At 58.1% G+C, this 114,725-nt stretch carries 101 protein-coding genes, 1 other RNA gene and 1 riboswitch (1 of these 103 running past the window's edge); of the genes, 35 read left to right on the top strand and 67 right to left on the bottom strand.

All coding sequences use genetic code 11. From position 1 onward, the window contains the following. On the top strand, window positions 1–371 hold the 3' portion of the coding sequence (locus ACEVJL_RS00510) for a hypothetical protein (protein WP_374736559.1). 298 nt of this gene lie to the left of the window's left edge; 371 of the gene's 669 nt are visible here — the last part of the coding sequence; its start codon lies off the left edge, out of view; its stop codon occupies window positions 369–371. Between the two features lie 65 nt (window positions 372–436). Here ACEVJL_RS00510 and ACEVJL_RS00505 read toward each other — a convergent pair whose 3' ends face one another. The 3 genes from ACEVJL_RS00505 to ACEVJL_RS00495 are packed head-to-tail and all read right to left on the bottom strand — an operon-like array spanning window position 437 to window position 3,848. Beyond that, entirely contained in the window at window positions 437–1,279 is an 843-nt protein-coding gene (locus ACEVJL_RS00505) for an MBL fold metallo-hydrolase (RefSeq protein WP_374736558.1), read from the bottom strand. A gap of 15 nt (window positions 1,280–1,294) precedes the next feature. After that, window positions 1,295–2,683 carry an MATE family efflux transporter gene (locus tag ACEVJL_RS00500; RefSeq protein WP_235397079.1) on the bottom strand — a complete coding sequence of 463 codons (1,389 nt, stop codon included), beginning with the start codon at window positions 2,681–2,683 and terminating at the stop codon, window positions 1,295–1,297. 28 nt (window positions 2,684–2,711) lie between these two features. Further along, window positions 2,712–3,848, bottom strand: coding sequence for a cysteine desulfurase family protein (locus ACEVJL_RS00495; RefSeq protein WP_374736557.1), 1,137 nt, complete (start codon window positions 3,846–3,848; stop codon window positions 2,712–2,714). Between the two features lie 184 nt (window positions 3,849–4,032). Here ACEVJL_RS00495 and ACEVJL_RS00490 point away from each other — a divergent pair, with 184 nt between their 5' ends. The 3 genes from ACEVJL_RS00490 to ACEVJL_RS00480 are packed head-to-tail and all read left to right on the top strand — an operon-like array spanning window position 4,033 to window position 7,080. Then, window positions 4,033–5,562, top strand: a complete 1,530-nt coding sequence (locus ACEVJL_RS00490) for a hypothetical protein (RefSeq protein ID WP_374736556.1) — start codon at window positions 4,033–4,035, stop codon at window positions 5,560–5,562. A 50-nt stretch (window positions 5,563–5,612) separates the two neighbouring features. Then, entirely contained in the window at window positions 5,613–6,305 is a 693-nt protein-coding gene (locus ACEVJL_RS00485; protein ID WP_235397074.1) for a thiamine diphosphokinase, read from the top strand. Continuing rightward, window positions 6,292–7,080, top strand: coding sequence for an NYN domain-containing protein (locus ACEVJL_RS00480; RefSeq protein ID WP_374736555.1), 789 nt, complete (start codon window positions 6,292–6,294; stop codon window positions 7,078–7,080). The genes ACEVJL_RS00485 and ACEVJL_RS00480 overlap by 14 nt, the downstream gene beginning before the upstream one ends. Before the next feature lie 43 nt (window positions 7,081–7,123). Here the strand turns inward: ACEVJL_RS00480 and ACEVJL_RS00475 are convergent, their stop codons facing one another. Together ACEVJL_RS00475 and ACEVJL_RS00470 are read right to left on the bottom strand one after the other, a co-directional pair. Beyond that, complete coding sequence (locus ACEVJL_RS00475) at window positions 7,124–8,455, bottom strand: MATE family efflux transporter (RefSeq protein ID WP_374736554.1); 1,332 nt, start codon at window positions 8,453–8,455, stop codon at window positions 7,124–7,126. A 9-nt stretch (window positions 8,456–8,464) separates the two neighbouring features. Next, the gene (locus ACEVJL_RS00470) at window positions 8,465–8,932 is read right to left on the bottom strand and encodes a MarR family winged helix-turn-helix transcriptional regulator (protein ID WP_235397068.1); all 468 of its coding nucleotides are present in this window, start codon (window positions 8,930–8,932) and stop codon (window positions 8,465–8,467) included. A gap of 159 nt (window positions 8,933–9,091) precedes the next feature. Between ACEVJL_RS00470 and smpB the strand changes: the two genes are divergently transcribed. The 5 genes from smpB to ACEVJL_RS00445 all read left to right on the top strand — a co-directional run bounded on the left by smpB (window position 9,092) and on the right by ACEVJL_RS00445 (window position 12,006). Continuing rightward, window positions 9,092–9,559: an SsrA-binding protein SmpB gene (smpB, locus tag ACEVJL_RS00465; protein ID WP_008981314.1), complete on the top strand. Its 468-nt coding sequence runs from the start codon at window positions 9,092–9,094 to the stop codon at window positions 9,557–9,559. Between the two features lie 43 nt (window positions 9,560–9,602). Next, window positions 9,603–10,124 carry a peptidylprolyl isomerase gene (locus ACEVJL_RS00460; RefSeq protein ID WP_020989821.1) on the top strand — a complete coding sequence of 174 codons (522 nt, stop codon included), beginning with the start codon at window positions 9,603–9,605 and terminating at the stop codon, window positions 10,122–10,124. Window positions 10,125–10,365: 241 nt separating this feature from the next. Continuing rightward, window positions 10,366–10,733, top strand: a transfer-messenger RNA (tmRNA) gene (gene ssrA / locus ACEVJL_RS00455). Window positions 10,734–11,026: 293 nt separating this feature from the next. Then, window positions 11,027–11,587, top strand: a complete 561-nt coding sequence (locus tag ACEVJL_RS00450) for a helix-turn-helix domain-containing protein (RefSeq protein WP_235397064.1) — start codon at window positions 11,027–11,029, stop codon at window positions 11,585–11,587. Next, entirely contained in the window at window positions 11,584–12,006 is a 423-nt protein-coding gene (locus ACEVJL_RS00445; protein WP_374736553.1) for a hypothetical protein, read from the top strand. Before ACEVJL_RS00450 ends, ACEVJL_RS00445 begins: the two co-directional genes overlap by 4 nt. 47 nt (window positions 12,007–12,053) lie before the next feature. On the opposite strand, the gene pnuC is transcribed toward ACEVJL_RS00445, so the two are convergent. Continuing rightward, window positions 12,054–12,767 (bottom strand): nicotinamide riboside transporter PnuC, encoded by a 714-nt coding sequence (gene pnuC, locus ACEVJL_RS00440; RefSeq protein ID WP_020989822.1) that lies wholly within the window; start codon window positions 12,765–12,767, stop codon window positions 12,054–12,056. Window positions 12,768–13,030: 263 nt separating this feature from the next. Between pnuC and ACEVJL_RS00435 the strand changes: the two genes are divergently transcribed. Next, window positions 13,031–13,597, top strand: a complete 567-nt coding sequence (locus ACEVJL_RS00435; RefSeq protein WP_235397061.1) for an ECF transporter S component — start codon at window positions 13,031–13,033, stop codon at window positions 13,595–13,597. 45 nt (window positions 13,598–13,642) lie between these two features. Here ACEVJL_RS00435 and ACEVJL_RS00430 read toward each other — a convergent pair whose 3' ends face one another. Genes ACEVJL_RS00430 through ACEVJL_RS00420 form a run of 3 tightly spaced genes read right to left on the bottom strand, consistent with a single transcriptional unit; the run spans window position 13,643 to window position 19,827 of the window. Further along, window positions 13,643–16,801 carry a peptidase gene (locus ACEVJL_RS00430; RefSeq protein WP_374736552.1) on the bottom strand — a complete coding sequence of 1,053 codons (3,159 nt, stop codon included), beginning with the start codon at window positions 16,799–16,801 and terminating at the stop codon, window positions 13,643–13,645. Then, window positions 16,798–19,242, bottom strand: a complete 2,445-nt coding sequence (locus ACEVJL_RS00425; protein ID WP_374736551.1) for an efflux RND transporter permease subunit — start codon at window positions 19,240–19,242, stop codon at window positions 16,798–16,800. Before ACEVJL_RS00425 ends, ACEVJL_RS00430 begins: the two co-directional genes overlap by 4 nt. 9 nt (window positions 19,243–19,251) lie before the next feature. After that, on the bottom strand, window positions 19,252–19,827 hold the full coding sequence (locus ACEVJL_RS00420) for a TetR/AcrR family transcriptional regulator (RefSeq protein ID WP_302667541.1): 576 nt from the start codon (window positions 19,825–19,827) through the stop codon (window positions 19,252–19,254). Between the two features lie 398 nt (window positions 19,828–20,225). Here ACEVJL_RS00420 and ACEVJL_RS00415 point away from each other — a divergent pair, with 398 nt between their 5' ends. Further along, on the top strand, window positions 20,226–21,359 hold the full coding sequence (locus ACEVJL_RS00415; protein ID WP_008981326.1) for an ABC transporter ATP-binding protein: 1,134 nt from the start codon (window positions 20,226–20,228) through the stop codon (window positions 21,357–21,359). Window positions 21,360–21,446: 87 nt separating this feature from the next. Here the strand turns inward: ACEVJL_RS00415 and ACEVJL_RS00410 are convergent, their stop codons facing one another. The 16 genes from ACEVJL_RS00410 to ACEVJL_RS00335 all read right to left on the bottom strand — a co-directional run bounded on the left by ACEVJL_RS00410 (window position 21,447) and on the right by ACEVJL_RS00335 (window position 36,421). Continuing rightward, window positions 21,447–21,620, bottom strand: a complete 174-nt coding sequence (locus ACEVJL_RS00410; RefSeq protein WP_302667542.1) for a DUF4250 domain-containing protein — start codon at window positions 21,618–21,620, stop codon at window positions 21,447–21,449. 18 nt (window positions 21,621–21,638) lie between these two features. Beyond that, window positions 21,639–22,466 (bottom strand): amidohydrolase family protein, encoded by an 828-nt coding sequence (locus ACEVJL_RS00405; RefSeq protein WP_020989823.1) that lies wholly within the window; start codon window positions 22,464–22,466, stop codon window positions 21,639–21,641. A gap of 63 nt (window positions 22,467–22,529) precedes the next feature. Next, a complete protein-coding gene (locus tag ACEVJL_RS00400) occupies window positions 22,530–23,915 on the bottom strand; it encodes a hypothetical protein (RefSeq protein WP_374736550.1) in 1,386 nt (461 codons plus the stop codon). Continuing rightward, complete coding sequence (locus ACEVJL_RS00395) at window positions 23,912–24,388, bottom strand: RNA polymerase sigma factor (RefSeq protein ID WP_235397049.1); 477 nt, start codon at window positions 24,386–24,388, stop codon at window positions 23,912–23,914. Before ACEVJL_RS00395 ends, ACEVJL_RS00400 begins: the two co-directional genes overlap by 4 nt. Before the next feature lie 124 nt (window positions 24,389–24,512). Continuing rightward, window positions 24,513–25,319, bottom strand: a complete 807-nt coding sequence (locus tag ACEVJL_RS00390) for a hypothetical protein (RefSeq protein ID WP_325208256.1) — start codon at window positions 25,317–25,319, stop codon at window positions 24,513–24,515. Between the two features lie 68 nt (window positions 25,320–25,387). After that, a complete protein-coding gene (locus ACEVJL_RS00385) occupies window positions 25,388–26,980 on the bottom strand; it encodes an ABC transporter substrate-binding protein (protein WP_374736549.1) in 1,593 nt (530 codons plus the stop codon). After that, complete coding sequence (locus ACEVJL_RS00380; RefSeq protein ID WP_110441956.1) at window positions 26,977–27,852, bottom strand: carbohydrate ABC transporter permease; 876 nt, start codon at window positions 27,850–27,852, stop codon at window positions 26,977–26,979. The genes ACEVJL_RS00385 and ACEVJL_RS00380 overlap by 4 nt, the downstream gene beginning before the upstream one ends. 12 nt (window positions 27,853–27,864) lie before the next feature. Further along, a complete protein-coding gene (locus ACEVJL_RS00375; RefSeq protein ID WP_110441957.1) occupies window positions 27,865–28,752 on the bottom strand; it encodes a carbohydrate ABC transporter permease in 888 nt (295 codons plus the stop codon). Beyond that, window positions 28,749–29,849: an ABC transporter ATP-binding protein gene (locus ACEVJL_RS00370; RefSeq protein ID WP_374736548.1), complete on the bottom strand. Its 1,101-nt coding sequence runs from the start codon at window positions 29,847–29,849 to the stop codon at window positions 28,749–28,751. The genes ACEVJL_RS00375 and ACEVJL_RS00370 overlap by 4 nt, the downstream gene beginning before the upstream one ends. 62 nt (window positions 29,850–29,911) lie before the next feature. Continuing rightward, window positions 29,912–30,820 (bottom strand): aminoglycoside 6-adenylyltransferase, encoded by a 909-nt coding sequence (locus ACEVJL_RS00365; protein WP_374736547.1) that lies wholly within the window; start codon window positions 30,818–30,820, stop codon window positions 29,912–29,914. Window positions 30,821–31,015: 195 nt separating this feature from the next. Then, window positions 31,016–32,284 carry a bifunctional folylpolyglutamate synthase/dihydrofolate synthase gene (locus ACEVJL_RS00360; RefSeq protein ID WP_374736546.1) on the bottom strand — a complete coding sequence of 423 codons (1,269 nt, stop codon included), beginning with the start codon at window positions 32,282–32,284 and terminating at the stop codon, window positions 31,016–31,018. Window positions 32,285–32,311: 27 nt separating this feature from the next. Beyond that, the gene (locus ACEVJL_RS00355; RefSeq protein ID WP_302670576.1) at window positions 32,312–32,911 is read right to left on the bottom strand and encodes a HutD family protein; all 600 of its coding nucleotides are present in this window, start codon (window positions 32,909–32,911) and stop codon (window positions 32,312–32,314) included. A gap of 17 nt (window positions 32,912–32,928) precedes the next feature. Further along, window positions 32,929–33,495 carry a folate family ECF transporter S component gene (locus ACEVJL_RS00350; RefSeq protein ID WP_040649698.1) on the bottom strand — a complete coding sequence of 189 codons (567 nt, stop codon included), beginning with the start codon at window positions 33,493–33,495 and terminating at the stop codon, window positions 32,929–32,931. A 51-nt stretch (window positions 33,496–33,546) separates the two neighbouring features. Beyond that, window positions 33,547–33,640: riboswitch (THF riboswitch) on the bottom strand. Window positions 33,641–33,702: 62 nt separating this feature from the next. After that, window positions 33,703–34,341, bottom strand: a complete 639-nt coding sequence (locus ACEVJL_RS00345) for a cyclodeaminase/cyclohydrolase family protein (RefSeq protein WP_008981341.1) — start codon at window positions 34,339–34,341, stop codon at window positions 33,703–33,705. A 31-nt stretch (window positions 34,342–34,372) separates the two neighbouring features. Beyond that, window positions 34,373–35,287 (bottom strand): glutamate formimidoyltransferase, encoded by a 915-nt coding sequence (gene ftcD, locus ACEVJL_RS00340; protein WP_008981342.1) that lies wholly within the window; start codon window positions 35,285–35,287, stop codon window positions 34,373–34,375. Window positions 35,288–35,533: 246 nt separating this feature from the next. Then, entirely contained in the window at window positions 35,534–36,421 is an 888-nt protein-coding gene (locus tag ACEVJL_RS00335) for a LysR family transcriptional regulator (RefSeq protein WP_110441962.1), read from the bottom strand. Between the two features lie 146 nt (window positions 36,422–36,567). Between ACEVJL_RS00335 and ACEVJL_RS00330 the strand changes: the two genes are divergently transcribed. From ACEVJL_RS00330 to ACEVJL_RS00320, 3 genes are all read left to right on the top strand, one after another. Continuing rightward, complete coding sequence (locus ACEVJL_RS00330; protein ID WP_008981345.1) at window positions 36,568–38,589, top strand: urocanate hydratase; 2,022 nt, start codon at window positions 36,568–36,570, stop codon at window positions 38,587–38,589. Window positions 38,590–38,660: 71 nt separating this feature from the next. Beyond that, on the top strand, window positions 38,661–39,887 hold the full coding sequence (gene hutI / locus ACEVJL_RS00325; protein ID WP_235397039.1) for an imidazolonepropionase: 1,227 nt from the start codon (window positions 38,661–38,663) through the stop codon (window positions 39,885–39,887). A 29-nt stretch (window positions 39,888–39,916) separates the two neighbouring features. Next, the gene (locus ACEVJL_RS00320) at window positions 39,917–40,354 is read left to right on the top strand and encodes an Lrp/AsnC family transcriptional regulator (protein ID WP_008981347.1); all 438 of its coding nucleotides are present in this window, start codon (window positions 39,917–39,919) and stop codon (window positions 40,352–40,354) included. Between the two features lie 136 nt (window positions 40,355–40,490). On the opposite strand, the gene ACEVJL_RS00315 is transcribed toward ACEVJL_RS00320, so the two are convergent. Both ACEVJL_RS00315 and ACEVJL_RS00310 read right to left on the bottom strand, forming a co-directional pair. Beyond that, on the bottom strand, window positions 40,491–40,622 hold the full coding sequence (locus ACEVJL_RS00315) for a formate--tetrahydrofolate ligase (protein ID WP_151076370.1): 132 nt from the start codon (window positions 40,620–40,622) through the stop codon (window positions 40,491–40,493). A gap of 74 nt (window positions 40,623–40,696) precedes the next feature. Further along, window positions 40,697–42,373 (bottom strand): formate--tetrahydrofolate ligase, encoded by a 1,677-nt coding sequence (locus ACEVJL_RS00310; protein WP_008981350.1) that lies wholly within the window; start codon window positions 42,371–42,373, stop codon window positions 40,697–40,699. A gap of 885 nt (window positions 42,374–43,258) precedes the next feature. On the opposite strand from ACEVJL_RS00310, the gene nhaC reads away from it, so the two are divergent. The 3 genes from nhaC (at window position 43,259) to hutH (ending at window position 47,026) form a co-directional block, all read left to right on the top strand. Beyond that, window positions 43,259–44,812 carry a Na+/H+ antiporter NhaC gene (nhaC, locus tag ACEVJL_RS00305; protein WP_235397035.1) on the top strand — a complete coding sequence of 518 codons (1,554 nt, stop codon included), beginning with the start codon at window positions 43,259–43,261 and terminating at the stop codon, window positions 44,810–44,812. A 17-nt stretch (window positions 44,813–44,829) separates the two neighbouring features. Further along, on the top strand, window positions 44,830–45,276 hold the full coding sequence (locus ACEVJL_RS00300) for a hypothetical protein (RefSeq protein ID WP_008981352.1): 447 nt from the start codon (window positions 44,830–44,832) through the stop codon (window positions 45,274–45,276). A 184-nt stretch (window positions 45,277–45,460) separates the two neighbouring features. After that, the gene (gene hutH, locus ACEVJL_RS00295) at window positions 45,461–47,026 is read left to right on the top strand and encodes a histidine ammonia-lyase (RefSeq protein WP_110441964.1); all 1,566 of its coding nucleotides are present in this window, start codon (window positions 45,461–45,463) and stop codon (window positions 47,024–47,026) included. 463 nt (window positions 47,027–47,489) lie between these two features. Here the strand turns inward: hutH and rpsI are convergent, their stop codons facing one another. Together rpsI and rplM are read right to left on the bottom strand one after the other, a co-directional pair. Beyond that, the gene (rpsI, locus tag ACEVJL_RS00290; RefSeq protein ID WP_008981354.1) at window positions 47,490–47,894 is read right to left on the bottom strand and encodes a 30S ribosomal protein S9; all 405 of its coding nucleotides are present in this window, start codon (window positions 47,892–47,894) and stop codon (window positions 47,490–47,492) included. 17 nt (window positions 47,895–47,911) lie between these two features. Continuing rightward, entirely contained in the window at window positions 47,912–48,343 is a 432-nt protein-coding gene (gene rplM, locus ACEVJL_RS00285; RefSeq protein WP_020989826.1) for a 50S ribosomal protein L13, read from the bottom strand. A gap of 269 nt (window positions 48,344–48,612) precedes the next feature. Here rplM and ACEVJL_RS00280 point away from each other — a divergent pair, with 269 nt between their 5' ends. The 3 genes from ACEVJL_RS00280 to gdhA all read left to right on the top strand — a co-directional run bounded on the left by ACEVJL_RS00280 (window position 48,613) and on the right by gdhA (window position 52,012). Beyond that, window positions 48,613–49,383, top strand: coding sequence for a tRNA 2-thiocytidine biosynthesis TtcA family protein (locus tag ACEVJL_RS00280; RefSeq protein WP_325207150.1), 771 nt, complete (start codon window positions 48,613–48,615; stop codon window positions 49,381–49,383). Between the two features lie 127 nt (window positions 49,384–49,510). Next, complete coding sequence (locus tag ACEVJL_RS00275) at window positions 49,511–50,215, top strand: coenzyme F420-0:L-glutamate ligase (protein WP_110441966.1); 705 nt, start codon at window positions 49,511–49,513, stop codon at window positions 50,213–50,215. Between the two features lie 447 nt (window positions 50,216–50,662). Continuing rightward, window positions 50,663–52,012 (top strand): NADP-specific glutamate dehydrogenase, encoded by a 1,350-nt coding sequence (gene gdhA / locus ACEVJL_RS00270; RefSeq protein ID WP_110441967.1) that lies wholly within the window; start codon window positions 50,663–50,665, stop codon window positions 52,010–52,012. A gap of 61 nt (window positions 52,013–52,073) precedes the next feature. Here the strand turns inward: gdhA and ACEVJL_RS00265 are convergent, their stop codons facing one another. Next, window positions 52,074–53,612, bottom strand: a complete 1,539-nt coding sequence (locus ACEVJL_RS00265; RefSeq protein WP_374736545.1) for a sodium/proline symporter — start codon at window positions 53,610–53,612, stop codon at window positions 52,074–52,076. A gap of 184 nt (window positions 53,613–53,796) precedes the next feature. Beyond that, on the bottom strand, window positions 53,797–54,402 hold the full coding sequence (locus ACEVJL_RS00260; protein ID WP_110441968.1) for a TetR/AcrR family transcriptional regulator: 606 nt from the start codon (window positions 54,400–54,402) through the stop codon (window positions 53,797–53,799). A gap of 143 nt (window positions 54,403–54,545) precedes the next feature. Here ACEVJL_RS00260 and ACEVJL_RS00255 point away from each other — a divergent pair, with 143 nt between their 5' ends. The 4 genes from ACEVJL_RS00255 (at window position 54,546) to ACEVJL_RS00240 (ending at window position 57,879) form a co-directional block, all read left to right on the top strand. Then, entirely contained in the window at window positions 54,546–55,196 is a 651-nt protein-coding gene (locus ACEVJL_RS00255; protein ID WP_374736543.1) for a helix-turn-helix domain-containing protein, read from the top strand. 123 nt (window positions 55,197–55,319) lie between these two features. Continuing rightward, window positions 55,320–55,910 carry a 5'-deoxynucleotidase gene (yfbR, locus tag ACEVJL_RS00250; RefSeq protein ID WP_302667818.1) on the top strand — a complete coding sequence of 197 codons (591 nt, stop codon included), beginning with the start codon at window positions 55,320–55,322 and terminating at the stop codon, window positions 55,908–55,910. Between the two features lie 37 nt (window positions 55,911–55,947). After that, complete coding sequence (locus tag ACEVJL_RS00245) at window positions 55,948–56,217, top strand: ACT domain-containing protein (protein ID WP_008981364.1); 270 nt, start codon at window positions 55,948–55,950, stop codon at window positions 56,215–56,217. A gap of 303 nt (window positions 56,218–56,520) precedes the next feature. Beyond that, complete coding sequence (locus ACEVJL_RS00240; protein WP_151076366.1) at window positions 56,521–57,879, top strand: PFL family protein; 1,359 nt, start codon at window positions 56,521–56,523, stop codon at window positions 57,877–57,879. Between the two features lie 151 nt (window positions 57,880–58,030). On the opposite strand, the gene ACEVJL_RS00235 is transcribed toward ACEVJL_RS00240, so the two are convergent. Next, window positions 58,031–58,948, bottom strand: a complete 918-nt coding sequence (locus ACEVJL_RS00235) for a magnesium transporter CorA family protein (RefSeq protein ID WP_374736540.1) — start codon at window positions 58,946–58,948, stop codon at window positions 58,031–58,033. Window positions 58,949–59,073: 125 nt separating this feature from the next. Here ACEVJL_RS00235 and ACEVJL_RS00230 point away from each other — a divergent pair, with 125 nt between their 5' ends. The 3 genes from ACEVJL_RS00230 to ACEVJL_RS00220 all read left to right on the top strand — a co-directional run bounded on the left by ACEVJL_RS00230 (window position 59,074) and on the right by ACEVJL_RS00220 (window position 63,205). Then, window positions 59,074–59,634 (top strand): prolyl-tRNA synthetase associated domain-containing protein, encoded by a 561-nt coding sequence (locus ACEVJL_RS00230; protein WP_374736539.1) that lies wholly within the window; start codon window positions 59,074–59,076, stop codon window positions 59,632–59,634. Between the two features lie 167 nt (window positions 59,635–59,801). Then, entirely contained in the window at window positions 59,802–61,715 is a 1,914-nt protein-coding gene (gene htpG, locus ACEVJL_RS00225) for a molecular chaperone HtpG (protein WP_374736537.1), read from the top strand. A gap of 176 nt (window positions 61,716–61,891) precedes the next feature. After that, complete coding sequence (locus tag ACEVJL_RS00220) at window positions 61,892–63,205, top strand: HlyC/CorC family transporter (RefSeq protein WP_110442149.1); 1,314 nt, start codon at window positions 61,892–61,894, stop codon at window positions 63,203–63,205. A 36-nt stretch (window positions 63,206–63,241) separates the two neighbouring features. On the opposite strand, the gene ACEVJL_RS00215 is transcribed toward ACEVJL_RS00220, so the two are convergent. The 4 genes from ACEVJL_RS00215 to thrS form a co-directional block, all read right to left on the bottom strand. Further along, the gene (locus ACEVJL_RS00215; protein ID WP_110441975.1) at window positions 63,242–63,748 is read right to left on the bottom strand and encodes a hypothetical protein; all 507 of its coding nucleotides are present in this window, start codon (window positions 63,746–63,748) and stop codon (window positions 63,242–63,244) included. Beyond that, window positions 63,745–64,305: an RNA polymerase sigma factor gene (locus ACEVJL_RS00210; RefSeq protein WP_235397018.1), complete on the bottom strand. Its 561-nt coding sequence runs from the start codon at window positions 64,303–64,305 to the stop codon at window positions 63,745–63,747. Before ACEVJL_RS00210 ends, ACEVJL_RS00215 begins: the two co-directional genes overlap by 4 nt. 69 nt (window positions 64,306–64,374) lie before the next feature. Next, on the bottom strand, window positions 64,375–65,346 hold the full coding sequence (locus ACEVJL_RS00205) for a LysO family transporter (protein WP_374736534.1): 972 nt from the start codon (window positions 65,344–65,346) through the stop codon (window positions 64,375–64,377). Window positions 65,347–65,418: 72 nt separating this feature from the next. Continuing rightward, entirely contained in the window at window positions 65,419–67,224 is a 1,806-nt protein-coding gene (thrS, locus tag ACEVJL_RS00200; protein ID WP_374736532.1) for a threonine--tRNA ligase, read from the bottom strand. Window positions 67,225–67,741: 517 nt separating this feature from the next. Between thrS and udp the strand changes: the two genes are divergently transcribed. From udp to ACEVJL_RS00175, 5 genes are all read left to right on the top strand, one after another. Continuing rightward, on the top strand, window positions 67,742–68,515 hold the full coding sequence (udp, locus tag ACEVJL_RS00195) for a uridine phosphorylase (protein WP_374736531.1): 774 nt from the start codon (window positions 67,742–67,744) through the stop codon (window positions 68,513–68,515). A 106-nt stretch (window positions 68,516–68,621) separates the two neighbouring features. Beyond that, complete coding sequence (gene bilQ / locus ACEVJL_RS00190) at window positions 68,622–69,059, top strand: bilirubin utilization transcriptional regulator BilQ (protein ID WP_325207159.1); 438 nt, start codon at window positions 68,622–68,624, stop codon at window positions 69,057–69,059. Beyond that, window positions 69,032–70,144 (top strand): bilirubin reductase, encoded by a 1,113-nt coding sequence (bilR, locus tag ACEVJL_RS00185; protein WP_374736530.1) that lies wholly within the window; start codon window positions 69,032–69,034, stop codon window positions 70,142–70,144. Before bilQ ends, bilR begins: the two co-directional genes overlap by 28 nt. Beyond that, a complete protein-coding gene (bilS, locus tag ACEVJL_RS00180) occupies window positions 70,141–70,623 on the top strand; it encodes a flavodoxin family protein BilS (protein ID WP_374736528.1) in 483 nt (160 codons plus the stop codon). The genes bilR and bilS overlap by 4 nt, the downstream gene beginning before the upstream one ends. A 113-nt stretch (window positions 70,624–70,736) precedes the next feature. Next, the gene (locus tag ACEVJL_RS00175; RefSeq protein WP_374736527.1) at window positions 70,737–70,976 is read left to right on the top strand and encodes a sporulation sigma factor SigK; all 240 of its coding nucleotides are present in this window, start codon (window positions 70,737–70,739) and stop codon (window positions 70,974–70,976) included. Here the strand turns inward: ACEVJL_RS00175 and ACEVJL_RS00170 are convergent. From ACEVJL_RS00170 to ACEVJL_RS00060, 23 genes are all read right to left on the bottom strand, one after another. Beyond that, window positions 70,930–72,558, bottom strand: a complete 1,629-nt coding sequence (locus ACEVJL_RS00170) for a recombinase family protein (RefSeq protein WP_374736525.1) — start codon at window positions 72,556–72,558, stop codon at window positions 70,930–70,932. The two genes, ACEVJL_RS00175 and ACEVJL_RS00170, sit on opposite strands and share 47 nt — an antisense overlap. Next, window positions 72,545–72,874: a hypothetical protein gene (locus ACEVJL_RS00165; protein WP_278904175.1), complete on the bottom strand. Its 330-nt coding sequence runs from the start codon at window positions 72,872–72,874 to the stop codon at window positions 72,545–72,547. Before ACEVJL_RS00165 ends, ACEVJL_RS00170 begins: the two co-directional genes overlap by 14 nt. Before the next feature lie 459 nt (window positions 72,875–73,333). Further along, window positions 73,334–73,588 carry a helix-turn-helix domain-containing protein gene (locus ACEVJL_RS00160; RefSeq protein WP_021750125.1) on the bottom strand — a complete coding sequence of 85 codons (255 nt, stop codon included), beginning with the start codon at window positions 73,586–73,588 and terminating at the stop codon, window positions 73,334–73,336. Then, entirely contained in the window at window positions 73,569–74,216 is a 648-nt protein-coding gene (locus ACEVJL_RS00155; protein ID WP_374736524.1) for a sigma-70 family RNA polymerase sigma factor, read from the bottom strand. Before ACEVJL_RS00155 ends, ACEVJL_RS00160 begins: the two co-directional genes overlap by 20 nt. 637 nt (window positions 74,217–74,853) lie before the next feature. Continuing rightward, window positions 74,854–75,966, bottom strand: a complete 1,113-nt coding sequence (locus tag ACEVJL_RS00150; protein ID WP_278904178.1) for a hypothetical protein — start codon at window positions 75,964–75,966, stop codon at window positions 74,854–74,856. Window positions 75,967–75,981: 15 nt separating this feature from the next. Further along, window positions 75,982–77,334, bottom strand: coding sequence for a TPM domain-containing protein (locus ACEVJL_RS00145; RefSeq protein ID WP_374736523.1), 1,353 nt, complete (start codon window positions 77,332–77,334; stop codon window positions 75,982–75,984). A 12-nt stretch (window positions 77,335–77,346) separates the two neighbouring features. Continuing rightward, window positions 77,347–78,483: a hypothetical protein gene (locus ACEVJL_RS00140; protein ID WP_374736522.1), complete on the bottom strand. Its 1,137-nt coding sequence runs from the start codon at window positions 78,481–78,483 to the stop codon at window positions 77,347–77,349. Window positions 78,484–78,586: 103 nt separating this feature from the next. After that, window positions 78,587–80,332 (bottom strand): hypothetical protein, encoded by a 1,746-nt coding sequence (locus ACEVJL_RS00135; RefSeq protein ID WP_374736521.1) that lies wholly within the window; start codon window positions 80,330–80,332, stop codon window positions 78,587–78,589. Between the two features lie 57 nt (window positions 80,333–80,389). Continuing rightward, window positions 80,390–81,046 (bottom strand): TM2 domain-containing protein, encoded by a 657-nt coding sequence (locus ACEVJL_RS00130; protein WP_241426726.1) that lies wholly within the window; start codon window positions 81,044–81,046, stop codon window positions 80,390–80,392. Between the two features lie 113 nt (window positions 81,047–81,159). Continuing rightward, window positions 81,160–82,008: a DUF4428 domain-containing protein gene (locus ACEVJL_RS00125; RefSeq protein ID WP_374736520.1), complete on the bottom strand. Its 849-nt coding sequence runs from the start codon at window positions 82,006–82,008 to the stop codon at window positions 81,160–81,162. A 3-nt stretch (window positions 82,009–82,011) separates the two neighbouring features. Further along, window positions 82,012–82,527, bottom strand: coding sequence for a hypothetical protein (locus ACEVJL_RS00120; RefSeq protein WP_374736519.1), 516 nt, complete (start codon window positions 82,525–82,527; stop codon window positions 82,012–82,014). Beyond that, window positions 82,524–83,951: an SPFH domain-containing protein gene (locus ACEVJL_RS00115; RefSeq protein ID WP_374736517.1), complete on the bottom strand. Its 1,428-nt coding sequence runs from the start codon at window positions 83,949–83,951 to the stop codon at window positions 82,524–82,526. The genes ACEVJL_RS00120 and ACEVJL_RS00115 overlap by 4 nt, the downstream gene beginning before the upstream one ends. Before the next feature lie 84 nt (window positions 83,952–84,035). After that, on the bottom strand, window positions 84,036–85,352 hold the full coding sequence (locus ACEVJL_RS00110) for a hypothetical protein (RefSeq protein ID WP_374736516.1): 1,317 nt from the start codon (window positions 85,350–85,352) through the stop codon (window positions 84,036–84,038). A gap of 19 nt (window positions 85,353–85,371) precedes the next feature. Next, on the bottom strand, window positions 85,372–85,857 hold the full coding sequence (locus ACEVJL_RS00105) for a DUF6935 domain-containing protein (RefSeq protein ID WP_052084589.1): 486 nt from the start codon (window positions 85,855–85,857) through the stop codon (window positions 85,372–85,374). A gap of 87 nt (window positions 85,858–85,944) precedes the next feature. Beyond that, window positions 85,945–88,020: an S-layer homology domain-containing protein gene (locus ACEVJL_RS00100; RefSeq protein ID WP_374736514.1), complete on the bottom strand. Its 2,076-nt coding sequence runs from the start codon at window positions 88,018–88,020 to the stop codon at window positions 85,945–85,947. After that, window positions 88,017–88,442 (bottom strand): hypothetical protein, encoded by a 426-nt coding sequence (locus ACEVJL_RS00095; RefSeq protein WP_278904834.1) that lies wholly within the window; start codon window positions 88,440–88,442, stop codon window positions 88,017–88,019. Before ACEVJL_RS00095 ends, ACEVJL_RS00100 begins: the two co-directional genes overlap by 4 nt. Before the next feature lie 228 nt (window positions 88,443–88,670). Next, a complete protein-coding gene (locus ACEVJL_RS00090; protein WP_374736513.1) occupies window positions 88,671–93,881 on the bottom strand; it encodes an InlB B-repeat-containing protein in 5,211 nt (1,736 codons plus the stop codon). 385 nt (window positions 93,882–94,266) lie between these two features. Beyond that, window positions 94,267–95,850: a helix-turn-helix transcriptional regulator gene (locus ACEVJL_RS00085; RefSeq protein WP_374736512.1), complete on the bottom strand. Its 1,584-nt coding sequence runs from the start codon at window positions 95,848–95,850 to the stop codon at window positions 94,267–94,269. 25 nt (window positions 95,851–95,875) lie between these two features. Further along, on the bottom strand, window positions 95,876–97,210 hold the full coding sequence (locus ACEVJL_RS00080) for an extracellular solute-binding protein (RefSeq protein WP_278904831.1): 1,335 nt from the start codon (window positions 97,208–97,210) through the stop codon (window positions 95,876–95,878). A 150-nt stretch (window positions 97,211–97,360) separates the two neighbouring features. Continuing rightward, a complete protein-coding gene (locus ACEVJL_RS00075) occupies window positions 97,361–99,325 on the bottom strand; it encodes an S-layer homology domain-containing protein (protein WP_374736511.1) in 1,965 nt (654 codons plus the stop codon). 564 nt (window positions 99,326–99,889) lie between these two features. Further along, a complete protein-coding gene (locus ACEVJL_RS00070; RefSeq protein WP_374736510.1) occupies window positions 99,890–100,342 on the bottom strand; it encodes a hypothetical protein in 453 nt (150 codons plus the stop codon). Next, complete coding sequence (locus ACEVJL_RS00065) at window positions 100,339–100,647, bottom strand: zinc-ribbon domain-containing protein (RefSeq protein ID WP_374736509.1); 309 nt, start codon at window positions 100,645–100,647, stop codon at window positions 100,339–100,341. The genes ACEVJL_RS00070 and ACEVJL_RS00065 overlap by 4 nt, the downstream gene beginning before the upstream one ends. Next, a complete protein-coding gene (locus tag ACEVJL_RS00060; RefSeq protein WP_374736508.1) occupies window positions 100,644–101,036 on the bottom strand; it encodes a hypothetical protein in 393 nt (130 codons plus the stop codon). Before ACEVJL_RS00060 ends, ACEVJL_RS00065 begins: the two co-directional genes overlap by 4 nt. 343 nt (window positions 101,037–101,379) lie before the next feature. Here ACEVJL_RS00060 and ACEVJL_RS00055 point away from each other — a divergent pair, with 343 nt between their 5' ends. Further along, window positions 101,380–102,705: an ABC transporter substrate-binding protein gene (locus ACEVJL_RS00055; protein ID WP_374736507.1), complete on the top strand. Its 1,326-nt coding sequence runs from the start codon at window positions 101,380–101,382 to the stop codon at window positions 102,703–102,705. Between the two features lie 42 nt (window positions 102,706–102,747). Next, on the top strand, window positions 102,748–104,406 hold the full coding sequence (locus ACEVJL_RS00050) for a helix-turn-helix transcriptional regulator (RefSeq protein WP_374736506.1): 1,659 nt from the start codon (window positions 102,748–102,750) through the stop codon (window positions 104,404–104,406). A 56-nt stretch (window positions 104,407–104,462) separates the two neighbouring features. Here the strand turns inward: ACEVJL_RS00050 and ACEVJL_RS00045 are convergent, their stop codons facing one another. The 4 genes from ACEVJL_RS00045 to ACEVJL_RS00030 are packed head-to-tail and all read right to left on the bottom strand — an operon-like array spanning window position 104,463 to window position 110,212. Further along, a complete protein-coding gene (locus tag ACEVJL_RS00045) occupies window positions 104,463–105,524 on the bottom strand; it encodes an anthrax toxin lethal factor-related metalloendopeptidase (protein ID WP_374736505.1) in 1,062 nt (353 codons plus the stop codon). A gap of 56 nt (window positions 105,525–105,580) precedes the next feature. Next, entirely contained in the window at window positions 105,581–107,518 is a 1,938-nt protein-coding gene (locus ACEVJL_RS00040) for a C40 family peptidase (protein WP_374736504.1), read from the bottom strand. Window positions 107,519–107,522: 4 nt separating this feature from the next. After that, complete coding sequence (locus tag ACEVJL_RS00035; RefSeq protein WP_374736503.1) at window positions 107,523–109,877, bottom strand: VirB4-like conjugal transfer ATPase, CD1110 family; 2,355 nt, start codon at window positions 109,875–109,877, stop codon at window positions 107,523–107,525. Beyond that, a complete protein-coding gene (locus tag ACEVJL_RS00030; RefSeq protein ID WP_374736502.1) occupies window positions 109,874–110,212 on the bottom strand; it encodes a PrgI family protein in 339 nt (112 codons plus the stop codon). The genes ACEVJL_RS00035 and ACEVJL_RS00030 overlap by 4 nt, the downstream gene beginning before the upstream one ends. A gap of 73 nt (window positions 110,213–110,285) precedes the next feature. Between ACEVJL_RS00030 and ACEVJL_RS00025 the strand changes: the two genes are divergently transcribed. Continuing rightward, window positions 110,286–110,519 (top strand): hypothetical protein, encoded by a 234-nt coding sequence (locus ACEVJL_RS00025; RefSeq protein ID WP_374736501.1) that lies wholly within the window; start codon window positions 110,286–110,288, stop codon window positions 110,517–110,519. Here the strand turns inward: ACEVJL_RS00025 and ACEVJL_RS00020 are convergent. From ACEVJL_RS00020 to ltrA, 4 genes are all read right to left on the bottom strand, one after another. Continuing rightward, window positions 110,514–111,353, bottom strand: a complete 840-nt coding sequence (locus tag ACEVJL_RS00020) for a VirB6/TrbL-like conjugal transfer protein, CD1112 family (protein ID WP_374736500.1) — start codon at window positions 111,351–111,353, stop codon at window positions 110,514–110,516. The genes ACEVJL_RS00025 and ACEVJL_RS00020 overlap by 6 nt on opposite strands. A 67-nt stretch (window positions 111,354–111,420) precedes the next feature. Further along, the gene (locus ACEVJL_RS00015) at window positions 111,421–111,762 is read right to left on the bottom strand and encodes a TrbC/VirB2 family protein (protein WP_177610765.1); all 342 of its coding nucleotides are present in this window, start codon (window positions 111,760–111,762) and stop codon (window positions 111,421–111,423) included. Further along, the gene (locus ACEVJL_RS00010) at window positions 111,716–112,801 is read right to left on the bottom strand and encodes a VirD4-like conjugal transfer protein, CD1115 family (protein WP_484489531.1); all 1,086 of its coding nucleotides are present in this window, start codon (window positions 112,799–112,801) and stop codon (window positions 111,716–111,718) included. The genes ACEVJL_RS00015 and ACEVJL_RS00010 overlap by 47 nt, the downstream gene beginning before the upstream one ends. 147 nt (window positions 112,802–112,948) lie before the next feature. After that, window positions 112,949–114,725 (bottom strand): group II intron reverse transcriptase/maturase (gene ltrA, locus ACEVJL_RS00005; protein ID WP_374736497.1); only part of this gene is annotated, 1,777 nt, incomplete at its 5' end.

The following is a 114,725-nucleotide window of genomic DNA, read 5'->3' as shown; positions in this document are numbered from 1 at the left end:
TGGTCCCGGCGGAGGGCGTAGTGGCCGAGATGGCCCAGCTCACCGGCTGGAACCTGGACCTAGCAGGGGGGATCACCACCGGGAAAGGCGGGATCACTGTCAGCTTTGGGGAGACCTGTGCCCTCTTCTCCGGACCGCCTCAGGAGCAGAAGGAGGAGTTCCACGTCTATGACAGCTACCAGCTGGACCAGACCATTCTGGACAGCGTGAAGAAGACCCTGCAGAACTGGGCGGTAGTCCCGGGTCAGGGCGATCCGGACAGCGTGGACGTCTACTACTGCGGGCCGGACGGGAAGGATCTGGTGCTCATCAACTCCGGATGGACCATCTCCTCCACCCAGCCCTATGAGCAGTTTCCACAGGGGAATTAAATCATGTGCAAAAAAACGCGGCGTGCTTTTATAAAAGGCACGCCGCGTGTGATGTTTATAGGAACTTACAGGGAGAAGGTCAACCCGCAGGTAAGGGGTACCAAAGCGTCCCCCAGTTCCTCCCGGAGCAGAGCCAGGGCGGTCTCACCGGTACAGTGGCCGGTGTATACCCGCCGTACTCCCTGCTCTTTCAGTGCCCGGGCAACTTGGCCGGGGTACTCAGGGGGACAGTTGAGGCCGGAGAGGGTGCTGGTGCTGAACATGTGCAGGCCGCCCACCACCGTGGTGACCTGCCGGTTCAGGGCCTCCTGTACCCCCTGGACGATGTTGACGATGCCCCCGTGGGAGCAGGAGTTAAAGACCACCAGGCCGTCCTCCCCCTCCAGCACCAGGGAGTGCTCATGGACGAAGTCGTCCTGGACAAACTGGTCGGGACCCAGCTTGCGCAGCAGATTGGTTTCCCGGCTGGCGAAGGGACCACCGTGGACGGTCTCAGGTACCAGCCACATACCGGGAACAGGCTGGCGCACCCCCTCTCCGCAGTCAAAGCGGTCCGGGTGGCCCTCCCAGATGTCCCGGTGGATACCGATGAAGCGGGGAGAGCCAGTGGAGGTGGAGAAGTAGGGACCGCCGGCCTGAGGCCGTGCGTACACCTTGCAGGTGGGATTTTCCTCCAAAAAGTAGCGCAGACCGTCTGCATGGTCGAAGTGGCCGTGGGAGAGGACGGCCAGGTCCACCTGCTTGAGGTCTACCCCCAGAGCCTGGGCATTTTGGGCGAAGGCCTGGGAACAGCCGGCGTCCAGCAGGATGTTATGCTCCCGGTACTGGATATACAGGGACAGGCCGTGCTCCGGGGTGAGCCCGCTGTCTTGCGGGGCAGTGTTTTCTACCAAGACGGTTACCTTCATGGGGATGCGCTCCTTTCATTCAATGGTCTGGGGACGGGTGAGATCGTGGATCCACTTGCCGGTGCGCAGACGAACCACGCCGGCGATACATTTGACCAGCTGCTCGGTACTCATGGCCAGGTAGACCCACAGGATATTGAGCTGGAGCACCAGCCCGGCCAGGGCGGCCAGAGGAATGGCGCACAGCCACAGGGGACACAGGTCGATCATGGTGGCCACCTTCACATCGCCGCCGCCCCGGAGGACGCCTACGATGTTGCAGTTGTTAAAGTCCCGCATGGGCATGATGCAGGCCTGGACCGTCATCATAATGGTGGCGGCAGAGCAGGCCGCGGGGGAGAGGTGGAACAGGGGGAAGAACCAGGTCGGGGCGGACAGATGGGTGAAGGCCAGCAGACCGGCTCCCAGGATGGTACCTCCCGCCGCCGCCAGGGTGTTAAGGGCCAGTCCCACCTGATAGACGGTGTCCGAGCGGCCCGCGCCGATCTCCCGGCCGATGATAATGGAGGCGGTGCCCGAGATGCCGAAGGCCACCACCATACACAGCTTTTCTACGTTGCCGGCAATGGTATAGGCGGCCAGAATTTCCGTGCTGCCCGCCATGTGGCCCATGATGGTGGGGAAGATGGCGGTGCCCAGACCCCACATGGTCTCGTTGCACACCACGGGGGAGCCGTAGCGGATAAACTGCTTGACGGTCCTCAGGCCCGGGCGCAGCAGCAGACCCAGGTCCAGGCGGAACACCCGGGAGCGCCGGGCGTGTACCACCACAATGACGATCTCCACCACCCGGGCGATGAGGGTGGCGATGGCCGCGCCGGTGACGCCCAGGGCGGGAGCGCCCAGCTTGCCGAAGATGAGCACCCAGTTTAAAAAGGTGTTGGTGCCCATGGAGGCGGCCAGAATGTACATACCGATGCCGGGGCGCTCCATGCTGCGCCAGGCGGCCACATAGACCAGGGTGACGCCGTTGAGCACATAGGATAGGCCAATGATCCGCCCGTAGTCTGCCGCCAGCAGGATGACCTCCCGCTGGTTGCCAAATAGGCTCAAAAAGGGCACGGGGATGAGCAGCAGCACCAGGGCAAAGGTGATGGATACCAGGTTCACGGCCCACAGGGCCACGCCAACCACCCGGTTGATGGACTGCCGGTCCTGGCGGCCCCAGTACTGGCTGATGAGCACCGCCGAGCCGCTCTGTACGCCAAAGAAGAACAGCTGCATGACAAACAGGGGGATGTTGGCCAGGGTGACGGCCGCCATAGGCACCTCACCCAGCATGCCCACCATGAAGGTGTCGGCCATGGCTAGGGTGCTGGTAATGAGGTTTTGCAGAATGATGGGCACTGCCAGACCGCCCACCCGGCGGTAGAAGCCGGGGCCGCGGCGCAGGTAGGAAAACATGGGGGTGGAACCTCCTTGAATGTGGTGATTAGGACAAGCTGGTAAATAGCTGCTCCTGGGCGGCCTTCAGACCTTCCAGCAGGGCGTCAATGTCCTGGGGTGTGGTGTCGTAGGAAAAGCTGATGCGCAGCACGCCGTCCAGCTCCTTTTTGGGCAGCTTCAGGGCGGCATACACGTGGCTGGGCTTTCCCTTGTGGCAGGCGGAGCCGGAGGAGACGCAAATGCCCCGGTCGCTGAGAAAGCGCACGATGACCTCGCTCTTATAGCCGGGGAGGGTGATGGGCAGAATGTGGGGGGCCTGTCCCTGGAGGACCACCTTAGCGCCGGGGACCTCCTGGGGCAGACGGCGGGCCAGGTCGGCTTTCAGAGCGGCCATGTGCTCCAGGTCAGCGGCCAGAGTGGCCTTGCCCGCCTGGGCGGCGGCGGCAAAGGCGGCGATCTGGGCGGTAGCCTCGGTGCCCGAGCGCAGTCCCTCCTCCTGTCCACCACCCCGGATGAGGGGAGGGAAGCGCAGTCCCTTGCGGATGTACAGGGCGCCCACACCCTTGGGAGCGTGGATCTTGTGGCCGCTGATGGTGAGCAGGTCCACGCCCAGCGCTTTGGGGGTAAAGGGCACCTTCAAAAATCCCTGGACCGCGTCGCAGTGCAGCAGGGCCGGGGAGCCTGCGGCACGGATGGCCTTGGCGGTCTCGGCTACCGGCTGGAGGGTGCCCAGCTCGTTATTGACCAGCATCATGGATACCAGCACTGTGTCTGGGCGCAGGGCGGCCTTCACGTCCTCCATGGACACTTGGCCGTCGGCGTTGGGGGCGAGGTAGGTGACCTCATAGCCCTCCCGCTCCAGCGCCCGGCAGGGCTCCAGCACGGCGGAGTGCTCGATGGCGGTGGTGATGATGTGCTTGCCCTTGCGGCGGCCAAGCTCCACCGCGCCGCGGATGGCCCAGTTGTCTCCCTCGCTGCCGCAGGAGGTAAAATAGAGCTCCTCCGGGGCGCAGCCCAGAGCTTTCGCTACCTGGGCGCGGTGCTCCTTCACCCCGGCGGCAGCCTGGCTGCCCAGGGCGTAGCGGGAGGAGGGGTTGCCCCACCCCTCGGTCATGGCCTGCACCGCGGCCTGTACCGCCTCCGGACGTACCGGCGTGGTGGCCGCGTTATCTAAATAGTGCATGAAATTCACCTCGTAAGATATGGAAAAAGTAAGAATATTCTATGGCCTGGAGCGGGGAAAGTCAAGGCATTCCAGCCCTGCTCCCCTTGCAAAGAAAAGCCGGATTGTATTATAATAAAAATCGGATTTGGAAACGAAAACTGGTCGGGATCTGGGAACTCCCGGGTCGGGAGGAGGAGCCCCCTTGTCACGTGGAAAAAACGCAGCCCGGTGGGCCGTTTTGGCCGTTTTTCTGGCCGCCTGCCTGTATATCGCCTGGAAGGTTCCTTACACTCACGACGACTGGGACTGGGGCCTGCCCGTGGGGGTGGAGCGGCTGGTGACCGCGGGGCTCAACAGCCGCTATGGGGGCACCGCTCTGGTGCTGGCCATGACCCGCTCGCAGCTCATGAAAACGCTGGTGATGGGCGCAGGTATGTTCCTGGTCCCGTGGCTGGCGGCCCGCCTGACCACAGAAGATGCGGGGGAGCGAGCCGTATGGACCGCGGCCGGGGGTGCAGCCCTGTTTTCCATGCCCATGGTATCCTGGCAGCAGATCTTTGGCTGGGTGTCCGCCTTTGCTAACTTTGTGGCGGGTGCGGCGGTGATGCTGGGGGTGCTGCTGCTGTGGCAGAAGACCTTTTCCAAAAAATCCGAGCATCCGCTCCCACTGGCCGGGGCGCTGTTTGTTTTGTGCCTGTTCGGTCAGCTTTTTGCGGAAAACCAGACTTTGGCGCTGACCGGAGCGGGAGTGGTCACCGGAGCTTATGCCCTGGTCTCCCGGAGAGGGCAGCTTCCCGCCCTGGCGGGGCTGGCAGGCTGTGCGTTGGGCGCGCTGCTCATGTTCGGCAATCCCCTGTACGGCCAGCTGGCCGCCAGCGGTACCGCGGTAGAGGGGGTACGCAGTCTGGTGTTTGAACCGGGGCAAGGGCTGGCCTCCATGGCCGCCGCCGTGGCGGAGCGGCTGCTCACCGTGGTGCTGCCGGGGCTGTTTGAGTATTACCCCGGCGTGTGCCTGCTGGTGTCGGTGGGCTGCCTGTGGCGGCTGCACCGGCGGGGCGTCCGTTGGTATTGGCAGGTCCTGCTGGGGCTGTGGTCCGCTCTGTACTGTGCCCAGTGCTGGGTTGTGATGGAGCACATACGCCAGCTGGACAGCTGGCAGTGTCCCTGGCAGCCTGTGCGGGTGGCCGGCGCGGTGATCCAGCTCATTCTCCTTCTGGCCGTTGTGGCCTGGGAGGGGGGAGAGAAGCGGAATACCCGATTGCTGCTGCTCTTGGCGGCAGTTGGGATGCTGGCCCCCTTTGCAGTGGTGAAGGACTACGGCGCCCGGTGTGTCTTTCCCTCGGCGGCAGCGCTGCTGGTACTGGGGATGTCTCTGGCCAAGGGCATGGAGACCAAGCGCTGGGTTCAGGGCCTTGCTCTTGTCACGCTGGCACTCAGTGTGGGCTTCCACGTCCGGGCTTACCGTCTGATCGGCCAGGCGGAGTGGATCCGCCAGAACCAGATGGCCCAGGCGGTGGCAAACGGCGACTCCAGTGTGATGCTGCCCACCGAGGGGTGGGATTTGAGCTACTCCTGGGGCCGCAACCCTCAGTCCCAGGTGCGGGCAGACTATTTCCGGGCCTTCTATCACCTGCCGGAGGATATGGAGCTTATTTTCCTGCCTCCCGGCTCGGCGGAGCAGTGGCCCCAGATCTCGGAACAGATGCTCCAGGCCGCCCAGCGTTTTTCCTGAGCGGGCGGGAGTTTAAAATGATAAGCAGCCTATGAAAGAAGGGATTCTCTGTGACAATCAAGTCCGGTTTGTGTTATGTTGTGGGGGCTATGCCCCTGTCCTGGTCCCTGTGCCCCCGAAAGGGAGCCGGTGACTTCCTGATCGCCGCCGACAAGGGCTATGAGGCCCTGGAGGCCTACGGCGCGCCCCCCGATCTGGTGGTGGGTGACTTTGACTCTCTGGGTCGCCGGCCCAACCACCCCAATGTGATCCAGCTGCCGGTGATGAAGGACGACACCGACATGGTGTACGCCCTGCGGGAAGGCCTGGAGCGGGGCTACCGCCGGTTCGTGCTGCTGGGCGGCGTGGGCGGACGGTTGGAGCACACCCTGGCTAACCTCCAGTCGCTGGCCTGGCTCACCACCCAGGGAGCTCGCGGCGTGCTGGCAGGCGAGGGCACCGTGGCCACCGCCCTGCACAACGAGTCCATGACCTTCCCCCAGGGGCTGCAGGGCTTCCTTTCCGTGTTCTGCTCCAGTGGCGTGGCCAAGGGGGTTCGGCTGGAGAATTTGAAGTATGAGCTCAATGACCACACCATGTCCGCCGACTTCCCTCTGGGGGTAAGCAACGAGTTTGTGGACGCCCCTGCCAAGATCACGGTGGGCGACGGTACCCTGCTGGCCCTGTGGCGGGAGCAGGGTGACTTCTACCGCCTGCTGCCCAAGCTGTGGGACCGGGAGGAGGCGGAGTATGCCGGAAAGTGAGAAGGACCTGCGCCTGGCGGTGCTCATCGATGCGGACAACGCATCCCGCACTGCCATGAAGGACGTGATGGCTGAGGTGGCGGTGTACGGTACCCCCACCATCAAGCGCATTTACGGAGATTGGACGGCTCCCAACATGAACAGCTGGAAGTCCATTCTGCTGGAGTGCGCCATCACTCCCATTCAGCAGTACAGCTACACCACCGGCAAAAATTCCACCGACTCCGCCATGATCATCGACGCCATGGACATCCTCTACTCCGGCACCTGCGACGGCTTTGTGCTGGTGAGCAGCGACAGCGATTTCACACGTCTGGCCACCCGGCTGCGGGAGGCGGGGATGAAAGTGTACGGCATGGGGGAGAAGAAGACCCCCAAGCCCTTTATTGTGGCCTGCGACAAGTTTGTGTATATCGAGGTCATCCGTGCTGCGGCCAAGCAGGCCGCTGAGGCCGCCAAAAAGAAGGAGGAGGCCCAGGCCAAAAAGACGGCCAAGAAGGAGAACAAGAAGTGCCAGACCTCCAGCAGTCCCGCCCCGGAGGAGATCGTGGAGCTCATTGCCGAGTCGGTGGAGGACCTGTGCGAGGAGGACGGGCTGGCCCATATGGGCAAGCTGGGCAACCTCCTGCTGAAAAAGCAGCCCGACTTTGATCCCCGCAACTACGGCTTCTCCAAGCTGTCCAAACTGATCCGCGCCCTGGACCGCTTCCAGATCGTTCCCCAGGGGGAAGAGAATGTGGAGTATTACGTGCGGGATATCTGTGCGGATAAATAACAAAGTGGATTTAAAAACAGCGCGTTCCGGAACGCGCTGTTTTTTATGCGTAATGGTAGCGCTTGCGCTGGGAGATCAGGAAGGCCAGAGAGACCAGAACAGACAGCCCCTCGGCGGCCACCACCGCCCACCAGATGCCGTCCAGACCCCAGAGCAGAGGCAGCAGCAGGACCATCCCACCCCGCAGCAGCAGGGTGCGGGCAAAGGAGATGAGGGCGGAGATAAGGCCGTTACATAGTGCGGTGAAGAAGGCAGAGGCATAGATGTTCACGCCGCAGAACAGGTAGTTCAGGGCAAACAGACGGAAGCCGTGGACCGTCATCTCCAACAGCTCCAGGTCGTAGCCCACAAAGGCGGAGGAGAGGGGATGGCTGAGCAGCTCCGAGGCGGTGACCATCACCACAGCAGTCACCCCGATGATGACGGCGCTTTTCCGAAAGACGCTTTTCAGCTCGCTGCGGTTGTCCGCCCCGTAATGGAAGCTGACAATGGGGGCGCTGCCCACGGAGAAGCCCAGGAAGGCGGCGATAAAGACAAAGTCCACGTACATCATCACGGAATAGGCGGCCACGCCCGTCTCTCCAATCAGGCGCATCAGCTGGAGATTGTAGAGGATGCTGACGATGGAGGAGGAGATGTTGCTCATCAGCTCCGAGGAGCCGTTGGCGCAAGCCTGGAGCAGCTGCCTGCCGTACAGCTTGGTCTTACCTAAACGCAGGCCGGAGCGCTCCCCGGTGAGAAAGTAGATCAGAGGGATCACGCCGCCCACACAGTAGCCCGCCACCGTGGCCAGGGCGGCTCCGGCAATGCCCAGATCCATCAGGGCAATGAACACATAGTCCAGTCCCATGTTGGTCACGCCTGCGGCCACCGAGAAAAATAGCCCCAGCTGAGGCCGCTCGGCCACCACAAAGAAGCTCTGAAAGAGGACCTGGAGCATGAACACCACGCTGCCTGCCAGCATGATCCGGCCGTAGGCTATACAGTCGTCCATGAGCAGGTCGCTGGCACCGGCCAGCCGGGCGATGGGCTCGGTCAAAACCATGCTGACCACGGATAGGATACCGCCCACCACCAGCACCGTGTAGATGAGCATGGAGAAGTACTCCTGGGCCAGCTCCTTGCGGCCCTCGCCCAACGTGCGGGCCACGATAGCGCTGCCGCCGGTTCCCAGCATAAAGCCAAAGGCGCCAATGATCATGGTGACCGGGAAAATGATGTTGACGGCGGACAGGGCCAGGTCGCCCACCAGATTGGACACAAACAGGCCGTCCACCACGCTGTAGATGGAGGCCACCACCATCATGACCACGGAGGGCAAGGTGAAGCGCAATAATCGGTTGTAGGTGAAGTGGTCGGATAATTTGATTTTCATAAAAACTCCTTAGAGTGTCTTGGGCGGATCGAGAATCAGGGCGGATTCCTGCCGCAGGGCGTCCAGCAGAGCCTCATCCAGATCCAGCAGAGCCTGACGCTGCTGGGGGGAGAGGCGCAGAAAAGCCCGCTCCTCCATGGCAAACACCGGGTCGGTCACTTGGCAGAGAAGCTGCTCTCCCTGAGATGTGACCCGCACCAGCTTGTTTTTCCGGTTGTTGGGGACGTTCTCCAGTTGGAGAAAGCCGCCCTGCTCCAGCTGCTTGAGGGCAGAGTGAATGGTCTGCTTGCTGAGAAACAGCTCTCCGCACAGCTGACTTTGACTGACACAGCCGCCCTGCTCCCGCAGAGTGTAGAGGATCCAAAAGGCGGTGTCGGACAGCCCAAAGTGCCGGGCCAGACGGTGGTAGATTTCATTGTTGGCCTTGTATAGACTGTTGTAGCGGCGGATAAACTCGGAGAAGGTGAGTTCAGACATGGCAGCCTCCAAATAGTCCGAAATCGGACTTAATATTGCCATACCAGTATAGTCTGATTTCGGACGGTTGTCAAGGGGCAGCTCCACCTTGCTTTTTATAAGAAAACATGGTATACTAATTTACCATTCATCTATGGTTTTCCGGAAAGGAGGTGCCCTATGGCAGAGTCGGTCAAGGTGGTGGCCAAGAACAGCAAGGCCTACCACGACTACTTCATTGAAGAGAAATATGAGGCCGGCATTGAGCTTGCGGGCACCGAGGTCAAGTCCATCCGTCAGGGCCATGTGAACCTGAAGGACTCCTTCTGCCACATCAAGGACGGGCAGATGTCGGTCATCGGGATGCACATCAGTCCCTATGAGAAGGGGAACATCTTCAACAAGGATCCTCTTCGCCAGCGCCGGCTGCTGATGCACAAGCGGGAGATCATGCGCCTGTTTGCCCATATCAAGCAGGACGGCTATTCCCTCATCCCCCTGAGCGTCTACTTCAAAGGTCCCCGGGTCAAGCTGGAGATTGGCCTGGCCAAGGGCAAGAAGCTCTATGACAAGCGGGAATCCGCCGCCCGGCGGGACGCCAAGCGGGAGATGGACCGCACCATGAAATCCCGGAATACCCGGTATTAAAGAGTTTGCGGAGGCGTCTCTCCGCTGAAAAGGAGTGTTTCCAATGGCACAGAATCCTATCGTTACCATCGAGATGGAGGACGGCGGCATCATGAAGGCCGAGCTGTACCCCGACGTGGCTCCCAACACCGTCAACAACTTCATCAGCCTCATTCAGAAGGGCTACTATGACGGCCTGATCTTCCACCGGGTCATCCCCGGCTTTATGATCCAGGGCGGCTGCCCCGACGGCACCGGCATGGGCGGCCCCGGCTACTCCATCAAGGGCGAGTTCACCCAGAACCGCTTCCCCAATGAGCTGCGCCACGACCGGGGCGTGCTGTCCATGGCCCGGACCATGGCTCCCGACTCCGCGGGCAGCCAGTTCTTCATCATGGTGGAGCAGGCTCCCCACCTGGACGGCCAGTATGCCTCTTTCGGCAAGGTCATCGAGGGTATGGAGGTGGCCGACGCCATCGTGTCCACTAAACGGGACTGGAACGACAAGCCCCGTCAGCCTCAGCGCATGAAGAAGGTCACCGTGGAGACCTTCGGTGTGGACTATCCTGAGCCTGAAAAAGTCTAATTTAAAACGGAATCTTCTCCTCCCCTTTGTGGGGAGGAGAAGTTCCCACCTCATTCTCCCGTTACGGCAGCAAAGCTACAAATTGAAGTCCGCCGGGAGACGCTGCAATTTCCCAGCCCGCCAAAACCAAATCGAAGCCCAGCGCCAGCGGGTTCGATTTGGAGAGGAGAGGCAAGGGAGCGGCGTGAGGAATAGCCGCCTTTGGCGGGTGTTCCGAATGGAGCGGACTTTGCCTCGACGAGGGGGCGTACCGGTTTCGACGGGGACGCGGAAGTGGGAATAGCGGGCGGTGGCGCCTGGCCACCTTAAAACGGGCATTCTTTATAAATTAAAGAACAACGATAATTACGCTTACGCTGCCTAATTAAAGGCGGCCGTCTGACCCGGAAGGACCACGAGCCGGGATCAGGCGTCGTTTAGTGGTGCACGTGCGCCGGCAAAGCTTTGCGCCGGCCATGCATGATGAAGCTCACCTGACCCTCAGGCGTGACGGCTTGCCTGGGGGGAGGGGAACGGGAGGAGCAAGACCTCCGCAATAACCGTCTGCGCCCGGAGAAGTTCCCATGGAAGAGTTTTCGGACGGGGGTTCGACTCCCCCCGCCTCCACCATAAAAAATAACCACACCGTAAGGTGTGGTTATTTTTTATGGATACCGTGAGAAATTGAAATGCTCGGCGGAAGTGAATTCCGCCTCCGTCAAGGTTTTGAGCCGTTGGCTCAAAACGCTTGTACGGCACGAAAGCGCCGCCCCGCTGTGCGGGGACCTGGGTTCCGCCGCCCAGAGGGCGGTTCCACTTTGCCGATTTCCACCCCAAATGATGAAATGTTATATTCCGTTGCTTGAAGCAACGGGCGGTTTTGCCCTATAATTGTGATACGTCGTTGGGAAGGGAGTGGGTTCATGCTGAGTGAGAATCTGAAGCATTTTCGCAAGGCCAAAGGGTTGTCCCAGGAAGAACTGGCCATCAAGCTGCACATCGTGAGACAGACCGTCTCCAAATGGGAGAAGGGACTGTCCGTTCCGGATTCCGGTATGCTGATCCGATTGGCCGAGGCACTGGACACCTCGGTTACCGCACTTCTGGGAGAAACGGCCGGTTCGGAGCCTTCCTCCGACGAGAGCGCAGAGCTGAAAGCCATTGCCGCCAAATTGGAGCTGCTGAACGAACAGTTTGCAGCCCGCTGTGAGCGGCAGCGGAAACTATGGCGGGCGGTGTTTATCCTCTTTGGAGCGGCTGCGCTCCTTGTGCTTCTTTGTCAGCTGATCGAGTGGCTTTCTTATCAGACGGCAATGGAGCGTATTTGGTCCGATACAACCATTATTGGCGGAAACGACGGCCCGACCAACATCCTATGCGGTTCTACCCTGGTCCAAACAGGGACATGGGTTGTTGCTGTGGGAGCAGCCATCATAGCCGGAATTGGAATATACAAAACCCGGAAAAATAAGGAGAAACCATGAAACGAGCAGGTTTGTTGCTGGCGCTGCTGCTGGTGCTTCTCACAGGGTGCAGCAGTAAGACGCCCAAAATCGACGAATATACCTGGGTCATGACCTCGGTGCAGAGTATGGAGGCAGGCGGACAGGCGGTGGCCTATGGAGAGGGCGGCAGCAGCACGCTGGAGGGAGCAAAGCAGATCGAACTAGTCTGTGAGGCCGAAGGCGGAAATCTGACCCTTACCGAACGGACCAATGACCGCACCTATATAGGGACCTACCAGCAAAGTCAAAGGGATTCCAAATCCACAATTTATGAGGTGGATGTGGATGGAACAAGCGGCGTGGCGGTTGCAGCCATGACCACCTACCAGGATGGCACACAAGATTCCACCCTGATTTTCAATCTGGGGGATTATACGGTGAACTTCTTTGCAAAGTAGAAGCCATAAAAAACCCCGTACCACGTGGTACGGGGTTTTGCAGTCTGTTACGCCAGTTCCTCCCGGCGCTGCTGCTGACGCTTCTGCATCCGGGACCAGCTAAGAAAGCCATATCCATCGTTGACCAGAAACATCACAAAGCAGATGACCACCGACAGGTAGGAGGGGTCCTCCATGGCGGCCAGAGTCCACAGCACGATCAGTACCAGGTCGTTGGCGGCGTAGGCCAGGGGGAAGTAGGCGCTGCGGCGGAAGGTGAGATAGACGGCCAAAAAGCTGGTGGTGACGGACAGCGTGCTGGGGAGCAGGTTGGCGGTGTGGAAAAAGCGGAGCAGGAAGTAGAACACCACCGTCACCGCGGCGGTGAGTACCAGCATAAAGGGGATCTCACGCCGGGGGAGGCGGTTGACCTCCACCTCGGAATGGTTGCCCTGGAAGGGATTGCGCAGCCAGGACACCAGCGACACCACAGCCATGGGGGCGGTCATGCCCAGATAGGTGAGCATCTCGCCATAGTAGGCAAAGGAGAAGGAAATGAGCCCGTACAGCAGGCTGAACAGGATCATCAGCACCTGTCCCGCCGGGTTGCCCTTGGCGCAGAAAATAAGGGATGTGGCTCCGATGAGAGAGGCGGCCAGGGTGAGATAGCTGCCACGGTCAAAGGCGGCAAAGGACAGTAGGATACAGCCCATGGAACAGCCCCACAGGAGCAGTTCCCCTCTGGAGAAATAACGGCTCAGCCAGCCAAATGCAGCTTTCATCACAAAATCCTCCCAATAAACAAAAAAGCATCCGTATACACATCTTCAAAGACCTAACGATGTGTACCGAATGCATTCGCATTACTCTACCCGGTGGCAGTGGTATAGATATACCATAGAACCAGAAAAAATGCAACTCCTTTTTCTTGGAGACTCTAAAATCTGACCTTAGAAAAATATATGATACTGGCTATACAAAAAATATCAGATCCCACTATAATCAGAAACCAGAGATAACCTACAAAAAGACAGGGGAGAGTACGATGAAGCAAAGAGGTACGTTTTCCATCCAGCGTCTGGCCTTGATCGGTATGATGGCAGCAATGGTGTTTGCATTGACCTATGTGGGAATCGATATCCCCACAGGTTTGGGAAAGACCAAGATCCACTTTGGCAATATTATGTGCCTGCTGTCCGCATTTCTGCTGGGACCGGTGGGAGGCGGCCTGGCCGCCGGCGTGGGTTCGGCCCTGTTTGACCTGATGGACCCCATGTGGGCGCCGGAGTGCTGGATCACCTTCCTGAACAAATTTGTGATGGCCTTTGTGGCCGGAGGGGTGATGCGCAAGGCCTCCTTCCTGGCTCCGCGGGTGCGGGTGTGGACGGCGGCGCTGTGCGGCTCGCTGAGTTACAGCATCCTGTATCTGGGAAAAAATGTGCTGGAATCCCTGTATGTGAAGGGCTTTACCTGGCAGGTGACCCAGGTGGAGGTACTGGCCACCAAGGCGCCGGTGACTTTGTTCAACGGCGTGGTGGCGGTGATCTGTGCGGCGCTTTTGTATACTGCACTGACCCCCGCACTGAGAAAAGCCCATGTATTGCCTGCCTGAACATAGAAACATGTCCCGGAGTGCATTTGCACTCCGGGACATGTTTTATTTTTCCGCGCGGATGCGGTTTCGTCCGTATCGGTGCAGGAAGAAGCCTGCCAGCAGCAGGACAATGGTTCCTCCGCCGATCAGTCCCACGGTCAGAAGGGGCAGCTGCTGTTCCTCCAGCAGCAAGACCTGGCCATGAGTGGGAGCCTGGAAGACCAGATAGCTGCCGTCCAGGGTGCTGTCCACCCGCTGCCAGCGGCCGTCCTGATACACCGCCGCCGCCGGCTTCTCTACTCCTTCCGCCCGCAGGCGCACGGTGATGGTATCCGACTGGCTTCCGGTGACCGTGTAGCTCCAGGCGGAGCGGGAGGTATGGCCCTCCACTTTTTGGTCGGGCAGCTCCTCCTGGTCTACCGTCAACGAGGCATCGGGGGAGAAGGTGCCCTCCACCAGCAGCTGAGCCACTCCGTCCTGGTCGGCCAGAGTGGAAGTGGGGGTGGTGAACTGGACGGAAAGGACCATGGAGCGGCGCAGATCCTGGGTGGGGAACTGAGGCCACTGGCCATACTCCTCGCCCTGCTTGGGGGCCTCGGGCACCAGGCTTGTGTCCAGATCGTCCCCGTATTGGAAGGGAATCTCAGCCACGGTCTGGCCGTTTACCTCAAAGCGGTAAGAGAAGGTGAGAAAGTCTGCGGGGATGTAGTCTAATTGGGAGAAGGTGTCAAAGTCCAGGCCCTGGGCGGTCTGGGCATAGTCCACCCCGTCCAGCCCGGCCAGGTCCTCCATCAGATAGCGGTTGCCGGTGAGAGTGCCCTCCGCCTGTCCGGCGATGGCGCCCTGGTACTCCCCGTCGCTGTCGGCACGCACCATGGTGCGGCAGTCGGTGATGTCCTGGCCCAACCCGGCCACGCCGCCCAGCCAGCTCTGACCGGTGAGGTCCGTGAGGGCAGCGCAGCGGATCACCTTGCCCTTGGTGCGGCCGGCGATGCCGCCGCAATAGTCTCCGCCGGTCTCCACGGTGCCCCGGGCGGCGCAGTCCACAATGGCGCCCGCCTCGCACCGGCCGGCCACGCCGCCGCCGCACTCGTTTTTCACGGTGACGTCGCCGTCAAACCGGCAGTCCCGCACCACAGCCCGCAGGGTGGCATACACGTCGCTCATCAGCTTCAGGTCACCCAGGTCGAAGGTGGCCTCCGGGTCGTCTCCCAGTTCGGTGGAGACGGTGCCCACAATGCCGCCCGCGTTGGTGTCGCCCTGTACCGTGCCCGATGCGGTGCAGCCCTTTACCAGACCTGGTCCCTGGTCGATTTCGTTGGTGAGGTCGGTGACGGTGAGTTCCGGTTCCTTGCCAAGACCGGAGATGGCCTGGCGTACGGCCTCCATGTCGTCAAAAATAGCCTGGCTGGTGGCGTGGAGGGCGTCGTTGTCCGCTCCGGCGGCCTGGGTCATGCTGTCCACCCGGTCCTGGATGGCGGAGAGCTCACTGTCAATGTCGTCCAGGGCGGACTGAGCTTTGTCGCCCAGAGTGTCAGTATAGGTTTTCAGCAGGTCCCGGATGGCGTCTGCCTTTTGGTTGACCGCGTCCAGGTCTTCCTGAAGATCGGAGGAGAAGTGATCCCCTGCCTCGTTCAGAGCGGTGAGGGCCTCATACAGGGCGTTGAGGGCCCGGTCGATGTCCTGACCGGTCTGTCCCAGCGCCTGGGAGGTCTGATCGTGGATGTCACTCCACTGACCGGGCAGTTTTGCCGCCAGACGGGGGATCTCCTTCAGTGCGCCGGCGATGGCCTGCACGTGGCCCGTCAGATCCAGAGAGGGGAAGGGGAGCTGAAGGGCCTGCTCAAACTGTCCGGCGGCAATCAGCCGGGCCACGTCGGAGACATACTGCTTTACGTTGTCCAGCTCCTCCGCCATGGCCTGGCGGTGGATGCGGATGATCTGGAGCTGGTCCCGGATGCCGGAGATGGTATCCTCCAGAGCGTGAATGGCCTTGCCCAGGCCGCTGTCCGCCTGACTGGACAGCTTTTCCAGCTTGCTCAGCAGGGTGTCTGTCTGATCCAGCGCCTCCTGGAACTGGTCGCCCGCCTCCTCGCTGAACTGGTCCAGATCGTCCCGCAGGCTGTCCAGGTTGCCGCTGATGGCGGTGGTGTGCTGGTAGAGCTGGTCGGACACGGCCTTGAAGTCGTCCCGGCCCTCCGTCCCGGCGGCGTGGGTGCGGTCCTGGATGGCGGACAGGGAGTCGTGGATGGCCTGGGCATCGTCCACACCCCGGGAGACCATGTCATTGAGCTGGTTGGTGAAGTGCTCCAGCTGGTCAAAAAGGGCGGAGAGGCTGTTGGTAAGCTGCTGGGAGGGGGAGGGACCATAGGTGAGGCTGGTGTTGGGCTCAAACTGGCCCGCGATGCCTCCCACGTCCTTACGGCCCTGGATGGGAGCGGTGTTGGCGCAGTTGGAGATCTCCCCCGACTGCAGGCCCACGATGCCGCCCATGTTGTAGCCCACGTGCTGATAGCCTACCGCTCCGGAGTTGGTGCAGCCGCGGATGGTCCCGCGGGACAGGCCGGCGATACCGCCCACGCTGGTGGGAGTCTCCTGGTCGGCCTGGGTGTTGATTTCGCCAGTGTTGGAACTGTTCTCCACTGCGCCCAGGTTCTGCCCGGTAATGCCGCCCACGTTGGTCACGCCGGTGACAGCGGCGGCGCTGGTGCAGGACTGAATGCAGCCGCTCTCGCCGTTCAGGCCCACCAGACCGCCGATATCTTCCTGTCCGGATACGGAGCCCTGGGCGGCACAGCGGCTGACCGTGCCGTAATTTTCTCCCACCAGCAGGCCCGCCTGGCTGGCGGAACCCTGGGGAGCCAGGTCCCCTTCCACGGTGAGGTTCTCCACCACGGCGCTGGCGGTCAGGGTACGGAACAGTCCGGTTTTGGAGCCCTTCTTCTCGAAGGAAAAGCCGGAGATGGTGTGGCCGTTGCCGTGAAAGGTGCCCTGGAAGATGGGCACCGGAGTGAAGTCAGAGCCGCTCAGGTCCAGGTCGGCGGTGAGCTCCACGGTGATACCCTGGGACCAGGTGTCCCGGGTGCACTGTTTGGAAAAGTCGATCAGATCCTGGACGGTGGCAATGGTGACCGTGTCCGAGGCCGCAGCGGCGGGCAGGGTCAACGTACAAAGGAGCGCCAGTACCGTCAGGAGGGCGGCTCCCCGCTGTATTTGTTTCATGGTGTATGCTCCTCCTCTTCTGAGGTGTCCAGCTCCTGATATTTGCTCTCGATGAGGGCGTCCACGCTGCCGTGGAGCACGCCCTTGAACTCGCCGTCCACAAAGCCGGACACATGGCCCCGGATGTGGCCGTCCAGGCGCATGGTGCCCTGGTTGAAGCGCTGCTTGCGGTCCCGGTTGAGGGTGATGGCGGTGCGCTCAATGAGAGCGTCGCCCAGCATCAGCAGCTGGGGCAGCACGGTCATGACCAGGATGATGGAGGTGACGGTGCCCCGGCCCAGGGTCTGACCCACCGAGCCGATGGTGGCGTCGGTGGAGATGCCGCCGATGAGGAAGCCCGCTACCGCCATGATGGTACCCGAGGTGAGGATGGTGGGGAAGCTCTGGCTCAGGGCCTCTACCGCCGCCTGCTTGCGCTCCATCTCGGTTTTCAGCTCCATGTAACGGTTGGTGATGACGATGGCGTAGTCAATGGTGGCGCCCATCTGGATGGAGCTGACCACCAGATAGCTCAGGAAGAACAGATTCGTTCCGGTAAGGACCGGTACCGAGAAGTTGATCCAGATGGAGCCCTGGATGGTAAGGACCAGCAAAATAGGCAGACCCGCTGACTTGAAGGTGAACAGCAAAATCACCATGACAAACAGAGCGGTGAGGATACTGATCTTTATGTTGTCGCCGGAGAAGGAGCTGGCCAGGTCAAAGGCGTTGGTGGAGTTGCCCACCAGGATCACATCATCCCCGTAATACTCCTGGGCGATGGAGCGGATCTCATCCAGCAGGGCGTAGGTCTCATCCCCCTCGGTGGGGACATCGGCTACAAAGACAAGCCGGGACCAGTGCTCGCCCCGCAGCTGCTCCAGGCCCACGTCCAGCCGCTCCTGGAGGTCGTCTACTTTGTCTGCCTGCTCCCCGGTGAGATTCACCACTCCTTTGTCCTTTTGATCCAGCAGGAACTCAAAGACATCGATGAGGGGCACGGAGTAGTCGTCCGGGTCCTGGAAGATGGCGCCGTACTCCTCTACGCTCAGGCCATAGGCCTGGTAAAGAAGGCGGGCCAGCTCAATATCCACGCCGGCCAGCTCGGAAAATTGCCGGGGGTTCATCTCGTCGGTGAGCATCCGCCCGTCCTCTACCTCGATGTTGGCAAGGCCGGTGGCCTGGGTCACCTGGGGCAGCTGAGATACCCGCTCCAGAACGTACTTTTCCTTGTTGTAGTCCCCACGGGGCACCAGCACGGCGATGGTGTTTTTCTTGCCAAAGGTATCGGTCACCTTTTCGTCGGCAATGCGCCAGGCGGGCTTGTTGTCAAAGTCGGTGTCGTTGGTGTCAAAGACATAATCACAGTGGGAGGAAAGCACCGCTCCGGCAACCACCACCACCAGAAAGATGGGAGGCAGAATGTAACGCAGGCGAACAACGGCTTTGCCCCAGAAGTTGATCTTGGGTACCAGATTGCGGTGGCGGGTGCGGTCGATGGGGCCGCTGAAGAGCATGAGCAGGCCGGGCATGAGCAAAAACACGCACAGCATGGAGCACACGATGCCCTTGGACAGGACAATGCCCATGTCAAAGCCGATGCGCAGCTGCATGAGCATCAGCGCCACCAGGCCGGAAATGGTGGTCAGGCTGGAGGAGGAGATCTCTACAATAGCCTTGCTCAGGGCGGCGATGTCCGCCTCCCGGGGGTCCAGACCGTTGTCCCGCTCCTCCATGTACCGGTGACAGAAAATGATGGCGTAGTCGATGGCCAGAGCCAGCTGGAGAACCACGGCGATGGAGTTGGTAATAAAGGAGATGGTGCCGAAAATAAAGTTGGTGCCCATGTTCAGCACCGCCGCCGCGGCAAAGACGATAAGGTAGACGGGCACCTCCATGTAGCTCTTGGAGGTGAACAGCAGCACCACCACGATGACCACCGCCGCAATGGCCAGGATGACGGTCATCTCCTGCTGGAGGGTGGCCGACTCGTCCCGTCCGATCTGGGTGGAGGAGTAGACGTCGTAGCCCTCCAGGGCGGCGAGTACCTCATTCATAGCCTCCACCGTAGCCGGGTCGGTCTCCTCTCCGTCAAAGGAGATGGTGAACAGGGCGGAGGAGTTTTTGTAGTGTTCCTCGGTGCCGTCAAAGGCCACCTCAGATACGCCCTCAATGTTCTCCAGCTTGTGGGACAAGTCCAGGGCGGTCTGGTAGGTCACGTTGGATACCATCACGTTGGCGCTGCCCAGGGTGATGAATTCCTCGTCCATGATGGTGAGGCCCCGGCGGGTCTCGGTCTGGGCGGGGAGGTAGGAGGTGATGTCGTTGTTGACCTGGACTTTGTTGATGGAGGCCGCACAGAAGACAAAGGCGGCAATAAAGACCAGGTAGAAGGCCTTGCGCTTGTCAACAATGAAGCGGGCCACTTTGGTCATGGGACTTTCCGTACGTTTTTCCTGCATAAGAGTGCCTCACTGAATGGGAATGAATTGCTCCAGGTTAGCCAGCAAGTGGCTGGTGGGGAGAGGATCGTCGCTGGAGAGCCACCAGCGGATGAGGGAGAGCATGGCGCCGGTATAGAAGTGGGCGGCCACCTGGGGATCCACCTGAGGGGAGACGGCCCGGAAGCGGGGCTCCGACAGCAAGCGGCACAGCTCTCCGGCAGCGCAGTCCTCCAGGGTTTGGGCCAGGGTGTCTGCACCGCTGTTGAGGCAGGCGCGATACAGTGCCCGGCGCTGGGAAAAGAACTGAAATACGTTGCGGGCGGCGGTGAGCAAATACTCCCGGGGGCTGCGCTCCGGGTCCTGAGGCAGGCAGGTGGCGGTGCACTCCCGCTCCAGGCCCTCCAGCAGATAGCGCAGAAGCTCCTGCTTGTCGTTGAAGTGGGCGTAGAAGGTGGTGCGGTGTACCATAGCCCGGCGGCAGATATCAGTGACCGACAGCTCCTGGAAAGACTTCTCCTCCAACAGCTGGGCCAGAGCTTCTACCAACAGCTTGCGGGTCTTGCGCTGGCGCAGATCCAGATGTTCCTCGTTTCCGTATTCCATAGCGACCTCTCCTTGTTTGGAATGGGACTATCATACTCTGTAAATCTACATTCGTCAAGATAAAATACAGATGTAGATTTATTGGGAAAAACCACTGAACTTGGCGGTTAAAATTCTCTGTTCAGACGAAGAGAATAAGGTTGCGGGCAGATGGAAATATGCGGTATTATAAGGAACAGGAAGCGTTTTCTGTCCAGAACCTCTGGCAGCCGCATTCCATCATTTGCAGGCCGGAGCGCTACTCCATTTCAATAGCCATCCGGACCAGAAAAAAGGAGGAAAATATTTGCCGCCGGCCGGCGGTGCGGCAGTGTGGAGACCTGCCGTAATCCTGTCAGGGTTTCGCTCTCTGGCAGGGAGGTACGTGAGCAGAGGCGAGCGTACTACGGCCTGAGCCCATGTCTACTGTGAGCCTTCAGCACATCTTCAAGATCTATGACGGAAACGTCACCGCGGTGAGCGATTTCAACCTGGAGATCGCCGACAAGGAGTTTATCGTTCTGGTTGGACCCTCCGGCTGCGGTAAGTCCACCACCCTGCGTATGGTGGCCGGCCTGGAGGAGATCTCCAAGGGCGAGCTGCGCATCGACGACCGCCTGGTCAACGATGTGGAGCCCAAGGACCGCGACATCGCCATGGTCTTCCAGAGTTACGCTCTGTATCCCCACATGACCGTGCGGGAGAACATGGAATTCCCCCTGAAGCTGCGTAAGATGGACAAAGCGGAGATCGAGCGCCGGGTCAACCAGGCCGCCGAGATCCTGGACATTACTCAGTATCTGGACCGTAAGCCCAAGGCTCTGTCCGGCGGCCAGCGTCAGCGTGTGGCCATCGGCCGCGCCATCGTCCGTGAGCCCAAGGTGCTGCTGATGGACGAGCCTCTGTCCAACCTGGACGCCAAGCTGCGTAACCAGATGCGCGCTGAGATCATCAAGCTGCGTCAGCGCATCAACACCACCTTTATCTACGTGACCCACGACCAGACCGAGGCTATGACCCTGGGCGACCGCATCGTCATCATGAAGGACGGCTTTGTCCAGCAGATCGGCACTCCCCAGCAGGTCTTTGACACCCCCGTGAACCTGTTCGTGGCCGGCTTTATCGGCACTCCCCAGATGAACTTCTTCAACGGCAAGCTGGAGAAGACCGGTGCCGGCTATCAGATCCAGTGCATGGGCGCTACCATCCCTGTCACCGACGAGATGGCTCAGAAGCTGGCCTCCAAGGGCCAGGGCAATGCCGACGTGATCGTGGGCGTGCGTCCCGAGCACATCACCGTCCAGACCGAGGGCGGCAACGCCATCCAGTGCACCGTTGAGGTGTCCGAGCTGATGGGCAGCGAGTTCTACCTCCACGCCACCGTGGGCGAGGGTGAGAAGCAGCAGAACGTGGTTATGCGTATCCAGACCACCGAGCTGCCCGCCGAGTTCCGCGCCGGTGTGCCCTACGGCACCAAGATGGGCTTCACCTTCCGCAACCAGCTCATCCACCTCTTTGACCCCACCACCGAGAAGAGCCTGCTGGCCGACTAATCTGAATTGCAAAACGCCCGGAGCAGATGCTCCGGGCGTTTTTATGGGCATCTCCGGCACGGCCGGAGATGCCCATATTTATATTCGTTAGCGGAACTGATTCAAATCCGGCTGGTAGACATAGCCGACGGCATTCAGAGTCTGAATGATCTCCTCAGGGTCCGCATCTTCGGCATGGCACAGTTCCTCCAGGCTGGGGTAGTTGTCCCGCAGCTTGGTGTTTACCACGCTCAGCAGGAGAATAGGGTCCTTAGGCAGCATATCCGCTTCCCTCCTCTCTCAGGCATTCAGGCCCAGACCATAGATCTGGTTGGCGTTGTCGAAGAAGACGTTCTGCCAGTGAGCGCGGGGCACCAGACGCTGGATATAGCGGATATACTCCTCCAGGTTGACGATGGGCCAGTCGGTGCCGAACATCACCCGGTCCCAGCAGCCCACATAGCTCAGCCAGCCGCGGAGCAGCTCGGCATATACGGCACGGTCCAGGAAGTAGGCGTCCAGGTCCACCCGACCCTCCAACAGGCCGGACAGATCAGTGGACACGTTGGGGTTTTTCTCCAGCACAGCCGCCGCCTCCTGGAGGAAGGGGTTGCCGAAGTGGCACATGACAAAGCGGGTGCGGTGGTTGTCGGCAGCCGCCTCATCCAGCACCAGGGGATGGCTGTACTTGAGATAGGCCCGGGAGTAGGAGGTGAGGCCCATATGGATGGCGACCGGCTTGTCGTAGCGGGCGGCCAGCTCATAGATGGGCTGGTAGATGGGGTCGGTGAGCCAGATCTTGTTGTAGCCGGGGTAGAGCTTCACACCGCAGCAGTTTTCACGCTTCAGGTGCTCCTCCACCTGGTCGGGCAGGTCCTTGGGGATGGTCTCACCACGGTCCAGCACCAGGCTGTCCAGCCCGACACAGTAATGAAACAGGTCGGTGGGGTAGTTGTGAAAGCCCACGTCCAGGCTGCGGTTGCCCATGACCACGCCGTGGACGATCTCCAGCTGTCCGTACACCTCCCGCAGGTGGTCCACCGAGTTAACGTGGCCTACCTTCTCAGCCATGGCGTCGGTGCGGGGTTCGGAGGGAAAAATATGTAAATGCGCATCAATAATTTTCATGGAAAAGGCTCCTTTCATACCATTTCATTATTATAATGCGCCAACCTCCGCTCCGCAACCCCCTCAGCCGGGGAGCGTGGGGGAAATTATGGCCCAAAGTGCGTCTTCACTGAGCCCTTTGCTTGTATATTCCGCCTCCGTCCCGTCGGAATATCGAATGGTGAAGTTGATGCGGGGACCGTCGATGTCTCCCGCGTCCTGGTAGGAGCGGGAGCGGGCGGACACCACCTCCCGGGTCATGTCCTGGGCGCGGAAGATGGGATTGTCTACCGTCTCCCGATATTCCTCCGGCACGCTGTCGCACCAGGGAATGGAGTAGAGCCGCACGTCATAGGCGGCCCGGTTGCTCACGTCCACCGTATTCCCCTGCGGCGCGCCGCCCTCCGGGAGAGACACCCGTACGGTCACATCGCTGTATCCCCGGCTCCAGCGCAGGAACAGGGTGTTCCGCACCCCCTCCTGGTAGGAGAGCGTACCCTCAAACTCTCCGTAGCCTGCGGGGGCGGAGGCGGGCAGGTAGGGGGAAAAGTCGGCCTCCTGCCGGGCCTCCTCCAGGCTGGAGAAGGTCTCGGCCCGCCAGCCCGGGATGTCCGTGGTGGTGCGCAGGTGATCCAGGGTAAACTGGATACCCTCCCCGGCAAAGGTGCGGTTGACAAAGAAGCTGTTGAAGTCCAGGGCGGTGTCCTTGCCCTCCGGATCAGTTTGGCCGTAGTTGACAAAGCGCACCCCAATGCCGTCCTTGAGTGCCTGGATGGTCACCTTTGTCTCAGAATTGCCGTCATCGTTCCAGTCACCGGTGGAGGTCCAGGCAGCGATCTCTGTACCAAAGTAGTCGTAGTAGGCAGGTTCCGGTCCGGCCACACAGGTGGGGGGGAGCTGCTCGGGGGAGAGCTGGAGGGAGAAGTGGGCGTCCCCCTTGCGGCCTACTACGGTTACCCAGAGCAAGGAACCTTCCTTGTCATAGATGGCGTCGGCGGTGAGGGTGTAGCCGTCCCAAAAGAGCGTCCAGGGGATGCCCTCCCCATCGCCATCCGGCCAGAACAGATCAAATAACTGCTCCTGGGTGAGGGTGCGGCCAAAGGAGCCCTCCGGCACATCGTAGCGCAGGGCACCGTCCCCCTCGGTCTCCCACGGGACATAGTCGATCCCCCCCATGCAGAAGAAGTTGGCAGTTCCCTCTCCGCTGTCCGGCACCAGGTAGCCCGAGGACTCTCCGGGGCCGAAGTTATCCTGGATGCCGGGGACAATGGTGTCCGAGGCCACCGGATTGGGGCCGGAAGCGGGGGACAGGCCCACATACAAAGCCAGGCAGGCCGCTGCGCCGCAGGCGGCCAGGGCGGCCATCTGTCCCACATGGGAGTGGCGGGGACGGGGCTTTAGTTCACACAGGCGGCGGTGAAAATCCGGGGACACCTGCTGGGAATCCATATACTGAGTGTAGTATTTCACTGAAAATTTCCTCCTAACAATCGGCGAAGCCGCTCTCTGGCCCGGGAGAGCCGGGAGCGGACCGTGCCGGGGCGGCAGTGGAGCAGCTGGGCGATCTCCTGGGTGGAGTAGCCCTCGTAGTAGTGCAGATGGATGACGGCCCGGTCCTGGGGAGGCAGAGCGTATAATTCCTCCAGCTCCTCCCGTTCCTCCGGGGAGGGAGCGGGCAGTTCCTCCCACAGAGGCACTGTGGGCCGCCGCCAGCGTAGGCGAAGGCGGCTTTTGCAGCCGTTGACCAGCACCCGCATGAGCCACGCCCCGGGAATCTCTAAATTTTGCGGCGCCTTTTCCAAAAAGGCAAGGAATGCTTCCTGTACCGCGTCCTGGGCCTCGCTGGGGTCGCCCAGAATGGCCAGGGCGGTGCGGTAGAGACGGTTTTCTTCCTGGGTGACCAGGGTCTCCCAATCCACCGGTGGGTTGGTCGGATGGTTCATCGCTTCACCCCCTTCTACACAGGTTGACGCTTTTTCAGGGGAAATTGTTGCAGCGGAGAAAAATTTTTCAGAAAAAATTCAGCCTGCCGCCCAGAGGGCAGCAGGCTGAAACAGAATGGAAAAATTACTGAGCCACGGTGATGGAGGTGATGTGGGGGTTCACACCCTCATACCAGTAGAGGAAGCCCTCGGCGTCGATCACCTGACCGATCTCCAGAGCCTCCACGGCCTTGTAGACCTCGGTGGAGCTGTCGCAGAGGTAGGACTCCACGGTGAAGGTGTAGGTCTGGCCGTCCACAGAGACGTTGAAGTACAGGTCGTCGCCGTCGGTGCCGGAGCCGTCCCAGCTGTACAGGAAGGCGGCCTCATTGCCGCTGGCATCCTGAGAGGGCTCCACAGTCAGGCCCTTGAAGGAGACCAACTGGTTCTGGTGGTCGATGAGGCTCTCGTCGGCCAGCAGGGCGGTCACGTCCAGAGGCTCGGCCACGAAGGTGTCGCCGCCCTCCACGATCTGGATGGAGGCGTCGATGATTTCCACCTCGCCGGACCACTCGGTCTTATAGCCGGTGACCTGGATCTTGGTGCCGGGGGTCAGCTGGTCGTAGAGCTCCTGGGAGCAGGCGGCATCATAGACAAAGTAAGCGCCGTCCTGGTCCTGGGTGTACAGGGTGGCCTTGTCCTTCCACCAGGACTGCTTGGCCTGGACATAGGTCTCCACGGTGACCTGGCTGTCCAGGGCGGCGGCCATATACTCCTCGTAGCTCATGACCTCGCCGGCGGTCTGGGAGCCGGAAGCGGAGGACTGGGACTGAGAGGTGGTATCAGAGCCGCTGCCGGAGCTGTTCTGAGAGCTGGTGTTCCCGTTGCTGCCGCAGCCGGTGACGGCCAGGGCCATGGTGAGAGCCAGGGTCAAAAGAATGGTACGTTTCATCTTGCTTCTCCTTTTCAATGGGTTTGGACAGGTTGTCCGCTTTCATTATAGCTGGAATTTTCAAGAAATCAATGGCCAGTCCGCTTTTTCCGCGCGCTGAGGACCACCCACACCAGGATCAGAATCCAGGCCGCAGCCAGGCTGCCCAGAAGGATCACCGCTGTCTGAGGCAGGGGTCCAAGATCGGCGGGACCGGAGGCGGAGGCGCTGGTTTCGTCCAGGTGGTAGAGGGCTTTTACCTCGTTAAAGAGGGAATCCCAGTAGGCCTCATCCACTGTCTCACCCCGGCGTACCGACTTGGCGGTGTTCTCAATGAGCTGTCCCGCGGCGTCACGCAGGGAGGCCGAGCCGTTGAACACCGGGGTGACAAAGGTGTCGTCGGTGTGGTCCAGCAGCAGCTGGGTGGCCTCGATCTTCACGTCGTAGTAGGTGTCATTGTCCTCGCCGGAGCGGGACAGGTAGTCCTGGTAGGTGGGGTCCTGCTGAGCCTTGGAGGTGACGGGGACATACCCCTCGGTCTGGGCGTAGGGGATCTGCACCTCATTGGTAAGCAGGAACTGAGTGAACAGCCAGGAGGCCAGCACCTCCTGGGGGTCCTCCTTGTTGAAGATACAGATGGAGGGACCCTGGGAGATCATCTGGGGGTTCTCCGGGTCAAACTGGGGGATGGGCATCACTACCGTCTCAAAATCCACAAAGGCATCGGGGCTGATGTCGGAGAGGGGGGCGTTGGCGCCCATCCAGGTGGAGCCGGCGGTGGAGTCGAAGGCAAAGATACACTGGCCGGCGTTGAGGAAGTTGGCGGGGTAGCTGGAGATCTTGAAGGTGGAGAAGGCTCCCGTCTCCACGTGCTGAGCAATGGTGGACAGCAGCTCTTTGGTGGTGTCGTTGAAGAGCTGGATGTCTCCGCTGCTGGTGGAGTAGCCTGCGTCCAGCTGCCGGAGCATCTGGATCATCATGTTGTCGGTGGACTTATAGATGAAGGGGATCATCACCTTCTGGCCGTTGACCAGGTAATTGCCCTGGGCGTCCTGCTTGGCGGCGGCCTCCGATACCTCCCAGATAAAGTCCCAGGTGAGGGTTTCCGGAAGGGTGTAGCCCAGCTTTTCCACGTAGGTCTTGTTGATGTAGCAGGCCTCGGTGGAGCGCATGTAGGGCACAGCGTAATAGGTCCCGTTCAGGTCGCACTCCTCCAGAAACTGGGGAATGATCTCCTCCTGGGTGGGGCCATCAAATTTCAGGGCCGCGCCGCCCAGGCCGTAGTCCGGGTCGGCAAACAGCTCATCCAGAGGCACCACCACATTTTCCCCCGTGAGGTAGGTGGCGATGTGGTCGGGGTAGGTGATACACACGTTGGGGGTGGTGCCGGTGGAGATATTGGTGATGACGTCGTTATAAATTTTGCCGTAGTCGGTGTACAGGCGCAGCTCCACTTTGATGTTGGGGTAGAGCTCCTCAAAGTCGGCGATGGCCTGCTTATAGATGTCGGTCTGGCGCTTGTTGGTGTCGTTCTTGGCCCAGAAGGTGATCTCATAGGTGCGGCTCTCGTCAAAGGTGTCTGGCACCTGAAAGCTTGCCGTCTCCTTGGAGCCGTGGCAGCCGGTGAGTCCCAGCAGAAGGGCGGCGGAGAGAAGGGCCGCACAGACGCGTTTTCCTCTCATCCTTTGATCCCTCCTCTGGACACGCCCGCCATGATCTTCTTCCGGAACAGGAAGAACAGCAAAATGAGGGGCACGGAAATGACCACCACCGCCGCCATCATGGCGGGGATGTTCTCCCGGCCAAAGCCGTTTTCCCGGATTTCCTGGATGCCGTTGGACACCAGAAAGTAGTTGGGGTCGTCAGTAATGAGCCGGGGCCACACGTAGGAGTTCCAGCACTCGATGACCTTCAGGATGATGATGGTCACCAGAGTGGGGCGGCAGATGGGCAGCATTACCTTCCATAGGTACTTAAAGTCGGAGGTACCGTCTACCTTGGCTGCCCGGTAGAGCTCGTCGGGCACCTGCTCAAAGTTTTCCTTCAGCAGGTAGATATAAAACACTGAGGTGACCGAGGGGAGGATAAGGCCGGTAAAGGTGTTGCGCAGCTCCAGGCCGGTAATGGTGGCGTAGTTGGTGATGACCACCAATTCGGTGGGGATCATCATCAGGGACAAAAACAGGGTAAACAGCAGGTTTTTCCCCCGAAACTCCATCCGGGCAAAGGCGTAGGCCGACAGGGTGATGACCACCACCATGAGAGCGGTGGTGACCACGGCGAAGAACACTGTGTTCAACAGATAGCGGCCAAGAGGAACGGAGGTAAAGGCGTCGCGGTAGTTTTGCAGAGTGGGGGAGAGGGTAAAGAAGGTGGGGATGTGCTCGGCGTTGTAGGCTCCGTAGTCCTTCACCGAGGTGAGCAGCATCCAGTAGAAGGGGAAGAGGACCACCACCGCCCACACGCCCAGAAGCAGGTAGGTGAGTAAGCGCAGGATGCGTTTGCGGCGCAGCGCCCGCCCCTGGAGACGTTCAAAGTCAAAAGATTGTTCCACAATAATCCCCCCTTAGTAGTGCACGTGCTTTTTGCTGACCAGGAGGTTGATGCAGGTGATGGTCAGCACGATGGCAAACAGGATGATGGCGGCCGCCGAGGCGTAGGACGGGAAACCGCCGCTGTCGCCGTAGAGCATGTCGTAGACATAGCCCACAATGGTGTTCATCCCAGCCGCATTCAGGTCGGTGCCGAAGAGAGCTACCGCGTCGCTGTACGCCTTGAAGGCGCCGATAAAGCCGGTGACGATGAGGTAGAACACCATGGGGGAGATCATGGGCAGGGTGATGCGCAGGAAGATACGTCCCTTGGAGGTGCCGTCCACCCGGGCGGCCTTGTAGTAGTCCGGATTCACCGAGGCCAGAGCGCTGGTGAGAATGAGGATTTTAAAGGGCATGACCACCCAGATGGTGTAGAAGCACAGCACGAACATTTTGGCCCAGTAGGGGCCCTCGATAAAGTCCACGCTGGAGCCGCCGAACCACTGGATCATCAGGTTGATGAGGCCGTCGGTGTACTCCGTCTTTTGAAACAGGATCATGAATACCAGACCCACTGCCAACGTGTTGGTCACGTAGGGCAGAAAGTAGATGGTCTGGAACAGATCCCGGAGAGGCCGGATGGAGCTGAGAGCCAGAGAGATGACCAGAGCCAGTCCCGTGGACAGGGGCACGGTGATGATGACCAGCAGGAAGGTGTTTTTCACCGCCTGCAAGAAGTAGGGATCGTGGAGCACGTAGGAGTAGTTATACAGTCCCACGCCGAAGTAGGTCTGGGAGGCAAAGTTATACCCCTCCTCCACCGAGTAAATAAATACGTCGATGAGGGGATAGACCATAAATGCTGCCAGAAACAGCAGAGCGGGCAGCAGGTAGAGCCAGGCTTTTCGTTGTTGTTTCATCGCGCACCCCGAATCCGGCAGCCGGAGTCAGGCTGGAAGAGAAATACCTTTTCCGGCTTTAGAGCGAAGCGGATGCTCTGGGCGCTGCGGTCCACCGGAGCATCGGCGGTGATAATGGCACGGAGGGTGGGGGACTGGCAGGCGGAGTGGGAGGCCACCACGCTGATGTCCCGGCCCATCACCTCCACACCGCTGAGGGCGCAGGAGAGAGGCCCATCGGCCTGGGGCAGGAAGCCCTCGGGACGGATGCCCACCGTGACGCTCTGGTCCGGGATACCGGGGACAGGCAGGACCGCCTCTCCGCCCAGGCAGAGCATCCCGTTCTGAATCTGGCCGTCAAAGACGTTGATGGGCGGCGTGCCCAGAAACTTGGCCACAAACAGGTTGGCCGGGTCGTCATAGACCTGCTGGGGCTGGCCGATCTGCTGCAAAACCCCCTCCTTCATGACCACGATGCGGTCGGAGATGCTCATGGCCTCCTCCTGGTCGTGGGTGACAAAGACGGTGGTGATTTTGGTGGAGCGCTGGATTTTCCGAATCTCCTCCCGGGTCTGGAGGCGCAGCCGAGCGTCCAGGTTGGAGAGAGGCTCATCCAGCAGCAGGACGTGAGGCATTTTTACCAGCGCCCGGGCAATGGCCACCCGCTGCTGCTGGCCGCCGGACAGCTCGCTGGGCTTGCGGTCCAGAAGCTCCCCGATCTGGACCAGAGAGGCCGCCTCATCCACACGCCGAGCCATCTCCTCTTTGGTAAGGCGGTCTTTCCCCTTCAAATTTTCCAGAGGGAAGAGAATGTTTTTCCGCACTGTCAGGTGGGGGTAGAGGGCGTAGTTCTGAAACACCATGCCGACTCCACGCAGCTCCGGGGGCAGGGCGGTGACGTCCCGGTCGCCGAAGAAGATCTTTCCGCTGGTGGGCTGCTCCAGTCCGCAGATGAGGTTCAAGGTGGTGCTCTTTCCGCAGCCGGAGGGGCCAAGCAGGCCGATGAGCTGGCCGTCAGGAATTTCAAAGGTGAAGTCATTCACAGCAACCACTTCGCCGGAGGACTTCCGGCCGGGGCTGTGAAAGGTTTTTGTAAGATGCTCAAGCTGAATATTCATAGGCGTATCTCCCTCCCAATTCCGTTTGATTATAGCTGAAACAAGCTTTTTTCTCAAGGGAGTCAGACGGGGGAAGAAAGCTTGCCGCCGGGTTTTGCGTGAGTCAGCGTGCGCTGGATAAAGGCCAGGTACTGGAAAAAACCGTCCTCGTCTGCCTGGGGATAGGGAAATCCCAGCTGTGCCCCCACATCGTTGGCAGTATCGTGGAACAGACCGCAGGCGGTACGTATCGCCTGCCACATATGCTCATAGTCGCTGTCGCAGTAGATTTTGGTGTAGCGCTGGTAGAGGGAAGGGGGCAGGCAGCGCCGGAAAAACTTATTGGATTTCCCGCAGGAGACGGAAAAATCCGTGGCACAGCCCACGTACCAGGCCAGCATCTGTTCCAGCATCGGGCGGGCCTGGGCGTGGTAGGTGGTCATGGCGAAGGGAAGCTCGTTGCGGGCAATGCCCTTGGCCACATCGCACAGGCTCCAGAAAAATTCATTGCAGCATCCCTGAAACTGGCTGGCGGTGGGAGATTTGACATGAAAGTCCTCGTCGCTGGGGGGCGGCAGCTTGGGAAGACAGCCGATTTTGTCCAGAAGGGGCAAAAAGAGCTTGTTCCGGGTGCAGCCCTGCTGCATGTGCTCTACCGTCTCCACACCCAGGTCGATCCGGTTCCCATCTTCCAGCAGAAGAAGCCAGGAATAGAGCTGCTGGTAGTTGGAGCGCAGGCCAAACCGGTCCCCGTATCCAAAGTCGCTGTCCTGTTCCTGGGTCAAAATCCGTGGACCGAAGACATCCAGCCATGCCGGGTCCTGCCGGAAAGAGTCGGTTTCCGTGACCACATACATAAGGTCAAAGTCCTGATAGACATCCTTGGGCACGTTGGGGTTTGTGCGGGAGCCTTTCAGGTAAGCTGCCAGGATCCGGGAGTCGGATTTGGCCACAGACAAAATCAGGTCCATGATGTCCTGTTCACTGCGCATGGGATCGGTCGCCTCCTTGCTGTACTGTCCAGCGTTCTTCCTAATTATAACAAACGGCGGGGAGACAGGCAAATGGGGAAGTCGGGGCAAAACAAAAGACACCGCCCCAAAGGGGCGGTGCCTTCAACAGATCATCAGCACGTTATGTACCGGGGAGGGGAGATTTGCTGCCGCAGTCTTATAATAATCCTGAGATCAGCATAAGCCCAGCAAATGGCGCACTTCACCGATCATATATAACGATCCGCAGGCGCATACCACATCTTCCGGTCCGGCCAGAGCCAATGCTTGCTGGATTCCTTGCTCGGTCGTCTCGCAGGCATCGGCCTGGACGCCTAAGCCGTGGAGATAATCCGCCAGCTCCTGAGCGCTGAGAGCCCGGGGGCTGTCTGGAGTAATGGTGACAAAGGATTTGGCCAGGGGCAGGATTTTGTTTATCATATCGGGGTAGTCCTTGTCCCCCAACACTCCGGTTAGGAAGATCATTTTCTTCCCCGGATACAGCTCCTCCAGTGCATCGTGCAGAGCGGCCATACACTGAGGATTGTGTCCGCCGTCCAGCAAAATATCAGGGTTGCGGCGAACCAGTTCCAAACGGGCAGGCCACACGGCGTTCTCAAGACCTTGGGCCACGGCCTGTTCCTCGATCTTCCAGCTGCGGTGGCTCAGTGTCCAGATCGTATCCAATGCGGTCATGGCGTTGTACAGCTGGTGGGGGCCCAGCAGAGAGATATGATAGGGACCCTTTCCGCGGTAACGGAAGGTCTGTCCATCCCGGTTGCTTTCCAGAACCTCCAGAGTTTGCGGCGCGGTCACCGTCAAAGGACTCTCCATCTGCCGGCAGACCTCTTTTACCACATCCTCCACCTCGCCGCTTTGGTGGTAGAGTACGGTGGAGCAGCCCTTTTTGATGATGCCGGACTTCTCTTGAGCAATCAGCGTACGGGAGTTGCCCAGCTCCTGGGTGTGCTCCAAGCCGATGTTGGTGATCACGGCTGCTTCGGGAGCGGGGATCACGTTTGTGGAATCAAGGCGTCCGCCCAGTCCCACTTCCAGCACGACAATATCGCACTTCATGCGCAGGAAAAACTCCAGGCCCAGAGCGGTCATCAATTCAAATTCCGTGGGGGGATCCTCCATTCCCTCTCCGGCTTTGATGACCAACTCACCCAGCTCGCCCAGCATCGCGTCGGAGATGGGCACGCCATCCACTTGAAAGCGCTCATGGAACGTCCAGAGATGGGGAGAGGTATAAAGTCCGGTGCGCAGTCCCGCTTGCGTAAGAATGGAAGAAACCATCGCCGCGGTCGATCCTTTTCCGTTTGTACCGGTAATGTGGATAAATTTCAGCTTTTCATGGGGGCTGCCCAGCCGTTCCAACAGGGTAAACGTGCGGCTTAGGCCGGGCTTTCGGCCGGTCCATGCCCGTTCATGAATAAAATTGACTGCTTCCTGACCTGTCATAGCAATTTGCTCCTTTTTGTCCGCTTCTTAGCGGGAATAAATCACTGCCGTGATCAATTGCGCGCCCTGGGAACTCTCCAGGCGCACCGGCGTATCTTCGGCCTCCCGGCACAGCAGAAACTGACCGGCCGATGCCGTTTTGTGATCCTCAGGCAGTGACACCTGGCCTTGTCCGCAATAGACAGCCAGAGTGCGGCGGGGAAAGGGTTCAGGCGCGGAGACCGGAGCGGTCCAGCTCACAGCGCTCCCAGCCGACAGCGTCAAAGCCTGAAGGGTTCCCTGGCACTGTCCCTTGCGCAGCATTAAATTGAAGTCCGTACAGCATCCCCAGGATTCCACAGATACAGCCCCGTCAAAGGAGTATATTTGATAGGGAGCCAAAGAAAAACGTGCTCCATCGCCTACCTTCATATCCAGCCCGCCTTTTACGGTGGCAATCAGACGGTTGTAGTCAGGAAGTGGAGTGAAATCCGAATGCTCCAGAATGACCTTGGCAGAGCTGAACCGCCAGAGAAAATCCCGGTTTGCATAGACCGACTCCTGGGGTGCGATCGCCAGTTGAGTGGTGGTTCCACCCGACCAGTTGGTTGTGACGTAATCCTCTTCTGTAAGCAGAACCCACTGCATAAGAAGCCGCCCTTTCTTTAACGGTTTTTTGCCTCCTGAAGCGCAGACAATCCGCTGCGGCGCAGCAGTTTCACAAGCGGTATGGAAATGGCCGCCACAACAAATGCGGTAATGATGTCTTTCGGCAGCCGGAAAATCACGCTTCCAAAGACAACGGCAAACGTATAGTAATGATTGATCAGGCTGTCCAGCCACAAAGCCAGCGTATTCATACAGCCGGTGATCAAAGCGCCTGCGATGCACGCAGCGTAACACCGGACAGGCCGGTCTTCCAGATGTTTTCCGCAGCGCTTTTCACGCTGGGCAACAAAACCCACCGCCAGTGCCCAGCCCATAGGGGGCCAGATCCAGATGATGGTGGTGTGCATGAGGCCGAAGGTCAGCATCTGGCTGAGAAATTCACCAATCAGCGCCACCGCACAGCCGCTGCCTGTTCCAAGGGACAGCGACGCTATGATGACAGGCAAAGCGACAAACGTCAGTTTCCAGTTTCCGGTCCGAATCACCAGCGTCATACTCAGCAGGACATATACAGCGATCAGAATTGCGGTTTGACACAGAACTTTAATGTTGGCGTTTTTCATAAAAAACACTCCTCTCATGGCTGATTGCCATGAAAGGAGTACCCTAGTCATGGCAGCGGATGCGATACAGCAACGCGGGAAGGGTCCCTTCGTCCATCGGCAACCTCCCATCCGATGGCACTTGACGCGCTGGATCTACTCTGTCAGTTTCTTCAAATGAAAAGGGTGCGTGCCAACCTGAAATTTGCAGGCACGCACCCCAAGCGATTACATCTGGCTGAGAACGTTCTGGTAAATCTGGTCGGCCAGAGGCAGAGCTTTGGCCAGCATGGCCTCGCCCTTCTTGCGGTAGTCCTCGGCCAGCTCCTTATTCTTCAAAGAGCCGATGTTGATGAGGACGTTGAGCCACGCGCCCTGAATGGCGGCACGCATGGACAAAGCGGATACGCCCAGATCGCTGGCGGCGCTGTCGTTGGTTTTGCCCAACAGAGAAGCGGTCAGCTCCAGGGTCTCGGTAGCCAGCTCCATCATCTCGAAGGGAGTGGCAGTACAAGCCTCCAACCCTTTCTGAATAGCGGCGGAGCGGGCGGCCTTTTCTTCGTCGGTAGATTTAGGCATCCGGAATGCGGCGCTGACCACGTTGAAGGCGTCGGTATCCCGGTCCATCACGTCCACAAAGCGAAGCTTCAGATCGGCAGCCTTCTTCTGGCTCTCCACGACAAATTCCTGATATTCTGCATATTTTTCCTTGCTCTTGCCCACGGTGGTCAAACCGCACACCATAGCGGTGAGTGCGGCGCCCAGGGCACCCTCCAGCGCAGCGGCAGAGCCGCCGCCGGGAGCGGGAGCGTCAGAGGCCAGCAGGTCGACAAACTCAGCGGTTTGCAGCTCGGCTAATTTTTTCATGTCGCTTCTCTCCTTATCCCTCTTGTGTTTCTTACTTCATGTCCAGGAGGTGATACTCCATGATCTGGTTGTGGCAGTCAAAGTCTCTGGCTTTCAGATAGAACTCCGCGCAGTCGATCATGGCCTTGGCGGGGGTCAGACCCACGATCTCGCTGTCAATGATGTAGGTGCCGTAACGCTCGGCCAGAGAACGGACCATCTCATAGACCACATACAGAGGGGTATCCTCATAGTTGACCATGTTCATGGAAACCTGGGCGATGCCCCGGTCCTCCATCATAAAGCCCATAGCCTTACAGCTGCGGAAGCCGCCGGAGGAACCGCGGATGACCTTGGCGATCTTCTTGGCCACTTCCACATCAGAGGTAGCCAGGTTGATGTTGAAGGCGACCAGGGGCATACGGGCGCCGATGGCGGTGATGCCGGCGGTGGGGTGGATCTTGCGCTCACCGTAATCGGGAGCCCACTCCTCCTGCAGCAGCTTCTCAGGCATACCCTCAAACTCACCCTTGCGGCAGGTGGCCAGGTTGCGGCGCTCGGGCCGGGTGGCGGAGTCTTCGTACAGGAAGGAGGGAACCTTCAGCTCGTCCCAGATACGCTGGGCCACGCGCTTGGAGAGCTCCACGCACTCCTCCACAGTGACATCCTTGGACTGGGGAACAAAGGGGATGACGTCGGTGGCGCCCATGCGCTTGTGCTCACCCTTGTGCTTGTTCATGTCGATGCGCTCAGTGGCGACCTTGGTCAACTGGAAGGCAACCTCTTCAATGGCGTCGATGTTGCCGATCAGAGTAAATACGCAGCGGTTGTGATTGCCGTCGGTCTGGGCGTCAAACAGAGTACAGCCGGGGACGCTGTTGGCTGCCTCGACCAACGCGTTATAGGTAGCTTCGTCCTTCTCCTTGCTGCAGCTGAAGTTGGGGATACACTCTACAAGCTTCGCCATGATAAGTTCCTCCATTATTTTTTTGATGATTTCCGGAATGGTTCCGGAGTGACCTGCGAAAGACTGCTGAGTCAAACCACAAGGAATGTATTTCTATGGTTTCATTTTAGCTCAGAGCGTTTGGTTCGTAAATGAGTTCTGTTTTTCATTTTTCTTTTCTTACTTTGTTTTGTTAAGTGAAAACAGGAATTCACTTTACAAATAAAAACGCAGAACGTTTCTTACGTGCAAAATGCACAAAATATCTCACGGCTTATCCTGGAACATAGAGATAAACTGCTTGACACAGTTGGCGTAGTAAATATTTTCGCTCCAGAGCAGCATAGGATACGAGGGAGCGGACAGATCCTGTATGGGTTTTGAGTACAGGGCAGAATGAGGGGTGGTTTCTACAATAGAGCGGGGAAGATAGCTGATTCCAAACCCTGCCTGTACCATCTGCATCGCCATAGGAGTGTCGTAACACTGGCAGACGGTATTCGGGGTAAACCCTCTGCGCTGACATTCGTTGATCAGATGTGAGCTGTACCCCCACATGTCATCGCTGCGCAAAAGGCACATGGGGACATCCTTCAGAGCCTCAATGGGGATAGTATCCGAATCTGGGGCCGGATCCAGTTCACGGGACATAACCAGCTCCAACGGGTCCTCGCCCAGAATCTTTTCGTGAAGCTGTGAAACCCGCTCAGCGGAATTGCGCAGAAACAGAACGTGCAGGTTCCCTTTGTTCAGATCATCCAGCAGGTCCTTGGGCGATCCCAGGCGGACATACAACTCCACACGCGGATATTTCGCATGATATTCCCGCAAATAGTCCATGACGATGGGGATGTTGGAATAGATAATGCCGACTTTCAGGATGCCGCGAAATCCTTCATTTACATCCCGGACACTCTCGATCATCATGCGGAAATTCTGAAACATGTGCTGACTTTGCTGGTACAGGCTGCGTCCTGCCTCGGTCAGCTCCACGCCCTTGTTGTTGCGCAAGAAGAGGCATACCCCTAATTCGTCCTCCAGCATGGACAACTGGCGGCTGATAGGAGGCTGAGCCACATGAAGGGCTCTGGCGGCTTTGGAAATGCTTTTTGCTTCTGCTACGGCAGAAAAGTATTCTAGCTGTTTAAAGTTCATATCTTGCTATACCTTTTTGATCTATCAAATATACAATATAGGTATTTTTCATTATAGCATATTTCGGTTAAAATACAATCAAAAGGGAAAAACATTTGGCCCATAACTTACGTTTTACACAAAAAATTTTTATAGGGGGAAGTATCATGACTGGCAACGTAAACGATGCAATGACCATCAAGCTGGACTACGAGCTGCCCGAGTACCCTGAGTTTGACGCTCAGTACCGCCGTGCTCCCCGCCGTGAGTCTCATTTGAGTGAGGCGGACAAGGCTTTGGCCATCAAGAACGCACTGCGTTACATCCATCCCGATCACCACGAGCAAATGGCCAAGGAGTTTGCGCAGGAGCTGGAAGAGCATGGCCGTATTTACGGCTACCGCTTCCGTCCTGCGGGCAAGCTGTACGGCAAGCCCATCGATGAGTACAAGGGTGCGTGCATTGAGGGCCGCGCCATTCAGGTTATGATCGACAACAACCTGGACTTTGATGTGGCTCTGTACCCCTATGAACTGGTTACCTACGGTGAGACCGGTCAGGTGTGCCAGAACTGGATGCAGTATCGCCTGATCAAGAAGTATCTGGAGGTCCTGACGGACGAGCAGACCCTAGTGGTCATGTCCGGCCACCCCCTGGGCCTGTTCCACAGCCACAAGCTGGCTCCCCGTGTCATCATCTCCAACGGCCTGATGGTGGGCACCTTTGATGACCAGAAGAACTTCAACCGCGCTGCGGCTCTGGGCGTTGCCAACTACGGCCAGATGACCGCCGGAGGCTGGATGTATATCGGTCCTCAGGGCATCGTGCACGGCACCTTCAACACCCTGCTCAACGCCGGCCGTCTGAAGCTGGGCATCCCCCAGGACGGCAACCTGGCCGGCCGTCTGTTTGTGTCCGCCGGTCTGGGCGGCATGTCCGGTGCTCAGGGCAAGGCTGCTGAGATCGCCGGCGCTGCCTCCATCATCGCCGAGGTGGACGACTCCCGCATCGAGACCCGCTATACCCAGGGCTGGGTCAGCCACCGCACTGACAGCCTGGAAGAGGCCTGGAAGATCGCCAAGGAGCACATGGATTCCAAGCAGCCCTGTGCCGTCGCCTATCACGGCAACGTGGTAGACCTGCTGGAGTACCTCTATGACAACAACATCCACGTGGATCTGCTGTCCGACCAGACTTCCTGCCACGTGCCTTACGACGGCGGCTACTGCCCCCAGGGTCTGACCTTTGAACAGCGCACCGAGATGCTGGACAAGGATCCCGAGGGCTTTGCCAAGCTGGTTGACAAGACGCTGCAGCACCACTATGAGATGATCTGCAAGCTGCATGACCGGGGCACCTACTTCTTCGACTACGGCAACAGCTTCCTGAAGGCCGTGTATGATACCGGCATCAAGAGCATCTGCAAGAACGGCGAGAATGACCTGGACGGCTTTATCTTCCCCTCCTACGTGGAAGACATCCTGGGTCCCTGCCTGTTTGACTTTGGCTACGGTCCCTTCCGCTGGTGCTGCCTGTCCCGGAATCCCGAGGACCTGGACAAGACCGACGCTGCCGCTGCCGAGTACATCAAGGCCCATAACCGCCGCTATCAGGACTACGACAACTATGTCTGGGTCCGCGACGCAAAGAAGAACAAGCTGGTTGTCGGCACTCAGTGCCGCATCCTGTATCAGGATGCTATGGGCCGCATGAACATCGCTCTGAAGTTCAATGAGATGGTCCGCAACGGTGAAATCGGCCCCGTTATCCTTGGCCGTGACCACCACGATACCGGCGGAACCGACGCCCCCTTCCGTGAGACCTCCAACATCAAGGACGGCTCCAACATCATGGCCGAGATGGCGACTCAGTGCTACGCCGGCAACGCAGCCCGCGGTATGAGCTACATTGCGCTGCATAACGGCGGCGGCACCGGAATCGGAAACGCCATCAATGGCGGCTTCGGCATGGTTCTGGACGGCTCGGAGCGTGTGGATACCATTTTGAGAATGGCTATGCCCTGGGATACCATGGTGGGCGTTTCCCGCCGCGCCTGGGCCCGCAATGAGAATGCTCTGGCCACTGCTGCCGAGTACAACAAGCTCTATGAGGGTCAGGATCATATTACCCTGCCTTATGTGGCGGATGACGCCGTTGTTGAGGCTGCCGTTAAGGCGATGAAGGGCTGATTGACCTGAGATACAACGGAAAAGGAGGGGGCGTGTCATCACGCCCCCTCCTTTGGAAAGGATACGAGGGCATGCGTAAATTACTATTGACCAACATCGGTATGCTGGCCACCCCCCAGGGAAGAGCTGCCAAGAAGGGACCGGAGCAGGGCGCCATCCAGATGCTCAAGAACGCCTGGGTCCTGGTAGAGGACGGCGTTATTGCCCAGGTGGGGACAGGAGCTGCTCCTGAGGTGGAGGATGCCAAGGTAGTAGATGCAGAGGGGAATCTGGTTACTCCCGGTCTGGTGGACGCCCACACGCATCTTATTTTCGGCGGCTGGCGTCAGAATGAACTGGGTATGAAGCTCCACGGAAAGACCTACCTGGAGATCCAAAATGCGGGCGGTGGGATCCAGTCCACCACCAATGCCACCCGTCAGGCTACCGCCGAGGAGCTGACGAATAAGGCGGCTAAGGCGCTGGATGAGATGATGGGCTTCGGCGTTACCACCTGTGAAGCCAAGAGCGGTTACGGTCTGGCCACGGAACACGAATTAAAGGCGCTCCAGGTGATCAAGGACCTGAACGACCGCCATCCCATGGATATTGTAGCTACCTTCATGGGTGCCCACCTGGTTCCTGCCGAGTACAAGCAGAACCGTGAGGAGTACATCCGGTTGGTATGCGAGGAGATGATGCCTGCCGTCAAGGAGCAGGGCATTGCCAAGTTCTGCGACGTGTTCTGCGAGGCCGATACCTTTACCGTGGAGGAGTCCCGCCAGGTGCTGGAGGCCGGCCTGAAATACGGCCTGCGCCCCAAGATTCATGCGGACGAGATCGAGGCCATCGGCGGTTCCCAGTTGGCAGGGGAGATCGGCGCCATTTCTGCCGAGCATCTCATCGTTTGCCCTCCCGAAGGGATTGCCAGCATGGCAAAGGGCGGCGTCATTGCCTGCCTGCTTCCCGCTACCAGCTTCAATTTGGGGGCGGTCTTTGCCCCGGCTCGGGATATGATCCGTGCGGGCGTGCCTGTGGCTATGGCCACCGACTTTAACCCCGGCTCTTGTCCCTGTCTGAATCTGCAGTTTGTCATCAACCTGGGATGCCTGAAGTATAAGCTCACCCCCGAGGAAGTGCTCACCGCAGTTACCTTGAATGGCGCGGCCGCCATCGACATGGCAGATAAAGTCGGCTCTGTGGAAGTGGGCAAGCAGGGCGATCTGGTTATTTGGGATGCTCCAGATCTGGATTATATTTGCTACCGCGTAGGCAGCAATTTGGCCAAGACGGTAATTAAGCGGGGCGAGCTGGTCTGACACTGCCCCCGGAAAGGGAGGGAACCGGCATGGACCGGACCGATTATCAGATCCTCAATATTCTCCAGAAAGATTGCCGGACCACCCTGAAGCATATCGGCGATCAGGTGGGGCTTACTGCCCCTGCTGTGTCAGAGCGTGTGCGCCGGATGGAGGAAAAGGGCGTGATCCGAGGGTTTCGAATCGATGTGGAGCGGGAACGCCTGGATTGCAGTATGACCGGCTTTATCTTTGTTGCCGTAGAGCCGGAAAAGTACAATACCTTCTGCGAGTTTTGTGAAAAAAGTTCGGCTATCGTTAGTCACTACCATGTGATCGGCGTGTTCAACGCCTTGCTGCGCTTTGCGGTGCGGGGGACGCGGGAACTGGATGAACTTCTCTCTTCCATTAAGCGATACGGAGACTCACAGACTTCGGTGGAGCTCAAAACTTATTTTGAGACCAAAGAAATCCCGCCGCTTGGCTGATTTGACCTGAAGTGCGAAGAAATAGAAAACAAGCTTCGGCTGCTTTGGCAGACGAAGCTTGTTTTTTTATATCAATAGGCCCGTACAGCAAAAGCTGTACGGGCCTGCAGAAAGATAGGGCAGCTGTAATGGTGTATCAGAACAGGCCGGTGATCTTGCCGTTCTCGTCGATGTCGATACGCTCGGAGGCAGGCACCTTGGGCAGGCCGGGCGCGTCGTCGCGGGCTTTGTATCCCTCGCTTCCGTGCAAACACGAAAGCTCACTCACGCCGCCACTCCTCCTTTCCCAACACGGCCCGCTGACGCTGGGCCCGTGTTGGGTTCCCGGTGACCATGCCCGTTTTAGAACAGGCCGGTGATCTTGCCGTTCTCGTCGATATCGATGCGCTCGGAGGCGGGCACCTTGGGCAGGCCGGGCATGGTCATGATATCGCCGGTCTTGGCCACCAGGAAGCCGGCGCCGGCGTTGACTTTTACCTCGCGAACCGTGATTTTGAAACCGCGGGGGGCGCCCAGCCGGGTCTGATCGTCCGAGAAGGAAAATTGAGTCTTGGCCATGCAGATAGGCAGTTTATCAAAGCCCAGCTCGGTCAGCTGTTGGATCTGCTTCTTGGCAGCGGCAGTCACAACAACGCCGTCGGCACGATAGACCTTGGTAGCGATGGCATTGAGCTTCTCCTCAATGGTCGTGTCCAGATCATACACAAACTGGAAGGTGTCGCTGGTTTCCTCCTCGCACAGGCGGATGACCTCCTCGGCCAGAGCCTTTCCGCCCTCGCCGCCCTTGGCCCAAACCTCAGACAGGCGAACATTGACGCCCTGCTCCTTACACTTCTCCTCGACCATCTTCAGTTCGGCCTCGGTATCGGTGGGGAAGGCGTTGATGGCTACCACGCAGGGCAGGCCATAGACGTTCTTCACGTTGTCCACGTGCTGCAGCAGGTTGGGCAGGCCCTTTTCCAAAGCCTCCAGGTTCTCATTGTTCAGCTCGGCCTTGGGCACGCCGCCATGATACTTCAGCGCGCGGACGGTGGCCACGATGACCACGGCGTCGGGGTGGAAGCCGCCGGCACGGCACTTGATGTCCAGGAACTTCTCAGCGCCCAGATCGGCGGCAAAGCCGGCCTCGGTAACGGTGTACTCGCTGAGCTTCATCGCAGTTTCGGTGGCCTGGATGGAGTTGCAGCCATGGGCGATGTTGGCGAAGGGACCGCCATGGATAAATGCGGGAGTGTGCTCCAAAGTTTGAACCAGATTGGGCTTGATGGCATCTTTCAGCACGGCGGCCATAGCGCCCTCAGCCTTCAGATCGTGGGCGGTAACGGGCTTGTCATCCCGGGTATAGGCCACAACCATCCGGGCCAGACGGCTCTTCAGGTCAGCCAGATCGCTGGCCAGACACAAAACCGCCATAACTTCGGAAGCAACGGTAATGTCGAAACCGTCTTCGCGGGGAACGCCGCTGGCTTTACCGCCCAAGCCGCAGACAATGTGGCGCAGCTGACGGTCGTTCATGTCCACAACCCGTTTCCACACGATTTTGCGGGTATCAATATTCAGGGCATTGCCCTGCTGGATGTGGTTGTCGATGAGAGCCGACATGAGGTTATTGGCAATACCAATGGCGTGGAAGTCGCCGGTAAAGTGGAGGTTGATGTCCTCCATAGGAACGACCTGAGCATAGCCGCCGCCGGCAGCGCCGCCCTTCACGCCAAATACAGGGCCCAGAGAGGGCTCGCGCAGGCAAACGACCGTCTTCTTGCCCAGGCAGCTCAGGGCGTCCGCCAGGCCGATAGAGGTGGTGGTTTTGCCCTCGCCGGCAGGAGTGGGACTGATAGCAGTTACCAGTACCAGCTTGGATTTGAGAGGCAGATTCTTCATGGCATGGATATCTACTTTGGCCTTGTAATGGCCGTAGTGCTCCAGATTTTCAGGGGCAATTCCCAACTTAGCGGCCACCTGTTCGATAGGCAGCATAGTGGATTCCTGAGCGATCTCGATGTCGGTCTTAAAACTCATAATGACGCCTCCTCAAAATATATATCCAAAAATAAGCCAGAAGTTGGTGCTGAGAAATAATCTGGATTCTGATGTAAATATTGTAGTCTAAATGCCCATGTTTCGTAAACGGATTCTGTTTTCTGTTTTCGAAGCCGGGCTTTATTTCGTTAAGTCAAAACCGCCTTTCTCTTACAGAAAAAAAGCACGGCGTTTTTGATGCGGTTGTGGTAAGTGCATAAGTGAAGAGAAAAAACCAACTGATTTTATGTGTATTATCCACTGAATACGGCGGAGTTTATGGTTTGTTCCGCCGTTTGAGGGAAAATTGCATGTGTGGAATAGAGACGATGGCATTTTTGACGGAATTGCTTTCTTCCTAAGAAGAGGAAAAATATAATGTCTGGCATATCTTCACTCCAGGTGCAAGGGGCAAAATCATACCCCGCAATAAACAGTCAATATGTTGTATTTTTCTGAAAATTTGCAAAGCGTAATTCTCGATGTAATTTTTATCTATATTGCTTTTGATGAGTTTTTATCAGCACTTTTTTGAAAGAAACGATATACATAGTGCATTTTGAAGCCCATAAGAAATGTTCACTTTAGCACTTTAGCAATGCAATTCAATGATGTAATAGTGAAATAATGTAAAAAAACTTAAAAAAATTAAGAGAATTTTTGTTGATATTTTACAAAGAAGATGGTATGATAGAACACAAGATAAGCTTGTTAAGCGAAAAACGGATTGGGAAAATAATACATAAAAATTGCGCTGCATTCGGCACTTCAATAACGGCCTTTTAGAACTGCGGAATATGGCGTGAAACTTTATAGGAAAGGAGAGAAGTTGGATACCCTGGAAGCGATGTGAATAAGAAGGAGCAGTAAGAAAGGAAGAATATTATGTCTAATACAAAACAGCGTAAAGTCCGGCTCCCTAATTTCTTTGAGGCACTTCTGCCTATTCTGGTCATGATGGGCCTGATGATCTACGGCCTGAACTTCAGCAATGAGGTCTACTACGACGCTCACATGCCGCTGGTCGTTTCCATCGTGGTGGCCTGCATCATCGGCTGCATCTGCGGACACAGCTTTTCCGACATGCTGGCGGGTATGATCGAACGACTGAACGCCACCATGGAGGCCATTTTGATCCTGTGTACCGTAGGTCTCCTGGTTGCCTCCTTTATTATGTCCGGTACTATTCCCGCCCTCATTTATTACGGACTTGACCTTCTGACTCCCAAGCTTTTCCTCCCCATTGGCTGTATCCTGTGTGCCATCGTAGGCCTGGCCTGCGGCTCCTCCTGGACCGCTACCGCTACCATCGGTATCGCCATGCTCGGTATCGGTGCTGGCCTGGGCATCAATCCCGCCATCACCGCCGGTATGATTATCTCCGGTGCCTACGTGGGCGACAAGTTCTCTCCTCTGTCTGACACCACCAACCTGGCCGCCGCTGTGTCCAAGACCGGCCTGTTTGACCACGTGACCGCCATGGTGTCCACAACCGCTCCCACCTTTGTGATCGCCCTCATTTTGTATACCATTCTGGGTATGGTCACCGGCAGCGGCAATTATGATCCCACCGTAGCCACCGAGCTGCAGGCCGCTCTGAAAGAGGGCTTCAACCTGAATCCTCTGGTTCTGCTGCCTGTCCTGGTGGTTATTGCTGCTTGTATCATCAAGCTGCCCGGTCTTGTTGGTATCGCCCTCTCGGTGGCTTCCGGCGTTCTGTTCGCCGTTATCTTCCAGGGCGTCGGCAGCCTGGCTGAGCTGTTCAGCATCCTGCACTACGGCTACTCCTTTGAGACCACCAACGAGCTGGCCAACGAGCTGCTCAACCGCGGCGGCATGGACCACACCATGTGGACCATCAACCTGATCCTTCTGGCCGTGGCTTACGGCGGCGCGCTGGAGCGCTGCGGCTGCGTGGAGGCTCTGTTCGGCAAGCTGAAGCACCACCTGCACTCTGTGGGTTCTCTGATCCTGGCTACTCTGCTGACCTCCCTGTTCTGCGACGCCACCATGTGCGACCAGTTCCTGGGCATCGGCGTTCCCGCCCCTCTGTATGAGGACAAGTACGATGAGATGGGTCTGAGCCGCAACATGCTCTCCCGTACACTGGAGGACTGCGGCACCTTGTGGGCTGTTATGTTCCCCTGGACCGGCTGCGGCGCCTATCAGCAGGGCGTTCTGGGTATGAGTCCCTTCGTGTACTTCCCCTTCGCGTTCGTAAACCTGCTCAACCCCATCTACGCTGCTATCACCGCCTACATGGGCCGCAATATCTTCTGGGCTGACGGTGCCTATACCAACATTTTCGGTAAGACCACCATGCACAAGCCCGCTGCAGCCCCTGAAGATGCGCACGAGCGTGCCCTGAAGAACCTGGAAGCCCTGCGTGCGGCCGGGAAGGCTCCTATCCCCGTAGGTAAGAACGCTTCCAAGGTGTAAGGAGAAAGGAATTTATTATGCGCACGGAACAACTTCCCTGGGATTCGGTCCCTGGTCCCCATTATGCTGCCCGTGAACTGAAGCCCCGCAAAAAGTGGGTGACAGTAGGAGGGTGGATTCTGGTTGCAGTATTGTTGCTTGGCGGTCTTGCTACCAGGTATCGCGTACTGCTGGTGTTCAGTGCGCTGTACGCCTTGGCTTTGCTGACAAAAAAAGATGTAGTGGTCACTTCCCGTGGTCTGGAAATTAATTATCAGATGAGGATCACCACTCAGTACGATTTCTGGAGCTGGGATAAGATCGTCTCTGTGACCAGAGAGGACAAAAACAATCCGGAGGTCGTTGCCCTTTACTTCGGAATGGACAACAAAGCCAAACGACTGTATTTTACCCGTCCTGTTGCAGAGCAGGTTCTGAAACTGGCAAAGGAAGTAAAACCCGGCATCACCATTCAGGAAGCGTAAGATAAATTTTCGCCTGACAGTATCTGAGACGCGGCAAGTATATTTCAAACTTCTGGGACTCTGTTTCCTCCTTAAGCTCTGGTTCAGAGAAGGCGTGTCCTCTGGACCGGAGCTTACAATAAATTTGTACGCGGCTCACGGGTTATGGTCGATATCACGGATCAAGGAAGGAGACATTATCATCATGTACAACCCAAAGGAAATTAAGCACATTGTGCTGGATGGGCATAGTCTCACCCTGGAAAGCTTTGTTGCTGTGGCCCGTTATGGCGCTACGGTTGAACTGGCAGATTCCGCTTTGAAGGCTATGGAAGAGTCCCGCGCTCTGGCAGAGAAGATTGCGGATGAAGGACGGGTAGCCTATGGTATTACCACAGGTTTTGGCGATTTTCAGCGTGTGGCCGTCAGCAATGAAATGAGCAACCAGTTGTCTACCAACCTGATCCTCAGCCATTGTACCGCCACGGGAGAGCCTTTTGCAGAGGATGTGGTCCGTGGTATGCTTCTGCTGCGTGCAAACGCACTGTGTGTTGGCGTATCCGGCGTTCGCCCCATTCTGGTTCAGATGATGATCGAGATGCTGAACAAGGGCGTGCATCCTGTCGTACCGCAGAAGGGTTCTTTGGGTTCTTCCGGCGACCTTGCGCCTTTGGCTCATATGTCTCTGCCTTTGCTGGGCAAGGGCATGGCCGTGTATCAGGGAGAGAAGATGACCGGTGCAGAGGCGATGGCCAAAGCCGGCATCAAGACCCTGGATACTTTGGTGAGCAAGGAAGGCCTGGGCCTGACCAACGGTACATGTGCGATGACCTCTGTGGGTTCCCTGGCGCTGTATGATACGATCTGCGCCGCTCAGCTGGGCGATGTGATCAGCTCTATGGCCTTTGAGGGACTCACTGGCCTGCGCAATGCCTTTGATCCTCGTATCCACGCGGTACGCGGTCAGAAGGGGCAGATGCTGGTGGCCAAGAATATGAAGATGCTGCTGGAAGGCTCCGAGATTCTGGATAATTGCCAGAACGACCGGGTTCAGGATGCCTATGCCCTGCGCTGTATCCCTCAGCTGCACGGTGCTGTCCGTGACGCATTGGACTATGTCCTGGACAAGGTGGAAATCGAGCTCAACGCAGTCACCGATAACCCCCTGATGTTCCTGGAGGACGAGGCGGTTATCTCCGGCGGTAACTTCCATGGCGAGCCCATGGCCATCCCCTTTGATACCCTGGGTATTGCATGCTCCGAAATCGCCGACGCTTCCGAGCGCCGCACCGAGCGTATGGTCAACGCCGCTTTGTCCAACGGCCTGACTCCCTTCCTTACCACAGAGGGCGGCGTCAACTCCGGCTATATGATCGTCCAGTACGCTGCGGCCTCCATGGTGTCCGAGAATAAGGTGTATGCGCATCCGGCTTCCGTGGACTCCATTCCCTCTTCTGCCAACCAAGAGGACGTTGTGTCCATGGGTACCACAGCTGCCCGTAAGGCCGGTATGATCGTTCAGAATACCTTGTCTGTTTTGGCTATGGAGCTGCTCACCGCCTGCCAGGCGATTGACATTCGCCGTCGGCTGAATACCCATGGACAGGGTATTACACCGCTGCATGAGGCGCTGTACCAGCATGTGCGTGAGAAGGTTGCCTTCTTTGAGATTGACCGTGAGATCTGGCCTGACATTGCTGAGGTAGAGAAGATGGTGCGCAGCGGAGAGCTGCTGGAGATTGTAAAAGAGTACATGCCGGAATTCCAGTAAGACGATTCGGCAAGTTTCAATGAAAACAGAACGGGGAAAGGAGACTGAGTCTCCTTTCCCCGAATTTTTTTGGTGGGCTATTTTGAAATCTGAGCAATAAAAAAGGTGCCGTCCCAATGGACAGCACCTTGGAAAAGCAAAGGGTAAAATCAGCGCTTGGGGAACTGAGTCCGCGCGTCTCGGGCAGCATGCCTGGGGCATGCTGCCAGCGCAGTTGAGCCGGAGGCCCCGACGGGCGGCCGGTCGTAGTGCAATAAAAAAGGTGCCGTCCGGATGGACAGCACCTTGGAAAAGCAAGGGATAAAATCAGCGCTTGGGGAACTGAGTCCGCGCGTCTCGGGCAGCATGCCGGGGGCATGCTGCCAGCGCGGTTGGGCCGGAGGCCCCGGCGGGCGGCCGGCCGTAGTGCAATAAAAAAGGTGCCGTCCGAATGGACAGCACCTTGAAAAAGCAAAGGGTAAAATCAGCGCTTGCTGAACTGAGGAGCACGACGGGCGGCCTTGAGACCGTACTTCTTACGCTCCTTCATACGAGGATCGCGGGTGAGCAGACCGGCAGCCTTCAGGGCGGGACGGTACTCCTCGTTGGCCAGCAGCAGGGCGCGGGCCACACCGTGACGGATGGCGCCGGCCTGGCCGGTCACGCCGCCGCCGGTGACGGTAGCAACGATATCCATCTTGCCCAGGGTGTCGGTGGTAGCCAGGGGCTGACGGACCAGCAGCTTCAGGGTCTCCAGACCAAAGTACTCGTCGATGTCACGGCCATTGATGGTGATGGAGCCGGTGCCGTTGGGGAACAGGTGAACACGGGCCACGGAGGACTTCCGACGGCCGGTGCCATAGAAATAGGGCTTCTTGCTCTGATACATGATCGTCTACCTCCTGATTACTGAGCGTCCCAGAGCTCGGGCTTCTGGGCAGCGTGCTCATGCTCGCCGCCGCGATAGATCTTCAGGCGGGTCAGGGCACTGTTGGACAGGGAGTTCTTGGGCAGCATACCCTTCACAGCCAGCTTCATGGCCAGCTCGGGGCGCTCGCTCATCAGGGTGCGGTACTTGACTTCCTTCAGACCGCCCACCCAGCCGGAGTGACGGCGATAGTACTTCTGATCCAGCTTCTTGCCGGTCAGCACGGCCTTGTCAGCGTTGATGACGATGACGAAGTCGCCGCAGTCGGCGTTGGGAGTGAACTCAGGCTTGTGCTTGCCCCGCAGCAGGGTGGCGGCGGCGGCAGCGGTCTTGCCCAGGGGCTTGTTCGCGGCGTCCAGGATATACCACTTACGCTCGATGTTCCCCTTGTTGGCCATAAAAGTGGACATAGGTGAAACCTCCATTTTCGTGTGCTTATGTTGAACCACGGTGTTTGGAATAAAATCTTGGGCTCCACTGTACAAGCGGAGCGTTTTGTATTATAGTATTTGGGCGGTCAAGTGTCAACGACTTTTTTGACCATTTTTTACTGAGTTTCAAAAATCTCTTGTATTCTCGCGAAATCTCTTGATATCTCTTGATATCTCACGTTCAATTTTTAAATTGTTTTGCGGGAAATGTTGTGAAACGGGGCTGTTTTGCCCGGAAGGAGACAGAAATGAACCGTATTCTATCCCTGGTCCGACGCTGTGTGGAGGACTATGAGATGATCGCCCCCAATGACCGGGTGGCGGTGGGTGTTTCCGGGGGAAAGGACTCCCTGATGCTGCTTACCGCCCTGGCCAAGCTGCGGGAATTTTACCCCATTCCCTTCGAGGTGGAGGCCATCACCTTAGATATGGGCCACGCCGATGGCCGTCCGGGTATGGACTTTACCCCTGTGGCCCGCTACTGCGAGGAGCTGGGCGTCCCCTATACCCTGATTACCAGCGAGATCCACCATATTATCTTTGATGTGCGCAAGGAGAAGAACCCCTGTTCCATGTGCGCCAAAATGCGCCGTGGCGCCCTGCACAACGCCATGAAGGAACGGGGGATCACCAAGATCGCCCTGGGACACCACTATGACGACGCGGTGGAGACCCTCTTTATGTCCCTTATCTTTGAAGGACGCCTGTCCTGTTTCCAGCCGGTGACCTGGCTGGACCGCATGGGTATCACCCAGATCCGCCCCATGCTCTACTGCGGGGAGCAGATGGTGCGCCACACCGCTCAGCGGCTGGCCCTGCCTGTGGTGGAAAATCCCTGTCCCGCCAACGGAAACACCAAGCGCCAGGAAATCAAGGAACTGATCTACGAGCTCAACGGCCGCTATCCCGGTTTGAAATCCCGGGCCTTTGGGGCCATGCAGCGCCTGCCCCTGCCCGCCTGGGGGCCCGTGGAGCACCGCAGACGGCCTCTGCCCGAGGAACCGGAGGATTTTCAGTAAAAATGACTGAAGAAAATTCCCGTTTTTGCTGGAATCCATGAAAATAGGGTGCTATAATGTGACGGAACGTGGAGCAATACTTTGATACAGCGCGGGAATCCTCCCGCCTGAGAGGAGTCGAATTGATATGAGCGAAGAGACCGTTTACAGCGCCAATCCGGGCAAGCAGCTGATCCGTACCGTGGACGGAGTGGACTACCAGCGCATCCCCATCAAAACCCACCTGATCACCAAGGCGGACAAGATGGAGGACGTAGTGTGCCGCTATGCCAAGGAGCAGATGCAGCCCGGCGACATCCTGTTTATTTCCGAGAAGGCGGTGGCCTGCACCCAGAGCCGCGCCATCCCCATGGAGGACATCAAGCCCCGCAAGCTGGCCGTCACCCTCAGCCGCTACGTCACCAAGACCCCTGCCGGTATCGGCCTGGGCATCCCTGAGACCATGGAGATGGCTCTCCAGGAGTGCGGTACCCCCCGCATCCTGTTTGCCGCTTTCTGCAGTGTGATCGGTAAGATTTTGGGCAAGAAGGGCTGGTTCTACATCGTAGCAGGTCCCAAGGCCCGGGGTATTGACGGTCCTACCGAGGGCACCATTCCTCCCTATGACCACTATGTGGTCCTCACCCCTGACGATCCCATGGGCACCTCCAAGAAGCTGGCTGCCGCTCTGGGCCACCCGGTGGCCATTGTGGACATCAACGACCTGGGCGCCAACATCCTGGGCTTCTCCGAGAAGGAACCCTCCATGGACCAGATCGCCAAGATCCTGGGGGACAACCCCCTGGGCCAGTCCAGCGAGTCCACCCCCATGGGTATCATTCGCAAAGCCTGATCAAGATATTTCTTTTTCCCTGCCGCACCAGCGGCGGGGAATTTTTTTGCCTTCCGGGGGAATTTTAGTTCTAAAACGGCCATAATGGGCGTAGATTCAGGGGATGGAAAAGGGGTTGCAGGCGACTTTTTCCCTTTACTGTGTTAAAAATACACAAACACATTTGTCCATCAGACACGGAAATTTGGCGGATGCGAAGAAAACTTCCAAAAGGAGGAAGAAAATAATTTTCAGACATTCAATAAAAGCATACAAAACATGAAAAAGCAGAATATTAAAACCGGAAAAGCGGAGCAAAACTCTGAAATTTATGAAAATGCAAGATAAAATGAGTAAACTTGCAAAACGAAAAAACGGGTGCTATAATCTGGAACCACAAACAACCAAGCGCCGACGGGCCGGAAGGTGGGTTGGACGGCGTCGGTTTTCATTAAGGGAGGAATCACTATGGCGATCAAGAATGCATATCTGAACCGTGTATACCAGGACCTGGCTGGACGTTACGCCGATCAGAAGGAATTTCTGCAGGCAGTGCAGGAGGTCTTGACCTCGCTGGAGCCGGTGTTTGAGCGCCGCCCCGAGCTGGAGGAGATGGGCATTATTGAGCGCCTGGTGGAGCCGGAGCGCAGCCTGCTGTTCCGGGTGTCCTGGGTGGATGACCGGGGCAAGATCCAGGTCAACCGTGGCTACCGGGTGCAGTTCTCCACCTCCATCGGCCCCTCCAAGGGCGGCCTGCGCTTCCACCCCAGCGTGAACCTGTCGGTCATCAAGTTCCTGGGCTTTGAGCAGATCTTCAAAAACTCCCTCACCGGCCTGCCCATGGGCGGCGGCAAGGGCGGCTCCGACTTTGATCCCAAGGGCAAGAGCAACAACGAGATCATGCGTTTCTGCCAGTCCTTCATGATCGAGCTGCAGCGCCACATCGGCCCCGATACCGACGTACCCGCCGGCGACATGGGCGTGGGCAGCCGGGAGATCGGCTATATGTTCGGCCAGTACAAGCGCATCCGCAACGAGTTCAGCGGCGTACTCACCGGCAAGGACCCCAGCTCCGGCGGCTCCCTGGCCCGCCCCGAGGCCACCGGCTTCGGTCTGTGCTACTTCACCCAGGAGATGCTCCACGAGCGCAATACCTCCTTCCAGGGCAAGCGGGTGGTGATCTCCGGCTCCGGCAACGTGGCCACCTACGCCAACCAAAAGGCCACCCAGCTGGGGGCCAAGGTGGTGGCCATGAGCGACTCCAACGGCTATATTGTGGATGAGAACGGCATCGACTACCGCACCATCCAGCTCATCAAGGAGGTCAAGCGGGACCGCATCAAGACCTATGTGGACTATGTGCCCACCGCCAAGTATGTGGAAGACCCCAGAGGCATCTGGACCGTCCCCTGTGACATCGCCCTTCCCTGCGCCACCCAGAACGAGCTGCCCATCGAGGGCGCCCGGGCGCTGAAGGAGAACGGCTGTATCGCCGTGGCCGAGGGCGCCAACATGCCCACCACTCTGGAGGCCACCAAGTATCTCCAGGACAACGGTATCCTCTTTGGTCCCGCCAAGGCGGCCAACGCCGGCGGCGTGGCGGTCTCCGGTCTGGAGATGAGCCAGAACTCCATGCGTATGCCCTGGAGCTTTGAGGAAGTGGATGAGCACCTGAAGAAGATCATGGTGAACATCTATCACAACATCGACCAGGCCGCCAAGGACTACGGTGCGCCGGGCAACCTGGTGATGGGCGCCAACATCGCCGGCTTTGAAAAGGTGTGCCAGGCGATGATCTGGCAGGGCGTGTCCTTCTGATTGGAATAGAAAAGGAACCCCCGTGCTGTAAGCACGGGGGTTCCTTTTGTACGGAGATGATTTATTCCGCGCTCTGCTTGGACTGGTCAAACAGGGCCAGCACAGAGGCGTCGGGCTTGGGGGTGAGCAGGGAGACCACCACAATGGCGATCAACGCGCTGAGGAAGGCAGGCAGCAGCTCGTAGATCGCCAGAGCGCCGCCCATCGGGGCGATGAGGAACTTCCACACAAAGACCATTACGCCGCCCACCACAAGACCGGCCAAAATGCCCTGGCGGTTGCTCCGCTTCCAGAACAGAGCGCACAAAATGGCGGGACCGAAGGTGGCGCCGAAACCGGCCCAGGCGAAGGAGACGATGGCAAAAACGCTGCTGTTGGGGTCAGAGGCCAGGAAGACCGCAATAATGGCGATGCAGATAACGGTGCCCCGGGCCACCAGCATGATCTGCTTGGGGGTGAGCTTCATGCCGAAGACGTCCTGGAGCAGGTTCTCCGAGAACGCGGAGGAGGCTGCCAGCAGCTGGGAGTCGGCGGTGGACATGGTAGCGGCCAGGATACCGGCCAGAATGAGACCGGCGACAATGGCGGCCAGCCAGCCGTAGGTAGAGAGCAGGTTGGCAATCTGGACGATGATAGTCTCAGAGGCGCTGCCCTCCAGGGTGGGGATGTGGCCGGCCTTGGAGACGCTGTTGCCGATCATGCCGATGCATACGGCTACCGTCATGGAGATGACCACCCACACCGCGGCAATGCGGCGGGACAGGGTCAGCTCCTTTTCATCCCGGATGGCCATAAAGCGCACCAGAATGTGGGGCATGCCGAAGTAGCCCAGGCCCCAGGCCAGCATGGAGAAGATGTTGATGGCGGGGTAGGGTTTGGCGGAACCGGCAACCGGGTCGTAGGTCTGGAAGAAGCTGAGGTATCCGTCCATAGACTTGGCGTTCTCCACCACAGCGTCCACACCGCCCGCCTGGTTGATGCTGAACACAGTGATGACCACCAGAGCCACCGTCATAATGATGGACTGGATGAGGTCCATGGTGGCCACAGCGGAGAAGCCGCCCACCGAGGTGTAGCTGATGATGACCAGGGCGCCGATAATGACAGCCAGCATGTAGTTCCAGCCAAACAGGCTGTTAAACAGCTTGCCGATGGCGGCCAGGCCGGAGGCCACATAGGGGACGAAGAAGATGAGGATGATGAGGGAGGCGATGCACATAATGATGGGCCGCTTCTCCTGATAGCGTTTGGAGATGAAAGAGGGAATGGTGATGGCGTCCAGCTGTACGCTGTAACGGCGGATGCGTTTGGCCACCAGCAGGAAGTTGAGATAGGTGCCCAGAGCCAGACCGATGGCAGTCCAGCTGGCGTCAGCCACACCGCTGAGGTAGGCCACGCCGGGCAGGCCCATCAGCAGCCAGGAGGACATGTCGCTGGCCTCGGCGCTCATGGCGGTGACCAGAGGACCGATGCCGCGGCCGCCCAGATAAAACCCTTCGGCGCTTTTCTTGCTCCGGCGGCCGATCAGCACGCCGGTGCAGATGACAAAACAGAGGTAGAGGGTAATGGTCGCGGTGATAAACATCTGTGCGCTTGTCATGCAGAACTCTCCTTTTGTTTCACTTACCTGCCCTTCCGCACACACTTCGGAACGGCAATGGGGACATTATAGCATAAAAAAAGCCGGAGTAAAATGCAGAATGGTGTATAGAATAAATTCTATACACCATTCTTGTATATTCCGACAAAATCCTTGAAAATCAAGGAAAATATAAAATACGCTTTTAAGGAGTGTTGGTAGACGATGTGCGCCGAAAGCCGCCGAAGAACAGGGGCAGCATGGTCTGGCTGTACTGGGGCAGGGAGTAGCCGCCGCCGGACAGGCACCAGTCATAGATGAGCGCCCGTTCACAAAGGGCGTATACCCGCACCAGCTCGCTCACCGTCACGTCACTGCGCAGCTCTCCTCTCTGCTGGCCCTGGGCCATGATCTGCCGCAGCAATTTATAATAGGTGCGGTTGTGGTCCAGCAGGTGCTTTTCGCCCCGGGTCACCAGTTGGGAGGAGTAGAGCCGGGCCAGCAGGTCCAGAGAGATGGAGTTTTCGATCATGATGAATAGCTCCCGGTTTAAGTACATCAGCTGGTCAAAGCGGTCCTGCTGGGGGTCCAGGGTGGGGGAGAGCTCCTCGTACTTCCGGTCAAAGAGGTAGGACAGGGAGGAGAGCAGGGCATCCTTGCCCTCAAAGTAGTGGTAGAAGGAGCCGCGGGAGGTGCCCGACTCCTGGATGATCTCCTCCACCGTGGTGTCGTCGTAGCCCTGACGGTAGAAGAGACTCCAGGCCGCCTCAATGATGCGGCCCTTGGTATCCCGGTTGTTTTTCTTGGCCATGGGGAGCGCTCCCTTCCAATATGGAGTAAAATAGAGTGAAAATGTGGGGTGCAACCGTTGGTTGCGGCCCATTTCAAGGGGACTTGGTTGTCCAAAACAGGTCCTTCCTTTATAATAGGGGCAAAGAAAGGAGGGGAGGACCTTTGACTCTGGGAGAAAAAATCTGCACGCTGCGCACCGGGAAAGGGCTGTCCCAGGAGGATCTGGCGGCAAAGCTGGAGGTATCCCGGCAGAGCGTGAGCAAGTGGGAGACGGGCCAGTCGGTGCCCGACCTGGAGAAGATTATCAAATTGGCCGACCTGTTTGGGGTGAACGTGGATGAGCTGGTGCGGGAGGGGGAACGCCCCCAGCCCCCCAAACCGGAGACCAAAGTGGTCTATGTGAAGGAGAAGAGGGAGTGGACGGCGGCCCAAAAGGTAGGGATCTGTCTGCTGGCGGTGGGAGGAGCCCTCACCCTGCTTGGGCTGGCTTACGGCGGGGTGCTGTCTCTGGTAGGGGTGGCACTGTTGGTGCTGGGCCTGCCCTTGCTGCTGGCAAAGAAACACCCCTGGATCGCGTTGGGGTGGACATGTGTTGCGTTGAGCCTGTTGGTACTCAACCCCCATACCTCCGTCACCCCCTGGGGACTGATCGGCGGAGTGCGGATGTTCCTTGCCTGCTACCCGGAACACTGGTACTATGCCACCCAGCTGGGGGTATCCATCTCGGTGGTCCGGGGTCTGCTGACCCTGGTGCTGATGGTCTTTACCTGGCGGGCCTGGAGAAAGAAAAAACAAGAAAAAGAGCTGCCTTGAGCGGCTCTTTTTCATTATCCCCAATTTTTCTGCCTCCGTCAACCGGATTCTGACCGGCCCGACGGTTTACATCTCTTTACCCTTGTGATAGAATGATTTCCATCTTTGAAAGGGGGCGGGACTGTGGCCTATCACTTTTTTCCCATGATCGCCCGCATGCGGTACATTAACCGCTGGGGACTCATGCGCAACACCGATCCCGAGAATATCCAGGAGCATTCCCACATGGTGGCCGTTCTGGCCCACGCTCTGGCCGTTATCCACAATGAAAAGTTCGGCGGCCAGGTGGACCCGGGTACGGTGGCGGTGGCTGCCCTCTACCACGATGCCAGCGAGATCCTCACCGGCGATATGCCTACCCCCATCAAGTACGACAACCCGGATATCCAGTCGGCCTATAAGGCGGTGGAGGCGGTGGCGGAGCAGAAGCTGCTGAGCATGCTGCCTCCCGACCTGAGGGGAGCCTACGACGAGGTGCTTACCATCCCTGACCCGGAGGTGCGCGCCCTGGTCAAGGCGGCGGACAAGCTTTCAGCCTATCTCAAGTGTGTTGAGGAGCTGAAGGCAGGCAACAACGAGTTTAAGAAGGCAAAGGAACAGACCTTGGCCGCTCTGGAGGAAAATACCCTGCCAGCCCTGCAATACTTTATGGAGGAGTTTCTTCCCGGCTTTGAACTCACCCTGGATGAGCTGCAAGACAGCGTAAATCGTTGATCCATAATATTTATATATAAGGAAAGGATTCGAGACTATGAAAGCCATTGTTACTGTCATCGGCAAGGACCAGGTGGGCATCACTGCCGCCGTGTGTTCTCTGCTGGCCCAGCACAACATTAACATCCTGGACATCAGCCAGACCATTCTGCAGGACTACTTCACCATGGTTATGTTGGTGGATACTTCTGCCTGTCAGTTGTCCATCGGCGAGCTCTCCGACCTGCTGGACCAGGCAGGCAAGGAGCGGGCTCTGTCCATCCGTATTCAGAGAGAAGATATTTTTAATGCTATGCATAGAATTTAAGCGCGGAGGATAGGCACACAGGGGAGACAGACTCCAGAGCGGATGGGCAGAGCCCAGGAACCGCTGTAAGCGGAGCCGGGTCTGCCCGAAGTCGGCGGAGTTGTCGACCCGGCCGTGTGCTCAATCCGCAGCGTGATAACACGAAGCGCATAGGCGTGCGGAGCAGCGCGGATGGACCGAAGCGAGGGCGAGAAACCAAGCCGCCGGAGACGACTGTTTCGAGCCTGAGATGGAGGGAAGCCGCGCGTCGCGCAGCCGCCGCAGCGTGATATCAGACATATTCCACCTTTTAGGAGGACAACCATGCTCAATCAAAATGAAATTATGCAGACGATCCAGATGATCGATCAGCAGCATCTGGATGTGCGCACCATCACCATGGGAATTTCCCTGCTCTCCTGCGCCCGCAGCGACCCCAAGGCCGCCTGCGACGCTATCTACGATAAGATCACCCGTTATGCCGAGAATCTGGTGGCCACCGGCGAGGCCATCGAGAAGGAGTTCGGCATCCCCATCGTCAATAAGCGCATCTCCGTCACTCCCATCGCCCTGGTAGCTGCCGCGGCGGATACCGACAACTACGCCCCCTTCGCTGTGGCTCTGGACAAAGCTGCCAAGACCACCGGCGTCAACTTCATCGGCGGCTTCTCTGCTCTGGTGCAGAAGGGCATGACCCAGGCCGACCGCAACCTCATCGCCTCCATCCCCGAGGCCCTGTCTACCACCGATCTGGTGTGCTCCAGCGTCAACGTGGGCTCCACCAAGGCGGGCATCGACATGGACGCGGTGGCCCTCATGGGCCGCACCATCAAGGACCTGGCCCAGCGCACTGCCGACCAGGGCGGCTTCGGCTGCGCCAAGCTGGTGGTGTTCTGCAACGCCGTGGAGGACAACCCCTTCATGGCCGGCGCCTTCCACGGCGTGGGTGAGCCGGAGCGGGTCATCAACGTGGGCGTCTCCGGACCCGGCGTGGTGTATCACGCCCTCCAGAGCGTGAAGGGACAGCCCTTCGACGTGGTGGCTGAGACCATCAAGAAGACCGCCTTCCGCATCACCCGCATGGGGCAGCTGGTGGCCCAGGAGGCCTCCCGCCGCCTGGATACCCCCTTCGGCATTGTGGACCTCAGCTTGGCTCCCACCCCCGCCATCGGCGACAGTGTGGCCCGCATCCTGGAAGAGATGGGCCTGGAGGTCTGCGGCACCCACGGTACCACCGCGGCTCTGGCCCTCTTGAACGACGCGGTGAAGAAGGGCGGCGTCATGGCCTCCTCCCACGTGGGTGGCCTGAGCGGTGCTTTCATCCCGGTCAGTGAGGACGAGGGCATGATCGCCGCCGCCTCTTCCGGCGCTCTGACTCTGGACAAGCTGGAAGCCATGACCTGCGTGTGCTCTGTGGGTCTGGATATGATCGCTGTCCCCGGCGACACCCCCGCCGAGACCATCTCCGCCATCATTGCCGACGAGGCAGCCATCGGTATGGTCAACTCCAAGACCACTGCCGTGCGCCTCATCCCTGCCCCCGGCAAGAAGGTGGGCGACATGGTGGAGTTTGGCGGTCTGCTGGGTTCCGCCCCTGTACAGCCCGTCCACCCCTTCTCCGCCAAGGCCTTTGTGGACCGCGGCGGCCGCATCCCTGCTCCCATGCAGAGCCTCAAGAATTAACCAGCTTTCTTGAAAGAAAGCTGAGCAAAGAACTTCCTGCAAAACTGCGTTTTGCTTCGTTGGTTCTGCTCAGCACGCCTGGGAAAAGCAGATACAAAAGACAAACAGCCGCCTGGGAGCGCACAGTGCTCCCAGGCGGCATTCTCTTTTCTTACCAGAATTTTTTCTTCTTCATGATCCACAGGCTGATGAGCACCACCAGTACGCTCACGATGATGACTGCCGGATAACCGTATTTCCACCCCAGCTCCGGCATGCCCACAAAGTTCATCCCGTACCAACCGGCCACCAGGGATAGCGGCAGAAAAATGGTGGTCACAATGGTGAGGATCTTCATGATCCGGTTTTGCCGGATGTCGATTTCCGCCTGAAACAGTTCACGGACCTGGAGGCAATACTCCCGCAGCAGCTGGGCCTCTTCCCGCAGCCGTCCGGTGCGCTGCTCCAGCAGCCGCAGCAGTCGGGCCTCACCCAAGGGGAACAACCCGTCTGGATCCTCTTCCAGGGCACGGAACATGTTGTTGAGCTGCCCGTAGTACCGCATCCAGCCCAGTACCTCTTTGCGCAGGTCGTTCATGGGGTGGTTGAAGTGCTCCAGGCTGCCCTCCATCACCCCTTCCTCCAGCTCCACCAGCCGGTCCTCCAGGCTCTCCAGGTGGCGGGAGTCCTTAGCCATTAAAAGCGTGAAAAATTCGCAAAAAAAGCGTCCGGCACTGCTCTGTACGTTCCGCTTCTCCCGCACCAGCCGCTGTACCAGGGTGTGGGCCGCCCCACTGTCATCGCACAGTACCACCTGGGTTCCCGTGAGCAAATAGCCGAAGGCGATGGGATTTCCGGTGCGGGTGTGCCGGGGCGTAGTTACCGTTCCGCACAGACAGCCCCGCCGCCACTCACCCTTGCAGCCTCGGGCGTCCCGCGCCAGCGGGGTGTGATGCAGAGTACCCTCCAGTCCCGGCAGAGAGGTACATTTGTCCAGCTCCTCTGAGGTGAGCAGTACCAGAGTACCTTCACCGGTTTCGGGCATCTGTTCCAGTGCAGCCAGCGTCTGACCAATACGATAGATCTTCATAGCAGCCTCCCGCCAATGGGTTTTCTTCATTGTAATCCCGGGGAAGAAATCCCGCAAGTGGGACTTGTCTGGCCGGGTTTTTCTGTGCTATGATGAGACAAAATGTGGATAAAGGAGTGTGTTCCATGTATATTGACCCTGTCTGCCACACGGGCCGTCCCTCCGACCAGCGCATCCCCCAGGAGGAGGCCGTCTACGATAAACTGGAGGAACTGGGGATTGAATTTGCCCGGGTAGATCACGACCACGCCGACACCATGGAGGACTGCCTGAAAATCGAGTCCATCCTGGGAGCCAAGATCTGCAAAAATCTGTTCCTCTGTAACCGCCAGCAGACCGAGTTCTACCTGCTGATGATGCCGGGGGACAAGCCCTTCAAGACCAAGTTTCTCTCCGCTCAGCTGGGCTGTTCCCGCCTCTCCTTTGCCGACGAGAACCACATGCGGGACTACCTGTCCACCATCCCCGGCTCCGTCTCCGCCCTGGAGCTGCTGTTTGACAAGGAGAACAAGGTCCGCCTGGTCATCGACCGGGACCTGATGGCTGACGAGTATATCTCCGGCCATCCCGGTATCTCTACATCCACCATCCGCCTCAAGCGGGAGGATCTGCTCCGCTACGTCCAGGCGGTAAAGCATGAGCCTACCTACATCGACCTGCCCGATCCCCGCACTATGGAGAAGTAAGAAAATTGGCACTCTATTGGCACTCTAAGAGGGAAAGTGTAAAAAAATTATGAACTCCCTTGCAATTTGATCGGGACTGCGCTATCATATTGTTAGCACTCATAGAAAATGAGTGCTAACAATTTTTTTGTTTACAACTACTTTCATATATGGAGGCGTCAATTATCATGGCAAAGAAACAGTTTAAGGCAGAATCCAAGCGCCTGCTGGACCTGATGGTCAACTCCATCTACACCCACAAGGAGATCTTCCTGCGGGAGCTCATTTCCAACGCCAGCGATGCGGAAGATAAGCTGGCCTACAAGGCTCTCACCGATGACCAGGTGCCTGTGGACCGCAGCGAGCTGAAAATCACCATTGTCCCCGATAAGGACAAGCGTACCCTCACCGTCTCTGATAACGGCGTGGGCATGAGCAAGGAGGACCTGGAGAGCAATCTGGGTACCATCGCCAAGAGCGGCTCCTTCCAGTTCAAGCAGGACCTGGCCAAGGAGGACAAGCCCGAGGACATCGACGTCATCGGCCAGTTCGGCGTGGGCTTCTACTCCGCCTTTATGGTGGCCGACCACGTCACCGTCATCTCCAAGGCCTACGGCAGTGACCAGGCTTATATGTGGCAGTCCGACGGGGCCGACGGTTATACCGTCACCGAGTGTGAGAAGGACACCGTAGGTACCGATGTCATCATGCACATCAAGGCGAATGTGGAAGATGAGAACTACGATCAGTATCTTGAAACCTATAAATTACAGGAGCTGATCAAAAAGTACTCCGATTACATCCGCTACCCCATCGTCATGGAGGTGGAGGACTACCGCCAGAAGGAGAAGCCCGCCGACGCCGGCGAGGACTATAAGCCCGAGTGGGAGACCGTGAAGGAGTGGGAGACCATCAACTCCATGGTGCCTCTGTGGCAGCGTCCCAAGGCTCAGGTCAAGCCCGAGGAGTACAACAACTTCTACAAAGAGAAGTTCATGGACTGGCAGGACCCCCTGGCCGTTATCCACACCAGCGCCGAGGGCGCGGTGACCTATAAGGCCCTGCTCTATATCCCCGAGAAGGCCCCCTATGACTTCTACACCCGGGAGTACCAGAAGGGTCTGCAGCTCTACTCCTCCGGCGTGCTCATCATGGACAAGTGCGCCGACCTGCTGCCCGACTACTTCCGCTTTGTCAAGGGTGTGGTGGACTCCGCTGACTTCTCCCTGAACATCAGCCGTGAGGTCCTCCAGCACACCCGTCAGCTCAGCGTCATTGCTAAGGCCCTGGAGAAGAAGATCAAGGCCGAGCTGCTGAAGATGCAGAAGGAGGAGCCCGAGAAGTACGAGAAGTTCTGGGCCGCCTTCGGCAACCAGATCAAGTACGGCGTGGTGGCCGAGTACGGCGCCCACAAGGAGATGCTCCAGGATCTGCTGCTGTTCTGGTCCTCCAAGGAGGGCAAGAACACCACCCTGGCCGCCTATAAGGACCGGATGCCGGAGGATCAGCCCTATTACTACTACGCCTGCGGCGAGAGCGTGGACAAGATCGCCAAGCTGCCTCAGGTGGAGCGCATCCTGGACAAGGGCTATGAGATCCTCTACTGCACCGAGGACGTGGACGACTTTGTCATGCAGGCTCTGGGCGAGATCGACGGCAAGAAGTTCAAGTCCGCCACCGCCGAGGACGCTCTGCCTCAGACCGAGGAGGAGAAGAAGGAGTCCGAGGAGAAGGCCGAAGCTGGCAAGCCTGTGCTGGAGGCCGTGAAGGAAGTGCTGGGCGACAAGGTCAAGGAGGTGCGGATCTCCAAGATCCTCAAGACCGGCGCGGTGTGCCTGTCCGCTGACGGCCCTGTCTCTCTGGAGATGGAGCGCTACATGCGCAAGCTGGAGGGCGGCGAGCACATGAAGGCCGAGCGGGTGCTGGAGCTCAACGCCGACTCCGCTCCCTACGCCGCTTTGAAGAAGGCGGTGGACGAGGGCGATAAGGAGACGGTGGAGAAGTACTCCAAGCTGCTCTACGGTCAGGCTCTGCTGCTGGCGGAGCTGCCCCTGGAAGACCCTGCAGAATACGCCCAGCTGGTTTGCAGCCTGATGGTGTAAGAAACGGACGAAAACGCGGTGTGCTGGTATGCACACCGCGTTTTCTGATAGAAAATCGGCAGAAATCCTGGAAAATCCGTTGGATATGCTGTTTGCAATCCTGGGAAAACTATGATATAGTACATTACTAACCAGCGCAAAAAATTTATTGAGAAAGTGGAGTTGATGTGTCCAACATGGACAGTACCAGTATAGGCATGATTGCCGCCCTGATTTTTCTTGTGATGATGTCCGCCTATTTTTCCGCCACCGAGACGGCCTTTACCTCTCTCAACCGCATCCGCCTGAAAAACCGGGCGGACAACGGGGACCGGAGAGCCCAGCGTACCCTGGACCTGGCGGAGGACTATGACAAGCTTCTGTCTACCATCCTGATCGGCAACAACATCGTCAACAACGTGGCCACCACCATCGGCGCGGTGCTTTTTATCAAGCTCATCGACGATGTGCGGGGTCCCACGGTGTCCGCTACGGTGCTCACCATTGTGATCCTGATTTTCGGCGAGGTTTCCCCCAAGAGCCTGGCCAAGGAACACCCGGAGGCCTTTGCCATGTTTTCGGCCCCTCTCCTGCGGGTGCTCGTACTGATCCTCACTCCGCTTAACTTCCTGTTTGCCCAGTGGAAGCGCCTGCTGTCCCTGGTGTTCCGCAACAGCGGAGAGGACGGTATTACCGAAGAAGAACTGGTGGGGATGGTAGACCAGGCGGAGAACGAGGGCGGTCTGGATCAGCACGAGAGCGATCTCATCCGCAATGCCATCGAGTTTAACGACCTGGAGGTGTCCGAGATCCTCACTCCCCGGGTGGACTTGGTGGCGGTGGAGGACGACGCAACCATGGAGGAGGCGGCCTCCCTGTTTGTGGAGAGCGGCTACTCCCGTCTGCCTATTTATCACGACAGCATTGACAACATCATCGGCGTCATCCATGAGAAGGACTTCTATGCCGCCCGCTATCGCGGCGAGACGGACCTGACCAATCTGAAAGCGCCTGTCCTGTATACCACCGGAAACACCAAGATCTCCGAGCTGCTGCGCATCCTCCAGAAGAACAAGGCCCACATGGCCGTAGTGGTGGATGAGTACGGCGGCACCGAGGGTATCGCCACCCTGGAGGACATCGTGGAGGAGCTGGTGGGCGAGATCTGGGATGAGCATGACGAGGTCATCGAGACCTTCCAGAAGCAGCCCGACGGCAGCTATCTCATCGCCTGCTCCGCCGATCTGGACGATATGTACGACCTGTTCCAGGTAAAGGGCAGCTGCGACGCGGCCACCGTGTCCGGCTGGGTCATGGAGCAGGTAGGCCGGGTACCCGAGGTGGGCGACCACTTCCAGGCTGAGGGTCTGGACGTCACCGTCACTCAGGTGGAGCACCGCCGGGTGCTGGAGATTCAGGTCCGGGTCCTGGAGGAGCCGGAGGAAAAAGAGAGCAAGTCCAGAGACAAACGGGAAAAAGAGAATAAGTCCAAAGAGTCCCGAGAGAAATAAAAAATGTGCAGAGAGGGTGCCTCTCTGCACATTTTTTTATGGTCCGTCCGGGGTGAAGAGTACCCACTCGCCGTCAATCTCCACCGCGATACCCTCGTCGGTGCGGGCGTAGAGGGTTCCCTCCCGGTTGAAATTGGCCTCGCCGTCCTCGTCGGGCAGGCCGTCGGTGTAGGTGGTGGTGCCCAGAATGGCGCTCTCCTCCACCTCGCCGGAGATGGCCTGGCCGGTGGACCAGTAGAGCTGCCCGTCAACCCAGATGGCCGGGCAAACATCGCCGCCGGAGCCTTGGGAATTGTCAGTGATGCCGGAGTTGGAATTTTGCTGGGACTCACCGCTTGCGGCGCTGCCGCTGCCGCTATTTGCACTGCCCATGCCCAGGTTATTCATCCCCCAGTACAGTCCAAACACCACCGCCAAGCAGGCGGCCAGTCCAGCCAGGGGACGGCGCAGGGAGGGACGTTTTGCCGGGCGGTATTCCTCCGCCTCAGCGATCAGGTCCTCATCGATGTGCCCCACAGCCTGGAGCAGAAATTCCTCGTTCATACTGCGATCCCCTCCTGTTCCAGAGCGGCTTTCAGCCGCTGACGGGTGCGGAACAGCCGGGATTTGACCTGGCTCTCCCGCAGATGGAAGCTCTGGGCCAGAGCGGCAATGGACTCCAGATGCCAGTAGCGGCGGATGAACAGAGCCCGGTCCAGCTCCGGCTGGCTGCGGAGAAACTGGGAGATGACCCGGCCTGTCTCCTTCTCGTCAAGAGCCTGCTCCGGCCCGCCGGGAGCGGGAAGGCAGTCCCCCAGTTCGTGAAGGGCCAGTTCCACCTGACTGCCGCCCCGCTTGGCTGCCCGGTTGCGCCGCCAGCGGTCTAAGGACAGGTTGCGGGCCAGTTTCCCGAAAAAGGCGGAGAGAATACTGGGGCGCTGGGGAGGCATGGCGTTCCAGGCGTGGAGCCACGTGTCATTGACGCACTCCTCCGCGTCCTCCTCCACCGCCAGGATGCGCCGGGCGATGGAGCGGCAGTAGGCGCCATACTTCCGATCGCTTTCCCAGATGGCCTGCTCCCGCCGGTCCCAATATAACTGGATGATCTGCTGGTCTTCCATGGCGGTCTCCTTTCTTCCAATGGGTTCTCTATCCATATAGACGCAAAGGGAAGGGGATGGTTGCAAAATTCAGAAGGGCAGGGCGATAATGGCGGGGATAAACAGGGGGACCGACAAAGAGAGGATGACCCCCGAGGTGAAAGAATAGATGGCCATGCGCTGGTCGGTGGCGCTGACCACCACGGGCAGCACCGTATCCATGGCGGCGGCGCCGGGAAGGGCCACGGTTTCGATATATCCAAATCGCTGAGCTACCATGGGAGCAAGGACAATGGCGAACAGCTCATGCAGGACGTTGGAGAGAAAGGCGGTGGCCGATACGGTGAGGGAGTAGGGGGCCAGCAGGGTGGGGGCCAGGGAGTACCACCCAAAGCCGGCCGCGGCGGCCACACAATCCTTGGGACCAAGGGGGAGCAGCAGCCCTACCAAGGCGGTCACCGTAAAGGTGCCGATCATGACTGCCAGCGGGACCAGAACCACCCGCAGGCCGGCCTGTCGCACGCTGGACAGCATGCCCTCCTGACGTCCCAGGTCCAGTCCTACCAGGAACAGCAGCAGGTACAGACCGAGCTGGATGATCTGACCGCAGTGGACGGCCAGGGCATCGGGCAGGACAAAGTGGCCCAGAACCATGCCGAAAGCCACAGTAAAGACAATGAGCAGGGTGAGGGTGTGGTCCACCTTGACCTTTTCTCCATGTTTCTCCTGGGTCTGAGCGGAACCGGCCGGCTGCCCATGTTTGTCCAGCTTCAAAATATACTTGCGCAGGATATGTACAGCCAGCAGGCTGCCCGCCATGGCGGCGGCCGTGATGGGGAAGGCGTTGAGGCCGATGACGCCCAGAGAGGCCACGATCTCCTCGTTCGCGCCCAGCTCTGCACCTAAGGTAAAGATGAGCAGAAGCAGGGCGGCGGTCTGAAAGCGGCCCAGCCAGGGGAGCGTCCGGGAACGGAGTACAGGGCGGGACCCCAGAAAGGCGCCCACAGCCACCAGAGCCAAATAGGTAGCCAAGCTGACCAGGGTGCCGGTGATTTGCTGCATGAAGGGAAAACCTCCTTAATGTGAAAAATGGCCGGAGGGCGGGAACCGTCCTCCGGCCATGTGAAAAGCGATTTAGTTCAGCTCCAGGGACTTGGAATCCACCACAGCCTTGAGCTTGGCGGTGAAGTCGGCCATAGGCATGGCACCCAGATCCTCGCCGGTGCGCAGACGCACGGACACGGTGTTGTTCTCCATGTCGCGGTCGCCCACTACGATCATGTAGGGGATCTTTTCCATGGTGGCCTCGCGGATCTTCTTGCCGATCTTCTCGTTGCGGTAGTCCACATCCACCCGGTAGCCCAGGTCGGAGAGCTGGCGGGCCAGGTCGGCGCAGTAGTCGCAGGCGCGGTCGGTGACGGGCAGGAAGCGCACCTGCTCGGGGGCCATCCACACAGGCAGCGCGCCGGCGAACTCCTCGATGAGGTAGGCCAGGGTGCGCTCGTAGCAGCCCATGGAGGTGCGGTGGATGATATAGGGCAGCTTCTTCTCGCCGTTCTCGTCGATATAGTACATGCCGAACTTCTCAGCCAGGAGCATGTCGATCTGGATGGTGACCAGGGTGTCCTCCTTGCCGTAGACGTTCTTGTACTGGATGTCCAGCTTGGGACCGTAGAAGGCGGCCTCGTCGATGCCCACGGTGTAGTCCACGTCCAGGTCCTTCAGGATCTGAGCCATGACCCGCTGGGCCTCCTCCCACTGCTCGGCGGTACCCTCATACTTGTTGTTGGGGTTGGCGGGATCCCACTGGGAGAAACGGAAGGTGCACTTGTCCAGCAGGCCCAGGGTGCCCAGGCAGTACTTGGCCAGATCCAGGCAGCCCTTGAACTCCTCCTCCAGCTGGTCGGGGCGGAGGATCAGGTGGCCCTCAGAGATGGTGAACTGGCGCACACGGATCAGGCCGTGCATCTCGCCGGAGTCCTCATTGCGGAACAAGGTAGAGGTCTCGCCCAGACGCATGGGCAGCTCACGGTAGGAGCGCTGGCGGTTGAGATAGACCTGATACTGGAAGGGACAGGTCATGGGACGCAGGGCAAAGCACTCCTTGGTCTCATCGTGGGGATCGCCCAGGATGAACATGCCGTCCAGATAGTGATCCCAGTGGCCGGAGATCTTGTACAGGTCCCGCTTGGCCATCAGGGGGGTCTTGGTCAGCAGGTAGCCCCGCTTCTGCTCGGTGTCCTCGATCCAGCGCTGGAGCAGCTGGACCACACGGGCGCCCTTAGGCAGCAGCACGGGCAGGCCCTGACCGATCACGTCCACGGTGGTGAAGTACTCCAGCTCACGGCCCAGCTTGTTGTGGTCACGCTTCAGAGCCTCGGCCTGCTTGGCCAGGTACTCGTCCAGCTCGTCCTTCTTGGGGAAGGCCACGCCGTAGATGCGCTGGAGCATCTTGCGGTTGGAGTCGCCGCGCCAGTAGGCGCTGGTGGCGCTGGTGAGCTTGATGGCGTTGCCCTTGATGCGACCGGTGGAGTCCAGGTGGGGACCGGCGCACAGGTCGGTGAAGTCGCCCTGCTTGTAGAAGGAGATGTGGGCGTCCTCAGGCAGGTCCTGGATGAGCTCCACCTTGTAGGGCTCCTCCTTCTCCTCCATGAACTTGATGGCCTCCTCACGGGGCAGCTCAAAGCGCTCCAGCTTCAGCTTCTCCTTACAGATCTTGCGCATCTCAGCCTCCAGGGCGGCCAGATCCTCGGGGGTGAAGGGGCGGGGGGTGTCAAAGTCATAGTAGAACCCGTTCTCAATGCTGGGGCCGATGGCCAGCTTCACCTCGGGGTGCAGGCGCTTCATGGCCTGAGCCAGCACGTGGGAGCAGGTGTGCCAATAGGTCTTGCGGTACTCGGGATTTTCAAAGGTAAATTCGTTCTTGACTTCTTCAGACATGGTGTGTTCCTCCTTACAAATTTGATTGGTTTTCGGGGGCGGAGGACATAAAAAACGCCTCACCCCTGCGTTGTGTCAGGGGTGAAGCGAAAAAAGCTCCACGGTTCCACCCTGCTTGTTAGAAGCGCGGAGTCCCTGGGAGCAGGACAACAGCGACACACGCAGACCGAAAAACAGGACGGGCGCAGCCCGCGGCATGTTCGGCGAAGTGTGGAGCAGTTGGCTGTTGCGGAAGGGACGCAGCGTGACATCTAACCGCTTGTGACCTCTGTAACGGGAGGACCCGTCCCGGTTGTTTCCCGGGCGGCTCAGGAGTGGTTGCGGCCGCCGGCCTGCGCAGAACACTTTCAGCAAGCTGTGTTCCTCTCTGGGCGGGGCAAGGGCGGCTTGGTCTCCGTCTGTGCCAATTTTACGCAGAAAATATATCACCAATATCAGGTGCTGTCAAGAGGAAAGTAACTTGTATAGCAGGAAAACAGAGGGTATAATGGACAAAAACGCCACAGGAGGTTTTTCTATGAATGAACAAAGCCGTGAACTTCAATTTCACATCCAGTGCGCCCCCGGACAGGTGGGTAATTACTGCATCCTCCCCGGCGACCCGGGGCGGTGTGAAGCCATTGCCCGGCACTTTGATGACCCAGTCCATGTTCAGACCAACCGGGAGTACACCACCTACACCGGAACCCTCCTGGGGGAGAAGGTGAGCGTGGTGTCCACCGGTATCGGCGGACCCTCCGCCGCCATCGCCATGGAGGAGCTGTGCAACCTGGGCTGCCACACCTTTGTACGGGTGGGTACCTGCGGCGGCATCAAGCTGGAGGTCCAGAGCGATGACGTGGTGGTGGCCACCGGTGCGGTGCGCATGGAGGGTACCAGCCGGGAGTATGCCCCTATGGAGTGGCCCGCCGTTCCCGACTTTACCGTGACCCAGGCCCTGGTCCAGGCGGCTCAGAATTTGGGCAAGCCCTGGCACGCCGGAGTGGTCCAGTGTAAGGACTCCTTTTATGGACAGCACTCTCCTGCCCGTATGCCGGTCAGTTACGAACTGGAGCAGAAGTGGGAGGCCTGGAAGCGCCTTGGGGTGCTGGCCAGCGAGATGGAGTCGGCCGCCCTGTTTGCCGTGGCTGCCGCGCGAGGGGTGCGGTGCGGCTCGGTATTCCATGTGATCTGGAACCAGGAGCGGGAGAAGGCTGGGCTGGACCAGAAGGAGTCCCACGATACCTCCGCCGCCATCCAGGTGGGGATCGAGGCCCTGAAGCTGCTGATCCAGGAAGATAAGAAGCTGTGATTTTTTGGAGCCGCTGGCTGCGGCTCCAAAAATTTTCGAATTACACTTGATTTTGTCAAGTTGTGTGATATACTTGACTAAGTCAAGAAAAGGAGTTGACCGTTTCATGTTCCAGACTCTGGCCTACTACGCCACCGTCTTTCACCGCGGCTTTACCGCCTACACCACCCAGCGCCTGCAAAAGCTAGGGCTCAATTTTGGCTCCCTGTTTCCGGTGATCTATGTGGGCAAGCACCCGGGCTGCACCCAGGCCGAACTCACCGCCGCCCTTGGGCTGGACTGGGGGTACTCCCAGCGCACCGTGACCAAGCTGGTGGAGGAGGGGTTCCTCACCCGGGAGAAGTCGGGCCGGGCCTACCACCTGGACCTGAGCCCCAAGGGGCAAGAGGCCTTCCAGGTGAGCCACCAGGTGTTTTTCGACTGGGACCAGCAGGCACTGGCCGCCCTGGATGAGAACGAGCGGGAGCAGCTCTTTGCCCTCTTGGAAAAAGCTACCAAGAAAGAAGCGAATTCCACATGTATGAGACCATCAACAGCCCCCTGAATTACGGCGGGCTTACCTTAAAGAACCGTATTCTCTTTGCGCCCACCAGCTTGGGACTACCCCAGGAAGAACTGCTGGAGCGGATGAAGAAGATTGCCGCCGGAGGCTGCGCCATGATCATCATCGGCGATGTTCCGGTACTGCCCCACGGCTTTGGACTTTCTCTGTATACCAAGAAGGGGATGGAGTTTTACAAGAGTCTGGCAGATGCCGTCCACCCCTATGGGTGTAAGCTATGCGCCCAGCTCCACCAGTCCGACTCCAACCTGAAAGGGATGATCAAATACATCCCCGGTGTGCTCACCAAGCGCATCTCTATGGAGGAACTGCGGCCTCTGCTGAACCAGCAGGTGGGGCCTTACATCACCGGCCTGCCGGAGAAAAAGGTGGAGGAGATCACAGACGCCTTCGGCAAGGCGGCCGAACTGGCCATCCAGGCAGGCTTTGACATGGTCCAGGTCCACGGGGACCGGATGGGCGGCAGCTTCAGCTCCTCCGTCTTTAACCATCGCACCGACCGCTACGGCGGCAGCCCAGAAAACCGGGCTCGCTTCGCAGTAGAGGCGGTGTCCGCCATCCGCCGCCGCCTGCCCGATGTGCCCATTGACTATAAACTGGCCGTGCGTCAGGAGAACCCCCACTACGGAAACGCCGGCGTGCTGGAGGAGGAGCTGCCCGTCTTCGTCCCCCTGCTGGAGCAGGCGGGGGTCACCAGCTTCCATGTGACTCTGGCCAACCACGGAGAACTCAGCGACACCATCCCCCCGAAGAATCATCCGGAATTTGGGGCAGAGGGCTGTTTCTTGAAGTTCTGTGACCAGGTGCGAAAGCTCACCAAGCTGCCCATCTGCGGTGTGGGCGGGCTCACCGATCCCGACTTTGTGGAGGAGCAGCTGAAAAGCGGCCGAATCGACTGTGCCGCCATGAGCCGTCAGCTGACTGCCGACCCGGAGTGGCCCAACAAGGTGTGCTCCGGCCGGGCCGGGGAGATCCACCGCTGTGTCCGCTGCAACAAAAAGTGCCTGGGAGGCATGATGGCCCACCAGGGTGTCCACTGCATTTATGAAAGGAAGGAAACGAAATGAGCTATTCCATCGTTTACAGCAGCCGCACCGGCAACACCGCCCTGCTGGCCCAGGCCATCCGGGAGGCGCTGCCCCAGGAGGAGTGCAGCTACTTCGGCGCGCCTCACGCCGAGGCCCTCGGCGCCAACACCATCTATGTGGGATTCTGGACGGACAAGGGTACCTGCGACGAGCAGACGGCCCACTTTCTCCAAAGCCTGACCAATCAGAAGGTGTTTCTCTTCGGCACGGCCGGGTTTGGCGGTGCGCCCGCCTACTTTGAGCAGATCCTGGGCCGGGTGAAGGAGAATCTGGCCTCCGGCGTGCAGGTGGTTGGGACCTACATGTGCCAGGGCAAGATGCCCCAGGTGGTGCGGGACCGCTACGAGGCCATGGAGGACAGCCCCCGGCGTACCATGATGCTGGAAAACTTTGACCGCGCCCTCAGCCATCCCGACCAGCAGGATTTGGATGGGCTGAAGCAGGCAGTGACGAAATAAATATAAGGAGAAGGAGCCGCCCGATTTTCGGGCGGCTCCTTTGCCGCTTTTTGGGACAAATGGACATAGGGACGGGCCAGGGCGGAATACAGTGGGGCAGGAGGTGTCTGTCTATGCTTTCCCCAGTGATCTATCTGGTGCTCAACGGCCTGTTTTTTACCCTGCGGCTGTCAGGAGGCGGAGGCTCCTTCCCCCGGCCGCTGAAAGCGGAGGAGGAGCGCAAATATTTGGAGCGGTGCGCCCAGGGAGACCTGGAGGCGCGGAATATTCTGGTGGAACACAATCTGCGGCTGGTGGCTCATATAGTCAAGAAGATGTGTTCCAAAATGCAAATCTCTCCCGTGAAAAAGTGACTGAAGCGGTCTGCCCCAGCCTTAAATAGAGTTCCAAATCAATTCGCTGTTTCGTGCTGCCCTCGCAGACCACCACATGGTCGAGGATCGCCGCAACAACCTCCGTCGAGATGGTATCCTGAAAGGAAAGCTCCTGCCAAAGCGCTTTTTCGATTGCGGACAAGTCAACACTCGCAGCTGAGCCATTTTCCTCCAGCTTTTGTAAAGAAATCATCTGCTCCTGCATATCCGCAATCTGCTCATTGAAGCGGTTGTTGCGCTTTTTGAATTCCTGAATTGTGATTGCGTTGGCGATACTAAGTTCCAGCAGCTTATCCTTTTTTTCCTCCAGTTGGCTGATCTGTGTGTTCAACTGGGTGATTTGTCCGGAGTAATCACGCTTCTGCTGAACGCCAGAAACGCTGTCCATCACAAGTCGAACGATTTGTTTTTGATTTTTCACCAGCTTTTGGAATTGGTCTGCCAAAATTGCGTCCAGCTCCTTTGTTCGGAGCGTCGGCAAATCGCATCCAGCTTTTCCATGCTCACGGTACATCCTGCACTGCCAGTATTCTGTGTGTCCCTCCATGGTTTTGAAGCTCTGCCGATGAAAGGTGGTTCCATGCTTTCCGCAAATGATTTTCCCGCTGTATGGATACTTGCTTTGGTAGCCAACGCCGTAGGCTTTCGTTCTGGCGCTGCGTTTCTTGAATATCTCATTTGCCTGATTCCAGAGTTCTTCTGATACAATCGCCGGGATATTAGGATCTGGGTATGTTACCCACTCGCTTTCATCAAGAAATGCCGTTTTTTTCTTCCGATAATCCAAGGATTGTGTCTTATTACCGCAGTACCACCCCTTGTACTTTGGGTTTTGCAGAATATGGCCGATGGTGACGGAATTGAACTTGTTTCCCAAAAGGCTTGTGTATCCACGGCGAGTCAACTCCTGTGACAGCTTGCGCAGGCCATAGTTTCCGGTGGCATAAAGCTGAAAAATCAGCTTGACCGCTTCCGCCTGCTCCGGGATGATTGTCAGCTTGCAATCCTTCTTATCGTAACCCCATAAGCGATTATTTCCCAAAACATGGCCGTTCTTGATAGACTGCCGAAAGCCAAATTTTAACCGCTCGGATAGTTTTCGAACTTCGTCCTGTGCCACACCAGCCATGACGATCAGCCGAAACTCACTATCGCTGTCCAGTGTGTTGATATTATCATTTTGGAACAGTACACCCACATTGTTGTCCAGCAGCTCTTGTGTATATTGGATACTGTCCAGTGTGTTGCGGGAAAAACGGGAGATTTCTTTTGTGATAATGAAGTCAAACATCCCACGTTTGGCATCCTCGATCATGCGCAGAAAACTGTCACGCTTATAAGTGCTCGTTCCAGAAATACCTTCATCAATGTAGCCAGGAACATACGTCCAATTCGGGTTCTTTTGAATGAACTCTGTGTAGTATTGAATCTGGTTTTCCAAACTACCCTGCTGCTCCACCTTTTCCGTAGAAACACGCGCGTAGAATGTAACCCGGAGCGGCAGATCGTAAATGGTTTTTCCCTGCCGAATCTGCTCTCGAAGCCATCTAATTGTTACCATCCGTACTGACCTCCTCAGTTATTTTGTTGCCGGTTTCAGTATCAGATGTAAATTGCCGTTTGTCAAAAAAACGGGAGCTGCTGGCAGAAACATACGTTTCTTCCGAAATCAACTCCCGCTTCCATAGTCGTTTTAATAAAGCCAAAGCAATCTCGCGATCAACCTCCGTCACTGTCTTAGCCCCCCCTCCCTTATATGCTATGGGATATGAGCCGAAAAAATGATGGACAGTCATCGCAGATATTCTTCTTTGTGTTTTATTTTCAACAGAAATTCTCCAATCTACACGGCAATATAGCGCCGCCCTTATACTCATGTTATTTTTCGCCTCATTTGTAAAATGTTATTGGCAAAACCGGACGGCGGCTGGCAGCAGCCCACGGGAATCTCACCCCGGCCCATGCTGATGGGTGCGCCGCGCAATGCTTTGAGGGCGTTCAACGCGGGAGTATCATTATCCGAATGAAGGTCGTTGCCAAATGCGGTGCCACTCGCATCTGCAAACTGGCTGTATCGCTCACCCAAAGTTTCCTTTCTGTGTGGATCATGGCGCACCATTTGCCGGGCTGTGCTTCATTCGGGTTGTTATCCGGTTGCCTATGAAGTTTTCGAGGTGCAGCATATCCGCGCTTTCAGGCGCGTGTGATATTTGGCTGTGGATCAGCCGGGAAAGGCTCCTATCAGACGATAAGAACCTTTCCTCGCGGATGCACGAATAGCCCGTTGCAGAAGCGCGGAAAGGGGGACACGCTCCTGCACGGGCTGCTATGGGTTTTTAGGCTGTTTTGTTTACCTTGAAGTCAAGAATCTTGGTAATCAGCTTGGTTCGCATCCTGCATACCTTTTCTTCATCGAGGCAAAGGTGCGGAACACCGTTTTCGTCATACAGGGTTCTGGTTGCCAGAGCCGCAATATAACGCTCATAGTGCTTCAGCACAGCATTGATCGCGTCCACATTGCCGGACGCTGCCGCTTCGATGGTCGAGTAAGGCAGCAGAGATGCAGCGGCATTACTCAGATTGCGCGCCATCTTCCGTAACCTCCATTTCTTTTTTCAATTCCTTGAGGGACTGAGTGCGCTTGTATTGCACGGTACGGCGTACCATGTCCAGCTTGTCCGCAATTTCCTGATCGGTCATATCAAGGAAATACGCAAGCAGAACAATGTCACGCTTATCATCCGGCAGCACCGTCAGGGCATTGGCAAGATCTTCGTTTTCGATTGCCACATCATAGCCCCGCACATGAAAATGCGTCTGCTCGGACGGATACTCGTCCAGCACATACATTTGGCGCTCCTGCTCCTCTGACAGCTCCGAAAGGGATACCTCATGGTTGGAACGCCACGCGATATGACGCTCATAATCGCGGGCTTCTTCGCGCAGAACCTTCCTGCAAAAGCTGTCGAACTGATGTCTAACGGTTTTCTTTTGGGATGGTGTCAGCTCCAAGAGTCGTTCACCTCCTCTCATGCACCGAGAGGCCGGCTTTCTTCCCCTTTCGCTTCTATCCCGAATGGAAGGTGCGGTTTTGGCAAAGTTTTCGGAAATATTTTTGAAATTTTTCAAAAATATTTTCTCGCTGGGGGATTCTGGCGGATTTTCCGCCCCTGTAGAGTTCGTTTCAATGCTTGAACGATGATCTTGGGTGTACGGCATTTTGCCGTTTCCTCCATTTCTGAAAAATTGGAAACCAGATTTCAGAAGCTGGAGGAGGTCCCCGGCAGCGAGGAAAGAAGTCCCTTACAAGGCAAAAAGGCAAAAACACACAGCGCAGCTGTGTGTTTTTGCCTTTTTGCCTTTTTGATTTCTGTTGCGACATTGACAGCGAAAAAGGCTCCAATGCCATTGTGTCTTATGTAGAAAATCAACTCCGATTGACAGAAAAGATTCCCTGCCTCTTCGCGTGAATTTCTTTGTATCAGCGAAAATGCACCATGGAAATAATCAACGACACCCGTCTTTCACTCTCCAGCGGATAACCCGCATTTCCCTATACTATGAAACAAGGCGGTGATGAGCATGATTTCCGACGCTCATCGCCGCCTTACTTCTCGTTGAACTTGTTGGGAGGTGGTGAGTAGGGACCACATTTCAGCAGCAGGCGGCCAAGCCCGCGTTCGGTTCCTAAATGTCCAGGCGGCACAGTTTTCCTGCCGCCGCACCTTTCGGTGCTTTGGTTGTGCGTTATGCCCGGAGGATCACTTCACACTGCCTTACGAGCATTTTTGTTTCAGCGTCTCTCGATAGAATAGATGTGGGGCAAACTGCGAGTGTTCAGAAAAATGAAAGGGGCTTAGCCATAGCTCCGTGTCAGATCAATGGAGTCCATATCGTCCGGCAGGAAGGGCACCCCTTCGCCGCTGCGCGAACGCTGGAAATGCATCTCCTCGCCGGAGGGAGAGATGAGGATCGGGAAACTGCCGCTGAGGGAGCTGCCGACGCCGGCGGAGAGATCCAGCCGCAGGCAGTCATCCTCCATGCGCCACACGCCGGAAAAGACCCGTGTCAGCTCTGTATTGTCTTCAAAGCGGTGGTAGAGCTCGGCGATCCCGGCATAGTCAGGGTCGCAGTCGCCGTAGTGCAGGCTCATCAGCCAGTCATCACAGACCCAGGTGGTGTCTGCCAGACCCATATCCGTAGGCGGCAGCCACCAGTCGTCGCCCGCCGGCTCCCAATCCTCGGGATAGTCAAGGCCTGTGATAGCGCCAAAAATTCCAAAATCCATCAGCATGGGGTCGTAGTTCACGCCGGTGGGCACGACGGGGCAGCCGGACTCATCGGTCAGCGGATACCATTTCACCTCCAGGCCGTCGTTGGTCACAAGGTTGACCTCCGTGTCCGGCTCATCTGGCCACTCCTCATAATTCACGAATACCAGCACAGGCTGCGCGTATTCTTCCCGATAGAGGACCTCGTCCGCCACTGGCCACACTCCGTTGCCCTGTGACTCCCAGGTCACATGATTTACAGCGAGGCTGGTGCTCTCGTCCCGGGGGACGATGCAGTAGAGCTTGCCGCTCTCTCCGCCGAGTACGCGCTCCGCCGGGATCTCCAGCAGAAACGGCAGCTCGGAGACAAGATCGCCGCTGTTTTCGAGCAGCCACTCCGTCATCGACGATCTGTCGTTTGGCTCGCGCTGACCGAGGTAGGCCACCGCGCCGGCCAGCTGGTCATCCTCTGCCATACACGCCCGCAGCAGGACAAGTCCCGCCTCCGCTTTCTCTGGATCGTCTGGATCGTCCTTTGGTTCAGACACATTGCCCTTGCTGCCGGAAAGCGCCCCCGCCGTGCTGCCGCCCCCTTCCGCCGGGAGTGACCCGGTCTGTCTGCCGCAGGCAGTCAGGCTCATCGCCAGCGTCAGGCAGAGGAGCGCCGGAAGGGACCGGCGCAGGATACACTGCTTCATCGTCCGTCTCCCCCTTTAGAACTTTCCGCTGCGTCCGCTGCCACCGCCGCCGCTGCAGCTGCTGGTACCAGAGCTGCTGCTGTCATCGCTGCTGGAAATCTTGCTGCGAACCTCGGTGGTGTGGGTATAGCGGTCATACTGCTTGCTCAGCTGCAAGCCGCCCGGTGCAACATACTCGTTTGCCTCGACTTTCTGATGTACGGTTTTCATGCTGCGCTTTAAGAACAGACAAATCGCGCCGGACAAGAGGCAGGAGGCTACAACGGCAATCGCAATCAGCAGTGCCGGACTTTCCCGCACGGGTTTTCCTGCGTCAGCCCGGGTCAAGTACTCGTCGCAAGTGCTCAGATAATTGGAAACGCCGCCATACCAGTCATCTTCCTTGAAGTTGCCCAGGAATGCCTTTTCCAATTTTTCCTGCCCGTAGCTGTTAAAGGCGGTTTCCGCATACGTACCGTAAACAAACATGGCGTAATCCCGCTCCGCCATGCTCAGCAGGATGATAATGCCGTCCCGGTTCTCGCCCATGCCCAGTTGATCTCCGTGGTAGAGCTGATACGTGGTTTTGTAAACACCGCCGCCGTCGCTGTACACGGTGTAATCATCTACAAACGCAACGTAGACGCCGCAATGATGGCGCAGGGAAATTTCCTTTGCCTGTGCCTCCAGCTCCGCCCGCTGGGTATCGGTGAGCATGTGGCTGTGGTCGAACACATAGCTCATGCTCTCGCTTTTCAAGGTCCGGGGCACATTTGGCACCGCCGTGGTGGGCGTTGCCGCCGGCTCCGGGTCCGGTTCCGTCTCGCTGGGCGGGCAATTCGCGTTGATATACTCCGTCACGGCATTCATCATGGCATCGGTGGCTTGAATCAGTGCCGTTCCGCTCATGGTCACGTCTTCCCCGTTCCATGCCCGCTCCGCCATGTAAGGTGCCACCGCATCATATACGGTATCCGCCAAATCCTGCGCGCTGCCCCGGGTCTGGCTCAAAAAGGTATAAATGCTCCAATCGTCTTCTGCCAGTGCATAGGTTCCGTCCGGCTGCGCCCGCATCAGCAGCGTCAGGGAAACGCCGTCCCGGTTCTCGCCCCAACCATAGCCGCTGTTTTCATAGACGTATTCCGCAATGTCCATGACGTCGGTATCCGCAGACACATCCTCATCGGTAAATACGTCAATCCGCAGGTCCATCTGCAATTTTTCCGAAAGCTCCGGCAGGGCATGCTCGCCCATGTAATCCAGCTCCACGGAGCCAAGGGAATCGGTCTCGTCATAAATCACACCGTATTCCGACACCGCCATGGCAGGAACACACAGTGTCAGCGCCAACAGGAGCGCCATCAGCAAAGCTGTGAATTTCTTGTTCATGTCCGCCCCTCCTTATCGCAGCATCAGCACTGAGACAATCGTTCCCAAAATCGACAGCGGTGCGGCAATGGCGGCAAACAGCCCCAAAAACCGTCCCCAACTCATGGGAAGGTCGCCCACCAGTTTTCCGGTCTGTCCGTTCATGGCAAAGGTAAAGTCCTTGCCGTGCCACTTCGTGTTCAGCATCCACACCGGCATCAAGGCATAATGCACCTTGCCGCGCTGTAGACTGGAACTGCCGCCGGTTTGAATGCAGGTATCATAACCTCTCACGCTGCTCCGCAGCGCTGCGTCCAAGGTTCCCTGACAGCGCTGATCCGCCCGCTCCCGGCTCTGCTCCACGGTGACGTCGAATTTATCCGCCAAATACCCGGGAAGATAGGCCGTGGAGAAGGGTTTCAGCTTTTTGTAGTCATAGGGTTCGATAGAATCCATGTGGTCATCCGGCATTTTACTGGACGCATCCACCGGAACCTTTTCAAAAGTCACTCTGCCGGCGCGGTAAACGTCAAAATGTCTTGTCTCCGTGATTTCATAATCCCCGGAGGTGTAGGTGCGGGAGCGGGTTGCCTGATAATGGGCATCGCCCTCCGCCTCGCCGTCAAACATCCAGAACGGAACATAAATGCCCTGAATTTTCTGAATATGGTTTTCGTTGGTGAAACTCTTGGGCAGGAAAATTTTTCCCGCGCAGTGCTCTTTCAGCGCCTTGACGGCGTCCTCTTTGCTGTACTTGAAGGGGATAATGAAATCCGGTTTCAGCTGACCGGCAAACTGCCCGGGCACCACGGTGGGGTTGCCGCAATAGGGACAGGACGTTGCCGCCGTGCTCTCATCGCAGAGCAGCTCCGCGCCGCAGCTGGGGCAGCTGTAGGCCTTCATGTGCGCGCCCTCCTCGCCCCAGTCGTCGCTGAAGCCGGAGGTATCCCAATCGCCGCCATCGGACGTTTCTTTCTTCTCTGCGGCCTTTTCCTCCGCCGCCTGCTGCGCTGCCGCGGCCTTCTCTTCTTTCTCCGCGTAGAGCGCCTCGATCTCCGCAACGTCATAACTCGCGCCGCAGTATTCGCACTCCAGCTTACCGGAAGCGCCTACGAAGTGCAGCGGACCGGTGCAGCCGGGGCATTGATAGTTGGTTACCTGTGCTGGCATAGATGGTTCCACCTCTTTCTTTTTTCTCACAAGGAAGCGCCCGCCCGCGCTGCGGGCGGGCGCCGTTTGATACGCTGTGGTCAGGCAAAATATACCGATGAACTTACTTGATCGTCATGCCGCTGAGGATGACGTCGGGCATCGTACCCGGAACGCAGTCAATATCTGTCAGTCCAATGGACAGCGCACGCCCATCATCGATCTGCGCGACGTACTCGATCCAGTCGTAGCCGATGCGCTTGTAGGTGCGGCCCTTGAAGGTGATACCGCCGATCACGCGATCATCGATATCCTGATAGTTTTCAAAGTCATCCTTGTAGTAGTCGAAGTCCTCCACATTGGCTCTTACCTCGAATCTGATGGCGCCCGCGCCGAAGGCTGTGGGATCGTCGTTTTCCACAAGGCACTTCTTTCCCTCGTCATACGACCAGCCGGATTCGGGGATCTTCGTTGTGATCTTGACCGCGACATCATCGTGCGCGAACTGCGTGACGGTTACGGCGAAGTCCTTCATCTTAGTGTTTGCGGTGGCTGCCTTATCCGCCTCAGCCGCCTCAGCCTTCACGGTGTCAAGATACTTTTCGATGGCTTCCTTGCCGGAGAAGCCGCTGGTGTTGAAGGCGCTGACCTTATAAACGCCCGGTTCCTCCTCGGCGAAGTTGACGTAGAGGAAGTGGCTGGAATCGTCCTTCGAGACCCACTTGTAGTAGCGCTGGTTCCTCTTCATGTGGTCGCTGTACTCTTCCTTGACGAACTCGCCCTCCACGCCGAAGTAGTCGACGAGGCCTTCGTAGGTGGTGTCAAAAATATTGTTATTGACCTCGTTCATCCACACGTAGCCCTTCTGCACCGCTTCCTCGCTCACAAGGCCGGTACCGCTGGGAGCATTTGAATTGCCGCTCGGCGCTGTGGACTTCGTATCGCCGCTGCTTGCCGGGGCGTCCGCGCCGATGGCGTCCGGCATGGACTTGCCCGCCTTGATGAGGGGCAGATACCAGTCGTCGTAGGACTTGGGGCGAGAATCCTCATCCGCGTCGTCCCAGTAGGTTCCCCACGGGCGCAGATAGATTTCGTAGTAGAACTCATCGTCGCCGTTTTCGTAGTAGCCGTCGATGCAGATGAGATCATCCCGATCCGCCAGGCCGGGGTCAACGATCCAGTCCGCGTGCTCGATAGCGATATCCGTGAACTGGCCGTCCTCAGAGGTCATCGTGCCGTGCTCACCGGTGCCGGCGGTGCTCAGGGTGACATTCACCTTCGCCATGAGGCTGTCTCTTGAGTAGTCCTCATCCCAGAGACGGACGACGCCGGTCTTATCCGCGCCGATGTCAATATTGCCGCAGATATCCCACCAGTCGCCCTCCATGTCCTCGTAATAGCCCGAGCAGCCGGTCATCTTCCACCAGCCGTACCAGTCGCCGTTCCACCAGTCCAGCAGCGTATCACCGGTCTTTTCCGGCGATGCGTCAGCGCCCTCTTTCTCGTAGAGGGTGTAGACCTCGTTGCCCCAGAGATCGTCGAGCATGATGCAGCCGTCCTGTAAAAGGCCATTGCTTTCCAAACCGTCGCGCTTGAGCGTCAAAGTACCGTCGCTTTCAAGAGACCACTTGATGTCGGTCGCCTCGCCGCCCAGACAGAACACGCCCTTGCCGCCGCTCTTGAGCTCGATATAGCACTCGCCGTCATAGAGGTCGGCTAAGGAATACCAACTGTCGCCGTCGCTGGAGAACTCTGTGCCGATGTATTTGCCGAGGTTGGGGTCGGCGGATTTCCCGCCATCCTTACCGCCGCAGGCGGTAAGGGAGAGCACCAGCACCAATGCCAGTGCAAGAGAAACGATTTTTTTCATAGTGAACTCCTTATCATTGATCCTGTGGTTCCGCGATCTGCGCTTCAGGTGGCGGCATTATGCCTTTTGAACGACATTGCCGTTCTTATCCGTGAATTTCCCGGTGGCGATCTTGACGAGGTCGATGAGCCAGCCGATACCGAACAGGCCGCCGGTAAACAGGTAGAGAATACCCGTGCCGATCTTGCCCGCATAGAAGCGGTGGATGCCCGCGCCGCCGACAAAGATGCACAGCAGCAGGAGGGTCAGCCAGTTCAGGGGCTTATCCGCGCCGGGCATTACCGCAGGCGCTACATAATCGGGAACCGTCTCGTCGGCAAGGATCTTCTTGATGGTGTCGGTCACACCGTCGATGTACTGGCCCTGCAGCAGCGGTCTGCTGGCAACGCCCTTGACGCCCTTGCGCATCACGCTGTTTTTGCCGACGTCGATGCCGTTGATCTTGGCGCTGCTATCCTGCGTGACCGGCGTGATCTTGATGTGCGTGCCGTTCTTGACATGGAGCCAGATGATAACATCAAGGTTTGGTTCCTTCTCAAAGACGACGCGCTCGCCGGGAATACCGCCCTTGACGGAAAACGGCATCTGGAATGCCGCAGCGCGGGCGTTCAGCTTGTCATAGATCTCCTGGATCGTCATTGCGTTGGGGATATCGAATTCGCGGGGGAAGGTCGCGGTCATAGAGTCCTTCAAATTTCCAGTCAGGTTAGCCATAATCGTTTCCTCCTAAAACTTTTATATTTTATATATTGTTGATCCCTTGCAGGTTCCTCCCATGTGGTTGTGTCATTTCTGCCGCAGCAGCATTCATGCCGCGCGGGCAGCTGTCAGGGACGGGGGGAACCGCAGTATTCGCAGAATTTGCCCGTGTTGGCGCCGCCGCAGGCGGGACACGTCCAGGGGCCTGCCGCAGGAATGTCCTGCGCAGCTTCGCGCATGATGATGTTCTCTTCCGGTGCAGCGCCGGCAGGCTGCTTGCCGCCGCTGCGCGCCTGCTCAAGCGCTTGGCAGATCTCGTCGCCCATCTGACGATACTTGCGGTACTCCGCGCAGTCCTCCGGGTCGACACGGCTCGCATTGATCATCTTGGGGCGTCCCGAGGGCCGATCCATCGGCGCGTGACTCATCGGAGCGCGCTGCGGCAGTTTCTGCGGCTCATAGTACACAGAACTGCTGTTGAGCGAGAAGCGCATCTCGTCAAAGTAGGGGTGGCGAACGGAGATGACAAGGAAAAAGTCGTAGGAATACTCGTAGCGGGGCGGAACGTAGCTCACGTCCTTGCCGTCTGCATCCTCGCGCGTCAGCTCCGTGCGGCTCTCATCGATGTCCATTCGGCAGCCGGTGATAGCGTCAAAGTCCAGAATATCGGGATTGGCCCCCGCCAGATCCCGTGCGCGGGTGACGGTGAACCAACGGTCATCCTCGTCCAGCAGCACCTTCCAATCCTCGCCGAATGAGCGGGTGGTGCGGAACTGCGCCGCCTTTTCCCGGTTTTCCTCGCGGTAGGCAAGCTGCCCTTTGATGTCCTCCACCGTGGAACGGCGGCGGTCGCTGAACCACGGCGAAAGCTTTTTCGCGCAGTCCTTGCAGAGATTGCCGTCCTCTAACTTGCGGTTGCCGAGAAGACCGATCTTCTCGCCGCAGATGTCGCAGTACTTCTTATCAAATAAGCCCATGATCTATTGCTCCTGTTCCTGTACTTTTTGGAATGTCACCGTTTCTACGCTCTCGTCCGGCCGTTCCAGCTTCAGCGTCAGCGTTCCGCTGCCCTCGCCGTCCGCTGCCTCGTGGCTAAATTCCCTGATCCTGCCAAGCGAGACACCGTCCGGCGTCACAAGCTCGTGTTTCTCCACTTCAAGCTCCGTCCAGACGACCTTGCCCGGCCGGAGATAGGTAAAATGCAGTGGGGATGTCAGGACGGCTTCGCCGTCCGCGCGGAGAACGATGCCGCTCTCTTCGCCGATGTCGGCCTGCCAGCGGCCATCCGCGCTTTCCCATGTACCCTCCAGCACGGGCCAGAGGGCGGAATTGTCCGCATAGGTATGGTCGCCGTCCAGCAGGAACGCGGCATCCGGATTCTCCATGCCATTGCCCCCATCCATGATCTGGTCTGTGACAAAGTGCTTATAGAGCCCGGAAAGGGCTAAACCCACGAGTATCCCCGCCAGAAGGATCCAGACCATCCGGCGCTTCATCCAACGATGTCCCCATCGTCAAAGGGATCGCCGCACTCGGGGCAGAACTTGGGGGGATGCTTGGGGTCGGCAGGCTCCCAACCGCACTTGTCACATTTATACTGGGGAACACCGGCGGGCTTTTTCGCGCCGCACTCGGAGCAGAACTTGCCCTTGTTCACCGCGCCGCAGGCGCACGTCCAGCCGTTGTCCGCGACAGCGGGCTTGGGGCTGCCGCACTCGGGGCAGAACTTGCCGGTGGCGGTGGCACCGCAGGCGCACTTCCAACTATCGCCCGCAGGCTTGGGCTCTGGCTTCTTGCTGCCGCAGTTGGGGCAGAAGTTGCCGGTGATGCCGCTCTGACCGCAGGAACACGTCCAGCCCTGCACTGCCGGAGCGGTCTGCGCCGCCTGCTGCTGCATCTGCATCTGTTGCTGCTGGCCCATCTGGAAGAGGTTCTGCGCGTTCATGCCGCCGGCCTGACCGGCCATGCCCATGCCCATGAAGGCCATGGCGGGGCCTGCGCCGGTGTTGGCGGCTGCCGCCTTCATCGCATCGCCCTGCGAGCCGACGAGATGCGCCGCCGCACGCGTGGGATCCATAAAGGCCGCGTTGCGCTGCAGCTCCTTGATCATCTGCTCGTCTTCCTCGTTGGCCTTTACGCTGGAAACGCCGAAGGAGACGATCTCCATGCCGCGGAGGTCACGCCACTTGCCGGAAAGCTGCTCATTGAGCGCGTCCGCCAGCTCCAGCGTGTGGCCGGGAAGGGCGGAGTAGCGGATCCCCATTTCGCTGATCTTTGCAAACGCGGGCTGAAGAGCGGTCAGCAGCTCAGTTTTCATCTGGCCCGCGATATTCTCGGTCTTATAGTCCTCGCTGACGTTGCCGCAGACGTTGGTGTAGAACAGCAGTGGGTTTTTCAGCCGGATGCTGTACTCGCCGAAGCAGCGGATGCCGATATCGAGATCGATGCCAGCGCGCTGGTCCACCACGCGGAAGGGAACAGGACTGGGCGTGCCGTACTTGTTGCCTGTCAGCTCCTTGGTGTTGAAGTAGTAGATGCGCTGATCCTTGGGGGCTTCTCCGCCGAAGGTGAAGCGCTTGCCGATGTTGGCGAACACGTCCTTGACGCCATCGCCCAGATCGCCGGAGAAAATGCTCGGCTCGGTGGACATATCGTAGGTGTATTCGCCCGGCTCTGCGCACACATCCACCACCTTGCCCTGCTCCACGATGAGCATGCACTGGCCGTCCGCAATGGCGATCACGCTGCCGTTGGTGATGATGTTGTCGTCGCCGTGCTTGTTGCTGGATCGGCCCGTGGCCTTTTTCCTGCCCTTTACCGCCAGTACATCCGAGGGGATGGCTTCGCAATAGAAGTATTCCTTCCACTGGTCGGCCAGCACGCCGCCGGCTGCGCCCAATGCCGCTTTAATGAGTCCCATAGTTCCTGTCTCCTTTTCTGTTTGGTTTTGTTTGAAATGGTTTCCTTGCAATGACTGCCGCTTCGCCATCAGGGCGGCGGGGCACTAATCTACCTCCGTCAGGAAGGTGTCTCCGCTGACAAAAAACGGATCCTGATCTGTAATGGGCCAGGTAAACCAGCTCTCGTCCCAGGGCCGCTTCATGAACAGGCACAGCTTTGCCGTTTTCTCCGGAATCGTAAGAGAGAACCACTGGGGTTCGTTGATCCGGATCGTTCCCTCATACAGTACCGTATCCGTGATCCACTCACCCAGTGTGCCGTCCTCATTCTGCTCGGCTCTGCCCGTGCAGAACTGGATATCCGTCTCATACCAGCGTCCCACCAGCAGCAGCTTGTTCTGCCCGCCTTTCTCCAGCGCGGTCATGGGGATCGCCGCAAGCGGCTGCGCCACCTCTGCAGGCGGGTCACGCCAGTAAAACATCAGAGACTTATCGGGTTCGTCCGCCAGGGCCAACGTCAGCGTCTCCGGCAGGAGGCTCTCTTCGCGGGTATAGATAGCGGTGCGGGCTGCCGGCGCGTTGTCCAGCTCATCGTATTGCTGGAGGTACAGGGTGTTCCGATCCGTCAGGGTGACATAGTACTCCGTCTCAGAGTCTTCGGCGTAGAGCCGAGCGGACCAAAGCTCGTTGGGAAGGCCGTACATCAGCGGCTCATCCAGCTTTTCCGTCAGTAGCTCCTCCTCCGTCTCGTATTCCGGGGTGTCCGTATCCAAAAGGTGGGCGCTGTAGTAGTCGGCACGCAGGGTATAGCCACCCTCATCGTCGGACCACCAGCGCTCAATGTTCAGCAGAGAGGCCATGTGCATCTCCTCCGGGCTGAACTCGTCGCCCTCCACTTCACCGGCGCTCATTCGCCAGGTCCCCTCCAGATCCGCCATACAGAGCTCCCCGCCGGAAACCGGCCGTTCCGCCGGCTCAAAATAGAAGCGATTCCCGTAAGGGGTCTCCAGCATCACGGAGCCATCCTTCTCCTTGCGTCCGTCCATGGCAACGAAGTCTCCGTAAGTATCCTCTCCGGTCAGCCGCAGGGCATTGTCCGCCCCCAGCCACCATTCGGCGTTTATCAGGTAGGAGGCGTAGCCAAAGCCCAGCGCCTCCCGGAACAGCGCGGTTCCGTCCTCATTGAGATAGAGGTCCGCCCACCATTTCTCCGTGGGCATAGCGCTGACCTCCGTGCGGCCGAAGGAGGGATTGTAGGACTCGTACCGCACGGCAGTCCAATAGGTGGTGTCATGCGATGCAGGTGTGGGCGATGCGCTGTCGTTTTCTCCGCCGCTGCCGGTGGGGGGAGTGGTGCTATCCGGCCGGCTGCCGCAGGCGCTCAGGCTGAGTGCCAGCAGCAGCGTCAGCACCAGCGCCAAACATCTCTTTCCCATCGCGTCATGCCCACGGGTCCTGCGCGGCGGGGATGCGGATGCCGCTCAAGGGGCTGGAATACTCCCACAAAAACCATTCCCCGGTAGAGGGCTTCTGCCGCAGCTTGATGGGACGGGGAGAATCCGCGCCTGCCGTCCTGAGAAACAGCCGGAGATAGCCCGGCTCCATGTCCTGGGGGCGGGGATCCGGCAGGACGTTCAGCACATAGGGCTGCGCAGGGGTATAGCTGTTTTCCGGCGCTGCGCCCTCAAAGTAGGCCAGGGGCAGATACTCCTTGCCCCGCAGGCGGTCCCGCAGAAATTGAGCGTCATAAGGCGTCATGGGACGCGGCCCGCGCAGCAGGTCCATGGCGGCCACACCCGCGTCCTTGTCCTTTATGTATAGGTTCAATGCGCACAGGAAGCATGCGCAGACCTCCTCCGGCGTGCGGCGGGACAACGCCTCAAATTCCGCCGCCGTATCCGGCAGATGGGTGAGTGTTACTTGCATGATACGTTCCTTTCTCCCATAATTTGCGTTTGCTTTGCGGAAAGAGTATCCCCCGACCCGTTTGGGGCCGGGGGACCCGGTGATCCGTTACCGATAGGTGCGGTTCCAGTTCTCGCTGCCGCCGGACTTGGTGTAGTCATGGCCGTTGGCGGCTTCCATGGCGTACCAGTATGCCCAGTGGCTCTCAGTCATGTCCGAGAAAGTGCGAAGCTCATTGAAATGGCTGCGGATATAGTTCTGATCCGCGCTGCGTTCCAGCAGGCGGCAGGTGATCGCCGCCACCTCGGCGCGGGTGATGGGATTCTCCGGCTTGAAGGTCCCGTCGGAATAACCGGTGACCCAGCCGCGGGTGGCCGCAAAGTTGATGTACCTGGCTGCCCAGTAGGTATCCGGCACATCGGCGAAGCTCTTGCTGCCCTCGGTCAGCTTTTCAAAGCGGCTGGCAATGGCGGCGAACTCGGCACGGGTCACAGGGGCGTCGGGGCGGAAGTTGCCGTCCGAATAGCCGGTGATGATGCCGAACTGCTGCATATAGCCGATGTAGTTGGCCGCCCAGTAGCCCTTCGGCACATCAGAAAAGGTGTTGGAATAGGTCTTATCCGCCTCGATCTGCTCGGTGAGCAGGCGGGCGAACATGGTGGTCACTTCGGCGCGGGTCATGTTGCGCTCCGGCCCGAAGGTGCCGTCGGTATAGCCCACTAGGAAGGCGAAGTGGTCGGTGCGGTTCAACTCCGCGGCCTTGCGGTTGACGAAGGTCACGGGAGAATAGGCCTTGCCGTTCATCGTGACGCGGGAACCGCTGACGGTGAGGGTGTAGGTTTCATTGGAGAGCACATAGCCCTCCGGGGCTTTCTTTTCCAGCAGAGTATAGGTACCGCTGGAAACATCCGTAAAGCGCACAGTGCCGCTGGTGTTGGAGGTGGCCTGATAGGCCTCCCGGCCCCGGCTGTCCTCCAGCACGAAGGTGGCCCCGGCAAGGGCCTTGCCCTGAGCGTCGGTCTTGTTGGCTGTGATGGCCGCGCCGGTGGATCCGCCACCGCCGCCGCTGGTGCTGCGGGTATAGGTGTTGGTGAAGGTCATCTTATCCGCCAGAATCTCGGAGTCCATATAATAGATGCCGTTGTCACTCTCCATCCGCTTGGTGGCGTGGATGACAAGGCGGTCGTTCGCGTCCGTCTCCGGCTGCGTATCAGCAGGCTGATTATTGACCAGCGGCGCATCTGTATCTACGATGATATAGCCGCCCTCCGTATCGGTTCGATCCGGCAGGATGTGCCATACCGCGTCGTCATACGTCCAGTTAGCGGTACCGGCGTTCTTTTCCCTGACATAGAAGCCCTCGCAGACAAGCGCTTCCACCGAATCCGCCGGGCCGGAAATGACCAGTTTGCCATCGTAATCGCCCACGCCGTTGGTGGTGACAGCAGCGGTGTAGAGATTACCGTAATTTGTCAGATTACTGTTCCTTACATCGAAGATCTCCAGCTTGAAGGTCTCCTGTCCGGGAGCGGTGTTGCCGCCCAGTTTCACCGTCTTGGTGAAGGGCAGCTCATAGCTCGTGCCGTTGTAGGTGTTGGTAAACTCCGCTTTTGTGTAATACGCATCATTTCCGGGAACATGGATATTTAGATCCATTGTGCCATGTTCAATGTCATACCAGAAGGTCAGCGCATATTCCGCATTAGAATACTTCCATCCCGGCTTGCCGTCATTCTTCTCCCTGAGCAGGAAGGTCTTGCTGTACCAGGCGACTGTATCCGTGCCGGACTTGGGGACGGCATCCCAGTGATAGTCGGCATAATCATTTGTCCACGGGACATTGAAAGAGAACGTTTTCTCCACATCGCCGACCCCGTTCGTGGACAGCTTCAATTCCTCCACACCAATACCGTAGTAGGAAAGGGGATGCTTCTCATCCCGAGCCGTGTCCTCCACTTCAAATTCAAAGGTCTCAGCGGGAGGTGTTTCCGTGCCGGTTTGCTGGACATGTTTCACGACCGAAATCTCCACTTTGATGTCTGCTTTTTCATACGTGTTTGTGTCGGAACTGCCCGGCACCCTGCCCCACTCCTCCGCCTGGGCTGTGATGGGGAGCATTCCCAGCACCATCATAAGACAGAGCAGGATGCTCAGGAGCTTCCCAGTGTTTTTCCGTTTTCTCATGTCATTCCATCTCCTTCTGTTGAAATTCTTCCGGCTGATTCGGCAGGGAACTCCCGCGGGGAGGAGGCTTCTCCTGCCACAACATCGCCGCGCACCTGCAATGCTTCCGCGCAGGCAGTGCATAGATCCAGATCCTCGCAGATCAGGAAGCAGCGGTCGCACACCAGTCTGCCGCAGACAGGGCATTGGCTGAAGATCTCTGAGGCTTCCGCCGCGGCCTTTTCCCGTGCAGCTGCCCGTTCCCGCTCGTAGAGCGTCCGGAACACCGCGCGCATCCCCTCTGTCTCCGGTTTTGTGTCGGCCTTGGAAAAGCGGACGGGGCTGCTGTGCCATGTTCTGCCGCACTCCTGACAGCGAAGGAGAAAGCGAAACTCTCCTATGGTAGAGCAGTCTCCCATCGCCTCCTTTATGACCTGCTTCATGTGTAGTCCCTCCTCTCCGGCAGTTCTCCCGATTGCGGCTTTGTTGATTCTATCTCTACCAGTTTTCACAGGAAAAAAATATAGGCTTAAGTCCTGTTTTTCGGGCGGAACCGCAAAAACAGGACTTAGTCATAGACGGAACATACAAAAGCAAGTGGTATATGTTGGATATTTTCAACAAGCAAAAGATGGAGGACGGTTTTTCCGTCCTCCATCTTTTGATGAAGCTTACTTCACGCTGCGATAGATAAAGGTGACGATCTGGGCTCTCGTGCAGTTGTTGTTGGAGCCGAACAGGCCGCCGCCGATGCCGCCGGTGACGTCGTTCTTCTCCGCCCAGGTGACTGCCGCCGCGTAGTAAGCGTCAGAGGCCACATCGGTGAAGGCGGAATTGCCGCTGACAGCGGGGCTGCCGTTGGCACGCCACAGGAAGGTGACGATCTGCGCGCGGGTGCAGGTTGCGTCGGGGCTGAACATGGTGTCGCTGGTGCCCTTGGTGATGCCCTGCTCCACGGCCCACAGCACCGCGTCATAGTAGTAGCTGCCAGCCTTCACATCGGCAAAGGGCATGGCGCCGGACTTGGCGGCGGGGCTCCCGGCAGCGCGCCACAGGAAGGTGACGGCCTGTGCGCGGGTGCAGATGCCGTTGGGATTGAAGGTGGTGGCGCTGGTACCGGTGGTGATGCCCTTGTCCACGGCCCAGATCACGGCGTCCTCATAGTAGGAGCCTGCGGGCACGTCGATGAAGGGATTCTTGCCGGTGGGGGCAGAAGCCTTGAACGCGGCCTCCACGGTAACCTTGCTGGCGGGCATGGTGAAGGTGAACTTGCCGTTCTTCTCAGTCAGCTTGATCTCCTTGTCCTTGCCGTCCAGAACGGTGAGGGTATCCAGCACATAGCCCTTGTCGGGATCGACCGTCAGGGTGACGGTGGTGCCCTTGGCAGCGGACTTGTGGCTGGCGGTCACGTCGCCGTTCTTGGCGCTCTTCACGGTGATGGGATAGGTGGTGACACCGCCACCGCCGCCACCACCGCCGGTGGAGGTGTTCTTCTCGAAGATCGCCTTGATCTCCACGTCGCCGTTCGGCATGGGGAACTTGTTGTTGGTGATTACAAGTCCTGCCGGAGATAAGACCTGCCACTCCTTGAAGTGGTAGCCGGTGTTGGGCGTAGCGGTCAGGGTGATTTCCGTGAGAGCCTCAGCAGTGGAGGGGTTGGCGGAGGCCGTGCCGTTGCCGTCCGTTTTCACGGTGACGGTGTAGGTGGTGGGGGTAATAACGCTGTTTTCCCACAGCGCCTTGATCTCGGTGTCCGCGTTCACGGTGTAGGATGCGCCCACAGCGTATTCCGTTCCGCCGATCTCCCAGACCTTGAACTCCTGATCGGTGGGAGCGGTGAAGCCGCAGGCGGGCAGGATGTAATTTGTCCCTGCCTTGACGGTCACAGAAGCCATGCTGCCGCTGCCGCCGCCTGCGTTGAAGGTGATCGTACAATCCGCAAGCGGCGTACCCTCACCCACAGTGACCGCCGCATCGGAGCTGGCAAAGTGGTTGTGATCCTCTGCATAGCGGACGAAGTAAGTGCCGGCGGAGAGACCGGTAATCTCACCATTAAGGCAAGCCGTATAGCTGCTTTCGGCTGCCGCGCGGTATTCCATCTTGTCAGTCACGCCGCTGATCTTGCCGTCGCTGCCGCCCTCGGTGGCAGGCGGGACACTGCTCAAGCTGTCAGGCGCTCCCTGCGTGGCTTTGCCAATCTTCCACTCTGCGGTTACGGCCTCAGCGCTGCCGTCGGCCCATTTGTCGGTCTTGGAGGTGACGCTAACGGTGTAATCGCCCGCGTTCGTGCCGGTGTTGCCGGTAATATTCATAGTGGCGGGATCATAGCCGGTCACATTGGCTGTTTTCTCAGAGCCGTCGTAGGTGTAGCTCCCGGTGACGCTGATGCTGGGCTTGGCGGGATCGGTGGGCGCAGGAGGTGCATCCTCCTCGAAGATTGCCGTGACTTCCACGTTGGCCGCAGGCATGGTGAACTTGTTGTTGGTGATTACAAGTCCTGTCGGAGATATGACCTCCCACTCCTTGAAGTGGTAGCCCCCGTTGGGCGTAGCGGTTAGGGTGACTTCCGTGAGAGCCTCAGCAGTGGAGGGGGTGGCGGAGGCCGTGCCGTTGCCGTCCGTTTTCACGGTGACGGTGTATTCGGTCGTTGCAGAGCCCTTGACGAACTTCGTCTCGCCGCAGCCGACGCGCCGGCAGGTGTAGAGAATGCCGTTGCTCTTGCCCTGCGTTGCGGTTTCTCCGCTATTCCAGTCATGGCCGGACTTATCGATGACATGGCCGTAGCGGAAGATCTGTCCGCAGTCGCCTGTGCACTTATAGTCGCCGCTGTAACCCACGGCGGTGCAGGTAGGCTTCACCGCATTGATCAGCTGGTAGTTTCCGGCAATTTCGTGGAGGGACGGGGTAGAGGCGCCCTTCTGTGCGATCCTGTCGCACTCGGTACAGTACCGGTTGCCGGAATAGCCCTTCTCGGTACAGGTTGCCGCTCTTACATCCCGCAGCTCAAAGGGACCGCTGTGCCTGAAGTCGCCGGTCTCGCCCTTTACGGTGCCGCCGCAAGCCGTGCAGCGGTAGTCGCCCTCATAGGCCCGGTGTTTGCAGTCGCCCGAATTGGCGTTATAGCGTTTGCCGCCATGGATGGCGTCTGTGGTGGCCGAGCCGGTCGTGCCGTAGTAGTACAGCGGCTGCAGCGTGCCGGTATGGCCGGCGTTTGCAGGCGGGTAGGTATCCGAACCGGGCTTGATGACATGGCCGCAGTCTGCGCAGGCGGTGTCGCCGGTGTAGCCCTTGCGGTCGCAGACCTGCGCCTTCGCATTGAGCACCGTGGTGCCGCCGCTGTGGTCACAGCCTGCATAGACCGGCTCAAAGAAGAATTGGCCGCCGCCGGGGGCGCCCATGGCGATGAACGCCGGGATCTCACAGCCCCACTCGAGGGCAGAGCCGTTGGTTACCAGCTTGAACAGGGTCTTCGCCTCGCTGGCATCCCAATTTTTATGAACCGGTGCCGTGCTGTCAGACACGTTGTATTCGCGGAGATACTCCACCTTCCAGCCGATGGCTTTCTGACCGGTTCTCTCCTCGGGATAAAGCTTGATCTTATCGCCAGGCTTGACGATCATACGGGTTGCCCGGCCGTTTTTCACCGTCACCAGCGCGGTGTCCTTTGTCCAATGATCGGCTCCTGCGTCGTCATTGTCCTTATCAATTTTCGTCTTTGTGTACTCGCAGATGCTGCATTCGGCCTCCATGCCGCCGTTGCTGCCTGTGGTATCGGGGTTCTCGACCACATTCCAGCGGCCCCAGCTATGGGGAACCATGATGAACTCCTCGCAGCCGGGAACCTTGCACTTTTCGGGGTGGGCATAGTCGGACTCAAGGATGAGCTGCTCCACCGTCTTGGTCGAGCCGCCGATGTTGAAGGTATATTCATAGATACTGCCGAAGCCGGTGTAATCCCAGTTCCAGCCGTAATCATGGACATGGCTCTTCACGGGAACGGTATAGTCGCAGACGGTGCAGACGAGCATGTCAACCCTGCCGCCGCCCACCGCGTCATAGCTTTTTTCAAGCTCAAAGGTATGCGGGAAGATGCGCTCCTTGGAGCCGGTGGTCATATAATGCGCTTCGTATTCGCCTGCTTCGAACAGGCACGGGAGCTTGTGGCCGTCGCACTTTGGGTCGCCGCCCACGACACCGTTATGAGTATTCCCATTCTTATCGACCCAAGTGACATTGTATTTCGGCGTTCTCTCGCTGTCGTCCGTGGGCACACGCACACCCGCCTGCTGATAGCTGTAGGCATGGGTGGCCGTCAGCTTTGCCTCCGCCGTTTTCAGGGTGTCCGAAGGGTCGCCCTTTCTGCCGATGACGCAGTAGTAGGAGTAGTCCTCCTGGCAGGCCTGGGTGGAAACCGGCATCTTCAGTGTGGAGGTCGTCACACCCGTGTAAAAACTACCCTCCTCCAGCTTGTAGTGCGCCGCCGTGGGATTCGCATTATCCTTCCGATACCACTGATAGGTCAGCTCGTCGCCCTTCAGGCTTTTTGCCGAGACAGAGAAGGTGACCGGGTTATTTTCATAGAACAGCAGGCCGTTTTCCGGCTCTTCGTTATAATCGTCGTAGATAGAGGTCTTGCACTTGACGCCCTTGGGCTGGCGGGTGATGACGATGGAGCTGCCGCTGATGTAGCCGCAGACCTTGCACACGCCCTTGACGTCAAACTCATGGCCGGCAGGATTCATCTTTTCGTCGCAATAGCGGCAGGGGTGCCAGTGCTGCGTTCCGTCGGCTGACCAGGACGAGGAAGCGATGTGGGTATGCTCGGCACCGGAATGTTCCGCTTTCAGATGATCCTCAAAATCAGAGTCGCTGAAGCACCAGTCATCATGATCGCAGCCCATCGCGCTCACGGCATCCCGGCAGCAGTCCTTGCAGCGCTGATCGCAGCCGTCCTCGCACTGGTCGCTGTCGTGGAAGCACAGGCCGCAGTCCTCGCAGAAGTGATCCGCGTAGTCCGTATCCATTGCGCACATCCCCTCGGAGCAGTCGGAGTTGCCCTCGCAGCACTCCCTGCACAGCTCACAGATTTCGCAGAACTCGTCCTCGTCCTCCTTATCCGTGACCCAACCGTCGCAGCCCGGGCAGATGTGCTCGTCCCACTCGGCGCTTTCCACGCAGGTCTCGCCGTCCGGGCAGCCGCCGGCATCGGAGTTATCCCTGCAGCACTCCAGGCACAGGCCGCACTCCTCGCAGGACTCCTGGTTCAGCAGGCATTCCTCACACTGCTCGCAGGCCGTGTGGCAATCGACGCAGTGGATGACGCCGGTATCATCGTCGTCCACGCACTCGTCCACTGCGCCGAAGCAGTTGTTGCACAGCGAGCAGTGCATCGGGTCGCTGTCATCGTTTGCGCAGTCGTCACAGAAGCCGCAGGAGTCGCAGATGGTTATGGAGCAGCAGGGGCCCTTATGGCATTCGCCGCACAGCTGGTCATCCTCGCCGATGTAGCACTTGGCGCAGGTGGAGCAGTGCTTTTCCTCCATGCACTCCGCGCACTTGTAGCACTCCTCGCACCAGTAGGGCGTGTCTCCAAAGCACACACCGCAGTCGTTGCAATGGGTTTCAACCCAGCACTCGTAGTTGCAGTCAATGGTGCAGAACAGGCAGTCGCACATATAATCGCTGCCAAAATGGTAGTGGTCACAGTTAGGACAATCGAAGCCGTCGTCGTAGTCGTCCCAAAAGGCGTGAGCATGAAGCTCCATGCCCGGCAGCAGCGAGAGCAGCATCACCATGCTCAGCAGCCACGACAGGAGCCTCTTTCCACGAGGAGAACTCCTCGTGGAAGAAGTGTACACTTCTTCGTGATTTCGTCTTTTCATTTGTCGTCTTCCTCCTTTTCCGGCTCCCGCGGAACCATGAAAAAAATTGCTCTCCCCGCCGCCGGAATGGGGGACGGCCTGGCGGCGGGAATGCCGTGTCTCAGCTTATTTCTACCATAGCTTTCCGTAAAATGATATAGGTCTACGTCCTGTTTTGGGGCAAAAACCGCAAAAACAGGACTCAGTCATAGACGGAACGCACAAAAGCAAGCGGTATATGTTGGATATTTTCGACAATCAAAAAATGGAGGACGGTTTTTCCGTCCTCCGTCCAGAGATGGGGATGTTCGCCCTTTGGGCAGGTACTGCGGCATGGGAAAAACACCCCTGTCCGTTATCGATATGAAAAAAGGCTGCCAACCGGCAGCCTTTTTCATCGGTACGATTATTTACCGCCGCCCTGCAGCAGCTCCTCCAGCCGCTCACAGCGCCGGAGAACATCCAGATACGCTTTCAGGCTGTCGTAGGAATCCACTCCCAGCTTGCTGTAGATGTGGCTGTTGTGGCCCTTCACCGTCCCCACGCTGATGAACAGCAGGCCGGAGATGTCCTTGACCGCATAGCCCTCGGCATAGTAGCGCAGGATCACGCGCTCCGTACCGGTCAGCCCCTTTGCCCGGTCGATCAGCTCGGACACAAGGCTTTCCACCTGCCGGGGCAGGGCGGCCTCGGGCTGGCTTTCCCGCAGGCGGCTGTGGAAGTAGGCCGTCAGCTCGTCGATCTCCCGGATCCCTGTAGGCTGCCAGTCCTGCGCCTGGCTTCTGGCCGCCGCAAAGCCCTGAGCAATGGGCGTGGCAAAGCGGCGGGAAAGGGCGGCGGCCAGCACCAGCATCCCCGCAAGGAAGCCCAGGGAGCCAAGGATCCAGCCGATGCGGGCGGTCTGGGCACGGTGGCGGTAGCCGCTCTCCGGTATCAGCGTCACCGCCGCCAGGGGATAGCCATCCGCCAGCCGTCCGGGGATGATCTGGTACTTTCCGAGATAGGTCGTATCGTTCCAGATAAAGGTATCGTAGTCCCTGCCGCTTCGGATCCTCATCTCACCGGAGGCCGACAGGTCCGTCCCCTCCGTGCTGCCCAGCATGGCCTTATCCAGAAGGAGAGTATCCCCGTTCATGGGGGCCAGCAGCATCAGAAAGCTGCCGTAGGAGCTGGGGACCGTGCTGTGGGACAGGCCGAAGTAGAGCTCGCTGAGCTCCATGCCGCAGATCCCCCGCACCGTTCCACTCCCATCCCGCACGGGAACGCACAGCAGCGTCACGCTCTCCCAGGTATCCAGCAGCGGTACCCGCCCCGTCCAGAGGCAGCCGCCGGAGAGCCGCTCACCCTCCCACGCCATGACCTGCCGGTAGCCGGGGACCAGGGACGTGTCCAGCTCCAGATTCCAGCGGTTATGAAGCTGCAGGCCGTTTTCCCGGGCGGCATCCACCGCTCCCCGGAAATAGGCTGTGGTGCCGCTGGGATGGGCGGAGCACAGACTGGAATATCGGAGATACACCCCCATGCGGGAGGTCTTGGATTCCGGCAGCGTTGTATTGGCCGTGGCATCCAGACAGAAATATACGCCGCTGCAGGTGCTGCCCGCCATGGCGGTTTCCAGAGTGGGGATCATCAGGGATTCCAGTTCTGCGATAAGCGCCGGATCGTCGTTCAACGCGTCAAAGGAGAGACCGCGGTGGGCAAGAAAGCGCTCCAGCTCTCCACCGACTGTTTCGGAAAGCTCAATGCCCTGCGCGGCGAGGGCATCCATCTGGGCAGTAAAAAGTGCGGCGGTGTTGCTCTGCTGCAAAGCCGCCGTTTCTCCGAATTGGCGTGCTGTGCGGGAGAGGACACCCGTCACGCTCAGCAGAAGCAGCGCGGCAGCCAGCATCGCCAGCACCATGCACAGCCAGTACAGCGCCAGACTGCCGCCGATGCTGCGGTTGCCCGCTGAACTGTCAGTTTTGGACAGACGCCTGCTCAAACGCAGCACGGAGATCCCTCCCTTCCCGTTTTTGTCACTTGCCATAGCTTTTTTGGAGCTCTTCCCGCACGGTACGAAGCAGCGGCTCCAGCGCGTCCGCGCCCTGCTCCAGGTACTGGGCCCGCCCGGCTGCCAGGCGCAGACGCACCGCCTTTTCAAAGTGGGTCTCAAGATTGAGATAATCCTCCCGCTGGGGCGGCACATAGAACGTGTAGTCCTGCCGTGTTTTCAAAAAGGCTTCATAGAGTGAAACATACATGGGATCGCTCAGCGTCTCGATAGCGGCAGGCAGGTAGCGGTCAAAGCCTTCCTTCGTCACCGGCATGTATCCAAGAGACGTAACGAAATCCACGTTCCGCTCCGGCTCGGTCAGCCACTTCAGGAAGGTCATGCAGGCCTTTTCCCGCTCCGGCGTGGACTTTACCGTGCAGACTCCCACGCCCCGCTGCATGACCAGCTTTTCTCCGTCCTCAAAGATGGGACAGGGCAGCGAGACGATCTCCACCTGCTCGGTGCGGTTGTCCTCATAGGTCACCACGTCGGAATAGTACAGCACGCTGGCGGATGAGGCGACGGACGCGATCACATCGCCGGTGCGCAGCGGCTCGGTGGCATAGCCGCTGCCCAGCCAAAGCCCGCCGGTCAGCGCGGCTCTGGCGTAAGGCTCCCATGCGTAGGCGAATTTGGGGCCGAAGGCAATGCCGTTCTTGTCGAAAAAGTCCTCGCCCAGCGATTCCACCCCCACCTGGAAATAGTTGAAGTGGCAGTCGTGAACAAAGAAGCACTTGCCGCCCGACCAGTCCGCATACCGCTCCGCCATGGTGTACAGCCCCTCCCAGGTGGCCAGCTCGTCCAGGCTTGCGCCGGTTTCGGCGGCGAAACGGTCAAAGGCCGTTTTGTTCACAAAGAGGATCTCCGTGGATTTTGCCAGCGGCAGAATGACCAGCCGGTCATGGATTGTTCCTTCCTCAACAAATTCAGGGAGGTAGCCCTCCAGCTCTTCGTCGGTAAAATAGTCCCGGTAGTCCGCCAGAATGTTCTCATCCGGCAGCGCCAACACGGTCTTTGGGTAAGACACGAACAGGTCCGGCAGCTCGGGCGCTCCGGGGTCCTTGTAGGCGGCGGCCAGCACGCTCTCGTGGATAATGCCGCTGTTGCTGACGCTGTCCACCCGCACCCGGATGCCCTGCTCCTGACCCACGGTGCGGTTGAACTCATCCACCAGCGCGTTCATGGGTGAGTTCACCTCACCTCCGTAAACATGCCAGAGGGTGACGGTGATGGGGTCTCCGTTGGTTTCCCCGCAAGCGGCGAGGCACAGCACGAGACCGGCGGCCAGCGCCGCCAGCAGGAAGATTCGTTTTTTCATGGATATGCCTCCTCGCTCAGTGGGAAAGGGTTCATTCTTCACGCCCGTTTTTCTTCCTCTCATAATCGTCCTTTCAAGGGGGGGGGGGGAGGGGGGGCGGCGTGGCCGCCGCGCCTTTCGGTACTTTGCTTGCGCATTATGCCCGGAGGATCACTTCACACTGCGATAGAGGAAGGTGACGATCTGGGCTCTCGTGCAGTTGTTGTCGGAGCCGAACAGGCCGCCGCCGATACCACCGGTGACGCCATTCTTCTCCGCCCAGGTGACTGCCGCCGCGTAGTAAGCGTCAGAGGCCACATCGGTGAAGGCAGAACTACCGCTGACAGCGGGGCTGCCGTTGGCACGCCACAGGAAGGTGACGATCTGCGCACGGGTGCAGGTGGCGTCGGGGCTGAACATGGTGTCGCTGGTGCCCTTGGTGATGCCCTGCTCCACAGCCCACAGCACTGCCGTCTCGTAGTAGCTGCCGGCCTTCACATCGGCAAAGGGCATGGCGCTGGACTTGGCAGCAGGGCTGCCGGCAGCACGCCACAGGAAGGTGACGGCCTGCGCACGGGTGCAGATGCCATTGGGATTGAAGGTAGTGGCGCTGGTGCCGGTGGTGATGCCCTTGTCCACGGCCCAGATCACGGCGTCCTCATAGTAGGAGCCTGCGGGCACGTCGATGAAGGGATTCTTGCCGGTGGGGGCAGAAGCCTTGAACGTGGCCGCCACGGTGACCTTAGAATCGGGCATGGTGAAGGTATACTTGCCGTTCTTCTCGGTCAGCTTAATCTCCTTGTCCTTGCCATCCAGAACGGTGAGGGTATCGAGCACATAGCCCTTGTCGGGATCGACCGTCAGGGTGACGGTGGTGCCCTTAGAGGCAGTCTTGTGGCTCGCGGTCACGTCGCCGTTCTTGGCGCTCTTCACGGTGATGGGATAGGTGGTCGTGCCGGTACCGGTGGAGGTGCCAGTGCCGGTGCCAGTGCCAGTGCCGGTGCCAGTGCCGGTACCAGTGCCGGTGCCGGTGCCAGTGCCAGTGCCGGTACCAGTGCCGGTGCCGGTGGTGGAGAGGTTTGCCGCGGCACTCGCAGGAGAAGCGTTATAGTTTTTCGTCTCAGCGAGGCGCGCATAGAAGGAATAAGAAGTGTTGGAAGACAGTCCCGTAAAGCTTGGACTGGGCTGCCAATTCGTACCATCCATGCTGTACTCAGCGCCGAAAACAGACTTGAGCGTGATACTGGTCGTATCGCGGCTGTCAAGCTCCGGGGCTTCGGGTGCAGCCTGATCCGCTTGGCGGATCGTCCACTCAATCTTTTTGTCATCTGTATTGCCATCAGTCCACTGATAGCCCGTCACCAGCGTCGCGGTCGCAGTGTATGTTCCTGCATCGGTCGCAGTATTGCCGGTCAGTGTGTATCCCACACCGTTTACAACGCCGGTCTGCGCCGCACCGTTGTAAACAAGATTTGTCTTGGCAGTGGGAACGTCAACCTTTGTTTTGGTGCCCGGCGTGGGCGGCGGGGTCGTGCCCCCCCGGACTTCCATTTTGCATGGCATGAGATACTTTGCATCTGTACTATCAGACTTGGTCTTATAATTGTAGGTGACCGCTTCAGCGTCTGCGTCCACCGTCAGGATACCGGTCGTCTCATCCATTGTGCCGCCCTGCCAGTCGATCGCTCTTTTGGGATCAAACCCTGGCAGAGTTTTCATGTCAAAGGTTCGCAGAGTGTCCTTATTATAAAACTGCTGATTATCTGAATTTACGTCTGTTATCTTTTCGTTCTTATCCAGATCCAGCGAGGTCAACCCGTTTTTCCCGTAGCTGATACTTTTCAATTCGAGGTTCTTGCTCACATCCAATTCAGCCAGAAAGTTGTCCCTGCAGTACAATTTTTCCAATTTGGTGTTTTTACTCACATCCAGCGCTTCCAATTGGTTAGACGAGCAGAGCAATTCTATCAGATTCTTATTCTTGCTCACATCCAGTGCGTCCAATTGGTTACCTCCGCAGTCCAGCTTTACTAGCGCCGTGCAGCCACTCACATTCAGCTCCTTCAATTTATTGAGCGAGCAATCCAGGGACTCCAGCGCCGTGTTCTGGCTCAAATCCAGTTCGGTCAACTCCATGTTTTTGTTTCCAAAACCGCTGCAATTCAACACTTTCAATTTTGCGTTCTTGCTGAGATCCAGCGTGGTCAGCGGGTTCTTTCCGCAGTACAAGTATGTTAGATTCGTGTTCTGGCTCAAATCCAGTGACTGCAATTTGCTGTTCGAGCATTGCAGTTCTTTCAGCGCCGTATTCTTGCTCAGATCCAGCCCGGTCAGTTCGTTATCCCAGCAATTCAGCGTCTCCAGCGCCGTAAAGAATCCGACGCCTTTTAAGCTTTTAATGCCCTTGTTGTTCGCTTCGATCTTTTTAACCGTAGCGATCTCCGCACTACTGAGCTTGTCGTTCTTGTCTGTGTCAAATTCATTTTTAACATAGCTCCGGAAGTTTGCATCCGGGAAATTGGCCTCGTCAATTGCCACTTCACCGGCGGCGAGCACCGCGGTCGGGAGCAATCCCACCACCATGACGAGGCAGAGCAGGATACTCAACAGTTTCTTCTTCATGCTCCTCTTCCTCCTTCATCGAAAGAATTTGTTGTGCGCCGCGTTTTTGTCCCCGGCCCGCGGCCGCCGGGTCGGTTTTTACCGGGCGCTCCCGCCCGGCATGGCCTCTGCCGTCTCCCGGAGCCACGCCCGCGCCTGCCGGTCGGTCAGGGCCCCCAGACAGTAGCCGTCGATGAGCTTCAGCTCCACGGCCTTTTCCAGAGCGGCCAGCTTTTCCGGGTAGCCATCCTCACAGACGAGATAGACCCGGCAGTCCGGCAGCTTCCGCCGCACCTCGATGGCGATGTCGCAGCGGGCAGAAACGTCCTTGTCCTCCACGCCCTCGGTGAAGTCGGTTTCCAGCAGCAGAAGGTCCGCCTGTTCGGCAGCACACTGCCACACCACGTCGTCGCAGTCGTCCGAGAGGATGCCGATTGGCCGACAGCCGCCCAGATTTCTCAGCCAGTCCGCCGCACGGCGGGTCCTGAATGGCAAAGCGAAGCACACCGCCGCTTTCGGCAGGGGAGGCTCCCGCCTCCGGAAGAGGCTCATACCGCCGCCTCCTGTCTCACCGCTCCCTTGGGCAGCCGCGCCCCGCACTCGGGGCAGTACCGCGCCACGTCGGTGACGGCCACGCCGCATTTGGGGCAGCAGCGGTGGCGGGAACGGTAGAGGTCATAGAGGGTCATCTCCGGCAGCCGCGCGCTGCAGTCGGCGCAGTCCGTCCGGTCGGCGCTGTTGGCCCTGCCGCAGTTGGGGCAGATCTTGCGCCGCCGCATGGTTTCCGGTCCGAAGCCGAACTCCAGCAGCGTCACCTGCCGCAGGGCCCGTCGGGTCCTCAGGTCATAGTCTGTCATTTGGCTTCCTCCTTTCCGTCTGTGCCGCCCACCTGCAGCTTCGCTCCACAGGCGGGGCAGAAGCAGGCGTCCGATTCCCGCAGCCTTGCACCACAGTGATGGCAGAACGAGGGATACTCATCCTCCCACGGCGCGCAGTCCAGACACAATCCCGCGTTGACATTGAACATCGCGGAGGAGACATACTTCCCGCATTTGGGGCAGAGGTTGAACTCCCACTTGCCCTCCTGTTCCCACGCGATCTCCAGCGCCGCTTCCTCCGTGTCCGCCCGGATGGGCTTGCTCTCGCAGCACAGCTCGCCGGAGATGTCGCAGTAGAAGCGAAAGATCCTGTCGCCTCCTGAGTCGGTGAGGACCCGGTAGGTCGCCGTTTTCCGTACCTGCGTCATCCGCATTCCTCCTTTCTTTTTTCATTTCGTCTTGTAAAGCTGTCGTGGAATATGCTACAATGCCTAACGAGGCGGTCGGCTCGACAGGATATAGAGCGTCGAGCGGTCTTTAGGTTGGAGCTTCGCTCCAACCTAAAGGGGTACCCCTTTCACGATTCTCTGTTCCTTTGACGGGGGCCGAACGGCGATCTCGCCTCCCCGTCTGCCTGTTTTGTACCATAGATTTAAAATCTTGTCATACCCTAAAACCTCGATTTAGGGTAGACGGACGAAAAAAAATTTTCAAAAATCGCCGGAAAACAGCGTTTTCGCGGACAAGTGTTTGTGCACGGAGGACATAGCGGTGAAAAAGCAAGGTTACGCCATTCTCATGGCAGTTATCATGGTATTTGCCCTGACGGGCTGCGGAAACAAGTCGCTGCTCTCGGCCAAGGAGCCGGTGGAGCTGACGATGTGGCACGTATACGGCGAGCAGGCCGGTTCCCCGATGGACACGCTGGTGGAGGAATTCAACCGCACCGTGGGGACGGAGAAGGGCGTCCGCGTCAAGGTGACGGAGCTGAGCAGCGCCGCGAAGATCGGCGGCTTTCTGTTAGAGACACAGAGGGATTCCGCGCAGGAGATGCCGGACCTCTTCACCTGCCACATCGGGGACGCCATCGCCCTGGGCGAGGATAATCTGCTGGACTGGAATGACTATTTCACGGAGAAGGAGCAGAGTGAATTTGTGTCCGGTTTCCTTGCCGACGGCGAGGCGGATGGCAAACTGCTGGTGTTCCCCCTGTCCAAATCCACGCAGCTGCTCATGCTCAACGGCACGGGCTTTGCCCGCTTTTCCGCCGCCACCGGCGTGGGCTATGACGACCTCTCCACCTGGGAGGGATTCTATGACGCTGCCGGGAAGTTCTATGACTGGTCGAACGGCACGGAGCCTTTCTGCGCCATGGACTACCCCATCCGCGCCGTGGAGCTGAACGCACTGGAGCACGGCGCGGAAGATTTCTACACGGAAGACGGCTGGTATGACTTCGACAACGCCGTTTTCAAGGAAAGCTGGATGCAGTTTGCCCGCGCGCTGGCCCAGGGGCATATCGTGGTGTCTGACCTCTATTCCAATACGCAGGTGATGACCGGCGAGGTGCTCTCCGGCCTTGGCTCCTCCGCGGCGATCCTTTATTATAATGATACCGTGACCTATGAGGACGGGCACAGCGAGCCGATGGACCTGCAGGTGGTCCCCATGCCCATGACAGCGGGGGCAGAGCCGTTGATGACTCAGGCGGGCGTGGGCCTGTGCGCCTACAAGACCACGGAACAGAAGGCGGAGGCCGCCAGCCTGTTTGCCCATTGGCTGACGGAGAAGCAGCGCAATCTGGACTTCGTAACCTCCACCGGCTATATGCCGGTGCGGAACGGGGCCTTTGATTCCATTGATGAAGTAGAATTTGCCGATCAGGGCTATGCCAATCTCTACGCCGCCCTCAAGACCATGCAGGAAACCTATACCCCGCTGGCTGAAGTGCGCTTCAACGATTACTACTCCAAGGTCCATGCCTTGTACGACGGCCTGCGGCAGCTGCAGCAGGAACTGCCCCGGCGGGCCGCTGCCGGTGAGGATGTGGAGACGCTGGCGGAGGAGACCTGGGCGCTGTTCCGCTCCATCCACTGAATCACTTTTCCGTAACTTTCCATCAAGGCAGGTGAAGGCCCCATGCAGGTATCGTCCTATCTGAAAAACGCTCGGCGCTCCATGCGGCATAAGCTCATCGGCTACATGATCGTGCTGGCGGTGCTGCTGGTCGCGGCGCTTTATGCGGGACTCACCCTGTTTGGCCGGTTGAGCAGTCCCAAGGCCGAGATCAAAAAGGCGCTGGATCTCCAGATGGAGATCTTTCAGAACGATATGGAATCCCTTTGGCATAACGTCTCCGTTATGAGCATCCTTCTTTCCGAGGATATGACCGCGCTGCTGGAGGACACGCTGCAGCAGCAGGGCATCTCCTTTAAGGAGTTGGAGGGGAATGTGGAGACGACCAAAGCGGTGGAGGACGCTATGCTGGAGCCGCTGAGCCAGTATGTCCGGCAGGCGGACTGCTCCGGTGCGTTCGTCGTCTTGGAAAGCTCCATGAGCGACTGGGATGCGGCAGACGCCCGCAGCGGCCTCTATGTGCAAAGGGCAAACGCGGGGCGCGTGACCAATAACCTGCTGCTGTTCCGGGGCATCGCCAGCGTGGGCAAAGCGCACAATGTCATGCCGCACCGGAAGTGGGCCCAGGAATTCCATATTGGGCAGTTCCCCAATTACGCGGAGCATACCATGCAGGCTGCCGCCCCGATTGCCGATTCCCGCCGCACCACAGACCTTGTCACCCTGCCGGGGACCTCGGAAAAGGCGGTTCTGCTAACGATCCCCATGATCGGGGCAGACGGCACGGTCTATGGAATGTGCGGTTTCGCCATCAATCAGTCCTTCTTTTCCGCGCGCTATGACCAGCCCTCCAATCTCAGCCGCCTCGCCTGCCTGCTGACTACGGAGAGCGGCGATACCTTAGACGCGGGAGCCGCCCTGATGACCTATACGGAGGAAGGCTTCTGCTATGTTCCTCCCGAAGCACTCACCGTTAAGCCGATGAGCAGCGGTTTGGTGTCCCTGAACGGCGACGGTTTTTCTTTTGTCGGCATGGTGAAAAGCCTTACCGCGGCAAAGGGCGATGGGACGCCCCACACGCTGGCGGTGCTGATTCCGAAGGAGGATTACAATCTCGCTGTTGCCAAAAATATTATGCAGACGGTGTTGCTCTCGGCGCTGCTGATGTTTTCTGCCATCGTTTGCTGTCTGTATCTGGCGCGCCGGTATCTCGCTCCAGTGCATCGGGATCTGGATCGGCTGCGGGACGAGGACCGCGGCGGCGAGCAGATGGCGTTTTCGGACTTTGAACCGATCTCCGCCACGCTGCAGGCGCAGGATCGGGAACATGAGAAGATCATCACCACGCTGGAGCAGGAAAAGCAGACCGTGCAGGAGCAGGCCGTGCAGCTTTTGGATAAGAATGAAGAGCTGCAAGGGCAGTTTGAAGCGGCGCAGGCCGACGCCCAGCGACTGGCCTACTTCCGGAAATCCGAGATCGATCCGGCGACCTATGAGATGTTCCTGGTGGGCTATGATATGCTGACGCCGACGGAACGGGAGATTTTGGAGGCCCTGGCCGATGGCAGCAGCCCCCGCGAGCTTTCCGAACAAAGAAACTGCTCGGAGAGCACCATCGCCACACACCGCAAAAACATTTACAGAAAGCTGGGCATCCACAAAGCCTATCAGCTCAAGATATGCATCGCACTTCTGCGTCAGGAGCGAGAAGCACAAAACTGAACAAGAAACAAGCCGCCCCTGTCAAGCGTTGAGCCTGACGGGGGCGGCTTCAGATGTCAGCCGCTCCAGTTGTTTTTCTCCAGTGCCTCAAAGTAGGCCCAGGTCTGTGGTGCATTCTTTCTCAGGAGCTCCATCATTTCTGAATTGCTGCCGTGGGTGATCCAGTAGTCAAAGCAGTCCGCGAAGTATTCCCTGGCGTTGGTTTTGGCGTAATCCCGCAGCCCGGAGTTCTGCGCCTCCGCCAGATATAGCTGCTCATGCTCCGCAGGGAAGCCCAACTGTCCATCCAGAAAATGCCCGAACTCATGAAGTGTCGCGCTGGCCTCCGAAATGTAGATGGTTTTCTGGCTGTAGTTGGTGGCTCCAATGCAGCTCATGTTCAGCTGCTTGCTGAGTTCGCTGATGTAGTCGAAGTCGATACGGTATGTCCAGCCGGCGTCGTTGAAGGCGGCAAGCACCGGCTCCGGCACCTGCCGCAGCGCCAGCAGGTAGTCGTTGATGTTGACGTCTGCCGCGTTCACTAACGTCACCGGAGCTGCCGGGGCTGTCACGGCGAAGGCTCTGGTCAGGATTGCGTGAAGGAGCATGGCAGCGTCCCTGCGGGTGACGATCTCGTTTGCATCATCCTCCTCGCCGCAGAGCTGAAGCTCCTTCCCGATGCGGATGCAGTTTTCATGATCGGGCAGCGACACGCCGCCAGCATAGAGTATGCTGTCGTAAACGGGAATCTTGGCTGCGGCAAAGGCGCTTTTGAGCAGCGCTCCCCGGCATAGCTGGATATTGGGCGTGGAGCGTGCAGTTTCGTTCAGCCAGCCCTTCCGGTAGGATTGCTCCACAGCACGTTGGCTCAGATCACTCCATGAGCTGCCCTCGACCTTCACCTCATAGGCCCGGCAGAGCATCATCGCCCACTGCCGCACCGTCACCGGCGCATCCGGGGAGAAGCATCCGTTCCCCGTGCCTTGCGTGATCTCATGCTCCGCAAGATACATCACGCTTTCATAGCAGTCCGCAGTCTCCGGTACGTCCTGAAATGCACTGGATGCCGCCAATGCAGGAACCGTCAGCGACAGCGCCAGCAAAAATGCGGTACAGCATACCGTCAATTTTTTTCTCATCGTTTTCCCCCATTTCACAATAAAATAGGACCGGCGCATTGCGCCGGTCCTTACTGTCAGTTTGTGTAGTAGTTGGGCCTTGCGATAGAGGTGAAGCCCTCCAGACCAGTAACGACCACATTGTTATAGCCGCTGGCGCAGTGGATGATGAGCAGTCCTCCGTTGGCATCTCTGCCGCCTACGATTCCCACATGACTGTCGCCTGGATAAAAGACAAGGTCGCCGGGCTTGGCATCGCTCCAGCTAATGGGTGTACAATAACTGTGCTGGGCAGACGCTCCTCCGCCATGGCCGATGATGTACTGTCCGCCCGTGGCATTGTAAAACACCCAATCGACGAATCCGCTGCAATCTAAGCCGTAGGGGCGGTAGGTTCCCGAGGTAGAGTTGCCCGCCGCCGTGACCTGCCGCAGCTCGCCCCACCGGGCGTCCCAACCGATCACAAGGCTCTTGCCGCCCCAGAAATAATTCACCTTGCCGACAAGAGAACAGGCGGTGCGCACCACCGCTTCACGCTCCGGTGATAGATTTGTCGGCAAACTGCGGATCAGCGCTGCCGTGTCCCCGCTGACGGAGTACACATTCTCGATCAGCTCACGCAGGAGGTCCCGATGCTCCAGCAGTTCGTCCAGCGCTGCGATCTGATTCCGGTTGAAATGATACTCCGTTTTCATTTCCTCCGCCGTTTTGGCAGAGATCGTGATGTAGAGGTTCTTTTCCGTCCAGCCATCATCGCCCTCGCCGCTGTCTGGATGATGAATGACCTCAATGCGGTGTGCGATGGCAGTCATATCCCAAAAGACCGCTTTCAGACGGTCGATGCGGTCGGTGTCCATGGTGGCTACGTCCGCGGCATCTGCATCTGCTCCGGCAACCTTCACAGCGAATACCGCCAGCACCTCTATCCAATCGGCAGACTGCCCGGTCACGGAGATGGAGTCGTAGCTGTCCGCTGTTTGCAATTCCTCCAACCGCTCGTTATACTCATAATTGACCTGCGCCACCGCAGCGGAGATCGGCACAACGCCCGCCTCCCGGCTCTCGTTGGAAAAGAGGATACCGAAGGGGGACGCCACGATTGCCGCCACAAGGATCACCGTCAGTATCAGCACCAGCACCACCGCACCGCCGCCTGCCGACAGGATCGAGCTGACCGCAGACGCCACACCCCGGCCCACGGCCTTTATCGCCTGCACCGCTGTTCCGCCCAGCTTCTTTGCGGCATTTCCGCCGTTCTTTACAGAATCCTGAAGCATCGCCCGCTGTGCCTTTCTCTGCGCCGCCGCCCTTGCGCGGTGCGTGATGATTGCATTGTTCGGCGCTGCGTGGTCAGTTGGTCGAACACGCATGGTGCGCGTGGCCTTGGTCATGGCCTGTCCGCTCTTGGGGCCAGGGCTGCCCTTGGCCGATACCCCCGAATTGCCTTTCTGCGGAGTGGTCATTGTGCCTCCACGGTCGGACGGTGGAGGTACAATGTGCCGCTCTGCTGTTCTTTTCTCGGCAAGGTTCCGCCGATAGGCGGATTTTGCGTCCCCCATGGCTTTCTGCCGCCCACGCTCCTGCGGGGCGGCATTTGCACTTTTTGCGCCTCCGCAATTTTGCGGAGAAATGGTCTGGTTTCCGACTTTGTTTCGTGCGGCGTGTGATTGCAGCGTATCGGACAGGCCCCTTTCTGCCGGTGTCACGCCGTCCATGGTTTCGAGCGTTTCTGCCGCAGTACGGCTTTCTGACGCACTATTCTTACCTTGCCGTTTCTGCTCCTGATAGCGCTTTATCATACGCCGCGAGGCATCCGCCGCCCCAGCTGCACCACGGCGCATAGTTTTCTCCACGCGGTCGGTGGCGTAACGCACGGGATCGCAGCTTTCCGGCTCTTTTTCCCGCTGCCGCTTGTCCATGTGCTGTTTCAGAAGGGAATCCGCATCTTTGGGTGCGTGGCTTTTCAGCTTTGCCTTTGGCGTGTCCATGCCGGGTTTGATCTTCAAATCCTTCATACCATCAATCCTCACCCGGCTTGGTGGTCATCAGGCGATACAGTTCTGTATTCTTGGGCAGCTCATTGGCGAAAGGCACGATGGCCCCGCCTACCTTGATGAGCCCGTGGCCAGCCGGGGCATTGTCCACATAGCTCATTTGCGTATCCGATGCACCCAGCAGTCGGGCAAGCTGCTCCCGGTCGGTGGTGGCCTGATTGAGCATCAGCAGGAACTCGGAGTTTGCGAACATCATCCGCGCCGTATTGGATAGCAGACATTCCTCCACATTCTGTGTAATGCCGGTGAGCGTCGCGCCGTATTTGCGGAAGCGCTTCCAGCACTTGTAGAGAAATTCGCTGCTGTAATTGGTAATGCTGTGTCCGCTGCCGCTCCCATTGGCGAAAAACAGATAGATCTCGTCGATGTAGACATGGGTATATTTCCCCGCCTTGCGGTTTTGAATGACGCGGTTATAGATGGCGTCCAGCATCACCAGCAAGCCCACCGATTTCAGATTTTCACCCAAGTCCTGAATGTCAAAGCAGAGGATACGGCTTTTTGTGTTGATATTGGTCTGGTGGGAAAATACATTCAGACTGCCCACTGTGAACAGCTCCAATGCCAGTGCGATACGGTGCGCCTCCGGGTTGACCTGCTTCATCAGGTCGTCATAGAGGTCCTTCAGCGTGGGCGGCTGTCCCTGATAGTTTTTCAAATATTCCCGGTAAATGTTTCCCACGCTGCGGTCAATGATGGACTTCTCCTGCGGCTCGATCTTATCCGCGCCCATAAGCTGCTCGTAGAGCGACATGATAAACTCGGACTTCATCACCAGCGGCTCCTTGCCATCGCCATACCCCTCGGACAAGTCCAGCGCATTGATGTGGCAGCCATTTGGATCAGAGGCAGAGATGGTGATGACCTCACCGCCCAATGCCCGTACCAGCTCGCCGTATTCACGCTCAGGGTCCACGATGATAATGTCGTGGTCTGTAGAAAGGGCCAGCGCGGTCATTTCCTGCTTTGCCGCCATGCTCTTGCCAGAGCCGGAGACGCCAGTAATGAAGCCATTGCCATTGAGTAAGTTCCCGCGATTGCAGATAATGAGGTTATGGGACACGGCGTTCACGCCATAGTAAATGCCGCCTGCGTCCTGAATTTCCTGCGATTTGAACGGCATGAGGACAGCGGTACATTCCGTGGTCAGAGTACGGGTGGCGTCAATACGCTTTAAGCCGAGGGGCAGCACCGTATTCAGCGCGTCCTCCTGCTGGTAGCGCAGAATGTTAAACTGACAGCCCCGCGCCCGCCCAATGGCTTGCAGAGCCTCGGTGTCCTGATCGAGCTGTTCAAGGTTATCTGCCAGGTGCGTCAGCGTCACCAAAGCCAGCATCATACGCTGGTCGCGGCTCATGAGGTCAGTCATAAACTCCTTCGTTTCGCTCCGCATCTGCTCCAAGTCATAGGGGATATTGGCGGTAAAATTGTTGTTCTGATTCTGCCGCTGCTGCCAGCGGGTAATATCCGATTCCACGGACATAATGCGCTTGCGAATATCGCTCACTGCTTCGTCCATCGCCACAGGAATAATATCAATGGAAAGCATCATATTCCGGGGATAGTCCATCAGCTCCGTAATCATCGCATCGGAGATAAAGCTGGCATACTCCCGCAGAAACAGGGTGCGCCCCACATGATCGCCCAACTCATAGTGATTTTTTTGAAAGGAAATACAGTCCGGGGCGATGCAGTCCCGGAAGTCATGGCCCCTTCGCATGGTGTCCTCCAAATTGAACCGGAATAGCTGTTCCTCGCCGGGGCGATAGAAGTCATGCAGAAGCCGCAGGCGGTCATTGACCGTGATCTCACGGACGCTGGAGGACATACGGGAAAGTCCCGTGGTGAGGTCAGTCCCAACGCGGGAGAAGAACGCACGGGCCTCCTCCACACTTTTCTTTTCTGCCGAAACGGTGATGTACTTCTCCTGAATGAGATTGTTGCTCTCCGCCGCCTTGCCCAAAACAAGCGCGTTATACTCGTTGCGGTAGAGGTCACGGCGGTCGCCCTGCATGGGCATGAGCAGCGTCCGACCGAAGTCCTTTTGATTGAGCTGACGGTTAAAGAGCGTGATCTTCGCTGTGGCACCGATGGGCAGCGAGTTCAGGAAGGAGCAGTAGGTCATAAAGAGTTCCCGCTGCTTTTCCGGGGAGGCCACGGCATAATTGACATCAAAAAAGCGCCAAGTTTTTGAAAACTTGCCGCTTACCTGAAACACGCCGTCTTGATAAATACGTTTGATGGGAATAGATTTTTGAACGCTGCGGGGAACGGAAAAGGCGTCCCGCTCCGCGCTGCGCCGATGCTTGAAAAGGATCAATGTTTCTTCACCTCGCGTTTCATCGCTTCTTCATAGTAGTTTTCCGCTTTCCAGACACGCTTGCCTGCCATGATGACCTCGGATTTCAGCCACGCCCATAAAAACCGTTCCAGCGTAAGACCGTTGTACTGAAAAAAACCGGCAGTGGCCACGGGAGCCGCGCCGACGATGCACACCCAGCTCACCGTTTCCCGGTCCAACACTTGACTCAGGGTGAAATACAGCGCCACAGCAACGCCCACCGCCAAAACGGAGCAGACAAATTGCCGCACGGACAGACCGAAAAAGAGCGTTTCGCGGTAAGTGCGAATCTCCTTGTTGATTTTGATTTCCATTGAATTCCTCCGTGTTGTTTTGTTATGTACGATGTGGTACGATAAAGAAAAAATGAAAGGAAACTTCTTTCCTATGGCATATAGTGAACAGCTATGGCAGGATGCAAAAAAGAAGTGTCGTCTGACTGATGAAGATATTGCCCGTGCCAAGCGGCTGGGACTAAATCCCCGCAGCCTGATTAAGAACATTCTTAGCAAGAGCGAACCGTGGAAAGCACCGGTCAGCGAATGGCTGCAGGAAATGGAAGAAAAGCGGGAACGGAAGTCCGCCCAACGGCAGGCCCGGAAAGCAAGAGATCACTCATAACCCCAGCATTTCCTTGGCGATGTGGTCGGCGGACTTCACTAAGCCTACCAGCACCAGCAAATTAAATATGACCTCGCCCAAATAGCTCCGCACCTGCGTCACTACGGAGGCGCTGCTATCCACCACCGGCGTACCGCTGGAGGAAAAGGCCGAAAAGATGATGCAGGCCAGAACGATCACCGCACCCTCCATGCACACGCCTACATAACTCCGAAGGAACGCCTTGCCGAAGTGGGAAGTTCCTTCTCCGGCAAAGGACGCCAGCGCCACCGGGGAGAGCGCGGCATACATATAAATCTTAAAAAAGCGCCCATAGACGGTGAGGATCATAATGAATGCCAGCACTGTAATAAACAGGCTCCCCAGCAGCGTTACCAGCCAGAGGGGGATGCTCGCCAAAAAGCCCACATCTCCGATGGCGTCCGCAATCTCCTGCGGCAGCGCCACGGATGCGCCGGTCAAGCCGCCGATGCTGCCCGCCGCCGTTGCCACAATGCCGCTGCACACGTCAAATATATTTACCAGCAGGTCCATACCGTAGGTGATACCCAGCTTTGCCAGCACAAAGTAGATAAAGTGCCGCAGCAAATGCTCCGGCCTTTGAAAGTCCCGAAAGCCGGAGGCACTGCGAAAGATACCGATGGCAAAGAACAGCACCAGCAGCCCGTAGCCGATGGCCTGCATCCCGCCGTTGATGGTCACAATGGTCTGCCAGATGGTGCCGCCCTTGAAGGTTTGGGGCGATTCCGTCAGCAGTGACCACATTTCCGTCATTTTACTATTCCAAACGCCAAAGGCGTTGGTCAGGTTTTCTACGATCCAGTTGTTATCCAAATGAAAATCACCTCCCGCAAGGGAGCCGGGAGATCCGCCGCAAGACAGTATCTCCCGGCTCTTTTCATTAGATCGCGCCGATGGCGGTCAGAATTTCCTTTGCAAAGGCGATCATTAAGCCACCAAACAGGCAGAGGAAGCCCTGCGTTCTCTGGCTGGCATCGTGGGACTGGATCGACATACCCACCTGCACGATGCCCCAGCCGAGAATAATAACGCCCAGCGCCTTGATAATGCTGAAAATAAAATCGGAAAGGTTATTTACAATATCCAGCGGATCGCTGCCCGCCGCCATCGCAGGCGTAGCGCAGCAAAGGCAGAGAACAGCAGCCCCAGCCGCCGTCCAATAGAGCCGCTTCACCTTATTCGGCTCCGTCGGTTTCCAAAGATTCTTCTTGTTCAGATTCATGTTCTGTATCCTCCATGTCAATAAATTCGTAATCGTCCAAAGACCGGAACGCATAGGGCAGATCGGGCAGCGCATAATCCGGCGCGCCCTGCGGCTTATGGATATAAGGCTTTGCCTTACCGTCTGTCGTCAGCTTAATGTTGGGGTGTCGCTTGATGTTGTACTTTTTGTCCAGCACGGGGTCTTCCCCGCGGATAAACAAGATCGCTTTATTGGTGTCCAGTTTCCGCACTTCGTCAATGGTCATCAGGTCGCGGCCCGTCTGCTGGAAGTTGGTAGAGCTGGAGCCGCTGCGTCCCTTTGTCTGCCCCCGTGTGCGGGTGGCGATGGTCTCCTTGCCCAGCAGCTTTACGATAAACTCCAACGAAGTCGGCTCGTTGCCGCCGCCGAGGAACAGCAGCGTGTCGCAGTTGCCGATGATGCTCTCCCATTCCTTTTCATACAGCGCCTTGATTTGCTGGATGTTCTGCACGATGATGTTCAGCCCGATATTGTAGCTGCGGCAGGTGGCAAGGATCTTCGGATAGCTCTCCGGCTGGGCCACATTCGCCCATTCGTCCTGAATGACACGCACTGGCACAGGCAGACGCCCGTTGTGTTTCTCGTCCGCCCTGCGGTAAAGTGCCTGAAAGCATTGGGTGTAGAGCATTCCCACAAGATAGTTCATGCTGCTGTCATCAACAGGGATCACGCAGAAGATGGCTTTTTTCTTCTCACCCAGGCTGCCAAAGTCCATCTCATCCACCATTGTCATTCTGGCATACTGCGGGATATTGAAGGTGGCCAGCCGCACAGCGGCGCTTACCAAAATGGATTTCGCGGTTTTCCCCGCCGCCTGTTTGAAAGCCTTATATTGCTTCACCGCCACATGGTTGGGCTGTTCCTCCTCCAATGCCCGAAAGAGCATATCCAGCGGGCTGCGGTATTGATCGTCCTCCTCCCGCACCTCGGCAAAGTTCATCATGTAGATCAGCATTTCAAAATTCTGTTCCTCCGGGGGCGCTTCGCTGACGAGGTAGAGCATAAGGGCTGAGTCCAGCGCGATTTCTGCCTATAGTGATAGGTAATCCTTTGAAGTAATCGCCGGATTTTCCCCCACTCCACACCGGACATGCGACTTTCACCGCATCCGGCGTTCCATCGATTGTGTTATCAGGCATTTAATCAATCACCAATAGAAAGTTGTTCAGATTGCCGCCAATTTTGCGGCGGTGCGCAGGTTGTTGATTTTGGCCAGTTGTTTTCTTGTAACAGCCAGTTGTTTGCAGATACTCTTGAGAGCGGCAGCGTCCTGGTCAGTCAGCAATGGCAGATACCGCCTGTGGAGCAGCACCAGATTGCTGTATCGCTCCTGGCCGCCCTGCTCCTTTGGAACCTTCATGTGACACACGATGCTGTCCGGCTGCAAGAACCATTCGCCGCTGACAGCACACTTGCCCTTCTGGGCAGACAGCAGGGAGAGACTGCAATCGGCATATTCCAAGCTGTGGCCTTCCGGCAGATGTTCTCGCAGATACGCAAACAAGGTCGTATCTATCTCCAGATTATCGTGTATCTTTTTCCGTCCCGCCGGAGAGAAGCAGCAGACGGCGGTGCTGATTCCGATTGCGGTTTTATACTTGATAAACGCAATGGGGTAGATTGGCCGGTTGATACCGGACACATACCGCACCATTTGAGAAGCGCCGAAACGCTCCTTTTCGCTGTCCGTCATAGCGCCGCCCTCCCGGACGAGCTGACAGCCGGTTTCTGTGTTTAAACGGTTTGTCAGCACTGTCATGACTCTGCGGTGGATTTTCCGGCAGTCCAGACTGATACAGGTAGCAATCCTGTAGTAGTTCTGGATGCCCAGCACCATTTCGTCAAACAGACCAATTTCGTCCGGCTGCGTTCGCCCTTGGGCTGGTTTTGCAATGCGCTTTGCCTGCTCCACGAGCTTGCTTTCTTCCAACTGTAGCTTTTTGTCACAGATGTGGGACTTTACGACATACTTTTCACCCTTGCGGTACATCATGATTTTGAAGCCAAGAAACTCGGAGTAGCGCTTTCGGACATTGACAATGCGTGTTTTCTCTGGGGAGACCTCCAGCTTCAACCGTTCGGTAATCCACCTTGTGACGGCCTCCATGGTCTTCTCCGCGTCCTCTCGGTTCCGGCAGAAGATACGGAAGTCATCCGCATAGCGCACAATGAACATTTCTTTGAGATTGCTGTTCCGCATTTTCTGGTAGCCCTTGCTCTTGTCAAAGACCTCAGAGGTGCGGATGGTGCGCCATGTTCCGTAGCGGTTTGCCACGGGGTGTTCCGTCCATTGGCTGTCGATCCAGTGATCCAACTCATTGAGCACCACATTGGCCAACAGCGGGGAAATGATCCCGCCCTGGGGCGTTCCCTTTGTCGGGTAAACGGTGCTGCCGTCCGGCATACGGATGGGAGCCTTCAGGATGCGCCTGATGACAAACAGAAGCTGTTTGTCCTGGATGCCCAGCGTCCAGAGCTGCTTGATAAGTTTGCTGTGGTTCACATTATCAAAGAATCCTTTGATGTCAAACTCCAAAACATAGTGCAAATGCGCCCGTTGCAGCAGGGAGTAAGTACGGGAAATTGCGTGTTCCACTGACCGATTCGGGCGGAACCCATAGCTGTTGTTGCTGAACTTTGCCTCACAGATGGGTTCCAGGATTTGTTTGATGCATTGCTGCACCAATCTGTCCCAGATGCAAGGAATACCCAGCGGCCTGGTTTTGCCGTTTGGTTTTGGGATGTCCTTCCGGCGCACTGGTTTGGGACGGTAGCCGTGTTCGCTGCCTGTGACGATTTTTCTGACCTTACCGATGACCTCAACCGGTGGAAGCCGTCCAATGTCACCGATATTCTGCTTGTCTGTTCCTGCTGTGTAGCTGCCTGTGTTGGTCTTGATATTTCTGTAGGCCAGCATGATGTTGTCCGGGCTTAATACCAGT

Origin of the sequence: Flintibacter porci, assembly GCF_041925195.1 — a bacterium.
GTDB classification, from domain to species: domain Bacteria; phylum Bacillota; class Clostridia; order Oscillospirales; family Oscillospiraceae; genus Lawsonibacter; species Lawsonibacter porci.
The sequence above is the reverse complement of the archived record's forward strand: the minus strand, read 5'-3'. Positions and strand labels throughout refer to the sequence as shown.

Excerpts from the sequence above, each read along its gene's own strand:
- ACEVJL_RS00505 (WP_374736558.1), bottom strand. The coding sequence starts at position 1,279 with ATGAAGGTAACCGTCTTGGTAGAAAACACTGCCCCGCAAGACAGCGGG.
- ACEVJL_RS00500 (WP_235397079.1), bottom strand. The coding sequence starts at position 2,683 with ATGTTTTCCTACCTGCGCCGCGGCCCCGGCTTCTACCGCCGGGTGGGC.
- ACEVJL_RS00495 (WP_374736557.1), bottom strand. The coding sequence starts at position 3,848 with ATGCACTATTTAGATAACGCGGCCACCACGCCGGTACGTCCGGAGGCG.
- ACEVJL_RS00480 (WP_374736555.1), top strand. The coding sequence starts at position 6,292 with ATGCCGGAAAGTGAGAAGGACCTGCGCCTGGCGGTGCTCATCGATGCG.
- ACEVJL_RS00475 (WP_374736554.1), bottom strand. The coding sequence starts at position 8,455 with ATGAAAATCAAATTATCCGACCACTTCACCTACAACCGATTATTGCGC.
- ACEVJL_RS00470 (WP_235397068.1), bottom strand. The coding sequence starts at position 8,932 with ATGTCTGAACTCACCTTCTCCGAGTTTATCCGCCGCTACAACAGTCTA.
- smpB (WP_008981314.1), top strand. The coding sequence starts at position 9,092 with ATGGCAGAGTCGGTCAAGGTGGTGGCCAAGAACAGCAAGGCCTACCAC.
- ACEVJL_RS00460 (WP_020989821.1), top strand. The coding sequence starts at position 9,603 with ATGGCACAGAATCCTATCGTTACCATCGAGATGGAGGACGGCGGCATC.
- ACEVJL_RS00450 (WP_235397064.1), top strand. The coding sequence starts at position 11,027 with ATGCTGAGTGAGAATCTGAAGCATTTTCGCAAGGCCAAAGGGTTGTCC.
- ACEVJL_RS00445 (WP_374736553.1), top strand. The coding sequence starts at position 11,584 with ATGAAACGAGCAGGTTTGTTGCTGGCGCTGCTGCTGGTGCTTCTCACA.
- pnuC (WP_020989822.1), bottom strand. The coding sequence starts at position 12,767 with ATGAAAGCTGCATTTGGCTGGCTGAGCCGTTATTTCTCCAGAGGGGAA.
- ACEVJL_RS00435 (WP_235397061.1), top strand. The coding sequence starts at position 13,031 with ATGAAGCAAAGAGGTACGTTTTCCATCCAGCGTCTGGCCTTGATCGGT.
- ACEVJL_RS00430 (WP_374736552.1), bottom strand. The coding sequence starts at position 16,801 with ATGAAACAAATACAGCGGGGAGCCGCCCTCCTGACGGTACTGGCGCTC.
- ACEVJL_RS00425 (WP_374736551.1), bottom strand. The coding sequence starts at position 19,242 with ATGCAGGAAAAACGTACGGAAAGTCCCATGACCAAAGTGGCCCGCTTC.
- ACEVJL_RS00420 (WP_302667541.1), bottom strand. The coding sequence starts at position 19,827 with ATGGAATACGGAAACGAGGAACATCTGGATCTGCGCCAGCGCAAGACC.
- ACEVJL_RS00415 (WP_008981326.1), top strand. The coding sequence starts at position 20,226 with ATGTCTACTGTGAGCCTTCAGCACATCTTCAAGATCTATGACGGAAAC.
- ACEVJL_RS00410 (WP_302667542.1), bottom strand. The coding sequence starts at position 21,620 with ATGCTGCCTAAGGACCCTATTCTCCTGCTGAGCGTGGTAAACACCAAG.
- ACEVJL_RS00405 (WP_020989823.1), bottom strand. The coding sequence starts at position 22,466 with ATGAAAATTATTGATGCGCATTTACATATTTTTCCCTCCGAACCCCGC.
- ACEVJL_RS00395 (WP_235397049.1), bottom strand. The coding sequence starts at position 24,388 with ATGAACCATCCGACCAACCCACCGGTGGATTGGGAGACCCTGGTCACC.
- ACEVJL_RS00390 (WP_325208256.1), bottom strand. The coding sequence starts at position 25,319 with ATGAAACGTACCATTCTTTTGACCCTGGCTCTCACCATGGCCCTGGCC.
- ACEVJL_RS00385 (WP_374736549.1), bottom strand. The coding sequence starts at position 26,980 with ATGAGAGGAAAACGCGTCTGTGCGGCCCTTCTCTCCGCCGCCCTTCTG.
- ACEVJL_RS00375 (WP_110441957.1), bottom strand. The coding sequence starts at position 28,752 with ATGAAACAACAACGAAAAGCCTGGCTCTACCTGCTGCCCGCTCTGCTG.
- ACEVJL_RS00370 (WP_374736548.1), bottom strand. The coding sequence starts at position 29,849 with ATGAATATTCAGCTTGAGCATCTTACAAAAACCTTTCACAGCCCCGGC.
- ACEVJL_RS00365 (WP_374736547.1), bottom strand. The coding sequence starts at position 30,820 with ATGCGCAGTGAACAGGACATCATGGACCTGATTTTGTCTGTGGCCAAA.
- ACEVJL_RS00360 (WP_374736546.1), bottom strand. The coding sequence starts at position 32,284 with ATGACAGGTCAGGAAGCAGTCAATTTTATTCATGAACGGGCATGGACC.
- ACEVJL_RS00355 (WP_302670576.1), bottom strand. The coding sequence starts at position 32,911 with ATGCAGTGGGTTCTGCTTACAGAAGAGGATTACGTCACAACCAACTGG.
- ACEVJL_RS00350 (WP_040649698.1), bottom strand. The coding sequence starts at position 33,495 with ATGAAAAACGCCAACATTAAAGTTCTGTGTCAAACCGCAATTCTGATC.
- ACEVJL_RS00345 (WP_008981341.1), bottom strand. The coding sequence starts at position 34,341 with ATGAAAAAATTAGCCGAGCTGCAAACCGCTGAGTTTGTCGACCTGCTG.
- ftcD (WP_008981342.1), bottom strand. The coding sequence starts at position 35,287 with ATGGCGAAGCTTGTAGAGTGTATCCCCAACTTCAGCTGCAGCAAGGAG.
- ACEVJL_RS00335 (WP_110441962.1), bottom strand. The coding sequence starts at position 36,421 with ATGAACTTTAAACAGCTAGAATACTTTTCTGCCGTAGCAGAAGCAAAA.
- ACEVJL_RS00330 (WP_008981345.1), top strand. The coding sequence starts at position 36,568 with ATGACTGGCAACGTAAACGATGCAATGACCATCAAGCTGGACTACGAG.
- hutI (WP_235397039.1), top strand. The coding sequence starts at position 38,661 with ATGCGTAAATTACTATTGACCAACATCGGTATGCTGGCCACCCCCCAG.
- ACEVJL_RS00320 (WP_008981347.1), top strand. The coding sequence starts at position 39,917 with ATGGACCGGACCGATTATCAGATCCTCAATATTCTCCAGAAAGATTGC.
- ACEVJL_RS00310 (WP_008981350.1), bottom strand. The coding sequence starts at position 42,373 with ATGAGTTTTAAGACCGACATCGAGATCGCTCAGGAATCCACTATGCTG.
- nhaC (WP_235397035.1), top strand. The coding sequence starts at position 43,259 with ATGTCTAATACAAAACAGCGTAAAGTCCGGCTCCCTAATTTCTTTGAG.
- ACEVJL_RS00300 (WP_008981352.1), top strand. The coding sequence starts at position 44,830 with ATGCGCACGGAACAACTTCCCTGGGATTCGGTCCCTGGTCCCCATTAT.
- hutH (WP_110441964.1), top strand. The coding sequence starts at position 45,461 with ATGTACAACCCAAAGGAAATTAAGCACATTGTGCTGGATGGGCATAGT.
- rpsI (WP_008981354.1), bottom strand. The coding sequence starts at position 47,894 with ATGTATCAGAGCAAGAAGCCCTATTTCTATGGCACCGGCCGTCGGAAG.
- rplM (WP_020989826.1), bottom strand. The coding sequence starts at position 48,343 with ATGTCCACTTTTATGGCCAACAAGGGGAACATCGAGCGTAAGTGGTAT.
- ACEVJL_RS00280 (WP_325207150.1), top strand. The coding sequence starts at position 48,613 with ATGAACCGTATTCTATCCCTGGTCCGACGCTGTGTGGAGGACTATGAG.
- ACEVJL_RS00275 (WP_110441966.1), top strand. The coding sequence starts at position 49,511 with ATGAGCGAAGAGACCGTTTACAGCGCCAATCCGGGCAAGCAGCTGATC.
- gdhA (WP_110441967.1), top strand. The coding sequence starts at position 50,663 with ATGGCGATCAAGAATGCATATCTGAACCGTGTATACCAGGACCTGGCT.
- ACEVJL_RS00265 (WP_374736545.1), bottom strand. The coding sequence starts at position 53,612 with ATGACAAGCGCACAGATGTTTATCACCGCGACCATTACCCTCTACCTC.
- ACEVJL_RS00260 (WP_110441968.1), bottom strand. The coding sequence starts at position 54,402 with ATGGCCAAGAAAAACAACCGGGATACCAAGGGCCGCATCATTGAGGCG.
- ACEVJL_RS00245 (WP_008981364.1), top strand. The coding sequence starts at position 55,948 with ATGAAAGCCATTGTTACTGTCATCGGCAAGGACCAGGTGGGCATCACT.
- ACEVJL_RS00240 (WP_151076366.1), top strand. The coding sequence starts at position 56,521 with ATGCTCAATCAAAATGAAATTATGCAGACGATCCAGATGATCGATCAG.
- ACEVJL_RS00235 (WP_374736540.1), bottom strand. The coding sequence starts at position 58,948 with ATGAAGATCTATCGTATTGGTCAGACGCTGGCTGCACTGGAACAGATG.
- ACEVJL_RS00230 (WP_374736539.1), top strand. The coding sequence starts at position 59,074 with ATGTATATTGACCCTGTCTGCCACACGGGCCGTCCCTCCGACCAGCGC.
- htpG (WP_374736537.1), top strand. The coding sequence starts at position 59,802 with ATGGCAAAGAAACAGTTTAAGGCAGAATCCAAGCGCCTGCTGGACCTG.
- ACEVJL_RS00220 (WP_110442149.1), top strand. The coding sequence starts at position 61,892 with ATGGACAGTACCAGTATAGGCATGATTGCCGCCCTGATTTTTCTTGTG.
- ACEVJL_RS00215 (WP_110441975.1), bottom strand. The coding sequence starts at position 63,748 with ATGAACGAGGAATTTCTGCTCCAGGCTGTGGGGCACATCGATGAGGAC.
- ACEVJL_RS00210 (WP_235397018.1), bottom strand. The coding sequence starts at position 64,305 with ATGGAAGACCAGCAGATCATCCAGTTATATTGGGACCGGCGGGAGCAG.
- ACEVJL_RS00205 (WP_374736534.1), bottom strand. The coding sequence starts at position 65,346 with ATGCAGCAAATCACCGGCACCCTGGTCAGCTTGGCTACCTATTTGGCT.
- thrS (WP_374736532.1), bottom strand. The coding sequence starts at position 67,224 with ATGTCTGAAGAAGTCAAGAACGAATTTACCTTTGAAAATCCCGAGTAC.
- udp (WP_374736531.1), top strand. The coding sequence starts at position 67,742 with ATGAATGAACAAAGCCGTGAACTTCAATTTCACATCCAGTGCGCCCCC.
- bilQ (WP_325207159.1), top strand. The coding sequence starts at position 68,622 with ATGTTCCAGACTCTGGCCTACTACGCCACCGTCTTTCACCGCGGCTTT.
- bilR (WP_374736530.1), top strand. The coding sequence starts at position 69,032 with ATGTATGAGACCATCAACAGCCCCCTGAATTACGGCGGGCTTACCTTA.
- bilS (WP_374736528.1), top strand. The coding sequence starts at position 70,141 with ATGAGCTATTCCATCGTTTACAGCAGCCGCACCGGCAACACCGCCCTG.
- ACEVJL_RS00175 (WP_374736527.1), top strand. The coding sequence starts at position 70,737 with ATGCTTTCCCCAGTGATCTATCTGGTGCTCAACGGCCTGTTTTTTACC.
- ACEVJL_RS00170 (WP_374736525.1), bottom strand. The coding sequence starts at position 72,558 with ATGGTAACAATTAGATGGCTTCGAGAGCAGATTCGGCAGGGAAAAACC.
- ACEVJL_RS00165 (WP_278904175.1), bottom strand. The coding sequence starts at position 72,874 with ATGAGTATAAGGGCGGCGCTATATTGCCGTGTAGATTGGAGAATTTCT.
- ACEVJL_RS00160 (WP_021750125.1), bottom strand. The coding sequence starts at position 73,588 with ATGGCGCGCAATCTGAGTAATGCCGCTGCATCTCTGCTGCCTTACTCG.
- ACEVJL_RS00155 (WP_374736524.1), bottom strand. The coding sequence starts at position 74,216 with ATGCCGTACACCCAAGATCATCGTTCAAGCATTGAAACGAACTCTACA.
- ACEVJL_RS00150 (WP_278904178.1), bottom strand. The coding sequence starts at position 75,966 with ATGAAGCAGTGTATCCTGCGCCGGTCCCTTCCGGCGCTCCTCTGCCTG.
- ACEVJL_RS00145 (WP_374736523.1), bottom strand. The coding sequence starts at position 77,334 with ATGAACAAGAAATTCACAGCTTTGCTGATGGCGCTCCTGTTGGCGCTG.
- ACEVJL_RS00140 (WP_374736522.1), bottom strand. The coding sequence starts at position 78,483 with ATGCCAGCACAGGTAACCAACTATCAATGCCCCGGCTGCACCGGTCCG.
- ACEVJL_RS00135 (WP_374736521.1), bottom strand. The coding sequence starts at position 80,332 with ATGAAAAAAATCGTTTCTCTTGCACTGGCATTGGTGCTGGTGCTCTCC.
- ACEVJL_RS00130 (WP_241426726.1), bottom strand. The coding sequence starts at position 81,046 with ATGGCTAACCTGACTGGAAATTTGAAGGACTCTATGACCGCGACCTTC.
- ACEVJL_RS00125 (WP_374736520.1), bottom strand. The coding sequence starts at position 82,008 with ATGGGCTTATTTGATAAGAAGTACTGCGACATCTGCGGCGAGAAGATC.
- ACEVJL_RS00120 (WP_374736519.1), bottom strand. The coding sequence starts at position 82,527 with ATGAAGCGCCGGATGGTCTGGATCCTTCTGGCGGGGATACTCGTGGGT.
- ACEVJL_RS00115 (WP_374736517.1), bottom strand. The coding sequence starts at position 83,951 with ATGGGACTCATTAAAGCGGCATTGGGCGCAGCCGGCGGCGTGCTGGCC.
- ACEVJL_RS00105 (WP_052084589.1), bottom strand. The coding sequence starts at position 85,857 with ATGCAAGTAACACTCACCCATCTGCCGGATACGGCGGCGGAATTTGAG.
- ACEVJL_RS00100 (WP_374736514.1), bottom strand. The coding sequence starts at position 88,020 with ATGAGAAAACGGAAAAACACTGGGAAGCTCCTGAGCATCCTGCTCTGT.
- ACEVJL_RS00095 (WP_278904834.1), bottom strand. The coding sequence starts at position 88,442 with ATGAAGCAGGTCATAAAGGAGGCGATGGGAGACTGCTCTACCATAGGA.
- ACEVJL_RS00090 (WP_374736513.1), bottom strand. The coding sequence starts at position 93,881 with ATGAAAAGACGAAATCACGAAGAAGTGTACACTTCTTCCACGAGGAGT.
- ACEVJL_RS00080 (WP_278904831.1), bottom strand. The coding sequence starts at position 97,210 with ATGAAAAAACGAATCTTCCTGCTGGCGGCGCTGGCCGCCGGTCTCGTG.
- ACEVJL_RS00075 (WP_374736511.1), bottom strand. The coding sequence starts at position 99,325 with ATGGAGTTGACCGAACTGGATTTGAGCCAGAACACGGCGCTGGAGTCC.
- ACEVJL_RS00070 (WP_374736510.1), bottom strand. The coding sequence starts at position 100,342 with ATGAGCCTCTTCCGGAGGCGGGAGCCTCCCCTGCCGAAAGCGGCGGTG.
- ACEVJL_RS00065 (WP_374736509.1), bottom strand. The coding sequence starts at position 100,647 with ATGACAGACTATGACCTGAGGACCCGACGGGCCCTGCGGCAGGTGACG.
- ACEVJL_RS00060 (WP_374736508.1), bottom strand. The coding sequence starts at position 101,036 with ATGACGCAGGTACGGAAAACGGCGACCTACCGGGTCCTCACCGACTCA.
- ACEVJL_RS00050 (WP_374736506.1), top strand. The coding sequence starts at position 102,748 with ATGCAGGTATCGTCCTATCTGAAAAACGCTCGGCGCTCCATGCGGCAT.
- ACEVJL_RS00045 (WP_374736505.1), bottom strand. The coding sequence starts at position 105,524 with ATGAGAAAAAAATTGACGGTATGCTGTACCGCATTTTTGCTGGCGCTG.
- ACEVJL_RS00040 (WP_374736504.1), bottom strand. The coding sequence starts at position 107,518 with ATGAAGGATTTGAAGATCAAACCCGGCATGGACACGCCAAAGGCAAAG.
- ACEVJL_RS00030 (WP_374736502.1), bottom strand. The coding sequence starts at position 110,212 with ATGGAAATCAAAATCAACAAGGAGATTCGCACTTACCGCGAAACGCTC.
- ACEVJL_RS00025 (WP_374736501.1), top strand. The coding sequence starts at position 110,286 with ATGGCATATAGTGAACAGCTATGGCAGGATGCAAAAAAGAAGTGTCGT.
- ACEVJL_RS00015 (WP_177610765.1), bottom strand. The coding sequence starts at position 111,762 with ATGAATCTGAACAAGAAGAATCTTTGGAAACCGACGGAGCCGAATAAG.